Origin of the sequence: Mycobacterium sp. E2327, assembly GCF_001672675.1 — a bacterium.
Taxonomy (GTDB): Bacteria; Actinomycetota; Actinomycetes; order Mycobacteriales; family Mycobacteriaceae; genus Mycobacterium.
This window is the reverse complement of the sequence record NZ_LZKE01000029.1, coordinates 1-80,811: the sequence shown is the minus strand read 5'-3', so window position 1 is coordinate 80,811 and position 80,811 is coordinate 1. Positions and strand designations below refer to the sequence as shown.

Sequence of the window (80,811 nt, the reverse complement as noted above, 5' to 3'; positions counted from 1 at the left end):
ACCCTCTACGACGAAGACAAAGCCTGGGCCCACCGAGCCCCCGCCGCCGCTTGACAACTTACGAACCTGGGATGTCTCAACGCCGCGATGCCGACCCGCTCGGCGCGCCCTGGCAAACCTTAATTTGCTTGTGACCAGGTCGCATTGTCTATTCCGGGCCGACAGCGGATACCCTGTGTGGGATGGTCCCCCTTTGGTTCACGCTGTCCGCGCTGTGCTTTGTCGGCGCGGGCGTGCTGGTGTACGTCGACATCGATCGGCAGCGGGGGCGTAGCAGGCGCCGCAAATCGTGGGCGCGGTCGCACGGCTTCGACTACGAGCGCGAATCGACCGACATCCTCAAGCGCTGGAAGCGCGGGGTGATCTCCACGGTGGGCGACGTCCCCGCCCACAACGTCGTGCTCGGTCAAATCCGCGGTGAGGCCGTCTACATCTTCGACGTCGAGGAAGTCGCCACGGTGATCGCGCTGCACCGCAAGGTCGGCACCAACGTCGTCGTCGACCTGCGCCTCAAGGGCCTGAAAGAGCCTCGGGAGAGCGACATTTGGCTGCTCGGCGCCATCGGGCCGCGGATGGTGTACTCGACCAACCTGGACGCCGCCCGGCGGGCCTGCGACCGGCGCATGGTCACCTTCGCGCACACCGCCCCCGACTCCGCCGAGATCATGTGGAACGAGCAGAACTGGACGTTGGTCGCCATGCCGATCTCCAGCACGCGCGCGCAATGGGACGAGGGCCTGCGCACCGTGCGCCAGTTCAACGACCTGCTGCGCGTGTTGCCGCCGGTGCCGCAGGAGACTCCGCAGGAGGCCGGGGCGCCCGCGTTGCCGCGCAACGCCGCACCGAGCCGTCCCCTGGCGCCCGCCGGTCGGCTGGAGTTGCCGTCGCGGCGGCCGCAGCAGGACGTGTCGGGGTTGCTGGGCTCGGACGTTCAGGCGGGCCGACGCGCCACCGAGCCGCTGCGCCGGGACCAGGGCCGGCAGCCGCCGACCGGGCGCAACGGCCACGGGGCGACTAACTACCAGCGCTGAGGCCGGCCGGGCCCGCGTCATTACACTGTCGCTCATGCCTCGCCCCGTAGCCCTGATCACCGGGCCGACGTCCGGGATCGGCGGGGGCTACGCCCGGCGCTTCGCGCGCGACGGCTACGACCTGGTCCTGGTCGCCCGCGACGTCGACCGGCTGACCAAGCTGGCCGCCGAGCTCGAGGCCGCGGGCGGCAACGTCGAGATCCTGCCCGCGGACCTGGCCGACGCGGCCGGCCGCGACAAGGTGGCCGAGCGGCTTGCCGCGGGGGTGCGGGTCCTGGTCAACAACGCCGGCTTCGGCACGTCCGGCGAATTCTGGACGACGGATCCCGCGCTGCTGCAGGCGCAGCTCGACGTCAACGTGACCGCGGTGCTGCAGCTCACCCGTGCCGCGGTGCCCGCCATGGTCGCCGCCGGCGCCGGGACCGTCATCAACGTCGCCAGCGTCGCCGGAATGGTGAACGGCCGGTCGTCGACCTATTCGGCGTCCAAGGCCTGGGTGATCTCGTTCAGCGAGGGCCTGGCCGGCGCGCTGGACGGAACGGGAGTCGGCGTGCACGCCGTGTGCCCTGGCTTCGTGCACACCGAATTTCACGCCCGGGCCGGGATGGACATGGCCAAGCTGCCGCCATTCCTGTGGCTCGAGGTCGACGACGTGGTCGCCGCAAGCCTGGCCGACGTCGCCGCCGGCAAGGTGGTCAGCGTGCCGGGCCTGCAGTACAAGGCGATCGTCACCGCCGGGCGGCTGCTGCCCCGCGGCCTGGTGCGCAGCGCCGCGAAACGAGTGGGCGGTCGTGACCGCAGCTGATCCCCGCGCGGAGCTTGCCGATCTGGTGCGCCGATTGTCGGTGGTGCACGGCCGGGTGACGCTGTCGTCGGGCAAGGAGGCCGACTACTACGTCGACCTGCGCCGGGCCACCCTGCAGCACCGCGCCTCCGCGCTGATCGGCACGCTGATGCGCGAGCTCACCGCCGACTGGGACTACGCCGTCGTCGGTGGGCTGACGCTGGGCGCCGACCCCGTCGCGACCGCCATCATGCACGCGCCCGGGCGGCCCATCGACGCGTTCGTCGTGCGCAAGTCGGCGAAAACCCACGGGCTGCAACGCCTTATCGAGGGATCCGAGGTCTCCGGCCGGCGGGTCCTGGTGGTGGAGGACACCAGCACCACCGGCAACTCGGCGCTCACGGCGGTGCATGCCGTGCAGGACGCGGGCGGCCAGGTGATCGGGGTGGCCACCGTGGTGGACCGCGCCACCGGCGCCGCCGAGGCCATCGAAGCAGAAGGAATTCCCTACCGCAGCGTGCTGGGCCTGGCCGATCTGGGGCTGGGCTAGGCCACGTTTCATGCCTGCGCTGTCACATGTGCCACAGCAGCCTCTCGTCCGGGCGACTCTCGTTGTGCCCGCCTCGCAGCGACAAAGCACCGGGTCGCCCCGCCGCCGCCCAGTTGTCGCTCTGAGGCGGGCAAGTCGTCGATCCGTTCCCCGACCGGCTCCTGTGGCAAACGTGAATGATGTCAACTAGATTCGGGCGCCTGGCCCGTGTCGCGTGCATTGTCGTCTTCACGGCGGCGTGTGCCCTGGGCTGTTCGGACCCCAACGGCCCGGTGCGGCCGTACGGCGCGCAGGGCGCCCGGCTCGGCGAGTCGCTTGCGCTGCTGGGCTGGAACATGTCGGTGTCGAACCTGCGCTGGGACGGCGACTACGTGCTGGTCGACCTCGACGCATCGCCTACCGACCCGAAGGCCCCGTACGCCAAGCCCGAGGAGCTTCGCTTCGGGCTGTACGGCGCGCTGGCGCACCCGATGGAGTCGGCCGCGCTGGGCAGCTGCGACGATGCGGCGACGACTGTGCACGACATCCAACACCCACTGTCGGCGCCCCCCGGCCGGCTCACCGGCAGCATTTGCCTTGGGCCGCTTAAGGATCGGAGCCAGGTGCGCGGGGTGTACGCCTACTCGCCGCGCGACCGGATCCCGAACACCTCGGCGGCCTACCCGGCGGCGTTCCCGGTGGGGCTGCCGCCCACCAACGCCAACGACACCGGCCTGAGCGTCAAGACCGTGAGCCTGTCGGCCTGGCGCGCCGACGGCGCCCCGATGACCAAGGCCCAGCTCGGCGATCCCGCCGCGTTCGTCGGCAACGGCTACATGCTGCTGGGTCTGGAAGCCACCGCCCTCGCGGACCGGTACCGCGACGACTCCGCCAAGCGCGGCGGGCCGCTGATGCTGCTGGCGTCGCCCACCCTGCCCGGCCGTGGCCTGAACCCGGCGTGCGCGACGTACGGGTCGTCGGTGCTGATCCTGCCCGACGCGTCGCTGGACTCCGTGCGCGTCAACGCGTCGCTGTGCACCCAGGGCGAGATCAACGAGGCGCTGCTGTACGCCACGGTGGCGGTCGACGGCACCCACGCCGGCGTGTGGACGCAGCGATGAGCGACCCGGGGCCCACCGAATGGGGAACGACGGGCGGCGGCGTCGGGCCGTGGCCGGGCGAGCCGCCCGACGACCCGCGATACGACCCAAATCTGTTGCGCGACGGCGATACTCGCAACGTCGTCGACGCGTACCGGTACTGGACCCGCGAGGCGATCATCGCCGACATCGACCTGCGCCGTCACCCGCTGCACGTGGCGATCGAGAACTTCGGCTACGACGCCAACATCGGCTCGGTGGTGCGCACCGCCAACGCCTTCGCCGTGCACACCGTGCACATCGTCGGGCGGCGGCGCTGGAATCGCCGCGGCGCCATGGTGACCGACCGGTATCAGCGGCTGTGCCACCACGACAGCACCGCCGCGCTGCTCGAGTTCGCGGCGGGCGCCGGGCTGACGGTGGTGGCCGTCGACAACGTCCCGGGCGCACAGCGGTTGGAGGAAACGGCGCTGCCGCGGGAGTGCCTGATGGTGTTCGGCGAGGAAGGCCCGGGCATCACCGACGACATCCGGGCCGGCGCGGCGCTCACGGTGTCGATCGCCCAGTTCGGCTCGACGCGCAGCATCAACGCCGGCGTCGCGGCCGGGATCGCGATGCACGCGTGGGTCCGCCAGCACGCGGACCTGTCGCGCGCCTGGTAGCAGCCTTCAGTGTGAAGTTCGTCGGCGTGTCATCGCCCTGGATACACACTCAACTCCACAGCGTCACATGCACTTTCGGGCGGAAGCGGGTCACGCCGACGCCGCTGCCGCGGATCATCGCCTGCGTGCACCGCGGCGTGGTGATGAAGCGGACGAGCTCGGACACGGCCGGTTGCCGCACCGACGGCCCCAGCGTGGCCGCGCACCACTCGCCCGACCTTTCCAGGCCGGGCCCGCTCAGGCGGGTCAACCGCCCGGCCGCGAGGTCCTTGGCGACGGCGAAACCGATCGTCAGCGAGACACCGCCGACCCGCTGCACCTCCTCCAGCGCGGCGGCGTCGCTCTGAAAGATCCGCTGGTTCGACTCCGGAATCGCTAAGTCCCGCAACATCTTTGCGATCTCGCCGTCCACCCCACCGGCGGCCGGGCCGAGCATCCACTGCTGCTGGCGCAACAGCGCCGGCGTCGGAACACCAACGGCCAGTGGGCTGTTCGGCGGCACGACGGTGATGATCTGGTATTTCAGGAACGGCCGCACGAAGATCCCGTCGTCGGGACCAAGCGAACCCTCGCCGGAGGGACCGATCGCGATGTCGACGGCCCGCGAGCAGATCAAGTCGCGGAAGCGGCTCGTCGGGTGCACGCTCAGCTCCACCGACAGGTCGTCGGCCCGCGACGAGAACAGCTCGATCAGCCCGGGAGCCGCGTGCTCGGCGAACGCGGTCGAAGCGGCGATCCGCAGCAGCCGGCGCCCGTGGGCGGCCTCGGTCACCTCGATCGCGGTTTGTTGCTGCAGCCCCAGGATTTCGACCGCGCGGCTGGCCAGCCGCAGCCCACCCGGCGTGAACGCCAGGCCCGCGCCCGTCCGGGTGAACAGCGGGTCGTCGAGCTCCTTGCGCAGCGCCGCCACGAGCATCGACACGCCCGCGTCGGAAACGCCCAACTCGGCCGCGGCCGCGCGCACCGAACCCAACCGCACCACCGCCGAATAGGCCCGAAGTTGAGCCGGAGTCACGCCATGAGCTTACGTTTAAAGCGTGCGTGACGTCCTTGCCGAGCTGATGGCGATCTGGCGCGCCGGCGAAACCGCGGGATTGGGCACGGTGGTGCGCACCTTCCGGTCCGCGCCGCGCCCGCCGGGGGCCTCGATGATGGTGGCGCCGGACGGTTCGGTGACGGGGTCGGTGTCCGGCGGCTGCGTGGAGGGCGCGGTCTACGAGCTCGCCAGTGAGGTCGCCAAGACCGGGACGCCGCGGCTGGAGCGCTACGGAGTCAGCGACGACGACGCGTTCGCGGTCGGGCTGACGTGCGGCGGCATCATCGACGTCTTCGTCGAGTCGGTGTCGCGCTCGACCTTCCCCGAACTCGGCGCGGTGGCCGACGACATCGGCGAGCACCGCCCGGTGGCGGTCGCGACCGTCATCGCGCATCCCGACGCGCGTTGGGTCGGGCGCCGCGTCGTCGTCCGGCCGGACGCGCTGGCCGGATCGCTGGGTTCGGCGCGCGCCGACGCCGCGGTCGCCGACGACGCCCGCGGCCTGCTGGCGGTGGGCCGCAGCGACGTCCTCAAGTACGGGCCCGACGGGCAACGCCTCGGCGAGGGCATGGAGGTGTTCGTCTCCTGCTTCGCGCCGCGCCCCCGCATGCTGGTGTTCGGCGCCATCGACTTCGCCGCGGCCCTGGCGCAGCAGGGATCGTTCCTCGGCTACCGGGTCACGGTGTGCGACGCCCGCGAGCTGTTCGCCACGCCCGTGCGCTTCCCCACCGCCGACCATGTCGTCGTCGATTGGCCGCACCGCTACCTCGCCGCCCAGGCGGAGGCGGGCGCCATCGACGCGAGCACGGTGATCTGCGTGCTCACCCACGACCCCAAGTTCGACGTCCCGGTGCTCGAGGTGGCGCTGCGGCTGCCCCACGTGGGCTACGTGGGGGCGATGGGGTCGCGGCGCACCCACGACGACCGGATGAACCGGCTGCGGGCGGCGGGGCTGAGCGACGCCGAGCTGGGCCGGCTGTCCAGCCCGATCGGCCTGGACCTGGGGGCTCGCACGCCGGAGGAGACGGCGGTGTCGATCGCCGCCGACATCATCGCCAAGCGCTGGGGCGGGGGCGGCCGCCCGCTGTCCGAGACCGCCGGACGCATCCATCACGACGCGCCGGAGCCGCAGGTAGCGGGCGAGTTCAGCGATCACTTAACTCGCCATTGACGCCTAGTGTGACGCGGCCCACACTGCTCCCATGCAAGTACCTGGCCCCTTCGAATACGAACGTGCGACCAGCGTCGACCACGCCGTCGGCCTGCTGGACCGGCTGGGGGAGGGGGCGCGCGTGATCGCCGGCGGGCACAGCCTGCTGCCGATGATGAAGCTGCGCATCGCCAACCCCGAATACCTCGTCGACATCAACGACCTGGCGCCTGAGCTCGGGTACGTGATCACCGATCCCACCCTGGTGCGCGTCGGCGCCATGACCCGGCACCGCGAGATCCTGGAGTCCGACACCCTGGCCGCCGTGTGCCCGATCTTCCGGGATGCCGAACGGGTGATCGCCGACCCGGTGGTCCGCAACCGCGGCACCCTGGGCGGCTCGCTGTGCCAGGCGGATCCGGCCGAGGATCTCTCGACGGTGTGCACAGTGCTGGGCGCGGTGTGCCTGGTGCGTGGACCGTCGGGGGAACGCGAGATCGCGATGGACGACTTCATCGTCGGCCCGTACGAGACGGCGGTCGCCCCGAACGAGATCCTGATCGAGGTGCGAATCCCCGTGCGGCTCAACATGTCCAGTGCATACGCGAAAGTGGAACGGCGCGTGGGTGACTGGGCCGTCGCCGCAGCGGGCGCGGCCGTCACCCTCGACGACGGCTCGATCGCCGCCGCCCGCGTAGGCCTGACCGCCGTCAACCCCGACCCGGGCGCGCTGGCCGAGATCTCGGCGGCGCTGGTCGGCCGGCCGGCCACCGACGAGACCTTCGCCGAGGCGGGTCGCCTGGCCGCCGCGGCCTGCGAGCCGGTGACCGACGTCCGCGGCACCGCCGACTACAAGCGCCACCTGGCCTCGGAACTCACTATCCGCACGTTGCGCACCGCTGCCGAGCGCGTCGGCGAACAAAGGAGCCAATAGCGATGCAAGTCAACATGACCGTCAACGGCGAGCAGGTCACCGCCGACGTCGAGCCGCGGATGCTGCTGGTGCACTTCCTGCGGGATCAGTTGCGGCTCACCGGAACCCACTGGGGATGCGACACCAGCAACTGCGGAACGTGCGTCGTCGACGTCGACGGCGTGCCGGTGAAGTCCTGCACCATGCTGGCCGTGATGGCGTCCGGCCACAGCGTGCGGACCGTCGAGGGGCTGGCCGTGGACGGCCAGCTCGACCCGATCCAGGAAGGCTTCATGCGCTGCCACGGGCTGCAATGCGGCTTCTGCACACCGGGAATGATGATCACCGCCCGCGCCCTGCTGGACCGCGACCCCAACCCCGACGAGGAGACCATCCGGGAGGCCATCTCCGGGCAGATCTGCCGCTGCACCGGATACACGACGATCGTGCGCTCCATCCAGTGGGCCGCGAACCATGCCGCGGCGGAGGCACAGTCATGACCACCATCGAATCCCGCCCGCCCTCACCCGAGGACACCGCTGACAACGACCAAAAGCCGTGCGGCCACGGCCGGATGCTGCGCAAGGAGGACCCGCGCTTCATCCGCGGGCGTGGCACCTACGTCGACGACGTCGCGCTGCCGGGCATGCTGCACCTGGCGATCCTGCGCTCGCCGTACGCGCATGCCCGCATCGTCGGCATCGATACCACTGCGGCGCAAGCACATCCGAAGGTCAAGGCCGTGGTGACGGGCGCGGACCTGGCCGAGAAGGGCCTGGCGTGGATGCCGACGCTGTCCAACGACACCCAAGCCGTCCTGGCCACCGACAAGGTGCGCTTCCAGGGCCAGGAGGTGGCGTTCGTCGTCGCCGAGGACCGGTATTCGGCCCGCGACGCGCTGGAGCTGATCGACGTCGACTACCACCCGCTGGATCCCGTCGTCGACGTGCGCAAGGCGCTCGACTCGTCCGCCCCGGTGATCCGCACCGATCTCGACGGCAAGAACGACAACCACATCTTCGACTGGGAGACCGGCGACGCCGCCGCCACCGACGCGGCATTCGCCAAGGCCGACGTCGTCGTCAAGCAGGAGATCGTGTACCCGCGGGTGCACCCCGCGCCGATGGAAACCTGCGGCGCGGTGGCCGATTTGGACCCGGTGACCGGCAAGCTGACGCTGTGGACCACCTCGCAGGCGCCGCACGCGCACCGCACGCTCTACGCGTTGGTCGCGGGCCTGCCCGAGCACAAGATCCGGGTGATCTCGCCCGACATCGGCGGCGGCTTCGGCAACAAGGTGCCGATCTACCCCGGCTACGTGTGCGCGATCGTCGGCTCGTTGCTGCTGGGCAAGCCGGTGAAGTGGATGGAGGACCGCAGCGAGAACCTGACGTCCACCAGCTTCGCCCGCGACTACATCATGGTCGGCGAGATCGCCGCGACGAACGACGGAAAGATCCTCGCGATCAGGTCCAACGTGCTGGCCGATCACGGCGCGTTCAACGGCCAGGCGGCTCCGACGAAGTATCCGGCCGGCTTCTTCGGGGTGTTCACCGGCAGCTACGACCTCGAGGCCGCCTACTGCCACATGACCGCCGTCTACACCAACAAGGCGCCCGGCGGGGTGGCCTACGCGTGCTCGTTCCGCATCACCGAGGCGGTGTATTTCGTGGAACGGCTGGTGGACTGCCTGGCGTTCGAGCTGAAGATGGACCCGGCCGAGCTGCGGCTGCGAAACCTGTTGCGGCCCGACCAGTTTCCGTACCAGAGCAAGACCGGCTGGACGTACGACTCGGGCGACTACGAGGCCACCATGCGCAAGGCCATGGACATGATCGGCTACGACGCGCTGCGCGCCGAGCAGCAGGAGCGGCGGGCGCGCGGGGAGCTGATGGGCATCGGGATGTCGTTCTTCACCGAGGCCGTCGGCGCCGGCCCGCGCAAGGACATGGACATCCTCGGCCTGGGCATGGCCGACGGGTGTGAGCTGCGTGTGCACCCGACCGGCAAAGCCGTTGTGCGGCTGTCGGTTCAGAGCCAGGGGCAGGGGCACGAGACGACGTTCGCGCAGATCGTCGCCGAGGAGCTCGGCATCCCGCCCGACGACATCGAGGTGGTGCACGGCGACACCGACCAGACGCCGTTCGGGCTCGGCACCTACGGCAGCCGCTCGACGCCGGTGTCGGGCGGGGCCGCGGCGCTGGTGGCGCGCAAGGTGCGCGACAAGGCGAGGATCATCGCGTCGGGCATGCTCGAGGTCTCGGTCGCCGACTTGGAGTGGGAGAAGGGCTCGTTCCACGTCAAGGGTGACCCGTCGGCGTCGGTGACCATCCAGGACATCGCGATGCGCGCGCACGGGGCCGGCGACCTGCCCGACGGCATCGAGGGCGGCCTGGACGCCGAAGTCTGCTACAACCCGGAGAACCTGACCTACCCGTATGGCGCGTATTTCTGTGTGGTGGACGTCGATCCGGGCACCGCGGTGGTCAAGGTGCGCCGCTTCCTCGCCGTGGACGACTGCGGCACCCGCATCAACCCGATGATCATCGAGGGCCAGGTGCACGGCGGCATCGTCGACGGCATCGGGATGGCGTTGATGGAGATGATCGCGTTCGACGAGGAGGGCAACTGCCTCGGCGGATCGCTGATGGACTACCTGATCCCGACCGCGGCCGAGGTGCCGCACCTGGAGACCGGCTTCACGGTGACGCCGTCGCCGCACCACCCGATCGGCGCGAAGGGCATCGGCGAATCGGCCACCGTCGGATCACCCCCGGCCGTGGTCAACGCCGTGGTGGATGCGTTGGCGCCGTACGGGGTTCGGCACGCCGACATGCCGCTGACGCCGTCGCGGGTGTGGGAGGCGATGCAGGGCAGAGCGAGGCCGCCGATCTAGATGATGATCAGCGAGCGCGTTCAGGAGCTGTTGGCGGCACGGACACCGTTCGTGCACGCGACCGTGGTGCGCGCCCAGCCGCCCACCTCGTCCTACCCGGGCGACGAGGCAATCCTGTTGGCCGACGGCACAATCGAGGGCTTCGTCGGCGGCCAGTGCGCCCAGAACTCGGTCCGCAAGGCGGCGATGGGCGCGCTGCAGGCCGGCGAAAGCGTGCTGCTGCGAGTGCTTCCCGAGGGCGACGTGCACTTTCCCGAGGCCCCCGGCGCCTGCGTCGTCGTCAACCCGTGCCTGTCCGGCGGGTCGCTGGAGATCTTCCTGACCCCGCAGCTGCCGGCCCCGCTGATCCGGGTCTACGGCACCACGCCGATCGCCGAGGCGCTGACCCAGGTGTGCGGCGTGCTCGGCTACGACGCGCGCAGCGACGGTGACCTCTCCGACGCGACCGCCGTCGTCATCGCCAGCCACGGCGGGCCGGAAGCCGAAACCATCCGCGCGGCACTGGATCACGGCGTCGGATACATCGGCCTGGTCGCCAGCAAGGTGCGCGGCGCCGCGATCCTCGACTCGCTCGACCTCTCGCCGGAGGAGCGGGCGCGGGTGCACACCCCGGTCGGGCTGGCCATCGGCGCCAAGACCCCCGCCGAGATCGCGGTCTCGATCGCGGCCGAACTCATCGCCGGCATCCGCGCCGGCCTGCGCCGCGCCGTCGCGCCGGTGGCCGTCGCGCGCGAGGCGGTCGATCCGGTGTGCGGCATGACCGTGACGATCGGGCCTGCCACCGAGCACCTGCGGGTGGCGGGCGCCGACCATTGGTTCTGCGGCCCGGGATGCCGCGCCGCGTTCGCCAACCGGCCAGCCGGCGCATGACCGGGCCGCCCGTCACCGGCGTCGTGCTGGCGGCCGGCGGTTCGCGCAGGCTGGGAACGCCCAAACAGCTTCTGCCGTACCGGGATACGACCCTGCTCGGGGCCACCCTGGAGGCGGCCCGGGGCGCCGGGTTCGACCAGCTGATCGTCACGCTCGGCGGCGCCGCGGCGGCGGTGCGCGATGCGGTGCCGATGGACGGGGTCGACGTGGTGCAGGTCGACGACTTCGGGACCGGGTGTGCGGCCTCGCTGCGCGCCGCGCTCGATCAGGTGGACCCCCGCGCCGCCGGCATCGTGCTGATGCTCGGCGATCAACCCGGGATCGATCCGCTGACACCGCGGCGCGTCGCCGCGGAAGGCGCGGCCGCCGACATCGCGGTGTGCCGCTACCACGACGGGATCGGGCACCCGTTCTGGCTCGGCCGTGCGCTGTTCGGCGATCTGCGCGAACTGCACGGCGACAAGGGGGTGTGGAAGCTCGTCGAGTCGGGCCGGTACCAGGTGCGCGAACTCGCGGTCGACGGCCCCGTGCCGCTCGACGTCGACACCTGGGACGACTACCAGCGCCTGGTGACGTCCTGATGTTTGACGGCGTGCAGGACGTGATAGCCCGGTTCGACGCGCGCGACTACCTGCTCGACACGGGAACGGCGTCGGCGATCTACCTGGCGGTCACGCTCGGCCGCCCGCTGCTGCTGGAGGGCGAACCGGGCGTCGGCAAGACCACGGCCGCGAAAACCCTTGCGGCGGTGCTGGATACCCCGCTGGTGCGGCTGCAGTGCTACGAGGGACTCACCGCCAGCGAGGCGCTCTACGACTGGAACTACCAGCGCCAGCTGCTGTCCATCCGGCTGGCGGAGGCGCAAGGGGGCCATACATCAAACATCTCGGTGGCCGACCTCTACACCGAGAACTACCTCGTCGACCGGCCCATCCTGCGGTGCGTGCGGCACCGCGGCCCGACGCCCCCGGTGCTGCTGATCGACGAAATCGACCGCGCCGACGACGAATTCGAGGCGCTGCTGCTGGAGTTCCTGGGCGAATCCGCGGTCACCGTGCCCGAGCTCGGCACCTTCGTCGCCGAGCGCCCGCCGATCGCGGTGCTGACCTCCAACCGCAGCCGCGACCTGCACGACGCGCTGCGCCGCCGCTGCCTCTACCACTGGATCGACTACCCGGAGCCGGCCCGGGCCGCCGCCATCGTCCGGCGGACGGTGCCGGGGGCGACCGCGCCGTTGATCGAGCACGCCACCCAATTCGTCGGGCGCACGCGCGATCTCGACCTGGACAAGCCGCCCGGGGTGGCCGAGACCATCGACTGGGTCTCCGCCCTGGTGGCGCTCGGCGTTGCCGACCTGGTTGACGAGGCAACCGTGACCACCCTGGGGGCGCTGGCCAAGACGCCGGACGACCGTACTCTGATTCGCGACGCGTTTACCGAGTACAGCCGCACCTGAGAGGACCACAGCATGAAGATCGCCAACCAGTTCACCGTCAGCGCACCCATCGAGCAGGCCTGGGACGTGCTGTGCGACCTGGAACAGGTGATCCCGCTGATGCCCGGCGCGCAGCTCACCGGCCACGAGGGCGACGACTACCTGGGCAAGGTCAAGGTCAAGGTCGGCCCGGTCACCAGCGAGTTCAGCGGCAAGGTGCGCTTCGTCGAGCTGGACCGCGAACAGCACCGCGCGGTCATCGACGGCAAGGGCAAGGAGGCGCGGGGCACCGGCAACGCCGCCGCCACGGTCACCGCCCAGTTGCACGAGGACGGGGACCGCACCAGCGTCACCGTCGACACCGATCTCAAGATCGTCGGCAAGCTGGCCCAGTTCGGCAGCGGCATGCTGCAGCAGGTTTCGGAGAAGCTGCTGGGCCAGTTCGTGGAATCGCTGGAGGCCGAGCTGGCCGCCAAGAACACCGGCGCGCCCGCGCCCGACGCGGCATCGGAGGAGCCGATTCCGGCCTGGCCGGCGAACCCGGTCCCGGGAACGCGCCAGCCCCCCGCACCCGAGCCCGAGCCCATCGACCTGCTCGAGCTCGCCGGCGGCGACCAGCTCAAGAAATACGCGCCCGTGGCGCTGGCCGTGCTCGCCGCGCTGGTGCTGGGTTGGCTGCTCGGCCGGAGGCGCTAGCGCATCGTGCCCACCCCACTGCTGTTGCGCGGCGTCGACCTGGCCGCGTTCGCGGCGGCCCTGGTAGCGCGCCTGCGCGGCGCGGGGGTGCTGGTGTCGGCCAACGGCCCGGCCGACTTCGTGCAAGCGCTGCGGCGATTGGTGCCGGACACCACGTCGGCGCTCTATTGGGCGGCCAGGCTGACGCTGGTGAACCGGATGGAAGACCTGGTGGCCTTCGACGCCGTGTTCGCGTCGGTCTTCGGGGCGGTCGGCGCCGCGCGCCCCGATGGCACAACCGAGCCCGTCCTGCCCCTGCCCGGCCCCAAGACACCCGCGGCCGGCACGGTTCGACCCGCCGGCGGTCCGTCGCAGGCCGGCGCGCACCAGCTGCCCTGGGCCACCCGCGCCACCGCCGATCGGGACGCAACCCCGACGAGCGTCGTGCTCCCGGATCCGCTGCCCAGCCGCATCTCCGCGCGCGCCGACGAACCGTTCGATCGCTTTGACGCGCAAGACCTTCGCCTGCTCGGCTCCTGGCTGGAGGCGACGGTCTCGCGCTGGCCGCGGGGCCGCAGCATGCGCTTCGAGCCCAGCGCGGGCGGTAAGCGGATCGACCTGCGGGCCACCATGAACGCGTCGCGCGCCACCGGCTGGGAGTCCGTGATCCTGGCGCGAACGCGGCCCCGCCGGAGGCCCCGTCGGGTGGTCCTGGCCTGTGACGTGAGCCGCTCGATGCAGCCATACGCCGCGGTCTATCTGCACCTGATGCGTGCCGCCGCGCTGCGCCAGGCGCGCATCCGCCCCGAGGTGTTCGCGTTCTCGACGTCGCTGACCCGGCTCACGCCGGTGCTGTCGCACCGCTCGGCCGAGGTGGCGCTGCAGAAGGCCAACGCGAAGGTCACCGACCGCTACGGCGGGACGTTCATCGGTCGCAGCCTCGGTGCCCTGCTCGCCGCGCCGCACGGCAACGCGCTGCGCGGCGCGGTGGTGATCATCGCCTCCGACGGCTGGGACGCCGACCCGCCCGACGTGCTCGCCCGCGCGATGGCCCGGTTGCGCCGCCGCGCCGCGATGCTGGTGTGGCTCAATCCCCGTGCGGCGCAAGGCGATTTCCAGCCGCTGGCCGGTTCGATGGCCGCGGCCCTACCCTACTGCGACCTGTTCCTGCCGGCGCACTCGCTGACGGGTCTGCGCGAATTCCTGCTGGCCCTGGCTAATCCGGCATCGCGGCGATGAGCTGCTCGGCGGTCAACGGTAGCGAGCGCACCCGAACGCCGAGCGCGTCGTACACCGCGTTGGCGATCGCCGCGGCCGTCGGGCCCTGGGCGCACTCGCCGATCCCCAGCGGTGGGTTGCCCTGTCCGGCAAGCAATTCCACGTCGACCGGGGGCACCTCGGAGAACCGCAGGATGGGGTAGGTCTCCCAGGTGTCGCTGGTGACGTTGAATTCGTCGAAGCGCACCCGTTCCTTGAGCGTCCAGCTGGCGGCTTGGATTGCGCCGCCCTCGATTTGATTGGCTGCGCCGTCGGGATTGATGATCAGGCCGGCGTCCACCGCGATGACCAGCCGGCGCACCCGGACTTCCTCGACCGCCTCGACCTCGGCCACCACCGCGCAGTACGCGGCCGAATTCTTGTATCGCGCATAGCCGATGCCGCGGCCGAGCGCGTCCCGCGGCGTCCACTCGTCCCACCCGGCCCGCGCCGCCGCCGCCCGCAGCACCGCCCGCCCGCGCGGGTCCGACAGGTGCGCCAACCGGAACTCGACGGGATCGCGGCCCGCGGCCGCGGCCAGCTCGTCCATGAACGACTCCGCGGCAAAGACATTGACGAAGGCGCCCAGCGAACGCAGCGCCGAGGTCCGCAGCGGCATCTCGGTCGACAGGTGGTTGATCACCCGGTAGGACGGAAAGTCGTACCCCGGAACCGAATTGCGGCCGGTGCCGCCGCCCCACTCGACCGGCGGCTCCCCGCCGGCCCGGATCGGCTCGCCGCCGGCGCGTTCGCTGGCCGCCAGCAACGCCGACGTCGGCGTCGTGCCCGGGCGGCCCATGTAGCTGCCGCTCCAGATCTCGTGGCGCCAGTCGACCACCCCGCCGTCGTCGCCGCACTCGGCGGCGATCTCCACGACGGCCGCGGGACCGAAAGGCGCCCAGGCCAATTCGTCGGCGCGCGACCAGACCAGGTGCACGGGGCGTCCGGGGACGGCTCGGGCCAGCAGGGCGGCGTCCATGGCCGCGTCGTCGGCGCCGTTGTGCCCGTAGCACCCGGCTCCCTCGACGTGGCGCACCACCACCCGATCGACCGAGAGGCCGAGCGCGGCGGCCAATTCCCGCCGCAGCACGTGCACGCCCTGGGTGTGCGACCAGACCTCCAGGCGACCGTCCGGGTAGGCGAGCGCCGCCGCGGCCGACGGACCGATTGACCCATGGGCCAGGTACGGCCGGTGATAGCGCGCCGAGTGCGACCGCGCGGAATCATAATGCGAAGCAGCCTCTTTGGCCGCCAACACCGACGTCTCGGCCGCCGCAGCCAGCAGGAACGACGGCAGGTCGTCCTCGTCGGGCAGCGTCGGGCGCTCGTCCCACTCCGCATCGCCGCGCAGCCGTTCGGCGGCGCGCACCGCGACCTCCTCGCGCTCGGCCACCACGCCAAGGAACTCGCCGTCTCGCACGACGGTGATCACGCCCAGCAGCGCCAGGGTGGGGCCGGCGTCGAGATCACGCAGCCGCGCCCCGCGCGACGGCGGGCGAACCACGCGGCCGTAGAGCTGCCCGTCCAAAACGAGGTCGTGCAGGTAGCGCGGGCGCCCGGTCAGCTTGTCGGGGAGGTCCAGCCGCGCGACGTCGGTGCCGACGACCGCGTACGCCGACTCCGGCTTGGGTGTCGCCGCGCCGGTGGCCGCGCGATCCAGCAGCGAGTCGTCGGCGAGCTCCCAGTAGCTGGTGGACGCCCCTTCGGGGCCGGTGATCTCGCCGTCGTCGACGTCCAGCTCGTCGGGCGCCACGGCGAGCTTTGCCGCCGCGACGTCGAGGTAGATCGCCCGCGCCTCGGCGCACGCCTGGCGCAGCGCCGCGCCCGACTGCTGGATCGAGCGGCTGCCGGCGGTGAAGCCCTCGTCGGGGCTGCGATCGGTCGCCGCGGCGGTCATCCGCACGCGGGCGATGTCGACGTCGAGCTCCTCGGCGGCGATCTGCGCCAGCGCGGTCAACACGCCCTGGCCCAGCTCGACCTTGCCGGAGCGCACCTCGACGACGCCGTCCGGCCCGATCCGAACCCATTCGCCCAGAACGGGATTAGCCGCCAGCGACTCCGGCAGGTCAGGCATCCACCGACCCCCGCATCTCGGCCGCCGCGCTCAGCACCGCCGCCACCACCCGGTTGTGCGAGCCGCAGCGGCACAGGTTGGGGTCCAGCGCCGCGCGCACCTCGGCCTCCGTCGGCTCGGGGTTGTCGGCCAGCAGCGCCGCGGCCGCCACCACGATGCCCGACATGCAATACCCGCACTGCGCCGCCTGCCGCGCGATCAAAGCGCGCGAAACCGGGTGCGGTTCGCCGTCGTAGCCGAGCCCCTCCACGGTGCGGATCGACTTGTCGCCCACCGACCACAGCGGGGTGTCGCACGAGTAGATGGGGCGGCCGTCGGCCAGGACAAAGCAGGCGCCGCACAGGCCGACCCCGCAACCGAACCGCGTCCCCTTCAAACCCAGGTGGTTGCGCAACACGTACAGCAGCGGTGTGTCGTCGTCGGCGTCGACCTCGTGGCGCCGCCCGTTAACAGTCAGTCTTCGCATGGACTCCAGCATCCTCCGCCGCGGCCCTAGGGCAGGATCGACAGGTATGGATCAGCTCTGGGCCAACCGGGCGGCCAGCTCCGAAGCGGCTGTCGCGCAACGTCACCTGAAGCGGTTGTGGGCGCTGCCGGCGACGCAGCTGGGGGTGGTGGCCTGGCCGGCGGCCCGCAAAGACCGGCTGTTCGGCACCTGGCACTACTGGTGGCAGGCGCACCTGCTGGACTGCCTGGTCGACGCGCAGTTGCGCGACCCGCAACCGCACCGGCGCACCATGATCGAGCGGCAGGTCCGCTCGCACCGGTTGCGCAACAACCTCCGCTGGACCAACAGCTACTACGACGACATGGCCTGGCTGGCGCTGGCGCTGGAACGCGCCGCCCGGATCGCCGGCGTCACGCGCCGCCGCGCCCTGCCGAAGCTGGCCGACCAGTTCGTCGGGGCCTGGGCGCCCGACGACGGCGGCGGCATCCCGTGGCGCAAGCAGGACAAGTTCTTCAACGCCCCGGCCAACGGCCCGGCCGGCATCTTCCTCGCCCGCTATGGCGACCACCTGCAGCGGGCCGACCAGATCAGCGACTGGATCGACCGCACGCTGATCGACCCCGAGACGCACCTGGTGTTCGACGGCATCAAGGACGGTTCGCTGGTCCGCGCCCAGTACACCTACTGCCAGGGCGTGGTGCTGGGGCTGGAGACGGAACTCGCCGCGCGCACCGGCGCCGAGGCCCGCGCCCGCCATCAGGCGCGGGTGCATCGACTGGTCGCGGCGGTCGGCGAGCACATGGCGCCGTCCGGCGTGCTGCGGGGCGCCGGCGGCGGCGACGGCGGCCTGTTCGCCGGCATCACCGCCCGCTACCTCGCGCTGGTCGCCACCACGCTGCCCGGCGACTCGGCCGACGACGCGATGGCCCGCGACGCCGCGCGCACCATCGTGCTGTCGTCGGCGAAATCGGCCTGGGACTACCGGCAAACCGTGGACGGGCTGCCGCTGTTCGGCCCGTTCTGGGACCGCGACGCCGAGCTGCCGCCCCAACGGTCCGAGGCCGGCCAGGACGCGGAGTTCGTCGCGGGCGCGGTCAACTCCTCGGAGATCGCCGAGCGCGATCTGTCGGTTCAGCTATCGGGCTGGATGCTGATGGAGGCCGCAGGTAACGTCACCGCCGTGAGCGCGAGATGAGCAAACTCAACGGCGACTGGATCCCGGACGAGGCAACGCTTGCCGACGCCAACCTGACCCGCTTCATGGCCTGGCTCGCCGAGACCGGGCGCGGCGAATACGACGATTACCCCGAGCTCCTGCGCAAGTCGGTCGACGACATCGACTGGTTCTGGGACGCCGTCTGGAACTTCTTCGACATCCAGGCGGACAGCCCCCCGACCGCGGTGCTGGGCAACCGGTCCATGCCGGGCGCCGAGTGGTTTCCCGGCGCCACGATCAACTACGCCACCGAGGTGTTCCGGCACGCCACCGACGCGCGCCCGGCCATGATCGTCGTCGGCGAGGACGGCTCGACCGAGTGGCCGTGGGCGCGGCTGCAGCGCGAGACGGCGGCGTTCGCCGCCTACCTGCGCAACCTCGGCGTCGGGCCCGGCGACGCCGTCGTCGGCTACCTGCCCAATGTCGCCGAGGCCGTCGTCGCCGCCCTGGCCGCCGCCAGCGTCGGCGCGATCTGGGCGGTGTGCAACCAGGACGTGGCCGTCGACGGCGTGATCGCCCGGCTGGGCCAGGTCGAGCCCGCCGTGCTGGTGGCCACCGACGGGTCGGTGTACGGCGGCAAGCGCATCGACCGGCGCGTCGAGCTGGCCACGATCCGCGCCGCGATGCCGACGCTGCGGGCCACCGTGGTGGTGCCGCGCCTCGGGCTGTCGATCGACGACGGCGCCGTGCCGTGGGCCACGGCGGTCGAAGCGGATGCGCCCCTGGACATCACGCCGGTCCCGTTCGCCCACCCGCTGTGGGTGATGTTTTCGTCGGGAACGACGGGCAAGCCGAAGGGCATCGTGCACGGCCACGGCGGCGTGGTGCTCGAACACCTGAAATACCTGACCCTGCAACTGGATCTGCACCCGGACGACCGCTTCCTGTGGTACTCGTCGACCAGCTGGATGATGTGGAACTTCCTGGTGTCGGGGCTGCTGGTCGACACGACGATCGTGCTCTACGACGGCAGCCCGACGCATCCCGGCACCGACGGGCTGTGGAAGGTCGCCGCCGACGCCGGCGTCACGTTCCTCGGCGCGGGCGCGGGCTATCTATTGGCTTGCGCCAAGCAGGAATTGCGGCCGGGCGAGGCGCATTCGCTGGACGCCGTGCGCGCGGTGGGATCCACCGGTTCCCCGTTGCCCGCGTCCGGCTTCCGCTGGGTGCAGGAGGGGCTCGGCCGGCCCGTCCCGGTGGTCTCGATGAGCGGCGGCACCGACGTCTGCACCGCCTTCATCGGCGGTTGCCCGATCGTGCCGGTCAAGGCGGGCGAGCTGTCGTCGCTGTGCCTGGGCGCGGCCATCGAGGCGTGGAATGGCCAGGGAAACCCCGTCATCGGGGAAGAGGGCGAGCTGGTGGTGACCAAGCCGATGCCCTCGATGCCGGTGTTCTTCTGGAACGACGAGGACGGCAGCCGGTACCGCGCCGCCTACTTCGACAAGTACCCGGGGGTGTGGTGCCACGGCGACTGGATCACTATCAGCGAACGGGGATCCGTTGTGGTGCATGGCCGTTCGGACGCCACCCTGAATCGGATGGGCGTGCGGATGGGCAGCGCCGAGATCTACACGGCGGTCGAGCGCATGCCCGAGGTGCAGGACTGCCTGGTGGTCGGCGTCGAGCAGGACGACGGCGGCTACTGGATGCCGTTGTTCGTGGCCCTGGCCGACGGTGTGGAGCTCGACGAGGGGCTGCGCTCGAAGATCGTCGCGGAGATCCGTCAGCACGCTTCGCCGCGCCACGTGCCCGACGACATCCTGGACGTGCCGGGTATTCCGCGGACGCTGACCGGCAAGCGGCTGGAGATCCCGATCAAGCGGATCCTGCTCGGGACCGTGCCGGACCAGGCCGTGCAGCAGAGCTCGATCGACAGGCCCGAACTGCTAGAGGCTTTCGTTGCGTACCGCAGAAGTCGGGTGTCCTGAGTCGTCGTCCGTCGCGGCAGTCCCGCGCCGCCGGCCCCGGTAGCCGCGCCAGGCGGCGACGAACGCGGGGATCAGCGACACGAACAGGATGCCCAGGATGATCTTTTCCAGGTTCTGGTGCACGAACGGCACGGTGCCCAGGAAGTAGCCCGCCAGGGTCACGCCGCCGCCCCACGCGATGCCGCCGACGATGTCGAACCCGAGGTACACCGGGTAGCGCATGTACGACACCCCGGCGATCACCGGGACGAACGTGCGCACGAACGGCGCGAAGCGGGCGAGGATGACGGCCCAGGGCCCGTACTTCGCGAAGAACGCGTGTGACTCCGTCACGTAGTGCTTCTTGAAGAACCGGGAGTCTTCCTTCTTGAACAGCGCCGGCCCGATCCGGCGCCCGATGAAGTATCCGCATTGGTCGCCCAGTATCGCGACCAGCGCGACGGACGGCGCCAGCACCCAGATGCTCGTCGGTGGGTTCGGGTGCGCGGTCAGCAGCCCGCCGGTGAACAACAGCGATTCGCCCGGCAGCAGCGGAAACAGCAGGCCGGTCTCGATGAAGACGATGACCAGGATCCCGGGCAGCACCGCTTTCCCGAAGACGCCGTTGGCGCCCAGCCAGTACATCGGGTCGAGGATGTTCGGCAGGGCCGTCACCACGGTGCTCACGATGCTTCAACATACCGGTCTTGCGATACTGGACGGACCCAGCCGCCAGGAGGAGCCCATGCCCATCGCCACGCCCGAGGTGTACGCCGAGATGCTCGGACGCGCCAAGGAGAACTCCTACGCCTTCCCGGCCATCAACTGCACCTCGTCGGAGACCGTCAACGCCGCGATCAAGGGCTTCGCGGACGCCGGCAGCGACGGCATCATCCAGTTCTCAACGGGCGGTGCGGAGTTCGCCTCCGGCCTGGGGGTCAAGGACATGGTGGCCGGCGCCGTCGCGCTGGCCGAATTCACCCGCAGCATCGCGGCCAGATACCCGATCAACGTCGCGCTGCACACTGACCACTGCCCCAAGGACAAGTTGGACAGCTACGTGCGCCCGCTGCTGGCGATCTCGGCCGAGCGGGTGGCTGCCGGCCAGGACCCGCTGTTCCAGTCCCACATGTGGGACGGGTCGGCGGTGCCGGTCGAGGAGAACCTCGCCATCGCGCAGGAACTGCTCAAGGAGGCCGCGGCCGCCAAGATCATCCTCGAGGTGGAGATCGGCGTGGTGGGCGGCGAGGAGGACGGCGTCGCCCACGAGATCAACGACAAGCTCTACTCCACTCCGGAGGATTTCGAGCGGACGGTCGACGCGCTGGGCCACGGCGAGCACGGCAAGTACCTGCTGGCCGCGACGTTCGGCAACGTGCACGGCGTCTACAAGCCCGGCAACGTCAAGCTGCGCCCCGACGTGCTGGCGCTGGGCCAGCAGGTCGCGGCGGCGAAACTCGGCCTGGCCGCCGACGCCAAGCCGTTCGACTTCGTCTTCCACGGCGGTTCGGGTTCGCTGAAGTCGGAGATCGAGGAGGCGCTGCGCTACGGCGTGGTGAAGATGAACGTCGACACCGACACCCAGTACGCGTTCACCCGCCCGATCGCCGGCCACATGTTTGCCAACTACGACGGCGTGCTCAAGGTCGACGGCGAGGTGGGCGTCAAGAAGGTCTACGACCCGCGCAGCTACCTCAAGAAGGCCGAGGCCGGCATGAGCGAGCGCGTCGTGGAGGCCTGCAACGACCTGCACTGCGCCGGGAAGTCGCTCGCCTAACCCCGCCGAGCAGACGCAGAATCGCACGTTCCCGCGGGAAAATATGCGATTGTGCGTCTGCTCGCGCAGTGGAAATTAGCCGCTGGGGGATTGGCAGATCTTCCACTGATCGTCGCGGTACTGCAGGTCGAGGCTGCGCGTCGAACGCAGCGACGGGTCGTATGCCATGAACGTGGTGATGTTCGCCTCGGCGTGCTGGCCGTTGACGACGACCTGGTCGATGCTGGCGATCACCGGGTACTGCTTGGCCGCCGAGACCCGCTGATAGGTTTCCTGCCACGCGTGCTCGTCGTAATCCACGTATCCGTCGCGGACGGTCCCGCACGTGACGGTGCGCAACGCGGTCAGGTCGCCCCGCTGCACCGCGATGTCGTACTGCTGGATGGTGTGCCGAACCTGGTCTTCCTCAGAGACTTTCGAGTGCTTGCCGCGGGTCAGCAGCACGGTGCCCAGGATCGCGATCGCCGCCAGCGCCAGCACGACCACCACCAGCGCCAGCACCCAGCCCCAGTTGAACTGCCGGGTGGTGCGCAGCTTCGCCCCCAGTCGCGGCGGAATCGACTGCGGCACAGCGACTTTCGGAGGAACACCCAGCTGTGTCGTCGCGGCTTCGCCCGGCGGCGGCGACGCGATGACCTCCGTGGCGGGCTCCGCGGACGACGTTGCGATGACCTGGGTCTCCTTGGCGTCGAAGCCGGGGGCCGTGAAACGACGCTCGCGCTGCTGGCCTTCGGCGGCCTCGGCATCGCTGTCCTGATCGCCCTTGTTGATCACCACGGTCTCGGTCTCGGGGTCGACGGGGACCAGCGGCTGGTCCTCGGCTGCCCCTTCGGGTTCGGGTGGATTGGGCATAGAGGGAGCTTAGCGACCCGCCGCGGGGGAACGGCAAAATAGACGCCATGACGTCGATGGGAGATCTTCTCGGACCCGATCCGATTCTGCTGCCGGGCGATAGCGACGCCGAGGCGGAGCTACTGGCCAACGAGAACCCGGCCGCCGTCGCCGCCGCGCACCCGTCTGCGTCGGTGGCGTGGGCCGCGCTCGCGGAAGGAGCGCTCGCGTCCAACGAGGAACACAAGGCCGTCACCGCCTACGCCTACGCGCGCACCGGCTACCACCGCGGCCTGGACCAGCTGCGGCGAAACGGCTGGAAGGGCTTCGGCCCGGTGCCGTACGCGCACGAGCCCAACCGCGGCTTCCTGCGTTGCGTGGCGGCGCTGGCCAAGGCCGCCGACGCCATCGGCGAGACCGAGGAGAACCTGCGCTGCCTGGATCTGCTCGACGACTGCGACCCCGCGGCGCGCCAAGCGCTCGGCCTCTAGAAGCCTTCCTCGCAGTCGCCGTGCCGGTCCGGCGGCTCGATCTGCACGGTGGCGTGATCCAGCCCGCGCGCGGACAGCACCGCGCGCGCGTCCTGCAGCACCCGCGCGGAGTCGCCGTCGCTGGTGAGGTGCGCGGTGCACATGTCCTTGCCGGGCGACAGCGTCCACACGTGTAGGTCGTGCACCTCGGTGACGCCGTCGACGGCACCGAGCGCGCCGCGCAGCTCCTCGACGTCGATGTGGGCCGGTGAGGCCTCGGACAGGATTCGCAGCGCGTCGCGGGCCAGTGAGATGGCCCGGGGCGCCACCCACAGCGCGACCAGCACCGCGACTACGACGTCGGCGTACAGCCAGCGCGTCGTCACGGTGACGATGCCGGCGATCAGCACGCCCAGGCTGCCGACGCTGTCGGCGACCACCTCCATGTAGGCGCCCTTGACGGCCAGGCTGCTCTCCGAATGCGACCGCAGCAGAAGCGCGACCACGAGGTTGGCCAGCAGGCCGAACAGGGCGACGACGATCATCGGCACGCCCGGAACCGACGGGGTTTCCTTCAGCCGCTGGACCGCCTCCCACAGGATGAACAGGGCCACCCCGATCAGCAGACCGGCGTTGGCGACGGCGGTGAACACCTCGGCGCGATGCCAGCCGTAGGTGCGCGCGGGCGACGAGCTGCCACGCCTGGCCAGCATCACCGCGGCCAGCCCCATGAACACCGCGACTACGTCGGTCAGCATGTGTCCCGCGTCGGCCAGCAGCGCGATCGAGTTGATCAGCAGCGAGGTCGTGAGCTCCACGACGAAGAACACCGCGAGGATCGCCGCGGCGGCGATCATGCGGGGGATCATCCGCGACGAGTCGCCCTCGGCGGGGGTGTGGCTGTGGCCGGCGCCCATAGCCAGAAATATATGCGTAACAACGCATATATTTCAAGGGCTACAGCCAGGCGCTCCAGAATCGGGTCAGCGAGTTGCCCGCGGCGACGAGCCAGTGCGGGATACCGGAGAAATCGAACAGCCAGAGCACCACACCGAAGAACCACTGGCTAGCCGCCAACAGCAGGAACAGCAGGATGAAAAAGCCCCACTGCTTGGCCGGGGCCAGTGCGCGCTGCGTCTCGGGGCTCAGGTGCGGCTCGAGGGCGTCGTACCCGTCCAGGCCGGGGACCGGCAGCAGGTTCAGCAACACTGCGGTGAGCTGGAGGAAGCCCAGGAAGGCCACGCCCGCCCACAGCACCGCGTGGTGCGGGTCGTACAGCAACCGCGTCACCACCAGCAGCAGCACCGCCAGCACGAGGTTGGCCGCCGGCCCTGCCAGGCTGACGATGGTCCGGCGGGCGGGCGTCATGAACCACGTCCGCACGTACACCGCGGCGCCGGGCAGGCCGATCCCGCCCAGCGCGACGACCACGATCGGCAGCAGCAGCGAGAGCGCGGGGTGGCTGTAGCGCCGCGGGTCCAGGGTCAGATACCCGCGCACCGCGACGTCGTGGTCGCCGAATCGCCAGGCCGTCACCGCGTGCCCGAATTCGTGCAGGCACAGCGACACCAGCCAGCCCGCGATCACGAAGACGAACACCCCGGCGTAGGACAGCGGCCGCACGCTGGACCCGGCCAGCCAGGCCAGCACGCCGCCGGCCGCCGTCAACGCGACCAGGGCAAGGAAGAGCGGGCTGGGCCGCACCGATTCGTGTTGCCGGGCGGGAAAGCTCACCCGCTCGAAATTACCTTGGTATTCGCCGTCGTTGCGGCCGCAGCGCCCAGGAGGCGACGGTCAGGCCCACGAGTATCAGCGGACCGACCAGCGTTGTGGCGCGATCGCCGACCCAGAGATGCGAGGCCGTCGCTCCGGCGTAGATGGACATCAGGCCCGCGTACGCCCACTCCTTGACCACGGCCAGGCGCGGTGCCAGCAGCACGACACCGGCCGATACGTAGCAGACGCCGAGGATGGTCATGAAGTACAGCGGATACCCCAGGTGCGTCACTACCCCCGCGAACGGTTGCAGGCGCAGCGCGCCCATCACCCCGCCCACAAAACACTCGGCGGCGAGCAGGCCGGTCGCCGTCCAGTAGATCCAGTTGCGGCGCGCGGTCGCGGAAGGTGTCATCGCAAAGCCTCCTCACCACGTCGACACCCCGCGGGCCAAAAGTGTGACCGGTTGGCGTACTCGACTACTCATGCGGGAAGGCGATGCCTTGCACGAGGCTCAACGTCATGACATCGCATAGCCACGGCGCAACGCCGCATTCAGCCAGACGAGTTGCCGTCGGGTCTCGTGGCGGTAATGGTCTCGAACGCTTCACTCAGGCATTGGCAACAGGTTTCTATTGGCAGGGTTGGAAAACTGTCGGGGCCGTCGCTACCTCTGTCGTAGCGATTGCTACGGCCGTCGTTGCCTATGGAACGTTCCAGGTCTCGAAGCAGACAGTTCACCTCTCAGAAGAGACGCTGCAGGCCAACACGCGCCAGCAGGCAAGTGATCGCTTCGCCAAGGCAATCGAGCACTTGGGATCCGACAACGTTGATGTACGACTCGGCGGGATCTTTGCGTTGGACAAGCTCGCCTGGGACACGCCATCAGAACACGCGAACGTCTACAAGGTCCTCGCATCCTTCGTGCGCGGTCACGCCGTGCTGGGCAAGGACGCGTGCGCCGACTCGAATCCGCCTGGCGTGGTGCGGGGCTCCCCGGCCCCGACCTCTGTGGCGGCCGTGACCTCCCCGGCCCCGACCCCTCTGGCCGCCGTGACCTCGCCGCTCCCGACCTCCGCCGCTTCGACCGACGCGGCTTCGACCGGCTGGCGCCCAAAAGAGGACATTCAAACGGCGATCTATCTTGTGGGCAAGCGCGATCGTCAGTACGACGCCACGAACGAATCGGTAGATTTTTCACACGCTTGCCTAAGGGGGGCCAGCTTTCTTGAAGAAAAGGTGGCCGATTATTCCGACGCAAATATGAACTCCTCCGATTTGCGAAGGGCGAATTTCGGCCACACAAAACTCGAGAACGCGTATTTGATGGGCGCAACACTGGATGACGCCCTCATCACTGAGGCCAAACTCCGTGGTGCACGCCTAAGTTTCGCGTGGATGTTGCGCGCTGGACTCGGCAAAGCGGACCTGCGCGGGGCGCACATGGCGGAGGCGCACATGGCGAATGCTGATCTCTCGAGCGCCAACCTGTGCAGCGCCGATCTCTCGGGCGCCGACCTGAGCGGCGCGAACCTCACCGATATCGTCTACGACGATAAAACAATCTGGCCCAGCGGTTTTCAGCCGCCGCCCAGCCGGTCAACCCTCTGCTAGGTGACCAGCAGCCACCCTTCGACGTTGCGGTAGAACGTCGATCGGCGCGCCGCCCGCGGCGCCGCGACCCCGTCGCGCACGACGGTGACGCCGGTACTGCCCAGCTGGGCGGCGCGGCCAGACACCCAGCGGCCCCTGCGTACCGAGGCCCGCAGGCCAGGCATGGCCAGCGTCGGCTCGATCCGCGCACCGACGACGTCGCCGTCGAACAGCGTGGTGTCGTCGACGACGGCCTCTCCGTGCAGCACCCGCGCGCCGTCGGGAGGCAGCCAGCGCCCGCGGCCGACGATCACCGACCCGGTCTCGTCACGGATCAGCGTCACCCGCCGGGCGGAGCCGCGCCGGGCGCGCCGCGCCGCGCGCCGCCCGGCCGGGATCCGGTAGGCCCGGGTGGCGGGCGTGCGCCGGGGCGGCACGTAGGCCAGCTCGACGTCGAGCCGCTCGGCGCGCAGCAACCGGGTCAGCACCGCGGCCAGGTCCGCGTCGGCGCCGACGACCACCAGCCGTCGGTATTGCTCGATCGCGGCGTCGACATCGCCCATATGGACCGGCAAGCCGGCCAGCGCACGCGGCACCCGCCGGTCGCCGAAGGCCAACACCCCCGCGGTTTCCATGCTCGGTCGCAACCTCCTGGGACAGGGCTGGGATAGGGTGTGTCACCGGCTGGACCACAATAAGCAGGCGCGATCAGGTGGGAGCAACGTCATGCCGGCAATCGTCCTCATCGGCGCCCAATGGGGCGACGAGGGCAAAGGTAAGGCCACTGACCTGCTCGGCGGGCGCGTGCAGTGGGTGGTGCGCTATCAGGGCGGCAACAACGCCGGGCACACCGTCGTCCTGCCCACCGGCGAGCATTTCGCCCTGCACCTGATCCCGTCCGGGGTGCTGACGCCCGGGGTCACCAACGTCATCGGCAACGGCGTGGTGGTCGACCCCGGTGTGCTGCTCGACGAGCTGAAGGGCCTCGAGGACCGCGGCGTCGACACCTCCAGGCTGCTGATCTCGGCCGACGCCCACCTGCTGCTGCCCTACCACGTCGCCATCGACAAGGTCACCGAGCGCTACATGGGCAACAAGAAGATCGGCACCACCGGCCGCGGCATCGGCCCGTGCTACCAGGACAAGATCGCCCGCCAGGGCATCCGGGTTGCCGACGTGCTCGACCCCGATCAGCTGACCCACAAGGTCGAGGCCGCCCTCGAGCTCAAGAACCAGATCCTGGTCAAGATCTACAACCGCAAGGCGCTCGACCCACACCAGGTGGTGGACGCCCTGCTGCAGCAGGCCGAGGGTTTCCGGCACCGCATCGCCGACGCGCGGCGGCTGCTCAACACCGCGCTCGAGGAGGGCGAGACGGTCCTGCTGGAGGGCTCGCAGGGCACCCTGCTCGACGTCGACCACGGCACCTACCCCTACGTGACGTCGTCGAATCCGACCGCGGGCGGCGCGGCCGTCGGCTCCGGGATCGGGCCGACCCGGATCACCGCCGTGCTGGGGATCCTCAAGGCCTACACCACCCGCGTCGGCTCCGGCCCGTTCCCCACCGAGCTGTTCGACGAGAAGGGCGAATACCTGTCCAAGACCGGGGGCGAATTTGGTGTCACCACGGGGCGGCGCCGGCGTTGCGGCTGGTTCGACGCCGTGATCGCCCGTTACGCCACCCGCGTCAACGGCATCACCGACTTCTTCCTGACCAAGCTCGACGTGCTGTCCAGCCTGGAGACGGTGCCGGTGTGCGTCGGCTACCGGATCGACGGGGCGAGCATCAACGACATGCCGATGACCCAGAGCGACCTCGCCCGCGCCGAACCGATCTACGAAGAACTGCCCGGCTGGTGGGAGGACATCTCGGACGCGCGGGAGTTCGACGACCTGCCGGCCAAGGCCCGCGATTACGTGTTGCGGCTGGAAGAGCTTGCGGGAGCACATGTTTCGTGCATCGGCGTCGGCCCCGGGCGCGAGCAGACCATCGTGCGCCGCGACGTCCTGGCGGCCCGCCCGTGACGGAACCCGACCCAAAAGAACTCGACCCGGAATACGAACACCACGGCGGTTTCCCCGAATACGGCCCGGCCAGCCCCGGCCCCGGATTCGGCCGGTTCGTCGCCGCCATGCGCCAACTCCAGGACCTCGCGGTGTCCGCTGACCCGGGTGACGACGTCTGGGACGACGCCGCCGAGCGCGCCGCCGCGCTGGTCGAGGTGCTGGGCACCTTCCAGGCCGAGGAGGGCAAGGCGCCGGCCGGGCGCACGCCCGACCTGCCCGGCATGGGCAGCCTGCTGCTGCCGCCCTGGACATTGACCCGGTACGCGCCCGACGGCGTCGAAATGACCGGGTACTTCAGCCGGTTTCACGTCGGCGGCAACCACGCCGTCCACGGCGGCGTGCTGCCGCTGCTGTTCGACCACATGTTCGGGATGATCTCGCACGCCGCCGGGCGCCCGATCAGCCGCACCGCCTTCCTGCACGTCGACTACCGCAAGGTCACGCCCATCGACACGCCGTTGCTGGTGCGCGGGCGCGTCACCAGCACCGAGGGCCGCAAGGCGTTCGTCGCCGCGGAGCTGGTCGACGGCGACGACGCCGTGCTGGCCGAGGCCAACGGCCTGATGGTGCGGCTGCTTCCCGGCCAGCCCTAGGGGTTTGCCGAACCGACCTATCCTTGAGCGGTGACTGACGGCTTGACCCAAGGACAGGACGACAAGACGACCGCGCTCGCCGTGTCGCCCCACGCTGCCCCCCAACCGCCCGAAGACCGCAGGCCGACGGTCCTGCTGCTCGGCTCCGGCGAGCTGAGCCGGGAGCTGGCGGTCGCGCTGCGCCATCTGGGCGCGCGGGTGGTCGCGGCGGACGGACAGCCAAATACGCCCGCACACGGCGTGGCCGACCAGTCGCTGACGCTCCCGCTCACCGACGGCGGCGAGCTCGCCAGGGCGATCCAACAGCTCCACCCGGACTTCGTGGTGACCGCGGCGGACGCGGTCGCCGCCCAAGCTCTCGAGGCGCTGCCCCCGGAGCGCACCCAGCTGGTGCCCAACGCCCGCACCGTCCGGCTCACCTCCGACCGCGAGGCCCTGCGCCGGATGGCCGCCGACGAGCTAGGCCTGCCGACCGCGCCGTTCTGGTTCGCCGGCTCGGTCGGCGAACTGCAGGCGGTGGCCGCCCACGCCGGCTACCCGCTGCTGGTGAAGCCGGTGTCGGGGCGTGGGCACTCGGTGGTCTCCGGGCCCGACGACATCGAACCGGCCTGGCAGCGCGCGCAGGGAAGTCCGACCGGGCGGGTACTGGCCGAGACGGTGGTCGAGGTCGACTTCGACGTCACCCTGCTCGTGGTGCGCAGCGAGGGCCCGAACGGTCCGCTGATCGAGTTCTGCTCACCGATCGGCCACCGAGACGTCGACGGCGCCGTGCTGGAATCCTGGCAGCCTCAGCAGATGAACGAGGCCGCGGTGGACGCGGCCAAGTCGATCGCCGCGCGAATCGTCAAGGCGCTCGGCGGGCGCGGCGTCTTCGGCGTCGAGTTGATGATCAAGGGCGACGAGGTGTACTTCGCCGACGTCAGCGCGCGCCCGCACCCCAGCGTCTGGGTGACCCTGCGCAGCCAGCGGCTTTCGGCGTTCGAACTGCAGGCCCGGACCATTCTGGGCCTGCCGGTGGACACCATGATGATGTCGCCGGCCGCCGCCCACGCGATCAATGCCGACCCCGACGGCGGGCCGTCGGCCGCCGACGCGCTGACCCGCGCGCTGCGGGTGCCGGAAAGCGATCTGCGCATCTTCGCGCGGGGCGCCGGGGCCGCCGGACGGGGCGTGGCGCTGGCCACGGCGCCGGACGTGGCGGCGGCCCGCGACCGTGCCCGAGAGGCCGCGAACGCCCTGAATATGCGAGACTCACGCGGATGAGTTACGCAGGAGACATCACGCCCCTCGAGGCATGGAAGCTGCTGAGCGACAACCCCAACGCGGTGCTGGTCGACGTGCGCACCGATGCCGAATGGCGGTTCGTCGGCGTGCCCGACCTGTCCAGCCTGGGCCGCGACGTGGTGTACATCGAGTGGGTCACCGCCAACGGCGTCCCCAACGCGGACTTCGCCGATGAGCTGAAGAGCCACGTCCCGCCGGCCGACGAAGAGCGGCCCGTCATCTTCCTGTGTCGCTCGGGTAACCGCTCCATCGGAGCGGCCGAGGTGGCGACCCAGGTGGGCCTGACCCCCGCCTACAACGTGCTGGACGGTTTCGAGGGCCAGCTCGACGCCAGCGGGCATCGCGGTGGAAACGGTTGGCGCGCGCTCGGATTGCCCTGGAAGCAGGGGTAGCAGCGATGGCCGACGACCAATCGGTCCGCACGCCCAAGGCGCTGCCCGACGGCGTCAGCCAGGCCACCATCGGCGTGCGCGGCGGTCTGCTGCGATCCGGTTTCGAAGAGACTGCCGAGGCGATGTTCCTGACGTCCGGCTACGTCTACGAGTCGGCGGCCGTGGCCGAGCGGTCGTTCACCGGCGAGCTGGACCATTTCGTCTACTCGCGCTACGGCAACCCGACCGTGACGATGTTCGAGGAGCGGTTGCGACTGATCGAGGGGGCGCCCGCGGCGTTCGCCACCGCGAGCGGCATGGCGGCGGTGTTCACCTCACTGGGCGCGCTGCTGGCGGCCGGTGACCGGCTGGTCGCGGCGCGCAGCCTGTTCGGCTCGTGCTTCGTGGTGTGCAACGAGATCCTGCCGCGGTGGGGGGTCGAGACCGTCTTCGTCGACGGCGACGACCTCGCGCAGTGGGAGCGGGCGCTCTCGGTGCCCACTCAGGCGGTGTTCTTCGAGACGCCGTCCAATCCGATGCAGTCACTGGTCGACATCGCCGCGGTGACCGAGATGGCTCACGCCGCCGGCGCGAAAGTGGTGCTGGACAACGTCTTTGCCACACCGCTGCTGCAGCAGGGCTTTCCGCTCGGGGTGGACGTGGTGGTGTACTCCGGGACCAAACACATCGACGGGCAGGGCCGGGTGCTGGGCGGCGCCATCCTGGGCGACAAGGAGTACATCGACGGCCCGGTCCAGAAGCTGATGCGGCACACCGGCCCGGCGATGAGCGCGTTCAACGCCTGGGTGTTGCTGAAAGGCCTTGAGACGCTGGCGGTTCGGGTCGAGCACAGCAACGCGTCCGCGCACCGCATCGCGGAGTTCCTCGAGACCCATCCCGCGGTGAGCTGGGTGCGCTACCCCTACCTGACGTCGCACCCGCAATACGACCTGGCCAAGCGCCAGATGACCGGCGGCGGAACGGTGATCACCTTCGCGCTGGACTGCGCCGAAAGTGCCGCCAAGCAGCGGGCTTTCGAGGTGCTGGACAAGCTGCGGCTGATCGACATCTCCAACAACCTGGGCGACGCGAAATCGTTGATCACCCACCCGGCGACCACGACGCACCGCGCCATGGGCCCGGAGGGACGCGCCGCGATCGGGCTGGGCGACAACGTGGTTCGCATCTCCGTCGGGCTGGAGGGCACCGACGACCTGATCGCCGATATCGATCGGGCCCTGAGCTAGCCGGCTTGCTTCTCGGCGGCCTCGATGCGTTCGGCCGCCGCCAACGTCCCCTCCTGCGCCTGCTTCTCCACCCAGTCCACCACCGGCCGGGCGTACATCATCTGGCTGGTGATGGCCATCTGGCCGCGGGTGCGGCCCAGGAACGAGATGCCCCAGGAAAACATGGCGGCAATGCGGTTGCGGAACCCGACCAGGTACAGCAGGTGCAACAACAACCACGCCAGCCAGGCGATGAAGCCGCCGAACTCCAGCTTGCCGACCCTGGCGACGGCGCTGTAGCGAGAGATCAGCGCCATGCTGCCCTTGTCGAAGTAGTTGAATGGCTTGCGGTTGGCCGGGTCGTCGTGGCCCTTGACGGCCTGCTTGATCAGCGCGGTCGCGTAGTGAGCCCCCTGAATCGCGCCCTGGGCCATGCCCGGTACGCCGGGCACCGACATCAGGTCGCCGACGACGAACACGTACGGGTGGCCCTTGACGGTGAGGTCGGGCTCGACGATCACCCGTCCGGCGCGGTCGGTTTCGGTGCCGTCGGACTGCTCGGCGATCATCTTGCCCAGCGGGCTGGCCTGCACGCCGGCCGCCCACACCTTGCAGGCGCATTCGATCCGGCGCTCGCTGCCGTCGGAGTCCTTGACCGTGATGCCCATGTAGTCGACGGCGGTCACCATGGCATTGAGCTGGACCTCGACGCCCATCTTCTCCAGCCGCCGCTGCGCCTTCAGGCCCAGCTTTTCACCCATGGGCGGCAGCACCGCGGGCGCCGCGTCCAGCAGGATGACCCGGCAATCGCTGGGCGTGATGGTCCGAAAGGCGCCGGCCAGCGTGCGCTCGGCGAGTTGGACGATCTCGCCGGCCAACTCGACTCCCGTCGGCCCCGCCCCGACCACCACGAACGTCAGCCGGCGTTGCCGCTCGGCCGGGTCGGTGGCGACCTCGGCGGCCTCGAAGGCGCCGAGGATGCGGCTGCGTAGCTCCAGGGCGTCGTCGATCGACTTCATGCCGGGCGCGAACGCGGCGTAGTCGTCGTTGCCGAAATAGGACTGCTGCGCGCCGGCGGCCACGATCAGGCTGTCGTAGTGCGTGACGGTCTGCATCCCCATCAGGTGCGACGTGACCGTCTGCGCCTTCAGGTCGATCGCCTCGACCTCACCCCACAACACCCGGACGTTCTTCTGCTTGCGCAGGATCAGCCTGGTGGTCGGCGCGATGTCGCCCTCGGACAGGATCCCGGTGGCCACCTGGTAAAGCAGCGGCTGGAAAAGGTGAGTGGTGGTCATCGAGATCAGGGTGACGTCCACATCGGCCCGCTTGAGCGAGCGCGCCGCGTTCAGGCCCCCGAATCCGCTCCCGATGATGACGACGTGATGGCGCGACATGCCTACCCCTTCGTGTCGTGGTCCCCGCGGCCCGTCACCAGCCTATGTGGTCGGCGCGCCCGACCACGGCCAGCTACCAGTCTTGATCTTGCGCCGAGCAGACCACATGAGAACCGAGCCCGCACCGATCGCGAGGACGCCACCGGACATCCACAGATAGTTCGGCCTCGCTTCGCTCGCCGTATAGGCCACGTCGGTGCCGCCGCGACTGCGAAACAGATGAACATCCACCTGCGATCCGACTCCATTGCGTCGGTCGTAGTCCTCGACGATCGGGACCCTGTTGGACTTTGCGCCGACGCCCCACCTGCCGTAGCACCTTCCGTGGTCCCGCTCACAATGATCGATCGTCACCGTCGCAGGTGTGCCGAGCCGATAGGCAACGGCGTGCATTGCACCCAATTCGATACCGAAGGCCAGCCCCGCGAACACACAAATGCCGCCAAGCACCGCGGTGACCCACGCCCCGATGCGCGCCGGCCTACCAGGACGTCCCCGAAACGCGTCCATCAGGAAACGCTCCCACCTAGAAGGGCCACGCCGCGGCGTTGGTCTTGTACTTCCCGTTGAGTTGGTTGCAGAAGTCGTCGTTGGTGCCGGCCAGGAAGATGTAATAGGCCTCCGCGTTGCTGCGGCGGCTGTCGAAGGAATTGGGTGTCGTCCAGCCGCTGTTGCACGCCGCGGTGTCCGAACCGGTGGTGGGCTTGCGCCAATTGGTCTTGGCGCAGGCGTTCAGGGCGTCGACGTTGGGGGTGGCGCTCTTGGCGGCGACGAGCATCGCGCCGCCCCACAGCCCGTCGTTGCGCCGGTAGGCGCGCGCCCCGAATCCCGCGTTGTTGGTCTGGCAGGCCAGCGCCCGTTTGAGCAGCCCGAAGGGGGCGGCGAGCTGCGGATTGCTGACCGCGGCGGCGGCCGTGATGAACTGGGCCGCGTCGGAGCCGTCGACCTCCTGCACGTTCGGGTTGCCCAGGCCCGTCAGCTGCTGCGCAATCCCGGAGTTGCTGCCCCCGCCGATGATCGACCCGCCGCCGCCGGACGTCATCGGGGGCAGGGTGACGGGATCGGCGGTCGCGACCGGGGCCGACAGCGCCAGCCCGCACGCGGCGAACACCACGCCGATCCGATTTACGACAGATCCCATGAGCGGTTCTCCTATCAGCGGAACGCGTCGCTGCCGGTGAAGGCCTGGCCGAGGACGAGCTGGTGCATCTCCGGGGTGCCCTCGTAGGTGAGCACCGATTCCAGGTTGACCATGTGCCGGATGACGGGGTACTCCAGCGATATCCCGTTGCCGCCCAATATGGTTCGCGCGGTCCGACAGATCTTTATCGCCTCGCGGGTGTTATTGAGCTTGCCGAAGCTGACCTGTTCGGGTCGCAACCCGACGCCGTCCTTGAGGCGGCCGAGGTGCAGCGACAGCAGCTGCCCCTTGTGCAGTTCGACCGCCATGTCGACGAGTTTGGCCTGCGTCAGCTGGAATCCGGCGATCGGGCGCCCGAACTGGGTGCGCTGCGTGGCGTAGTCGAGCGCGGCCTGCCAGGCCGAGCGCGCCGCGCCCATCGATCCCCAGACGATCCCGTAGCGCGCCTCCGACAGGCACGACAGCGGGCCGCGCAACCCCGTCGCCGCGGGCAGCATCGCGTCGGCGGGCAGCCGCACGTCGTCGAGCACCAACTCGCTGGTAATCGACGCCCGCAGCGACAGCTTGTGGTGAATCGTGTTGGCGGCGAAGCCCGGCGTCTTGGTCGGCACCACAAAACCACGGATGCCCTCGTCGGTGCCGGCCCACACGATCGCCACGTCGGCGACCGAGCCGTTGGTGATCCACAACTTTCGCCCGTTCAGCACCCAGTCCGAACCATCTTGCCGCGCACGGGTTTTCATCGCGGCCGGATCGCTTCCGACGTCGGGTTCGGTCAACCCGAAGCAGCCGAGCAGTTCGCCCGCAGCCATCCCGGGCAGCCACTGCTGCTTCTGCTCCTCGGAGCCGAACTTCCAGATCGCGAACATCGCCAGCGACCCCTGCACGGAGACCATCGACCGGATACCCGAGTCGGCGGCCTCCAGCTCGGTGCAGGCCAGGCCGTAGTGCACGGCCGAAGCACCGCCGCAGCCGTAGCCGTGCAGATGCATGCCGAGCAGCCCGAGCTGGCCGAACTGCTTGGCCAGCTGGCGGACCGGAAGGTCGCCGATCTCGAACCATTCGCCGACGTAGGGGAGGACGTGCTCGGCGCAGAACTTCCGCACCGTGTCGCGCACGGCGAGCTCGTCCTCGGACAGGGAGGCGTCCAGGCCCAGCGGGTCGTCCCGGTCGAACGCCGGAGGTGCGTCAGTGCTCATGGGACCCAGCCTGCCACCCGGTAGTCTCGCGGCATGCGACGGATGGCATACCTGCTCATCGACGTCGTCGCCGTGCTGGTCTTCTCCGCCGCCGGACGCCGCAGCCACGCCGAAGGGCTCACCCTCGGCGGCCTGGCGACCACGGCCTGGCCGTTCCTGGTCGGGACCGTCGTTGGGTGGCTGCTCTCCCGCGCCTGGCGGCGACCCACCGCCGTCGCCCCCACCGGCGTGATCGTCTGGCTGTCCACCGTCGCGATCGGCATGCTGCTGCGCAAAGCCAGCTCGGCGGGCGTGGCGGCGAGCTTCGTGGTGGTCGCCGCGTCGGTAACCGCGGTGCTGTTGCTCGGCTGGCGGGCCGCCGTGGGTGTGGCCGTGCGGCGCCGGTCCAACGCCTGAGCGGATCATGGCACCCGCCAGCTGGAACCCGGCCTCCGGCGACGGCCTGACCACCACGTTCGACGCCGTCGTCCGGGCCGTGGCCACGAACAAGGGCCTCCTCGAAGACCCGTTCGCCGAGCCGCTGGTGCGCGCCACCGGCGTGCCGTACTTCGCCCAGGTCATCGACGACGAGCGATACGCCGCCGACGACGGCGGTCACCCCATCACGACGGGGCTCATTCACGTCCAGGCCGCGTACGGACGGTTCCTCGACGAGTTTCTCGCCGACGCCGGCCGCTCCGGCATTCGCCAGGTGGTGATCCTGGGGTCGGGGCTGGACACCCGGCCGTACCGACTGTGGTGGCCACCCGGCACGACGGTGTACGAAATCGATCGCCCGGACGTCCTCGATTTCAAGGCCGGGGTGCTGCGGGGGCTGGACGCGCGGCCGGGCGCACACCGCCGCGAGATCGGCGTCGACCTTCGCCAGGATTGGCTGGCGGCGCTGCGCCGGGCCGGTTTCGACGCCGCGACGCCCACGGTCTGGATCGCCGAGCAATTGCTCGTCGGCTACCTGCCGCCGGACGCCCAGCATCGGTTGCTGCGGGGCGTCACCGAGGCGAGCGCGCCCGGGAGCCGCTTCTCCGCCGATCACATGGCGAGCTGGACACCGGAACGGCAGGCGGCGCGGCAGGCCTTCGTGGACGGCTGGCGACGGCGCGGCCTGGACATCGACCTGGCCAGCCTGACCTACCCGGGCGAATACCGCTTTGTCCCCGAATATCTGGCGGCGCATGGCTGGCAGACGGCCAAGCGGAATGTCGTCGAGTTGTTCGCCGACCTGGGGTTGGCCGAATTGTGGCGCGGCCGCCCGGAGCACGTGGAACTGCTCCCCGGGTATGTCACGGCATCGCGCGTTTAGCGCGGGCCGCGCCCGGCCGGCTCATTAAGTGGATTAAAGGTTCAGTTACTGAAATTCCATCCGCGCCGGCCGTCGCTCCGAATGACTTGTGTTCATGCCGACACGGCGCCCATGGGCGTCCGAAGACGAAGGAGTCGAAACGCAATGATGAGCACTCGCGCGAAAACGCTTGCCGCGGCGGGTCTTGCGGCCATCGCCGTCGCCGCCGGGCCGACGGTTACGGCCACAGCCGACAACCCGAGTGACTTGATCGGGACGGGTTGCGCGGACTATGCCAAGCAGAATCCGAGCGGTCCGGGGTCGGTGCTGGGAATGTCGCGCGACCCGGTGGCGACGGCGGCGTCGAACAACCCGATGTTGACGACCCTGGCCGCGGCGCTGTCCGGGAAGCTGAATCCGAACGTGAACCTGGTCTCGACCCTCAACAACGGCCAGTACACGGTGTTCGCGCCCACCAACGCGGCGTTCGACAAGTTGCCGGCGGGGACCGTCGACAAGCTGAAGACGGACTCGCAGCTGCTGACCAGCATCTTGACGTATCACGTCGTCCAGGGGCAGCTCAGCCCGGCGGTGATCGGCGGCGTCCACCCGACGGTGCAGGGCGCGCCCCTTACCGTGGCCGGTCAAGGCAACGACCTGAGGGTCAACAACGCGGGCCTGGTCTGCGGTGGGGTGCACACGTCCAACGCGACGGTCTACATGATCGACACGGTGCTCATGCCTCCCGGCCAATAGAGCGGACTCGCCGCCGGGTGGAATGGGCGCGCGTCGGAGACGTTAGATGAATACGTGACGCCCACCACCCGGCTCGAGTTCGTCGCGGCCACCCACGACGACCCCTTGGCGCGGCCGCTGCTGGCCGAGCTGGCCGTCGAGTACGCGGAGCGCTACGGGGGTACGCCGGACAGGCACCTGGCCTGGCTGCCGGTGCCGGCGGGTGAGCTGGCGCCGCCCGACGGCGGGTTGCTCATCGGTGTGGTGGGTGGCGTGGCGGTCACGGGCGGGGCGTTCCGGCGCTTCGACGCCAACACCGCCGAGCTCAAGCGGATCTGGACCGACAGCGCCCATCGGCGCCGCGGGTATGCGCGGGCGCTGCTGGCGGCGCTGGAAGCGGAGACCGCCGCGCGGGGTTACCGGCGGCTGTATTTGATCACCGGCAATCGTCAGCCCGAGGCCGAGGCGCTGTACGACGCGACGGGGTACACCCGCATCGCCCCCGCCGAGCCGCTGCCCGACTGGGGACCGTTCCGGCCGATCGCCTTCGAGAAGTGGCTGCCATGACGGGTCAACTTCACCTGGGCGTCGCGCTCGACGGATACGGCTGGGACCCGCACGCGTGGCAGGTCACCCTCGCCGCCGACCCGGAGACGCCGTCGGTCCTCGGCGGTCCTTACTGGGCCGACTTGGCGGCCACGGCGGAGCGCGGGCTGCTGGACTTCCTCACCATCGACGACAGTTTGATGCCGCAGATCGGGCGAAGCTCCCGGATTCATCCCGACCGGCTGACCGGCCGCGCCGACGCCGTCCTGGTCGCGGCCCGCATCGCACCCGCCACGCGACACATCGGGCTGATCCCCGTGGCCACGGTCACCCATACCGAGCCTTTTCACGTCTCCAAATCCATTGCCACGCTTGACTTTGTGTCGCACGGCCGGGCCGGCTGGCAGCCGCGGGTGAGCGCCACCGTGCACGAGGCGGCGCTGTTCGGCCGCCGTGACGTCTCCGAGGTCCCCCTCTTCGAGGAGGCCGTCGAGTACGTCGACGTGGTCCGCCGGTTATGGGACAGCTGGGAGGACGACGCCATCATCCGCGACGTGAGCACCGGGCGCTACGTCGACGTGGATAAGCTGCACTACATCGACTTCACCGGAAAGTACTTCTCGGTCAAGGGGCCCTCGATCACGCCGCGCCCACCCCAGGGCCAGCCCGTGGTGGCCGCGCTGGCGCATGTCGGCCCCGCCTACGAGTTCGCCGCCTCCGGCGCCGACGTCGTCTTCGTCACACCCACCGACGGCGCGTCGGTGCAACGCATTATCGCGGAGGTGCGCGCGGCGGGCGGCACCCACCTGAAAGTCCTTGCCGACGTGGTGGTTTCGTTCGACCGCGCGGCCGACTTCCGCTCCGACGCGCTCGTATTCACCGGGGGCGCAACGCAATTAGTTGAGCTACTGCAGGATTGGCAGCGGCTGGGCATCGACGGCGCGCGCCTGCGGCCCGCCGTCAACGCGACCGACCTGCCGGTCATCGTCGACGAGGTGGTGCCGCTGCTGCAGCGGGCCGGGCTCTTCCGCACCGGCTATCGCGAGGGTGAACCCCTGCGCGCGCGCCTCGGCCTGCCCGTGGCGCCCAATCGCTATGCGGCGGTGCACCGATGAACCCGGTGCCGCTGTCGATCCTGGACCTGGCCCCGATCAGCGCGGGCAGCGACGCCGCGACCGCCCTGCGCAACACCATCGACCTGGCCCAGCGCGCCGAGCGGTGGGGCTACCGCCGGTACTGGCTCGCCGAACACCACTTCGTCGGCGTGGCCAGCTCGGCGACGGCCGTGCTGATCGGCCAGATTGCGGCCGCCACCAACAGCATTCGGGTCGGTTCGGCCGCCATTCAGCTCGGGTACACCACTCCGGTCGCGGTGGTCGAGAGCTTCGGGATGCTCGAGGCCTTCTATCCGGGCCGCATTGACCTGGGCGTCGGACGGGGACAGCGACGCGACACCGGGTTCAAGCCGAAATCGCCGTCGGCCAAGTCCCGCCCGCCGCGGCAGTGGCACGAGGTCGACGGCGTGGTGGTCCCGCTGCCGTTCGACCTGCGCGGGCTCCTCGACAAGGAACGGGTGCAGGCGACCATGGGAATCCTGCAACAGCCCGGGGCGGTGGCGCCCGGCTTCGCCGAGCAACTCGACGACATCATCGCGATGCTCGACGGCACCTACGAGGTCGAGGGTTTCGACGTGCACGCGGTGCCGGGAGAGCGATCCGGGTTGACCCCGTGGATCTTTGGCAGTACCCGGGGTGAAAGCGCCAAGCTTGCCGGTGCGCGGGGTTTGCCGTTCGTCGCCAGCTACCACATCACCCCGGCGACGGCGCTGGAAGCGATCGAGGCCTACCGGGCCGCCTTCGTCCCGTCGGCCGCCTTCGAGCGGCCCTACGTCGTGGTGTCCGCCGACATCGTGGTGGCCGACGACACCGCCACCGCAAGGCATCTGGCGTCCAGCTACGGGCATTGGGTCTATTCCATCCGGACGGGGGTCGGCGCCGTGCCCTACCCCGATCCCGACGACTGCCCCCCGCTCGCCGAGGAGCAGCTGCCCGTGGTGAAAGATCGGCTGGAAACGCAGTTCGTCGGCGATCCGGACGAGGTCGCCGAGCGGCTGTCCGCGCTGCAACGCGTCACCGGTGCGGACGAACTCGTCGTCACCTCCGTCACCCACCGGCACTCCGACCGGTTGCGCTCGCACGAACTGATCGCCAAACGGTGGGGGATCAGCGGATGAGCATGCGGGAGGGCAAGCAGCGCAAGCCGATTCACCTGGCCGCCCACTTCCCGGGCGTCAACAACACCACGGTGTGGACCGACCCGAGTTCGGGCAGCCAAATCGAGTTCGAGTCGTTCGTGCACCTGGCCCGCACCGCCGAACGCGGGTTGTTCGACTTCTTCTTCCTCGCCGAGGGGCTGCGGCTGCGGGAGCACCGCGGCCGCATCTACGACCTGGACGTGGTGGGCCGCCCGGACACCTTCACCGTGCTGGCCGCGCTCGCCGGCGTCACCGACCGGATCGGGCTGACCGGAACCATCAACACCACCTTCAACGAACCATTCGAGGTGGCAAGGCAATTCGCGTCGCTCGACCACCTCTCCGGCGGCCGCGCCGGCTGGAACATGGTGACCTCGTCGGACGCCTTCACCGGCGCCAACTTCCGCCGCGGCGGTTTCCTGGACCACGCCGATCGGTACTCGCGGGCCGAGGAGTTCCTGGCCGTGGCCCGCCAGTTCTGGGACAGCTGGCAAGCCGACGCCGTGCTGGCCGATGTCGGGGTGGGGGCCTATGCCGATCCCGACCGGATCCGAAGCGTTGAACACCGCGGCCCCCAGTTCGACGTGCGCGGGTTCGCCACGCTGCCGGCGGGGCCGCAGGGGCATCCGATATTGCTGCAGGCCGGCGACTCGCCCGACGGCCGAGCGTTCGGCGCCCGCAACGCCGACGCCCTGTTCACGCTGCACTCGTCGCTGCAGGACGGGCAGCGCTACTACGCCGACGTGAAGGGTCGCGCCGCGTTCTACGGTCGGGATCCCAACCGGCTCAAGGTCTTTCCCGCGGCGACGTTCGTCATCGGCGACACCGATGCCGAGGCGCACGACCGGGCGCGGCACATCCGCTACCAACAGGTCAGCGGCGCGACGGCGATCGCGATGCTCGAGCAGGTGTGGGGCCGCGAGCTATCCGACCACGACCCGGACGGCCCGCTGCCCGATTTCGACCCGGTGGTCGACAGCTCCATCACGCAGGGCCGGGTGCGGCACGGCGATCCCGTCGCCGTCGCCCGCAGTTGGCGCGAACGCGCTTCAGCCGAGAACCTCTCGATCCGCGAGCTGATCATCGCGGTCACCAGCCGCCAACAGTTCGTCGGCACGCCAACGCGAATCGCCGACGAGATCGACACCTACATCCAGACCGACGCGTGCGACGGCTTCATCCTGGTGCCGCATTTGACACCGCACGGCCTGGACGAGTTCGTCGACCGGGTGGTGCCGGTGCTGCAGGAGCGCGGCGCGTTCCGCACCGAGTATTCCGGCGAGACGCTGCGGGAGCACCTGGGGCTGTAGCGCGCTACTTGTGGTAGGCGTCGTCCTGGATGACCTTCGCGCCGCGCCAGCCCCAGTAGACGCAATGGCGCTGGATCAGCCCGTCGGCAATCTCCATGACCTCGACGAAATCCATTTGCTCCCCGTCGGGCGTGTCCCGCGGGTATTCGAAGATCATCGTTCGCGCGCCGTCGGTGAGGTAGCCGCTGCGGTAGTAGGTCCGCAGCGGTGGCTTGCGGGCGGCGACCCGCTCGAGCAGCGGCCGTAACTCGCTGTGCCCGCGGACTATTCCGGTTTCGGTGCCCAAGGTCAGCGGCACCGCCGGGCTCTCCAGCACGGCGTCGGGGGCGTAGAGCGCCAGCAGAGCGTCGACGTCGTCCTCGCTGAGCGCCTTGTCCCACTCGTGGTAGATGCGTTCGGCCGCATTCTGGAAACTCTCGTTGTCTGCCATGTCCCTCGGGTACCCGATCGGCCCGCAAGTCATCGCGACTCGACCAGCGCGGCGAGCCTGGCGCCGGCAAGTTTGACGAGGCTCCCGATCGTGGCGCCCACTCCACCGATGTATGCCTTGGCCATGTCTTGCGTGGACGCGCCGGCGCCGGCCTGCAGCGAGGTCAGCCACGCGACCGCGTCATCGCGTTCGTTGTCCGCGTACACCCGCAGCGGGTTCTTTCAGCACAACGCCCGTGCTCTCCGAACCGCGTACTTGCCAAGTGCAACTGTTGCACTATGCTATAGTAATCGCGATGCGCAGGAGAGGGGTGTTCGCATGAAGGTCGCCGTCGTCGGTGCCGGCATTGCCGGCCCGACGCTCGCGTACTGGCTTTGGCGATACGGCCACGAGCCGACCGTGATTGAAAAGGCGCCGCAGTTGCGCACGGGCGGCTACGTGGTGGATTTCTGGGGTGGCGGGTATGCCGTCGCCGAACGTATGGGGCTCGCCCCCGAATTGCACGCGGCCGGATACGCGATCCAGGAGCTACGGCTGGTGGACCGCAATTCACGGAAGGTGGGGGGCTTTTCGGCGGAGTTGTTCCGGCGCAACCTCAACGGCCGCTTCGTCACCGTCCCGCGCGGTGACTTGGCGGCCATGATCCACCGCTCGATCGACCCACACGTCGAAACCCTGTTCGGTGAAAGCATTTCGGCCATCACGCAAGACGACGCCGGGGCCCGGGTCACGTTCGAGAGCGGCCAGTCACGCTTGTTCGACTTGGTCGTCGGCGCCGGCGGCATCCATTCGCCCGTGCGCGGCTTGGTGTTCGGGCCCAATTCTGAATTCGAGGCCGACCTCGGCTACCGGGTGGCCGCCTTCGAAGTCGATGGCTACCAGCCGCGTGACGAACTCGTCTACCTCGCCTACACCACACCCGGGCGGATGGTTGCAAGATTCGCGTTGCGCGGCGACAAGACGCAGTTCCTTCTCGTTTTCACCGCCGACCAGATGAGCGGCCCCGAGCCACAGAACTCGTCGGACGTCAAGAAGACCCTGCGTCAAGTCTTCGGCGACGCCGGGTGGGAATGCCCTCGGATCCTCGGCGAACTCGACGGCGCCCACGAGGTGTACTTCGACCGCGTGAGCCAGATCGTCATGGACCACTGGTCGCAGGGGCGGGTGGGGCTCATCGGCGACGCCGCGGCCGCCGTGTCGCTGTTGGCGGGCGAGGGAACCGGCCTGGCCATGGTGCAGGCCTACGTGCTGGCCGGCGAACTCGGCCGCGACGGTGGCGATCACCGCGAGGCGTTTCTCCGCTATGAACGCCGGCTGCGTCCCATCGTCGAGGCCAGGCAGCGGTCGGCGCGCGCGTTCGCCTCGATGTTCGCGCCGAAGACGTCGCTCGGGTTGTGGACTCGAAATCAGGCATCCAAATTGCTGGACGTCCCGTGGGTGGCCGAGCGGCTCATCGGCCGCGAATTCCGGGACGATATCGCCTTGCCCGAGTACGTCGCCGCGCGCTAGCAAGTGGGTTCTGCGTCATTGCGCCCGCGTCAGCGCCGCTTCCGTCGCCTCGCGGATGGGGCCGCGCCACACGTCGCCGTGACCGGGCAGCAGCGCCTCGGTGTTCAACAGGGCCAGCGCATTCAGACTGCGCAGGCAGTTCGCCTGGCTGTGGCTGAACACGGCCGGCAGCAGCTGCGGGCCGCGGTGCCGCAGCAGCGGGTGGCCGGTGATCAGCGCGTCGCCGCTGGCCAGCACGCCGTCGACGACATACGAGCAGTGCCCGCTGGTGTGCCCCGGCGTGGCGACGGCCATCGGGTGCCCCGGCAGTGTGGCGGCCACCTCCGCGGTCAGCGGCTGCGTCGAGGGGATGCCGTCGCGGATGAGCCCACCGCTGCGCACCACGTGTAGACCCCACACCGCCCAGCGCGGCCGCCAAATGCGCAGCGCCACATCGAAAACCGAGACCTGTTCCAAGTACTCCCGCTTGGCGTGACCCACCTCGTCGGCGTGGCAGTACACCGGGGTGCCGTGCTCGGCGGCGAACCGGATCGCCGACCCCAGGTGGTCGATGTGCGCGTGCGTCAGCAGGATTGCGCGCACGTCTTCCGGGCCGTAGCCCAGCTGGCGCAGAGACGCCAGCACGGCCTCGCGGTCCCCGGGGTAACCGGCGTCGATCAACATCACGCCCGTCCCGGCGACCACCAGCGTCCAGTTAACCGCCGGGCCCTGGGCGAGGTACACCGTGTCGGTGACTTGGACAAGGGTCGGCGCCTTGGACTGGTCGGCCATGCAGGCGAGTCTAGGAGTAGAAATAACCCGTGGCTGAACTCAAACTTGGATACAAGGCGTCCGCCGAACAATTCGCACCGCGTGAGCTCGTCGAACTCGCTGTCGCCGCCGAAGGTCACGGCATGGACAGCGCAACCGTCAGTGACCACTTCCAGCCGTGGCGGCACGAGGGCGGGCACGCCCCGTTCTCGCTGGCCTGGATGACCGCCGTCGGCGAACGCACCAAGCGGATCGTCCTGGGCACCTCGGTGCTCACCCCGACGTTCCGGTACAACCCCGCCGTCATCGCGCAGGCCTTCGCCACCATGGCCTGCCTGTACCCCAACCGCGTCTTCCTGGGGGTCGGCACCGGCGAGGCGCTGAACGAGATCGCCACCGGATACGAGGGCGACTGGCCGGAGTTCAAGGAGCGCTTCGCCCGGCTGCGCGAGTCGGTGCGGTTGATGCGGGAGCTGTGGCGCGGCGACCGCGTCGACTTCGACGGCGAGTACTACCGGCTGAAGGGCGCCTCGATCTACGACGTGCCCGAGGGCGGCGTCCCGATCTACGTCGCCGCCGGCGGCCCCGCGGTGGCCAAGTACGCGGGACGGGCCGGCGACGGCTTCATCTGCACCTCCGGCAAGGGCGAGGAGCTGTACAAGGACAAGCTGATCCCGGCCGTCAAGGAGGGCGCCGCGGCCGCGGACCGCAACGTCGACGACATCGACAAGATGATCGAGATCAAGATCTCCTACGACCCGGACCCCGACCTGGCGCTGGAGAACACCCGGTTCTGGGCGCCGCTGTCGCTGACGGCCGAGCAGAAGCACAGCATCGACGACCCGATCGAGATGGAGAAGGCCGCCGACGCGCTGCCGATCGAGCAGGTTGCCAAGCGCTGGATCGTGGCGTCGGACCCCGACGAGGCGGTCGAAAAGGTCGGGCAATACGTGACGTGGGGCCTCAACCATCTGGTGTTCCACGCGCCGGGCCACGACCAGCGCCGGTTCCTGGACCTCTTCGAAAAGGACCTGGCCCCCAGGCTGCGCCGACTTGGCTGAAACCGGGCCTTCTTCGAAGGCCATCTACATCGCCGCGCCCGAGCCGGAAACCGGCAAGTCGACGATCGCGCTGGGGCTGCTGCACCGGCTGACGGCGACCGTCGCCAGGGTCGGCGTGTTCCGCCCCATCACCCGCCTCGGCGAGGACCGCGACTACATCCTCGAGCTGCTGCTCGAGCACACCACCGCCGGCCTGTCCTACGAGCAGTGCGTCGGCGTGACCTACCAGCAGCTGCACGCCGACAGCGACGCCGCGATCGCCGGCATCGTTGACTCCTATCACGCGATGGCCCAGTCCTGCGATGTGGTGGTGATCGTCGGGAGCGACTACACCGACGTGACGCGGCCCGCCGAGCTCTCCGTCAACGCGCGCATCGCGGCCAACCTCGGCGCGCCGGTGCTGCTGGCGGTCAGCGGCAAGGGCCGGACCCCGACGGAGATCGCCGGCGTCGTCGAGGTTTGCCTCGCCGAGCTCGCCGCCCAGCACGCCCACACCGCGGCCGTGGTGGCCAACCGGTGCGATCCGGCGGACCTGGCGGAGGTAGCGGAAGCGTTGTGCGCGTTCACCCAGCGCAGCTACGTGCTGCCCGAGGCGCCGCTGCTGTGCGCGCCGACGGTGGCCGAGCTGGAGCGGGCGGTCGGCGGGACGCCGGTCAGTGGCGAGGCGTCGCTGCGCGAGCGCGAGGTCACCGACGTGCTGGTCGCCGGGATGACCGCCGATCACGTGCTGGAAAGGCTGCGCGACGGCATGGCGGTGATCACCCCGGGCGACCGCTCCGACGTGGTGCTCGCCGTGGCCAGTGCCCATGCGGCGGAAGGGTTTCCGTCGCTGTCGTGCCTGGTGCTCAACGGCGGGTTCGAGCTGCACCCGTCCATCGCGGCGCTGGTCTCCGGCCTGCGGCTGCGGCTGCCGATCATCGCGACCGCCCTAGGGACCTATGACACGGCCAGCGCGGCCGCCTCGGCCCGTGGCCGGGTCACCGCGATGTCGCAGCGCAAGATCGACACCGCGCTCGAGCTGATGGACCGCCACGTCGACATCGCGGATCTGCTTACCCAGCTGACGATTTCGGTGCCGACCGTGATTACCCCGCAGATGTTCACCTACCAATTGCGGCTGCGGGCCCGGGCGGACCGCAGGCACATCGTGCTGCCCGAGGGCGACGACGACCGCATCCTTCGCTCCGCCGGCCGCCTGCTGCAGCGCGGCGTCGCCGACCTGACCATCCTGGGCGACGAGGCCCAAATCCGGCTGCGCTCGGCCGAACTCGGGGTGAACCTCGACGGCGCGCAGGTGATCGACCCGCTGGCGAGCGAGCTGCTTGGTCAGTTCGCCGACCAGTACGCGGAGCTGCGCAAGGCGAAGGGCATCACCGCCGAGCACGCCCGCGAGATCATGCGTGACGCCACGTATTTCGGCACCATGCTGGTGCATAACGGCGCCGTCGACGGCATGGTGTCGGGCGCCGCCCACACCACCGCGCACACCGTCCGGCCGGCGTTCGAGATCATCAAGACCGTTCCGGACGTCTCCACCGTGTCCAGCGTCTTCTTCATGTGCCTGCCGGACCGGGTGCTGGTGTACGGCGACTGCGCGATCATTCCGAACCCGACCTCCGAGCAGCTCGCCGACATCGCGATCAGCTCCGCCCGCACGGCCGCTCAGTTCGGAATCGAGCCGAGGGTGGCCATGCTGTCGTACTCGACCGGTGACTCCGGCGCCGGCGCGGATGTCGATAAGGTCAGGGCGGCAACGGATTTGGTGCGCCAGCGGGATCCGAAGCTGCTGGTCGAGGGGCCCATCCAGTACGACGCCGCGATCGAGCCGTCGGTCGCAGCTACCAAGCTGCGGGATTCGCCGGTGGCGGGGCACGCCACGGTGCTGATCTTTCCGGACCTCAACACCGGCAACAACACCTACAAGGCGGTGCAGCGCAGCGCCGGGGCCATCGCGATCGGTCCGGTGCTGCAGGGGCTGCGCAAGCCCGTCAACGACCTGTCCCGCGGCGCGCTGGTCGAAGACATCGTGAACACCGTGGCGATCACCGCGATCCAGGCGCAGGCCGTCCATGGCTGACACGGGCCGCCTCGTGCTGGTGATCAACTCCGGCTCGTCGTCCCTGAAATACCAACTGGTGGAGCCGGATTCGGGCGCGGCGCGGGCGTCGGGCCACATCGAGCGGATCGGCGAGGACGGCTCCGGGGTTCCCGACCACGAGGCCGCGTTGCAGCGCGCCTTCGCCACCCTTTCCGGGGACGGCATCGACCTGCGGACCTGCGGGCTGCTGGCGGTCGGGCACCGGGTGGTGCACGGTGGCAACGAGTTCTACCGGCCGACGCTGATGGACGACGCGCGGATCGCCGCGCTGGGCAAGCTGTCCGAACTGGCCCCGCTGCACAATCCGCCGGCGCTCAAGGGAATCGAGGTGGCGCGCAAGCTGCTGCCGGACTTTCCCCACGTGGCGGTGTTCGACACGGCGTTCTTCCACGACATGCCGCCGGCCGCGGCGACCTACGCCATCGACCGCGAGGTGGCCGAGCGGTGGCAGATCCGCCGCTACGGGTTTCACGGCACGTCGCACCGCTACGTCAGCGAACAGGCCGCCGCCTTCCTGGACCGGCCGCTCGGCGGCCTGAAACAGATTGTGCTGCACCTGGGTAACGGTTCCTCGGCGTCGGCCATCGCCGGCACCCGCCCGATCGACACCTCGATGGGCCTGACCCCGCTGGAGGGCCTGGTGATGGGCACCCGCAGCGGCGACATCGACCCCAGCATCGTCAGCTACCTGTGGCACCGGGCCCAGATGGGCGTCGACGACGTCGAGGCGATGCTCAACGAGCGGTCCGGGGTTCTCGGGTTGGCCGGCGAACGGGACTTCCGGCGGCTGCGGTCCATGATCGAATCCGGCGACGGCGCGGCGCAATTGGCCTACAGCGTGTTCATTCACCGGTTGCGCAAGTACATCGGCGCCTACCTGGCGGTGCTGGGGCACACCGACGTCATCAGCTTTACCGCCGGGATCGGCGAGAACGACCCGGCGGTGCGTCGGGACGCGGTGGCGGGCCTGGAGGAGCTGGGCGTCGTGCTGGACGAGCGCCGCAACCTCAGCGGGGGCCGGGGCGCGCGGCAAATCTCGGCGGAATCGTCGCCGATCGCCGTGCTGGTGATACCGACCAACGAAGAACTGGCCATCGCCCGCGACTGCGTGCGCGCGCTAAGCGGTTAGGAACCCCAGGCTCTTTCGTCCGGCCCCGACCGCGGGTGTGGGATCGGTCCCGACGGTTCGGTCCAGCAGTTCGTGGTAGACGTCGCGAAAGTCCGTGGTGTACTTCAGGTCCCCGCTGTCGAGGTCGGTGAGGCTGGGTTCCTCGCCGTAGAACCCGCCTTTAACGGGTCCGCCGCGCGCCCCCGCGACGAAGACCGGGCCGGCGGTGCCGTGGTCGGTGCCCTGCGAGGCGTTGGCGTGGACGCGGCGCCCGAACTCCGAGTACGCCATCACGACCACGTTCGGATCGCCCACCTGCTGCAGGAAGGGCGCGACCGCCTCGTCGAAGGTTTGCAAGAGGCGCTGCTGGGTTCCGCGTTCGTCGGCGTGGGTGTCGAAGCCGCCCAGTTGCACCGTGTACACCCGCGTCGGGACGCGGGCCTTCACCGCGCCTGCCACCACATCCAGCTGCGCGGCGAGCGAATTGCGGCCCTTGGCAGCGGGTTTGACCGATTCGAAGGCGCCGTTGGCGGTCCGCGCGGCGCGGTACGCCTTGCGCACGGCGGCCATCGCCGGGGTGTCGTCGGGGTCGTCGGCGCCCAGCGCGGCCATGATGCCGTCGAATTGCTGGGCCTTGCCGGCCGCCCCGCCCGGCGAAAGCGCTGCCGCCGTGCATTTTTCGCCGACGGCCAGCGGCGGTAGAACGGGACCGACGTTGACCGCGCGTAGCGGGTCGTCGCCGGTGGCGTCGAGCCAGCGGCCGATCCAGCCGGTCGAGACCGGTTCGGTTGGCGACGCCGTCTGCCAGATGTCCATGGAGCGGAAGTGGCTGTGGTCGGGCTTGGGGTAGCCGACGCCGCGCACGATGGCGAGCCGGCGCTGGCCCCACAGTTGGGCCAACCCCTTCATCGCCGGGTTGAGCCCGAGCCGCTCGTCGAGGTGGATCACGTCGCCCGGCGCGTAGGCGAGCTCCGGGCGCGCGTCGTGATATGCGTTGTCGCCGTACGGGATCAGCGTGTTGATGCCGTCGTTGCCGCCGTACAGCGTGACGAGCACCAGCACGCCGGCGCCCTCGGGCAGCGGCCGGTCGCGTGCCGCCCGCATCAGGTCGGGCCATTCGACGGCCACCGCCGTCGAGAGCAGGCCGGCCGCGCCGACGCCCGCGCTGGCGATCAGGAATTTGCGGCGATTGATCTCGGGCATGGTCGGTCTCACTCAGGACGTCAGGTACTCGGGAGTGTTGACCGCGGCGGCGACCAACTGCGGCGGCGTGCGCACCAGCGGCGCCAGCGCATCGGCGGTCCGGTCCGACCAGTCGCCGACGCCGATCAGGTAACCGACCGCCTCGATGCGGTCGCGCGGGGCGGCGTCTTCGACGGTCGAGAGGTCGCCCGCGTGCGCCAGCTGCGTCGCGGCGCGCAGGCGGGCCCCGGCGCTGGCGGTGGACAGCCACACCTGCCCGCGGGGCCAGCCGCCGACGCTCGGCGGGTAGAACGGGCGCTGCCCCAGCGCTCGCAGGGTGGCGTCGGCGAGCTTGCGCTGCGCGGGGTTGTCGAGGGGCACGCGCAGTGTCCGCAGCACGCCGACGAGCCATTCGACCGGGGTGTTGACTCGCATGGACCGCGCGCCGGTGAACTCGCCGTCGGTGAGGATCGCCCGAGTCAGCGCCCGCAGGTCGCGCCCCGGGCCGTACGCGGCGAGGAGGCGGTCGAGCGCCTGCGGCGACGGCGGGTCGTCGGAGGCCAGCTGCTGCCACAGGCGCCCCGCGACGTATTCGGCCGATTTGGGCTGGGCCAGCACCGCGTCGCAGAACGCCGGGGCGTCGAAGTCGCGGGTGGACCCGAACAGCGTCTTGGCCGTCGGGTCATGGCGTTTGGGCAACACCGCGGTTTGGCCGTCGGCGCCGATCACCCATCCGGTCAGCGCCCGCGCGCCGGCCCGCACGTCGTCCTCGGTGTAGCCGTTGCCATGGCCCAGCGCGAACAGCTCCATGAACTCGCGGGCCAGGTTCTCGTTGGGGGCCTTGGCCGTGTTGGTCTGCCCGTCGAGCCAGCGCAGCATCGCGGCGTCGGTCAGCATCGCGTAGGCCAGTTTGCGGAAATCGCCGAGCGCCCCGGCGCGCAGCTTCTGGTTTTGCGCGGCCAGGTACGCGGCCACCCGGACCTTCTGCGCGGAAGTGGCGAAGTGGTTGTGCCACAACAGGGTTAGCTTTTCGTGTACCGGCTGTCCGACGGCGACCATGCGGCTCAGCCACCAGTCCGACAACACGCGCTGCTGCTCGGACAGCGCGGCGTTGTATTGCTTGCGGGCCGCCTGCGGCGCGCCCTTGCCGGGCGCGCGCGGCGCCTCCAGGCTGGGCATCGGGGTGGCCACGGCGCCGGGGTCGGCGTTGGGGTCGGTGGCCAGGATGGCGTCGACGTATTCCGGCCAGTCGCGGGTGGCCACCGCGTCGACCTCGGGCCCGGCCACCCCGAACCCGGCCCGACGCAGCGCGCGGGCCGTGGTGATCCACCGCGTGGACTGCCCCGGCATGTCCATAACTGTGCGATACGAACCTATGTCTGCGCTGTGTGTGTGCCTGTGGCCTTGCTTGTGAGCTGGCGGCGGGATTCGGTCGACTTTCCCGCCGTGTACGCACACGAAAAGCCGACCATTCACACGCAGTCAACCTGTGGATAGATGAATTCGCGGATTGGGGTCGGCGTGCGACCGTTCCGACATGGAACTGGGAAAACCGTTCATCGGCAGCGAGGCATTGGCTTGCGGGGCGTTGAACCGGCATCAACTGCGCACGCGTTATAGCGCGGTCTTTCCGAACGTCTACCTACACAACGGCACCGAGCCGTCCCTTGAGCAGCGGATCGCCGCGGCCTGGCTGTGGTCGCGACGCAAGGCGACGATCGTGGGCGCGGCCGCCGCGGCGCTGCACGGATCCAAGTGGATTCCCGACAATGTTCCGATCGAGCTCAATCACGCCAACACCCGTCCGCCCCTCGGCGTGCTGACCCGGCGCGATGCGCTGCTCGAGGGCGAGACACAGGTGATGGATGGGCGAACTGTTACCACGCCCGAGCGGACGGCCTTTGACGTCGGCCGGCGCGGCGCCATCCGCTCGGCGGTCGTCCGGCTCGACGCGCTCGCGCGCGCAACGGGTTTCAAGACCGAGGACGTGCTGCGCATCGTGAAGTGCCATCCCCACGCGCCCGGGTTGCGGCGATTGGAGGCCGCGCTGGAGATGGTCGACCCGGGGTCACAGTCGCCGCGCGAAAGCTACCTGCGGCTGTTGCTCATCGATGCCGGGTTGCCACGGCCTCAGACCCAGATACCGGTGCTCGGCGTGGACGGCCTGCCAGTCGCCCACATCGATGTGGGTTGGCACGAGTACATGGTCGGCGTCGAATATGACGGTGATCAACACCAGACCGATCGTCGCCGATACGTCTACGACATTCAGCGCTTGGAGACGCTCGAGCGAATGGGCTGGATCATCGTCCGGGTCGTCGCCGAGGACCACCGCGCAAACATTGTGCGCCGGGTACGCGCAGCGATGATCGAACGCGGGTGGGCTGCATGCTGACGCGTTGAGTGTGAGCTCTAGGTTTTGAGTGTGAGCCAGCGGCGGGATCCGGGCGATTCTGCCGCCCACGATTCACACGGAAAGCCCACGATTCACACTCGAACTCATTGGCGAATCGAGTGTGAACGCAAGGCTTTTCGGTGTGAGCCCATGGCGAAGTTCGTCGGCGTGTCGCCGCCCACGATTCACACGCGAACCCAGCGCAAAAAACTAGAACGTGCTCGTGGGACGCACCTTGTTCGCCATGTCCACCAGCGTGTAGCGGTGCCGCTGCGTGGGCGCGACGCGGGCCAGGCTGCGCAGCGACGCCTCGACGCCCAGTCGCAGGCCGTGCTCGGTGAACGGGAAGCCGAGGATGTGATTGGTGCTGGCCTCGTTGTCCTGCAGCCAGTCCATCGCGCCGCCCAGCACCAGGGCGCGGATCTGCAGCACCCGCGGCTCGGTGGGCGGCAGCGCCTCGACGCGGCGGGCCGCGTCGCGGATCTGCGCCTCGGTGATCTCGCTGGCGGAGCGGCCCGACATCAGCGTCACCGCGCTGGTCAGCCGCGCGGTCGTGAAATGCCTTGAGGTGGGGGGAACCTCGTCCAGCGTGTTGACCGCCTCCTCGCGATTGCCCTCGGCCGAAAGGGCTCTGGCCAGACCGAAGGCGGCGGAGATCACGCCGTCGTTGGTCTTCCACACCGTCTCGTAGAACTTGTGCTCGTCGGGGTTACCGGCCAGCTCGGCGGTGGCGGCCAGCGCCAGCTTGGGCGCCAGCTCGCCGGGGAAGGTGTCCAGCACCTCGGTGAAATGCTTTGTGGCCGACTCGTAGTCGCCGGTCAGCAGCTCGGAGACGGCCCGATACCACACCAGCCGCCACCGCCAGCCGACGCGCTCGGCCAGGTCGTCGAGCTTGCGGGTGGCCTTGGCCACGTCGCCCAGGTCCAGCAGCGCGCGGACCTCCATCAGCGGCAGCTCGATCGACTCGGCCACCTCGATGCCGTCGGCGTCCAGCGAACCGTGCCGCGCCGCGCGCAGCGAGTCCAACGTCTGCACCGGCTGGGAGAGCACCGTCGCCTGCAGCACCGGGGCGGCGACGTCGGTCGGATCGACCAGCGGCACCGGCAGCGCGGTCACGATTTCCCGCGCCGTCAGCTTCTCCGAATGGACCTGGCCGTCCAGGTACACGTCGGTGTGCGCGACCAGCAGGTCGACCCCGAACGTCGACCGGCTGGGGGAGAAGATCGTCGACAGGCCGGGCCGCGGGATCCGGGTGTCCTGGGCGACCACCTCCCGCAGCACGCCCATCAACTGCGCCGACATCTCCTCGGCGGTGGAAAACCGGCGCCGCGGGTCGGGGTCGGTGGCGCGGCGCAGCAGCCGGCCGTACGAGTCGTAGGTCTTCAGCACGGGATCGTCGTCCGGCAGGCCGTCCACGTAGCGGCCGTTGCGGGTGCGCAGGTTCAGCGTCAGCGCCGCCAGCGTCCGCCCCACCGTGTAGATGTCGGTGGCCACCGTCGGGCCCGTCCGCACGATCTCCGGCGCCTGGAAACCCGGTGTGCCGTAAAGATATCCGAACGAATTGATCCGCGACACCGCGCCCAGGTCGATCAGCTTGAGCTGCTCCTCGGTGAGCATGATGTTCTCCGGCTTCAGGTCGTTGTAGACCAGGCCGATGGAATGCAGGTAGCTCAGCGCGGGCATGATCTCGAGCAGGTAGGCGATGGCCTCGGAGACGGGCAGCTTCTCGGACTTCCCGTCCTTGAGGTTGCGCCGCAGCGACTGCCCGCCGATGTACTCCATGACGATGTAGCCGACCGGCTCCCCGTGCCGGTCGGTGTGCTCGACGAAGTTGAAGATCTGCACGATCTGCGGGTGCACCACCTCGGCCAGGAACTGGCGCTCGGCCATCGCGATCGCCTGCGCCTCGGCGTCCCCGGAATGCACCAGGCCCTTGAGCACCACCGGGCGGTCGTTGACGTTGTGGTCGACCGCCAGGTAGACCCAGCCCAGCCCGCCGTGCGCGATGCAGCCCTTCACCTCGTACTGGCCCGCGACGATGTCGCCCGGATTCAGCTGCGGCAGAAACGAATACGGGCTCCCACAGGCGGGACACCAGCCCTCCGACGCGCCCTTGCCCTCGGAGCCCGACCGGCCGACCGGCTTTCCGCAGTTCCAGCAGAAGCGCTTGGACTCCGGCACCACCGGATTGGTCATCAGCGCCTCGAGCGGATCGATGTCGCGCACGCGCGGGATCTCGACCAGCCCACCGCCGAGCTGGCGGGTCGGCGGCAGCACCCGGGTGGCCACCGTCATCCGCTCCGGCGCCTCGATGTCTATGCCCGGGATGAGGAAATCGTCATCGTCATCGTCGTCGAAGTCGGGGCGGAACAACGCCTGGGTGGCCTGCGGCCGCGACTCCGCTGCCGCACCGGTCTGCACGTCGGGCGCCTGGGTGCCGACGTCCTCGGAATCCATCGGCTCGGCCATCAGTCCAGATACCTCGGCGTGGGCGGGGCGGGTGCCGGGCCCAGAACCGTCAACCACTTGCGGTACAACGTGTTCCACGTCCCGTCACGGCGGATGCGCTCCAGCGTGCCATTGACGAACCGGACCAGCCCGGGATTGTTCAGGTTGACGCCGATGCCGTACGGCTGGGTGGCCATGTTCGGCCCGACGATGTGCAGGTACGGGTCCTCCTCCACCAGCCCGGCCAGGATCGAGTCGTCGGTGCTGACCGCGTCGATCTCGCGCTGCTGCATGGCCACCAGGCAGTCGGCCCAGTTCACCACCGACACGATGACCGGCGCCGGGTCGATCTGCTGGATCCGGTGCAGCGACGTGGTCCCCCGGGCCACGCAGACCCGCTTGCCGGACAGGTCGGCCGCCCGGACGATCGGCGAGTCGCGGGGGGCCAGGATGCGCTGGTTGGCGTCCAGATAGACGGTCGAGAAGTTCACCAGCTTGCGCCGCTCGCAGGTGATGGTCATGGTCTTGACGACGACGTCGACCTCGTTGCGCTGCAGCGCGGTGACGCGCTCCTCCGACGACAGGATGCGGTACTCGACGTGCGAGGGGGCGCCGAAGATGTCGCGCGCGATCTCGCCGGCGATGTCGACGTCGAAGCCGGTGATGTCGCCGGTGATCGGGTCGCGGAAGCTGAACAGGTTGCTGCCGATGTCGAGCCCGACGATCAGCCTGCCGCGGGCCCGGATGTCGGCGACGGCGGCGTCGGCCTCGGCCTTGTTGGGGAAGGGGCGCAGGCTCGCGGTCAGGTCGCAGCCCTGACTCGGGTCGTCCGGCGGCAGCGGCGGCTCCGGGGGCAGCTGCTGCATGCCCACCGGCGTGGGCGGCGGCAGCGTCGGCACGGTGGCCACGGTCAGCGTCTCGGTGTGGCCGCAGCCCGCGAGCAGGCCGACCGCGGCGAGCGCCCCCAGCCAGCGCCTGATCACCGGTACTCCCTGAGCCGCGGCCACAGGCCCAGCGCGACGGCGATGGCCGCGCCGAGGGACAGCACCACGCCGCCGACCTGGGCGCCGGACAACCCGCTGCGCGCGCTGAGCACGTCGTTGCGCAGGTGGGTGCGGCTCTGGTCCATCGCCTTGCCGAGCTCGTCCTCGAGCTTGTCGAACGCCGGGGTGGAGTCGTCCTCACCGCTGCCGAGCGCGACCTGGGTGGCGGCGCGGTAGTTGCCCACCGAGATGTAGGAGTTGATCCGGTCGTTGGCCTGGCGCCAGCGCAGCAGGAGCTGATCCGCACCCTGCAGGTCCGGCTTGTCGACGGCGTCGCTGCGCGACATGTACTGGTCGAGCTGGGAGTGCATGGAGTCGATGCGCTGGTAGAACGACTGCTTGCGCATCTCCTCGTCACCGCGGCGGATCAGCGAGAGCGTCTCGTCGGCCCGCGCCTGCTGGGCGGTGATGGCGACGTTGGTGACGGTCCGCAGCGACTCTGCGGCGGTGTCCTTGGCGCTGCGACTCGCGGTCGTCGAAATGGTCAGCGCGGTTCCGACCCATACCACCATGACGAGGATACCGAGGGCGCCGACGACCAGCCCCGGGTTGATTCGGCGCCGGGTGCGGCGGGCGAGCCAGCGATGCGAGAACGCGCCGAAGACCACCGTGCTGGCGACGACGAGGATCACCGGGGCGGGGAAGTGGGTGGACGCGGTGGTTTCGCTGTCCACCCGATCGGAGGTCGCCTGGTACAGCTGCGCCGCGTCGGGCAGGATCTGCGACTGCATCAGCCCGGAGGCCTCCGACAGGTACGACGACCCGACGGGATTGCCTTCCCGGTTGTTGGTCCGCGCGATCTCGATCAGCCCGGTGTAGACGGCCAACTCGGCGTTGAGCCGACCCAATAACTGCACCAGTGGCTCGTCGGTCAGCCCGCTCGACGCCCTCGTCACGGCCACCGCGGCGTCGGTGATGGCCTGCTCGTAGCGCTGCCGGACCGGGCGCGGCTCGGCCTGCGCGATGAACGCGGTGGCCGCCGCGGCGTCGGCCACCGACAGCGTGGTGTAGAGCCGTCCAGCGGCGAACGACAGCGGCTCGGTGTGGTTGAGCACCGTGGACAGCACCTGCTGCCGGTGGTTGATGGTCGTCGAGGTGGCGAACGCGCTGGAGACGCCGAGGGCCGCCAGCACGATCCCGATGGTCAGGATGCGGCCCGGCGTCGTGGAGATGAACCACCAGCGCGGGTGTGCCGGTTCGGCCGGGGACCGCGACCCCTTCGGTTCGGTCGACGGGTGCGCCAGCTCAACCGTCACGTCTACTCAGCCCTCATAACTTTCGGCCTACGAACCTGGATAAGCGAATTCTAAGAGAATGTTCGTGCGGATGGGGGGAGGCGAGTCAATTGACCGGCGGGGTCGCCTGCATATCCTGATCTCGTGCAGGGCGACGGCGACGGATGGGTGGTATCCGACAGCGGCGCCCACTACTGGGGCCGCTACGGCGCGGCCGGCTTGCTGTTGCGCGCGCCGCGGCCCGACGGAACGCCCGCGGTCCTGCTGCAGCATCGGGCGGTGTGGAGTCACCAGGGCGGGACGTGGGGCCTGCCGGGCGGCGCGCGGGACAGCCACGAGACGCCGGAGCAAACCGCCGTCCGCGAGGCGCACGAGGAGGCCGGCCTGCGGGCCGAGCGGCTCGCCGTGCGCGCCGCGGTCGTCACCGCCGAGGTGACCGGGCTCGGCGGCACCAGCTGGACCTACACCACCGTCGTCGCCGACGCGGCCGAGTTGCTGGACACCGTGCCCAACCGGGAAAGCGCCGAGATGCGCTGGGTCGCCGAGAGCGAGGTGGCCGACCTGCCGCTGCATCCCGGCTTCGCGGCCAGCTGGCAGCGGCTGCGCACCTCGCCCGCGCTGTTGCCGCTGGACCACGGCGACGAACGGCGCCAGCACCTGCCGCGAACACTCGAGGTCGAGGCCGGGGTCTTCGTGTGGTGCATGCCGGGTGACGCCGACGAGGAGCCGTCGCAGCTGAGTCGCCGGATCAGCTCGCTGCTGCAAGCGCCGACCTGAGCGCCGCGGCCGCGGCCCGCGGATCCTCGGCCGCGGTGATCGCCCGCACCACCACGATCCGGCGGGCGCCGGCTTCGAGCACCTCGGGCAGCCGCCGGCCGTCGATGCCGCCGATCGCGAACCACGGCTTGTCCCCGCCCAACTGGGCGGCCTCACGCACCAGGCCCAGCCCCGGCGCGGCGCGACCGGGCTTGGTCGGGGTGGGCCAGCACGGCCCGACGCAGAAGTAGTCGGCCGCGCCGGCGGCGGCGGTCATCTGGCAAGTGTCGTGACTGGACAGGCCGATCACCACCTCCGGCCCGACGATGTCGCGGGCCACGGCCGGCGGCAGGTCCCCCTGGCCCAGGTGCAGGACGTCGGCGCCGGCCGCGCGGGCGATGTCTGCGCGGTCGTTGACCGCGAACAGGGCGCCGTGCCGGCGGGCCGCATCCGCCAGGATCTCGAGCGCGGCCAGCTCGGCGCGGGCCTCGAGCGGACCGAACCGCTGCTCACCCGCCGACCCCTTGTCGCGCAGCTGGACGATGTCGACCCCGCCGGCCAGCGCGGCGTCGACGAACTCGGCCAGGTCGCCGCGCTCGCGGCGCGCGTCGGTACACAGATACAGCCTGGCCGCCGCGAGGCGGGGGGACGGTTGGTGCACACCGCGACGCTAGCGCGCTAGCGTGGAACCCGAAGAGCACGGGAGTCCTAGCGACCGGGGACTGAGAGTGGGCGCGCACGCCCTTACCGTCACACCTGATCCGGGTCATGCCGGCGAAGGGAGCAAAGGATGCAAGACTCACTGGCCGTCATCGGCGGCGGTGTCATCGGGCTGTCGGTGGCGCGCCGCGCGGCGCGGGCCGGATGGTCGGTCGTCGTGCACCACACCGGTGAACCGGGTGCGTCGTGGGTGGCGGGCGGGATGCTCGCCCCGCACAGCGAGGGTTGGCCCGGCGAAGAGCGGTTGCTGCGGCTGGGCCTGGAGTCGCTGCGGCTGTGGCGCGAGGGCGGCTTCACCGACGGCTGGCCGCCGGGGGTGATCACCGCCCGCGAGTCGCTGGTGGTGGCCGTCGACCGCGCCGACGTCGCGGACCTGCGCACCGTCGCCGACTGGCTGTCCGAGCAGGGCCATCCGGTGGTGTGGGAGCCGGCCGCCCGCGAGGTGGAACCGCTGCTGGCGCAAGGCATCCGGCACGGTTTCCGCGCGCCCACCGAGCTGGCGGTGGACAACCGCGCCGTGCTCGACGCGCTGGGCCGGGACTGCGAGAGCCTCGGGGTTCGGTGGGCCGGCCCGGTGAGCGACCTCACGCGGGTCAAGGCGGACGCGGTGGTGATCGCCAACGGCATCGACGCGCCCGCGCTGTGGCCGGGCCTGCCGGTGCGGCCGGTGAAGGGCGAGGTGCTGCGCCTGCGCTGGCGCAAGGGCTGTATGCCGTTGCTGCAGCGGGTGATTCGCGCCCGCGTGCACGGGCGTCAGGTGTACCTGGTGCCGCGCGGAGACGGGGTGGTCGTCGGCGCCACCCAATACGAGCACGGCCGCGACACGGCCCCGGTGGTGTCGGGCGTGCGGGACCTGCTCGACGACGCCTGCGCGGTGCTGCCGGCGCTCGGCGAGTACGAGCTGGCCGAGTGCGCGGCCGGGCTGCGCCCGATGACGCCCGATAACCTGCCCCTGGTGCAGCGCGTCGACGAGCGAACCCTGGTCGCGGCGGGCCACGGCCGGTCCGGGTTCCTGCTGGCGCCGTGGACCGCCGAACAGGTTGTCGCCGAGCTGGTTCCGGTCGGGGCGCGGTCATGATCGTCACGGTCAACGAGAAAACGGTCGAGGTCGACGAGCAGACCACCGTCGCCGCGCTGCTGGAGTCGCTGGGGTTCCCCGGCCGCGGCATCGCGGTGGCGATGGACGACGCCGTACTCCCGCGATCCGACTGGACGGCAAGGCTTTTTGATGGTGCCCGACTCGAGGTGGTGACGGCGGTGCAAGGTGGCTAGAGCCGAATTGTCCCCTTCCTCCTCGGGCCATTCTGGCCCGCATCGTCAGGGCACGGAAGCGAAACTGACGATCGCGGATCGCAGCTTCGCCTCGCGGCTCATCATGGGCACCGGGGGAGCGACGAACCTGGCGGTGCTCGAAGAGGCGCTGATCGCGTCGAGCACCGAGCTGACCACCGTGGCGATCCGCCGCGTCGACGCCGAGGGCGGGACCGGGCTGCTGGACCTGCTCAACCGGCTGGGCATCACGCCGCTTCCCAACACGGCGGGCTGCCGCGGCGCCGCCGAGGCGGTGCTCACCGCGCAGCTGGCCCGCGAGGCGCTGGACACCAACTGGGTCAAGCTCGAGGTGATCGCCGACGAACGCACGCTGCTGCCGGACGCGGTCGAATTGGTCCGCGCGGCAGAGCAATTGGTGGACGACGGGTTCGTCGTGCTGCCGTACACCAACGATGACCCGGCGCTCGCCCGCCGGCTCGAAGACGCCGGTTGCGCGGCGGTGATGCCGCTCGGCGCCCCCATCGGCACCGGACTTGGCATCACGAACCCGCACAACATCGAGATGATCGTCGCGCGGGCCGGCGTCCCGGTGGTGCTCGACGCCGGCATCGGCACCGCGAGCGACGCCGCGCTGGCGATGGAATTGGGTTGCGATGCGGTGCTGTTGGCGACCGCGGTGACCCGCGCCGCGGACCCGCCCGCCATGGCCGCCGCCATGGCCGCGGCCGTCACCGCCGGATACCTGGCGCGGCGCGCCGGGCGGATCCCCAAACGGTTCTGGGCGCAGGCGTCGTCCCCCGAGCTATGAAACGTTATGTCGCGCTGGGCAGTTCGATGGCCGCTGGCCCCGGCATCCGGCCCCGCGCCGAGGGCGCCCCGCTCTGGTCGGGCCGATCCGCCCGCAACTACCCGCACCTGGTCGCCGAACGGCTGAGCCTCAAGTTGGTCGACGTCACCTTCTCTGGCGCGACCACCGCCCACGTGCTCGCCGATCAGCAGCGCGGCTGGCCGCCGCAGATCACCGCGCTGGACGGCTCGGAGGCCGTGGTCACGGTGACCATCGGCGGCAACGACGTCGGCTACGTTCCGCTGTTGATGGCCGCGTCGCTGCCGCCCGCCGCGCGGCGCCTGCCGCTGCTGGGCGGGCTGATATCCGAACTGCTGGACCGTGACACGCGCGATCGGGCGCTGGCCGACGTGTTCGATTCGTTGTGCGCGGTCGGGGCGGCGGTGCGGCAGCGCTCCCCGAAGGCCCGGATCGTCTTCGTCGACTATCTGACCATCTTGCCGCCCGCCGATGCTCCGGCCCCGCCGCTGCGGCAGGCGGACGCCGACCTCGGGCGGCACGTGGCCGCGACCCTCGAACGGCGCACCGCCGATGCGGCCGCGGCGACCGGATGCGAGATCGTCGGCGCCGCCGCGGCCAGCCGGGATCACCACGCCTGGTCCGCCGAGCCGTGGACGATCACCCCGGCGCGCTACGGCGTGTCCCTGCCCGGGCGCCCCGCCCCGCTGCACCCCAACGACGCCGGGATGCGCGCCGTCGCGGATTTACTTGCCGCGCAACTGTAAAAGCTCAGCCGTTGGTGCGCCACCACTGGTAGAGCGCGTTGACGTCGGTGTTGGACGCGCGGATGTGGCTCAACACGTTCTTGGCGTCGGTGGTCCAGGTGATGACCGCCGCGTTCTTATAGGTTCCGCACGCCACCTGGCCCGCCGTCGCGCCGGTGCTGCCCGTGTGCCAGGTGCCCGGTGACTGGCCGTTGTCCCCGCACGGGCTCAGCGATACGCCGTTGATGCCGCCGGTGAACGCGGCGGCCAGGTCGCTGCCGTTGCTGTAGAGCTGGTAGACGCCGGCGGCCGGGCCGTTGGGGTCGGGGCTCTGCCCGCAGTCGAGCTCGGCCAGGATCGGGCCGGACAGCGGGGCCGGCTGGCAAGTGTTGAGGCCGTAGCCCTTCGACAGATTGGCGGCCAGCGTGTTGATGTCCGCCGAGCTACCCGTGCCGGGATCCGCGGTCGCCGTGGCGGTGCCGACGATGACCGAAGCGCCCATGAGCGCCGCGGCCGACGCCGCCCGCAGCGCCTTGGTGAGAGGGGACATTCTGAACTCCTTTGTTGTGTTGGAAAACCAAGCAACCGAGCGTCTTTCGGGCATCAGCCGTTCGTACGCCACCACTGGTAGAGCGCGGGGACGTCGTTGTTCGACCCACGGATGAGGCTCAAGATGTTCTTGGCGTCCGTAGTCCAGATGATCTCCGCCGCATTCTGGTATGTCCCGCACGCCACCGATCCGGAGTTGGCGTTGTTGCTGCCCTGGTGCCAGGTGGTGGGCGACTGGCCGGCGTCCCCGCAGGCGGTGAGCACGTCGTCCTTGATGCTGGTCTTGAACGAACCGGTCAGGTTGTCGGCGTTGTTGAACAGGATGTACCTGGCCTGAATCGGGCCACTCGGGTCGGGGCTCTGCCCGCAGGTGAGCACGGCGAGTTCACCGGCGTCGAGGTTTCCGGCCGTGCAGTTGTTGAGCCCGTAGCCTTTCGACAGATTGGTGGCCAGCGTGTTGATGTCCGCCGAGCTACCGGTATTGGTGGGATCCGCGGCCGCCGTGGCGGCACCGGCGAACGCGCAACTGCCCGCGGCCACGGTGGCCGCCGCGGCGCGCAGCGCCTTGCTGAGTTGAGGCATCATTGGCTCCTAACGGGGCGTCGCTCACCGGAAATAGTGCTTCCGCTAATGGGATCGTAGGGCTATGTCCTGTCCATGCAACACATTCCGCTGGAAATTATCTGTCTGGGCAGCATTATCTGAATCGGCGAAGAAAGCCATCGGGTCGGCAAACTGGTTGCCGGCCAGCGGCTTTCGCGTTCGTCCGGGACTCCTCGCCCGGATGGGCGGCAACGCGAGCGGCGCCGGCCGAACGGGCGCGCGGCCGGCGGAAACGGCGAATTTCGCCGAGATAGTGCCCTCGCGCCGCCGCTCCGGTATGGTAAGCACCGCTCGACGCCAGCTAACTCGCCTCGACTGGAGAATCCATGACACAGCCGCCCCCTCCGCCCGGATACCCGCCACAGCAACCTGCTGGGCAAGCGCCGAACAACTACTTGGTGTGGTCGATTCTGGTGACGCTCTTCTGCTGTCTGCCGTTCGGGATCGTGGCGATCGTCAAGTCCAGCCAGGTCAATGGTTTGTGGGCACAGGGCCGGTACGCAGAGGCTCAGGCGTCCGCCGACAGCGCCAAGAAATGGGTGATCTGGTCCGCCGTCATCGGTGTGGTCGTGGGCGTCATCTACGCCATCTTGATGGCGGTTGGTGCGCTGAACACCAACACGAATGCGGCGCTTGCCGCGATGTTCTAAGCCGGCGTCGCGATCATGGTGACCCGCCCAGGGTCGGCGCGCCTGAGTTTGGGTGCGCCGCTCCTGGTTGCGGCCTCCACCACGCTGGTGTGCGCCGCGACCTGGGTGGGCGATCCGACGACCCCGGGTGGGCCCCTGCCGGTGTGTCCCACCAAGGCCCTGTTGGGCATCGACTGCCCGGGGTGCGGCAGTGCCCGGATGTTGTATTCGCTGATGCACGGCAACATGTTGGCGGCCGCCAGGTTCAACGCGCTGGGCCTGGTGGCGCTGGTATTGCTGGTGTGGGCGTACGGCGCGTGGACCTTCGGCCGGGTGACGGGCCGGCCGGTCCGGGGCTGGCAGCACCAGCGCTGGGCGGCCGCGGTGACGCTGGTGCTGGTGGCGGCCTGGTTCGTGGTGCGCAATCTGCCCTTTGCGCCATTCACCGCGCTTTATGTCTAGTTTCCGGGCCCTGCTCGCCGTGGTCGCCCTGACCGCGTTTCTAACTGGTTGCTCGCATGGCCGCACCGGCTCTCAGCCGGCCGCCGGTGACGCCGCCGAGTTCGCGACCTCGGTGCACGACAAGGTCACGACCGACGCGATGATGGCGCACCTGTCGAAACTCCAGGACATCGCCAACGCCAACAACGGTACCCGCGCGGTGGGCACCCCCGGCTACGAGGCCAGCGTCGACTACGTGGTGAACACGTTGCGCCACAGCGGCTTCGACGTTCAGACGCCGGAATTCTCCGCCCGGGTCTTTCACGGCGACAAGCCGACGGTGACGGTCGGCGGGGTGGCCGTGGAGGCGCGCGCGTTGGAGTTCAGCCTCGGCACCCCGCCCGACGGGGTGAGCGGGCCGCTGGTGGCGGTGCCGGCGGGGGCCGACCCGGGCTGCCGTCCCTCCGACTTCGATGGGGCGCGCGGCGCGGTGGTGCTGGTGGACCGCGGCACCTGCCCGTTCGCGCAGAAGGAGGACGCGGCGGTGCAGCGCGGTGCCGTGGCGATGATCATCGCCGACAACGTCGACGAGCAGCAGATGGGCGGCACCCTCGGGCCCGACACCGACGTGAAGATTCCGGTACTGAGCGTCACCAAGTCCACCGGGCTGCAGCTGCGCGGGCAGCCGGGGCCGACAACGATCAAGCTCAACGCCAGCGTCCAAAACGTCAAGGCCCGCAACGTCATTGCGCAGACTAAAACCGGGTCGACTACCGACGTGGTGATGGCGGGCGCGCACCTGGACAGCGTGCCCGAGGGTCCCGGCATCAACGACAACGGGTCCGGAGTGGCCGCAGTCCTGGAAACCGCGGTGCAGCTGGGGAACTCGCCGCCGGTGCACAACGGGGTGCGGTTCGGCTTCTGGGGTGCGGAGGAACTCGGGCTGATCGGCTCACGCAACTATGTGGAGTCGCTGAACCTCGAGGGGCTCAAAGACATTGCGCTGTACCTGAACTTCGACATGCTCGCATCGCCGAACCCGGGCTACTTCACCTATGACGGGGACCAATCGCTGCCCGCGGACACCCGCGGTCAGCCGGTGGTGCCGGAAGGCTCGGCCGGCATCGAGCGCACCCTGGTCGCCTATTTGAAGTCGGCGGGCAAGATCGCGCAGGACACCTCGTTCGACGGGCGTTCGGACTACGACGGATTCACGCTGGCCGGCATCCCGGCGGGTGGCCTGTTCTCGGGCGCCGAGACCAAGATGTCCGCCGATCAGGCCAAGCTCTGGGGCGGCACCGCCGACGCGCCCTTCGACCCCAACTATCACCAGAAGACCGACACGCTCGACCACATCGATCGCACCTCACTCGGCATCAACGGCGGCGGCGTGGCCTACGCGGTGGCCCTCTACGCGCAGGATCTCGGCGGCCGAAATGGCGTGCCCGTGTTGGCCGATCGCACGCGGCACGTGCTCAACAAGCCATGATCCGCCGGCTGGCCGCGGCGCTGGCGCTGATCGGGTTGGTGGCGGGGTGCTCGTCACCGCGGCCGGCGCCCCCGTCGACGGCGCCGGATCTGGCCCGGGGACTCGCGGCGAAGGTGACAGCCGACCGGATGGTCGCGCACCTGCGCGCGCTGCAGGGCATCGCCAACGCCAACCGCGGCAGCCGCGCCGACGGCACGCCGGGCTACGACGCCAGCGTCGATTACGTGGCGAAGGCATTGCGCGACAGGGGCTTTAAGGTTTCGACCCCGCAGTTCGACCGGCTCTACAACGTCTCGCCCGGTAAACCCGCGCTGACGGTGGCCGGCCGCACGTATCAGGTCGACCAGGCGTCGATGATGGTTCGAACGCCGCCTGGCGGCCTGACCGGACCGGCGGTCCACCCCGCGCGGCCGTCGGGCTGCACCGCCGGCGATTACCCGGCCGCCCTGCCCGCGGGCGCGATCGCCGTCGTCGACGACGCGGGCTGCTCGGTCGTCGACAAGCAGAACAGCGCCGTGGCCCGGGGCGCCGCGGGGCTGATCGTGCTCAGCGCACCCAACGGGCAGGGCGCCCCGCCAACCCTGTTCGGCCCCGGCTATTTCAAGCAGCTGACCGTGCCGGTCGCCGTCGTCGGCGCCAACGGCGCTGCGGCGCTCGCGCACGACACCGCACCGGTGCGTCTGGTGCTGGACGCCGAGAACCGCACGATCTCGTCACGAAACGTGTTGGCGCAGACCGAAACCGGCTCCCCGCACGAGGCGATCGTGGTCGGCGCGCATCTGGACAGCCCGCGCGACGGTCCGGGCATCAACGACGACGGCACCGGCGTGGCGGCGGTGCTGGAAACGGCGCTGCAGCTGGGACCGTTGGCGGCGGTGAACAACGCGGTGCGGTTCGCGTTCTGGGGCGCCGACGAGGACGGCATCAACGGCGTGATGGATTACGTCTTCGGCATGGACCGCGATCAGCTCAACGACATCGCGATGTACCTCGACTTCACCATGCTCGGTTCGCCGAACGCCGGCTTCTTCACCGACGACGGTGACCAATCCGGTCCGCCCACGCCGGGAATCGCATTCGGCGACGTGCCCGAGGGTTCGGCGGGCATCGAGCGCACCCTCGGCGGTTACCTGAACCTGGCTGGCAAGCGGCCCGCCGACATGCCGTTGGCCACCATGGCCGACTACCACCCGTTCATGGTCGCGGGCGTGCCGGTCGGGGGTCTGACCGCCGGTGCTTCGCAGATCAAGACCACGGTGCAGGCGCGGCTGTGGGGCGGTCAGGCAGGCGTCCCGTTCGACCCCAATTTCCAGAGCCCGCGCGACACCGTCGACACCGTCAACCGAGACGCGTTGGCGGTCATGGGTTCTGGGGCGGCGTTCGCGGTGGGCACCTATGCGGAGTCGATCGGCGGGGTCAACGGCGTACCGCCGCACGACAAGCGGCATCGGACCCGGGTGCCGTAGCGCAGCTTCGCGCGCTTTGCGGCATGTTTCGGCTACGCCCTGCGAAAAACCGCGAGTCGGTGGACCGTGGTACATTCGAACACATGTTCGATGAAGCGGCGCGTGCCGAGGTGATGGCCCGGTTCGACGAGATGATCGAGCGGTGTTATCCGTCGTCGACGGCGCAGTCCGCGGCGCTGCTGGATGAGATCGGCGTGTTGGCGCGGATCGAGAACCGGGCGGCGGCGGCGCAGTTGGGGGCGATCGGGCGGTTGTTCGGGTATCGGCTCTCGCGCTGTTCGGAGACCGAGGACTGGGCGATCGACACGATGGAAGCGGTCGCCGCCGAGGTGGGGGCGGCGTTGCGGATCAGCCAGGGGCTGGCGGCCAGCCGGCTGCGCTATGCCCGGGCCATGCGCGAGCGCCTGCCCCTGGTGGGGGAGGTGTTTCGGGCGGGCGATATCGATTATCGGGCGTTTCAGACGATCGTGTATCGCACCGATCTGATCGAGGATCCCGAGGTGTTGGCCAGGGTGGATGCCCAGGTGGCGGCCAATGTAGCGCGCTGGCCGTCGATGACCCAGGGCCGGTTGGCCGCCCAGGTGGATCGGATCGTGGCCAAAGCCGACGTGGATGCGGTGCGCCGCCGCGCCAAGGCCCAGCGCGACCGGGAAGTGTGGATCGGGCCGGATCACGACGGCACCGCCGAGATCGGCGGCGTGCTGCTCACCCCGGATGCCCACGCGCTGGAGAAGCGGCTGAATGCGTTGGCGGCCACGGTGTGTGCGCATGATCCGCGCACCCGTGAGCAGCGCCGCGCCGATGCGCTGGGGGCGCTGGCCGCGGGGGCGGATCGGCTGGGCTGCCGCTGCGAGAGAACCGACTGCGCCGCCGGCAAGCGGGCGGCCGCCAGCCCGGTGGTGATTCATGTGATCGCCGAGCAGGCCACCCTGGACGGGCACGGCAGCGCGACAGCCTACGAGGTGGGCGCTGATGGGCTGATCACCCCCGAGCTGCTCGCCGAGTTGGCCAAGTCCGCCAAGCTGACGCCGCTGATCCATCCCGGTGACGCGCCCCCGGAGGAGGGGTATGTGCCGTCGAGGGCGTTGGCCGATTTCGTGCGGTGTCGGGATTTGACGTGTCGCTGGCCGGGCTGTGATGCCCCGGCCATCGGCTGCGATATCGACCACACCATCCCCTACGCCCAGGGTGGGGCCACGCATGCGTCCAACCTGAAGTGCTACTGCCGTACTCATCATTTGATCAAGACGTTTTGGGGCTGGACGGAAAAACAACTGGCCGACGGGACGTTGATTTTGACCTCCCCGGCCGGGCACACCTACGTGACCACCCCGGGCAGCGCGCTGCTGTTCCCCAGCCTGTGTTACGCCGTCGGCGGCATGCCCACCCCCGAGGCCGACCCACCGCACGACTACTGCGACCAGCGCGCCGCGATGATGCCCAAACGCCGGCGCACCCGCGCCCAAGACCGCGCCTCCCGCATCGCCACCGAACGCCGCCACAACCGCGACGCCCGCCTAGCCCGAAAAGCCGAGACCTACGACTACTTCGCCCTGCCCCCACCCACCGGCGACGACGACGACCCGCCGCCCTTCTAGGAAGCGGCGACGGCGAACAGCCGCCATTCGCCGGGCACTCCCTTGAGCTGGTGCGTGCCACGGTCCTCGAACTCCAGGCCTGACCCGATCACCAGGTCGCGCAGCGTGCTGGACACCAGCACGTCATTCGGTCCCGCTAGCGCGCTCACACGCGCCCCGATGTGCACGCCGATTCCGCCGATGTCATCACCGCGCACCACGCACTCGCCGGTGTGCAGCCCGGCTCGCACCTGGATGCCGAGCGTCTGCACCGCGTCGCGAATCGCCGTGGCGCAGCGGATCGCTCGCTGTGGGCCATCGAACACCGCCAGGAAGCCGTCACCCGACGTGTTCACCTCGCGACCCCGAAATCGAGCCAGCTGGGACCGGACGACTGCGTCGTGCGCGTCAAGCAATGCGCGCCAGTCGCGGTCACCCATCTCCGCGGCTCGGCGGGTCGAGTCAACGATGTCGGTGAACAGCACCGTGGCAAGAACCCGATCATCGGCCACGTCAGCCTGCTTGCCGGTGAGGAATTCGGCGATCTCCTGAAAGGACTCACGCCACGGTTCGACGAAGTGATACGAGTTGCGCCCCGGTAGCTCAACGTATTTCGCGCCCGAAATGCGATCGGCGACGTCTTTCCCCAAAACTGGCAGGGTGATTGGGTCGTCGGTGTGGTGGACGACGAGGGTGGGCACGCGGATGGTCGTAAGCACCGCTCGCACGTCCAATTCGCCCAGGAGCGGCTGCATGAGGGCGACGGTCGCTGGGCTCGCCGCCAAGCGTTCGTAGCGAGCCCACGCTGCCCGGATCTCCTCGTTCCACGGCATGTCCGGATTCAGGACATGCTCTAACTCGCCCGTGCCCCACATAGCGACCAAGGAGGCAACGATTTCTTCGTATGCGGGCGCTTCAGTCGTGATTTCGGCTTGCGGAATGGCGTAGCCCTCAAGCACGATGAGCGCGACGGTGCGGGACGGATGTGTTGCCGCGAACAGCGCCCCCGTCGCGAACGAGCCATCGAAGGTGACGAGGACCGCTTCGCGACTCCCGAGATCGTCCAATACCGCGGTGATGCTGTCGGCCCACTGCTCCAAGGTCGGCAGTGCATCAGGTGTGATGGGATCGGATGCTCCTGTGCCCGGCTGGTCAAAAAAGATCAGTCGCCCGAGCGATGTCATCGCCTCGACCCACCCTTGAACGGACGGTAGCTCCGGCAGAAGCTCGCAGCAGGTGAACCAGTTCGACACGAACACGATGTCACGAGCACCAGAGGGCGACGCGCGATAGGCGACACGCAAGTCCCCGTTGAGCGCATAGCGCGTCTCGGAGAACATTGCGGAAGTGTAAGCCGATCCCACGCATTGCGGTACCGCCTGTTTGCCCGATGAATGGCAGCCCGCCCGTTGGCGTTTCGCAATGGGTAACCAGCGCAAAGCCCTAATCAGATTTGGGCTGTCAGAGTTAGCCAGGGCATCTAGAATGAGATCCCTTTGATGCTGCCTTGCAGCCCGGTCGGGATGAGGTTTGTCATGAATGTGCGCGGGCGGAGACGACGTCTGAAGGCGGCAATCGCCTGCGCAGGCGTCGTGCTCGTGGTGGCGGGCTGCACCACGATGGTCGACGGGCGGGCGCTGTCGATGCTCAACGACCCCTTCCGGGTGGGCGGCCTGCCCGCGACCAGCGGTCCCAGCGGGATCCGCGCGAACGCACCGGATCCCACCGGCACGGTGATCAACACCGATAACGGGCCGATCGACAAGCTGTCCCTGCTGTCGATCAACGACATCGAGGACTACTGGAAGTCGGTGTACAGCGAATCGCTGAAAGGTACCTTCATCCCGGTCGCCAAGATGGTGTCCTACGACTCCGACAATCCGAACAGCCCGATCGTTTGCCACAGCGAAACCTATAAGCTCGTCAACGCCTTTTTCACGTCCCGCTGCAACCTCATCGCCTGGGACCGCGGGGTGTTCATGGCCGTCGCGCAGCGCTATTTCGGTGACATGTCCGTGAACGGTGTGTTGGCACACGAATTCGGGCACGCATTGCAGCAGATGGCGAAATTGGTGACCCGAACGGACCCGACCATCGTCCGCGAACAGCAGGCCGATTGCTTCGCCGGCGTCTACATGTACTGGGTGGCCGACGGCAAGTCGCCGCGCTTCACGCTGAGCACCGCCGACGGGCTCGACCACGTGCTGGCCGGAATCATCACCACCCGCGATCCCGTCCTGGACGCCGACACCACCAACGACGACGAACACGGGTCGGCGCTGGACCGGATCAGCGCCTTCCAGATGGGCTTCATCAACGGCGCCTCGGCGTGCGCGGCGATCAACAAGCAGGAAATCGCCCAGCGCCGCGGCGACCTGCCGACCGCCCTTCGGACCGACCCCAGCGGGGATCCCGAGACCGGTGAGGTCCCGATCAACGAAGACACGTTGTCGACGCTGATGGAACTCCTGGGAAAGATCTTCTCCCCCAAGAGTCCACCGACGCTGTCGTACAAGCCGGCCGACTGCCCCGACGCTAAGCCCAGCCCGCCCGCGTCTTACTGCCCGGCCACCAACACGATCGTCGTCGACCTGCCCGGGCTGGCGCAGGCCGGCAAGGTTTCCGCCGAGAGCGAGCGCACGCTGCCGCAGGGCGACGACACCGCGCTGTCGATGGTGATGTCCAGATACGCACTGGCGGTGCAGCACGAACGCGGCCTGGCGATGCAGAGCCCCTGGACCGCGTTGCGCACCGCGTGCCTGACCGGTGTCGTGCATCGCAAGATGGCCGAACCGATCGAGCTGCCGTCCCAGAAGCAACTCGTGCTGACGGCGGGCGATCTCGACGAAGCCGTCTCCGGCCTGCTGATCAACCACCTGGTGGCCAGCGACGCCGACGGCACCAGCGTGCCGGCCGGGTTCACCCGGATCGCGGCCTTCCGCGGCGGCGTCGCCGGCAACATGGACGCCTGCTACTCGCGCTATCCTGGCTAGGCTCAGGCGATTTCTGCGATCCTGGGCGCCACCTCGTCGCCCAACCGGCGGATGAAGCCGACGGGGTCGGGGTTGCCGGGCACGGGACCGGTGTTGATCATCTCGAAGCCGAGCTCGGCGTACCGCTCGACCGTCTTCAGGTACGCGTCGGTGTCCGCGAAGGGGTCGTCGAAAAAGCCGACCGTCTTGCGGATCTCGCCGGGATCCCTGCCGACCGCGTCGCAGTGGCGGTTCAGCACGTCGACCTTGTGCTTGAGTGCATCGACATCGCTCGTCGTGCTGTTCCAGACGTCGGCGTACTGCGCCACCAGCCGCAGCGTCTTCTTCTCGCCGTCGCCGCCGATCAGGATCGGGGGCCGCCGAATCGGTTGCGGCACACAGATTGTCTCGGCCAACCGGTAGTGGGTTCCGTCGTACGGGCCGTCGTTGTCGCTCCACATCTGCAGGCAGATCTGCAACGTCTCTTCCAGCATCTCGAACCGCGTGCTCAGCGGCGGATACGGGACGCCGAGGGCGATGTGTTCGCGGTCGTACCACGCCGCGCCCAGGCCCAGCATCGACCGTCCCGCCGACAGCACGTCCAGGGTCGTCAGCGTCTTGGCCAGCACGCCCGGGTAGCGATAGGTGACCCCGGTGACCAGCAGGGCTAGGTCGATCGTCGTGGTCTGTCCGGCCAGGAACCCCAGCGAGGTGTAACCCTCGAGAAACGGATCCTCGGCTCGCCCAACGTTTTCCATCTGGAAGAAGTGGTCGGCCAGGGTGAACAGCCTTGCGCCGCCCTGCTCGGCGGCCTTGGCGGCGTCGGCCAGCGTCGGGCCCAGCTTTGCCGGATCGCCCGGCAGGAAGTCGATGTAATGAACGCCCAATTCCATTGCGAAAATCCCCTTTTCGTTACTCGGTCAGACGCTCGAGCAGCGACAGCGCATCGATGATGACGCGGCGTTCCCGTTCGGAATACCGCTCCTGAATGGCGCGCGCCAGCCACTCCTCTCGCAACCGACGATCGCTCTCGGCGCGCCGCCGGCCCGCGGCGGTCAACGAAATGACCTGGCGTCGGCCGTCTTCGGGGTCCGGCGTGCGCTGGATGAGCCCGTGTTGCTCGAGCGCGGCCACGATCGTGGCCATCGACTGCGGTCGCACCCCTTCGGCGCCGGCCAGCGCGCTAGCCGACGACGCGCCCTCTTTCCAGAGCCGGGTGAGCACCGCGGTCTGGGACGGCGTGAGGTCCTCGTCGACCTCCAGACTCCGCAGCCGGCGCCGCAGCCGGCTGAACAGCACCCGCAGATCGCGGGCGGCCGCCACGGCCGAGTCACCGATGCCGTCCATAACACCACCCTAAATTAGTCAGTTGAAACTGTCCAGTTTCAACTGACTAAAGGCTTCACGTCATGCAGACGTTGGCGAAGAGCAGGACCGGCCACGACACGATCGACCCCAGGAACGACACCGCCAGGTCGACCCCGTGCATCTGATGCAGGTGCTCGGTGTGGGTCGTCGACCAGATGGTTCCCACCAGCAGGTAGGGGGTGCCGAGGATGAGCGCGATGGCCATCAGCTGGGCGATGCTCAGCCGGTATTCGAGCACTCGTCGAAGTTTTTCCAACATTGTTGCCGATTATGCTAATCGAACCAGCCGCAGCGCGGCCTCGATCGCGAGCGCGGGCACGTCGAGGGTCTTGGAGCGCAGGTCGTGGCGCGCGCCGGCGATCTCGACGACCTCGGTCGGCGCCGCGATCAGCGCGGCGGCGGCGCGCAGTTCGTCGGGCGTGCCGAACGGGTCGGACGTCCCGTGGGTGAACACGGTGGGCACCCGGATGTTCCGAAGGTGCTCGGTGCGGGGACGTTCCGGCTTTCCCGGGGGATGAACCGGATACGAGAACAGCGTCAGCACGTCCACCGGAGCCTCGCCCTCGGCCACGACCATGGACGTCTGCCGCCCGCCGTAGGAGTGGCCGCCGGCGATCAGCGGGCCGCCGGATAGGCTGCGGCACAACGTGATCGCCTCGACGATCCCCTCGCGATCACCGGCCGCGGAGCCGGACGGCGGCCCCTTGGGCCGGCGCCGGCGGTAGGGCAGGTTGTAGCGCACCGCGAGCCAGCCGCGTTGCGCCCACTCGTCGCAGACCTGTTGCAGCAGCAGCGATTCCCGGTCGCCGCCGGCGCCGTGGGTCAACACCACGACACCGGCCGGTGCTCCGTCGGGTTCGTGTGCCACGCCGGCAATCGGGTCGAGGTTCACGACAACCTGAAAAGGGGCGAGACGGGTCCGTGGCCGGCGCCCAACGGGTAGGCGGCGCGCAGGGATTCGGTGACCCAGCGCTTGCCGAACCCGACCGCCTCAGGCACGGTGAAGCCGTGCGCCAGGGCGCAGGCGACCGCGGTTGCCAGCGTGTCACCGCCGCCGTGGTCGTTGCCGGTGGGCAGCCGCTGCGAGTCGAACTCGTGGAACTCGGCGCCGTCATAGAGCAAGTCGCAACTGCGGTCCGAGGAGCGCAGGTGGCCGCCTTTGACCAGCACCCAGCGCGGGCCCAGCGCGTGCAACGCCTTGGCCGCCTCCCGCTGCGACCCCGCATCCACGACGTCGACGTCCACCAGCAGCCGCACTTCGTCCAGGTTCGGCGTCACCAGCGTGGCGAGCGGAAACAGTTGGCCGCGCAGCGAATCCAGGGCCGACGCAGCCAGCAGCGCGTCGCCGTGCATGGACGCGCACACCGGGTCGACGACGAGCGGCACCGTCAGCCCCAGCCGGCGCCAGGTGGCGGCCACCGCGGCGATGATGGCCGACGACGCCAGCATCCCGGTCTTGGCGGCCTGAATGCCGATGTCGGTGACCACGGCCTCGATCTGATCGGCGACGACGTCGCCAGGCACCTCGTGAAAGCTCTTGACTCCCAACGTGTTCTGCACGGTGACCGCGGTGACCGCCACGCAGGCGTGCACGCCCAGCAGCGCCATGGTGCGCATGTCGGCCTGGATGCCGGCGCCGCCCCCCGAGTCCGAGCCGGCGATGGTCAGCACGCGCAACGGCGTGGCGCCGGGCGCGGCTAAGGGCAGGAAGTTCACTGCGTGATCGGCAGATACACCCGATTGCCGTGCTCGGCGAACTCCTGCGACTTCTCGGCCATCGCGGCCTCGATCGCCTCCTCGCTGTCGAGGCCGTGCGCGGCGGCATAGTCCCGGACGTCCTGCGTGATGCGCATCGAGCAGAACTTCGGCCCGCACATCGAGCAGAAGTGCGCGGTCTTGGCGGGCTCGGCGGGCAGGGTCTCGTCGTGGTATTCCCGCGCGGTGTCGGGGTCCAGCGACAGCGCGAACTGGTCGTGCCAGCGGAACTCGAAGCGCGCCTTGGACAGCTCGTCGTCGCGCTCCTGCGCGCGCGGGTGCCCCTTGGCCAGGTCGGCGGAGTGGGCGGCGATCTTGTAGGCGATCACGCCGTCCTTGACGTCCTTGCGGTCCGGCAGCCCCAGGTGCTCCTTGGGCGTCACGTAGCACAGCATCGCGGTGCCGGCCTGGGCGATGATCGCCGCGCCGATCGCCGACGTGATGTGGTCGTAGGCCGGCGCGATGTCGGTCGCCAGGGGGCCCAGCGTGTAGAACGGGGCCTCCTCGCACAGCTCCTCTTCCAGCCGCACGTTCTCGAAGATCTTGTGCATCGGGATGTGCCCGGGGCCCTCGATCATCACCTGTGCGCCATGGGCTTTCGCGATCTTGGTCAGCTCGCCCAGGGTGCGCAGCTCGGCGAACTGGGCGGCGTCGTTGGCGTCGGCGATCGAACCCGGCCGCAACCCGTCGCCGAGGGAGAAGGTGACGTCGTAGCGCGCGAAGATCTCACACAATTCGGCAAAGTTCGTGTACAGGAACGACTCCTGGTGATGGGCAAGGCACCAGGCCGCCATGATCGACCCGCCGCGCGACACGATCCCGGTGACCCGCTTGGCGGTCAGCGGCACGTACCGCAGCAGCACGCCGGCGTGCACGGTCATGTAGTCCACGCCCTGCTCGCACTGCTCGATCACGGTGTCGCGGTAGATCTCCCAAGTCAACTGGGTCGGGTCGCCGTTGACCTTCTCCAGCGCCTGATAGATCGGCACGGTGCCCACCGGCACCGGCGAATTGCGCAGGATCCACTCGCGGGTCTCGTGAATGTTCTTGCCCGTGGACAGGTCCATGATGGTGTCCGCGCCCCAGCGGGTGGCCCACACCATCTTGTCGACCTCTTCGGCGATCGACGACGTCACCGCCGAGTTGCCGATGTTGGCGTTGACCTTGACCGCGAACGCCTTGCCGATGATCATCGGCTCGCTCTCTGGGTGGTTGTGGTTGGCCGGGATCACGGCGCGGCCGCGGGCGACCTCGTCGCGCACCAGTTCGGCGGGCACGCCCTCGCGGGCGGCGATGAACGCCATCTCGGCCGTGATCTCGCCGGCCCGGGCCCGCTGCAGCTGGGTGCCGCGGTCGCGGACCACGCCGGGCCGCGCCGGCAGCCCGGTGGTCAGGTCGATCACCGCGTCCGGGTCGGTGTAGGGCCCGGAGGTGTCGTAGAGGTCGAAGTGGTCCCCGGTGGAGAGGTTGACCCGCCGGAAGGGCACGCGCGCGCCGGGCACCCCCTCCAGCTCGCGATAGGCCTTGCTGCTGCCCGCGATGGGTCCGGTGGTGACGGACGGTTCGATAGTCACGGTCATTCTGTGCTCCCTACGCCGGCATTACCCGGTCAGGTTCGTACGGTCGACGGCCCCGAGCCGTCCTCTCAGCGCACTCGGCGTGCGCTCCCGCGTGTGGTGGATGGGTCCGCCCGCGACGTTACCCCCTGGGCGGTAGCCGCGAGTACCCACCGGGTGGGAGGATGCAAACGTGCAACCCGCCGAGAGCTCGACGCAGCCGGTCGGAGCGGCCGCGGCCGCGAGCAGGTACCTGAACGTCGGCGCCTTCCGCTTCTGGTTCGTCGGCCAGCGCTGGGAATGGTCCGACGAGGTCGCCAGGATGCACGGTTACGAACCCGGGGAAGTGGAGCCGACGACCAAACTGCTGCTGTCGCACAAGCATCCCGATGACCGTGCCCACGTCCAGGACCTGCTGGACTACGCGCTGCAGTCCGAGGAGTCGTTTTCGAGCCGTCATCGGTTCCTTGACACCGCGGGCAATGTGCACGACGCGATCGTGGTGGCCGACCGGATGCTGGACGACTCCGGCACGGTGGTGGGCACGGCCGGGTATTACATCGACCTTGCCAACACCTTCGACGAGGCGCGGCAGGAAGTGCTCGACGAGGCGCTGCCGGACCTGTTCGAGAATCGCGCGGCCATCGAGCAGGCCAAAGGCGTGCTGATGTATGTCTACCGGGTCAGCGCCGAGCAGGCCTTCCGGGTGCTGCAGTGGCGCTCGCAGGAGACGAACGTGAAGCTGCGCTCCCTGGCGAAGCAATTGCTCGCCGAGGTCGTGACGCTGCCGGCCCCGACCATCGCAGCCCAAAGTCAATTCGACCATTTGCTGCTGACGGTGCACGAACGCATTCCCGCGGAGCCGTCCGGGTAATCGCTAGGCTTCGAAACATTCTTTCCTGGGCATGCTGCATATTCGGGGCGCCGCAGTAACGCCCAGGGAAGGGATTCGGAGTGTTCGAGGCGGTGAAAGGCATGGAATTGTTGGCGGTTGACCACGAGGCCCGCGAGGACGCTGTACTCGTTCGGGTCAAAGGCGATGTCGATTCCAGCACCGTCGACCAGCTCACACCCCACCTGGTCGCCGCGCTGCAGGTGGCCGCGAAGCACCCGGCCCGGTTGGTGATCGTCGACCTGCAACCGGTGACCTTCTTCGGCAGCGCGGCGTTGAACGCGGTTCTCGACTGCCACGAGGGTGGCAGGGAAACCGGCACGTCGGTGCGGCTGGTCGCGGACAACGACCAGGTTCTTCGACCGATCCAGGTGACCGAGCTCGATCGCATCCTGGAGATCTACCCGACGCTTTCCGACGCCCTGCAACGCGACCGCCGGCAATGAACCCGCTGCCGGCCGACCTCGCGGCCGCGGTCGCCCTGGGCGGCGAGATGGGCCGCCGGTTTGCCGAGTTCGACTGGGACGCGCACCCTTTGGGTCCGCCGCAGCGGTGGCCGGCCGAATTCCGCGCGGCGGCGGTGACGGCGCTGACGTCGCGATTCCCGATCGTGCTGTGGCTGGGGGCGCAGGAGTTGTTCCTGGTCTACAACGACGCCTACATATCGGCGCTGGCCGACAAGCACCCGTCCGCGCTCGGCCGGCCCGGCCGGGAAGTGTGGTGGGACATCTGGGAATCGATCTCGCCCATGCTGGCGAGCGTCGTCGAGACGGGCAAGGCCACCTGGTCCGACGACCTGCTGCTGACGATGGTGGTCGAAGGCCGGCGGCTGGATCGGTATTTCACCTTCACCTACGGCCCGCTGATCGGCGACGGCGGCGACGTCTCCGGGATTTTCTGCGCGGTGAACGAAACGACCGAGCGGGTGCTGGGGGAGCGGCGCCTGCGCCTGCTCAACGACCTGGCCGCCGCCGTCATCGGAACGCAGAGCATCGATGACGCCGTCGGCGCGGCCGTCACGGTGTGTGCGGCCCAGCCCGCGGACCTGCCGTTCATCGCCGTCTACTGCGCCGACGCCGACGGCGAGGTCACACTACGCGGCGCGACGGCGCCGGTGCTGCCGGTGCTGCCGCGATCGCTTCGGACGTTCACCGATGACGTCGGGGCGGCGCTGTCGGGGCTCGAGGAGATCCTCGGTGCGGACTGTCCGGAGCGGGCGCTGGTGTTGCCACTGGGCGAGGACTCCGCCGCCGGGGCGCTGGTCGTCGGCGTCAACCCGCGCTGCCCGCTCGACGACCAGTACCGCGGCTTCTGTCAGCTGCTGGCCGACCAGCTGTCGTCGACGTTCGCGCGGATAGCCTCCTACGAACAGCAGCGGCTGCGGGCCGACGCGCTGGCCGAGCTGGACCGCGCCAAGACGGCGTTTCTGACCAACGTCAGCCACGAATTCCGCACGCCGCTAACCCTTTTGCTCGGACCGCTCGAGGACGCGCTGTCCGACGCGCCGCCCGACAGCGCGCTGGCGGACCGCCTGACCACCGCCGGGCGCAACGCGCGGCGCCTGCAGCGCCTGGTCGACTCGCTGCTCGATTTCTCGCGCATCGAGGCGGGCCGGGCGAACGCGAACCTGGTCTGCACCGACGTCGGCGCGCTCACCGAGCACATCGCCTCGTCGTTCACCGAGCTCTGCCAGCGCGCGGGCCTGCAGCTCGTGTTGGACTGCGGCCCGGCGCTCGCCGACGTCGACCCGGGCATGTGGGAAACCATCGTGCTCAACCTGCTCTCCAATGCCGTCAAGTACACGCTGCGCGGCTCGATCACGGTCGAGGTGCGCGCCGAGCCTGCGGATTGCCGGATCACATTGCGGGACACCGGGGTTGGCATCTCGCCGGAGGACCTGGACCGCCTGTTCGAACGCTTCTACCGGGCCGACAACACCCGCGGCCGCAGCGTGGAGGGCGCCGGCATCGGGCTGTCGCTGGTGCGCGGGCTCGTCGAGCTGCAACGCGGCACGGTGGAGATCGAGAGCGAACCGGATCGCGGAACCGCCGTCACCATCCGGCTGCCGCGGTCGGTCGCCGACGCCCCGGTCGAGCAGGTTCCCGCGGGCACGCCGGACGTGAGCAACCCGTACGTGGCCGAGGCGCAGCAGTGGCTGACGGCCGTTGCGGACCCGGCCGCCGCCGCCCAGGACAGGCCGCGCCAACTGGTGTTGGTGGCCGACGACAACGCCGACATGCGAGCCCACCTCGAGCGCGTGCTGTCGCCCCATTGGCAAACGGTATTGGTAGCCGACGGGGAGTCGGCACTGGCCGTGACGAGGGAGCTGCGCCCGGACGCGATCGTGACCGACGTGATGATGCCGGGCCTCAGCGGCTTCGACCTGGTCGCGTCGATACGCGCGGACCCGGCGCTGGCTGCGACGCCGGTGCTGATGCTGTCCGCGCGGGCCGGCCCGGAGGCCGTCGACGAGGGCTTCGCCGGCGGGGCGGACGACTACCTGCCCAAACCCTTCCGGTCGCAGGAGCTGGTCGACCGGGTGGCGTCCCGGTTGTCCGCGGTCGGCCGCGAGCGCGACCGCCAGCTCCGCGAGGCCCAGCTCGACCTGGTGCAGCTCGACGCCGCTCTGCAGGCCACCGACTCGGTGGCCGGAATACTGCGCGCGCTGATCGACACCTGCTCGGGCCTGGGGGATGCCGCCGCCGTGACGATCGGGTTGTTCGACGGCGAGCGCCACCTCCGGTTCGAGTACGCCGGCGACGTGCCCGCGGAGGTGCGGGACCGCTACCACGTCGCCGCGCTCGACGCCCCGCTGGTCGGGGTCGACGTCGTGAACAGCGGCGAGCCGATGGTCATCGCCGACACCTTGGACCTGCCCCCGCGCTACGAGCACGCGGTGCGCGACACCGCGGCGAGCGTCCGCGCCTGTGTCGCTCATCCGTTGCGGGACAACGGTGGTCGTGTCGTCGGCGTGCTGGCGCTGCTGTGGCCCACGCCGCGCCAGTTCGGCGCCGCCGAACTCGACAGGTTCCGCCGGATGGCGGCCCTCACTCAGTCGGCGGTGGACCGGGTGCGCGTGATGGCGCGCGAGCACCAGATCGCCGTCGACTTCCAGGAGCACCTGCTCGACTTGGATCGCGGCTCGACCGCGGCCGTCGTGGCGGCCGTGTACCAGCCGGCCGGGGAGGCGATGCGCGTCGGCGGCGACTGGTATTCGGTCACCCCGCTGGGGCGCGCCGGCCAGATCGGCATTTCGGTCGGCGACGTCGTCGGGCACGGCCTGGCCGCCGCGATCGTGATGAGCAGGCTGCGCGCCGCGGTGGCCGCCTCGGCGCTGACTGCGGCCGAGCCGGCCGCGGTGCTCGGCGCGTTGGACCGATACGCCGCCAGCGTCACCGGCGCCCGCTGCGCGACGGTGGCCTACGCCCTCGTCGACATCGGCGCCACGGACTCCGGCGGCGCCGCCGTCAGCTACAGCTGCGCCGGGCATCCCTACCCGCTGCTCATCCCCGCCGACGGGGACCCCGTCTACCTCGAGTCGGGGCGGCGGCCCCCGGTGGCGGTCCGGGAGAGCGGCCCGGACAACGTCACCGCGACGGCCGAGCTGGCCCCGGGAAGCCTGCTCCTGCTCTATACCGACGGACTGATCGAGCGGGCCGGGGAGACGCTCGACCAGGGGTTCGCCCGCCTGAAGGCCGCGGCCGCCGATTGTGCCGGCTTGCCGGTGGAGTCGGTGTGTACCGAGCTGCTGGCGTGCATGGCCCCGCCGGAGGGTTACCGCGACGACGTCGTGGTCCTCGCGCTGCGCCCGAGCCACGCGGCCGCGCGCAGCTTCGCCACCGTGCTGCCGGCGGTGCCGGCGCAGATCCCCGTCGCGCGCCGCCAGCTGCGGGGCTGGCTGGACAGCATCGCGGCGGCGCCGCACCGCGAGGAGGACGTCCTGCTGGCGACGGGCGAGGCCGTTACCAACGCCATCGAACACGGCAGCCGCTGCGAGCCGCGCCGGCGGCTGCGCAGGCTGGCGGACGAATCGTCAGCCCAGCTCCCCGTGTCGCTGACGGTGACCGCGACGGTCTCCCCGTGCAGGAATGCCTCGACGGAGACGGTCCGGCGCGGCTCGCAGCGGCTGCCGTGTTCGATGGCGTTGGTAACGGCCTCGCCCGTCGCCAGCAGGACGTCCTCCT

80 protein-coding genes, 2 pseudogenes and 2 riboswitches are annotated in these 80,811 nt (G+C 69.8%); of the genes and pseudogenes, 50 read left to right on the top strand and 32 right to left on the bottom strand.

Annotation, left to right across the window (positions count from 1 at the left end; genetic code table 11):
* Positions 1 to 182: 182 nt before the first annotated feature.
* From ttfA to A5712_RS03780, 5 genes are all read left to right on the top strand, one after another.
* On the top strand, positions 183 to 1,031 hold the full coding sequence (ttfA, locus tag A5712_RS03800) for a trehalose monomycolate transport factor TtfA (protein ID WP_068101508.1): 849 nt from the start codon (positions 183 to 185) through the stop codon (positions 1,029 to 1,031).
* A 34-nt stretch (positions 1,032 to 1,065) separates the two neighbouring features.
* Positions 1,066 to 1,836 (top strand): SDR family oxidoreductase, encoded by a 771-nt coding sequence (locus tag A5712_RS03795; RefSeq protein WP_068101503.1) that lies wholly within the window; start codon positions 1,066 to 1,068, stop codon positions 1,834 to 1,836.
* On the top strand, positions 1,823 to 2,365 hold the full coding sequence (gene pyrE, locus A5712_RS03790; protein ID WP_068101500.1) for an orotate phosphoribosyltransferase: 543 nt from the start codon (positions 1,823 to 1,825) through the stop codon (positions 2,363 to 2,365). The genes A5712_RS03795 and pyrE overlap by 14 nt, the downstream gene beginning before the upstream one ends.
* A 179-nt stretch (positions 2,366 to 2,544) precedes the next feature.
* The gene (locus A5712_RS03785) at positions 2,545 to 3,465 is read left to right on the top strand and encodes a hypothetical protein (RefSeq protein ID WP_068101530.1); all 921 of its coding nucleotides are present in this window, start codon (positions 2,545 to 2,547) and stop codon (positions 3,463 to 3,465) included.
* Complete coding sequence (locus A5712_RS03780) at positions 3,462 to 4,106, top strand: RNA methyltransferase (protein WP_068101494.1); 645 nt, start codon at positions 3,462 to 3,464, stop codon at positions 4,104 to 4,106. The genes A5712_RS03785 and A5712_RS03780 overlap by 4 nt, the downstream gene beginning before the upstream one ends.
* A gap of 49 nt (positions 4,107 to 4,155) precedes the next feature.
* Here A5712_RS03780 and A5712_RS03775 read toward each other — a convergent pair whose 3' ends face one another.
* On the bottom strand, positions 4,156 to 5,121 hold the full coding sequence (locus A5712_RS03775) for a LysR family transcriptional regulator (protein ID WP_068101493.1): 966 nt from the start codon (positions 5,119 to 5,121) through the stop codon (positions 4,156 to 4,158).
* A gap of 22 nt (positions 5,122 to 5,143) precedes the next feature.
* On the opposite strand from A5712_RS03775, the gene A5712_RS03770 reads away from it, so the two are divergent.
* From A5712_RS03770 to A5712_RS03730, 9 genes are read left to right on the top strand one after another with little or no spacing between them, the layout of a single operon-like run.
* Positions 5,144 to 6,313 carry an XdhC family protein gene (locus A5712_RS03770; RefSeq protein ID WP_197519285.1) on the top strand — a complete coding sequence of 390 codons (1,170 nt, stop codon included), beginning with the start codon at positions 5,144 to 5,146 and terminating at the stop codon, positions 6,311 to 6,313.
* A 31-nt stretch (positions 6,314 to 6,344) separates the two neighbouring features.
* Positions 6,345 to 7,226 carry a xanthine dehydrogenase family protein subunit M gene (locus tag A5712_RS03765; RefSeq protein ID WP_068101489.1) on the top strand — a complete coding sequence of 294 codons (882 nt, stop codon included), beginning with the start codon at positions 6,345 to 6,347 and terminating at the stop codon, positions 7,224 to 7,226.
* A gap of 2 nt (positions 7,227 to 7,228) precedes the next feature.
* Positions 7,229 to 7,705: a (2Fe-2S)-binding protein gene (locus A5712_RS03760; RefSeq protein ID WP_068101486.1), complete on the top strand. Its 477-nt coding sequence runs from the start codon at positions 7,229 to 7,231 to the stop codon at positions 7,703 to 7,705.
* Positions 7,702 to 10,101, top strand: coding sequence for an aerobic carbon-monoxide dehydrogenase large subunit (locus tag A5712_RS03755; RefSeq protein ID WP_068101483.1), 2,400 nt, complete (start codon positions 7,702 to 7,704; stop codon positions 10,099 to 10,101). The genes A5712_RS03760 and A5712_RS03755 overlap by 4 nt, the downstream gene beginning before the upstream one ends.
* Positions 10,102 to 10,971: an XdhC family protein gene (locus tag A5712_RS03750; RefSeq protein ID WP_068101480.1), complete on the top strand. Its 870-nt coding sequence runs from the start codon at positions 10,102 to 10,104 to the stop codon at positions 10,969 to 10,971.
* Complete coding sequence (locus tag A5712_RS03745) at positions 10,968 to 11,552, top strand: NTP transferase domain-containing protein (protein ID WP_068101524.1); 585 nt, start codon at positions 10,968 to 10,970, stop codon at positions 11,550 to 11,552. Before A5712_RS03750 ends, A5712_RS03745 begins: the two co-directional genes overlap by 4 nt.
* The gene (locus A5712_RS03740; protein WP_068101477.1) at positions 11,552 to 12,427 is read left to right on the top strand and encodes a MoxR family ATPase; all 876 of its coding nucleotides are present in this window, start codon (positions 11,552 to 11,554) and stop codon (positions 12,425 to 12,427) included. Before A5712_RS03745 ends, A5712_RS03740 begins: the two co-directional genes overlap by 1 nt.
* A gap of 12 nt (positions 12,428 to 12,439) precedes the next feature.
* Positions 12,440 to 13,102: an SRPBCC family protein gene (locus A5712_RS03735; RefSeq protein ID WP_068101474.1), complete on the top strand. Its 663-nt coding sequence runs from the start codon at positions 12,440 to 12,442 to the stop codon at positions 13,100 to 13,102.
* A 6-nt stretch (positions 13,103 to 13,108) separates the two neighbouring features.
* Positions 13,109 to 14,320, top strand: coding sequence for a VWA domain-containing protein (locus tag A5712_RS03730; protein WP_068101471.1), 1,212 nt, complete (start codon positions 13,109 to 13,111; stop codon positions 14,318 to 14,320).
* Here A5712_RS03730 and A5712_RS03725 read toward each other — a convergent pair.
* Together A5712_RS03725 and A5712_RS03720 are read right to left on the bottom strand one after the other, a co-directional pair.
* On the bottom strand, positions 14,298 to 16,412 hold the full coding sequence (locus A5712_RS03725) for a molybdopterin cofactor-binding domain-containing protein (RefSeq protein WP_068101468.1): 2,115 nt from the start codon (positions 16,410 to 16,412) through the stop codon (positions 14,298 to 14,300). The genes A5712_RS03730 and A5712_RS03725 overlap by 23 nt on opposite strands.
* Positions 16,405 to 16,878, bottom strand: a complete 474-nt coding sequence (locus A5712_RS03720) for a (2Fe-2S)-binding protein (RefSeq protein WP_068101521.1) — start codon at positions 16,876 to 16,878, stop codon at positions 16,405 to 16,407. The genes A5712_RS03725 and A5712_RS03720 overlap by 8 nt, the downstream gene beginning before the upstream one ends.
* 46 nt (positions 16,879 to 16,924) lie before the next feature.
* Between A5712_RS03720 and A5712_RS03715 the strand changes: the two genes are divergently transcribed.
* Positions 16,925 to 18,055 carry a glycoside hydrolase family 76 protein gene (locus A5712_RS03715; protein WP_068101465.1) on the top strand — a complete coding sequence of 377 codons (1,131 nt, stop codon included), beginning with the start codon at positions 16,925 to 16,927 and terminating at the stop codon, positions 18,053 to 18,055.
* On the top strand, positions 18,052 to 20,004 hold the full coding sequence (locus tag A5712_RS03710; RefSeq protein ID WP_068101462.1) for an acetoacetate--CoA ligase: 1,953 nt from the start codon (positions 18,052 to 18,054) through the stop codon (positions 20,002 to 20,004). The genes A5712_RS03715 and A5712_RS03710 overlap by 4 nt, the downstream gene beginning before the upstream one ends.
* Here A5712_RS03710 and A5712_RS03705 read toward each other — a convergent pair.
* Positions 19,963 to 20,670 (bottom strand): DedA family protein, encoded by a 708-nt coding sequence (locus tag A5712_RS03705; RefSeq protein WP_068101458.1) that lies wholly within the window; start codon positions 20,668 to 20,670, stop codon positions 19,963 to 19,965. The two genes, A5712_RS03710 and A5712_RS03705, sit on opposite strands and share 42 nt — an antisense overlap.
* Positions 20,671 to 20,728: 58 nt before the next feature.
* On the opposite strand from A5712_RS03705, the gene fbaA reads away from it, so the two are divergent.
* Positions 20,729 to 21,760 carry a class II fructose-bisphosphate aldolase gene (fbaA, locus tag A5712_RS03700; RefSeq protein ID WP_068101518.1) on the top strand — a complete coding sequence of 344 codons (1,032 nt, stop codon included), beginning with the start codon at positions 20,729 to 20,731 and terminating at the stop codon, positions 21,758 to 21,760.
* Between the two features lie 75 nt (positions 21,761 to 21,835).
* On the opposite strand, the gene A5712_RS03695 is transcribed toward fbaA, so the two are convergent.
* Positions 21,836 to 22,612 (bottom strand): hypothetical protein, encoded by a 777-nt coding sequence (locus A5712_RS03695; RefSeq protein ID WP_068101456.1) that lies wholly within the window; start codon positions 22,610 to 22,612, stop codon positions 21,836 to 21,838.
* A gap of 47 nt (positions 22,613 to 22,659) precedes the next feature.
* Here A5712_RS03695 and A5712_RS03690 point away from each other — a divergent pair, with 47 nt between their 5' ends.
* Positions 22,660 to 23,082, top strand: a complete 423-nt coding sequence (locus tag A5712_RS03690) for a DUF3151 domain-containing protein (protein WP_068101453.1) — start codon at positions 22,660 to 22,662, stop codon at positions 23,080 to 23,082.
* Here A5712_RS03690 and A5712_RS03685 read toward each other — a convergent pair.
* The 3 genes from A5712_RS03685 to A5712_RS03675 are packed head-to-tail and all read right to left on the bottom strand — an operon-like array spanning position 23,079 to position 25,192.
* On the bottom strand, positions 23,079 to 23,978 hold the full coding sequence (locus A5712_RS03685) for a cation diffusion facilitator family transporter (RefSeq protein ID WP_068101451.1): 900 nt from the start codon (positions 23,976 to 23,978) through the stop codon (positions 23,079 to 23,081). The genes A5712_RS03690 and A5712_RS03685 overlap by 4 nt on opposite strands.
* A gap of 40 nt (positions 23,979 to 24,018) precedes the next feature.
* Positions 24,019 to 24,795 carry a site-2 protease family protein gene (locus A5712_RS03680; RefSeq protein WP_068101449.1) on the bottom strand — a complete coding sequence of 259 codons (777 nt, stop codon included), beginning with the start codon at positions 24,793 to 24,795 and terminating at the stop codon, positions 24,019 to 24,021.
* 10 nt (positions 24,796 to 24,805) lie between these two features.
* Positions 24,806 to 25,192: a DoxX family protein gene (locus A5712_RS03675; protein ID WP_068101447.1), complete on the bottom strand. Its 387-nt coding sequence runs from the start codon at positions 25,190 to 25,192 to the stop codon at positions 24,806 to 24,808.
* Positions 25,193 to 25,299: 107 nt separating this feature from the next.
* Here A5712_RS03675 and A5712_RS03670 point away from each other — a divergent pair, with 107 nt between their 5' ends.
* The gene (locus A5712_RS03670; protein WP_156766400.1) at positions 25,300 to 26,391 is read left to right on the top strand and encodes a pentapeptide repeat-containing protein; all 1,092 of its coding nucleotides are present in this window, start codon (positions 25,300 to 25,302) and stop codon (positions 26,389 to 26,391) included.
* Here A5712_RS03670 and A5712_RS03665 read toward each other — a convergent pair.
* Entirely contained in the window at positions 26,388 to 27,005 is a 618-nt protein-coding gene (locus A5712_RS03665; RefSeq protein ID WP_068101439.1) for a peptidase M50, read from the bottom strand. The genes A5712_RS03670 and A5712_RS03665 overlap by 4 nt on opposite strands.
* Positions 27,006 to 27,096: 91 nt before the next feature.
* On the opposite strand from A5712_RS03665, the gene A5712_RS03660 reads away from it, so the two are divergent.
* The 5 genes from A5712_RS03660 to A5712_RS03640 are packed head-to-tail and all read left to right on the top strand — an operon-like array spanning position 27,097 to position 31,932.
* Complete coding sequence (locus A5712_RS03660) at positions 27,097 to 28,395, top strand: adenylosuccinate synthase (RefSeq protein WP_068101436.1); 1,299 nt, start codon at positions 27,097 to 27,099, stop codon at positions 28,393 to 28,395.
* On the top strand, positions 28,392 to 29,030 hold the full coding sequence (locus A5712_RS03655) for a PaaI family thioesterase (RefSeq protein WP_068101432.1): 639 nt from the start codon (positions 28,392 to 28,394) through the stop codon (positions 29,028 to 29,030). The genes A5712_RS03660 and A5712_RS03655 overlap by 4 nt, the downstream gene beginning before the upstream one ends.
* A 30-nt stretch (positions 29,031 to 29,060) precedes the next feature.
* Positions 29,061 to 30,293 carry a formate-dependent phosphoribosylglycinamide formyltransferase gene (gene purT / locus A5712_RS03650; protein WP_068101426.1) on the top strand — a complete coding sequence of 411 codons (1,233 nt, stop codon included), beginning with the start codon at positions 29,061 to 29,063 and terminating at the stop codon, positions 30,291 to 30,293.
* A complete protein-coding gene (locus tag A5712_RS03645; RefSeq protein WP_068101423.1) occupies positions 30,290 to 30,706 on the top strand; it encodes a rhodanese-like domain-containing protein in 417 nt (138 codons plus the stop codon). The genes purT and A5712_RS03645 overlap by 4 nt, the downstream gene beginning before the upstream one ends.
* Positions 30,707 to 30,711: 5 nt before the next feature.
* Complete coding sequence (locus A5712_RS03640) at positions 30,712 to 31,932, top strand: O-succinylhomoserine sulfhydrylase (protein ID WP_068101418.1); 1,221 nt, start codon at positions 30,712 to 30,714, stop codon at positions 31,930 to 31,932.
* On the opposite strand, the gene A5712_RS03635 is transcribed toward A5712_RS03640, so the two are convergent.
* The 4 genes from A5712_RS03635 to A5712_RS03620 form a co-directional block, all read right to left on the bottom strand.
* Positions 31,929 to 33,308, bottom strand: coding sequence for an NAD(P)/FAD-dependent oxidoreductase (locus A5712_RS03635; RefSeq protein WP_068101415.1), 1,380 nt, complete (start codon positions 33,306 to 33,308; stop codon positions 31,929 to 31,931). The genes A5712_RS03640 and A5712_RS03635 overlap by 4 nt on opposite strands.
* A gap of 42 nt (positions 33,309 to 33,350) precedes the next feature.
* Positions 33,351 to 33,758 carry a hypothetical protein gene (locus tag A5712_RS03630; RefSeq protein WP_156766399.1) on the bottom strand — a complete coding sequence of 136 codons (408 nt, stop codon included), beginning with the start codon at positions 33,756 to 33,758 and terminating at the stop codon, positions 33,351 to 33,353.
* Between the two features lie 76 nt (positions 33,759 to 33,834).
* Complete coding sequence (locus A5712_RS03625; RefSeq protein ID WP_068101412.1) at positions 33,835 to 34,449, bottom strand: hypothetical protein; 615 nt, start codon at positions 34,447 to 34,449, stop codon at positions 33,835 to 33,837.
* A 14-nt stretch (positions 34,450 to 34,463) separates the two neighbouring features.
* A complete protein-coding gene (locus tag A5712_RS03620) occupies positions 34,464 to 35,648 on the bottom strand; it encodes an acyl-CoA dehydrogenase (RefSeq protein WP_068101409.1) in 1,185 nt (394 codons plus the stop codon).
* A 33-nt stretch (positions 35,649 to 35,681) separates the two neighbouring features.
* Between A5712_RS03620 and A5712_RS03615 the strand changes: the two genes are divergently transcribed.
* The 7 genes from A5712_RS03615 to A5712_RS03585 all read left to right on the top strand — a co-directional run bounded on the left by A5712_RS03615 (position 35,682) and on the right by A5712_RS03585 (position 41,772).
* On the top strand, positions 35,682 to 36,044 hold the full coding sequence (locus A5712_RS03615) for a DUF3054 domain-containing protein (RefSeq protein ID WP_068101404.1): 363 nt from the start codon (positions 35,682 to 35,684) through the stop codon (positions 36,042 to 36,044).
* A gap of 7 nt (positions 36,045 to 36,051) precedes the next feature.
* Positions 36,052 to 36,948: an SAM-dependent methyltransferase gene (locus tag A5712_RS03610; RefSeq protein WP_068101402.1), complete on the top strand. Its 897-nt coding sequence runs from the start codon at positions 36,052 to 36,054 to the stop codon at positions 36,946 to 36,948.
* Positions 36,949 to 37,092: 144 nt separating this feature from the next.
* Complete coding sequence (locus tag A5712_RS03605) at positions 37,093 to 37,683, top strand: fasciclin domain-containing protein (RefSeq protein WP_068101400.1); 591 nt, start codon at positions 37,093 to 37,095, stop codon at positions 37,681 to 37,683.
* Between the two features lie 54 nt (positions 37,684 to 37,737).
* The gene (locus tag A5712_RS03600; protein ID WP_068101396.1) at positions 37,738 to 38,229 is read left to right on the top strand and encodes a GNAT family N-acetyltransferase; all 492 of its coding nucleotides are present in this window, start codon (positions 37,738 to 37,740) and stop codon (positions 38,227 to 38,229) included.
* Positions 38,226 to 39,323: an LLM class flavin-dependent oxidoreductase gene (locus tag A5712_RS03595; protein WP_068101394.1), complete on the top strand. Its 1,098-nt coding sequence runs from the start codon at positions 38,226 to 38,228 to the stop codon at positions 39,321 to 39,323. The genes A5712_RS03600 and A5712_RS03595 overlap by 4 nt, the downstream gene beginning before the upstream one ends.
* Complete coding sequence (locus A5712_RS03590) at positions 39,320 to 40,441, top strand: LLM class flavin-dependent oxidoreductase (RefSeq protein WP_068101391.1); 1,122 nt, start codon at positions 39,320 to 39,322, stop codon at positions 40,439 to 40,441. The genes A5712_RS03595 and A5712_RS03590 overlap by 4 nt, the downstream gene beginning before the upstream one ends.
* Entirely contained in the window at positions 40,438 to 41,772 is a 1,335-nt protein-coding gene (locus tag A5712_RS03585; protein WP_068101388.1) for an NtaA/DmoA family FMN-dependent monooxygenase, read from the top strand. The genes A5712_RS03590 and A5712_RS03585 overlap by 4 nt, the downstream gene beginning before the upstream one ends.
* Positions 41,773 to 41,776: 4 nt before the next feature.
* Here A5712_RS03585 and A5712_RS03580 read toward each other — a convergent pair whose 3' ends face one another.
* Complete coding sequence (locus A5712_RS03580; protein ID WP_068101385.1) at positions 41,777 to 42,202, bottom strand: nuclear transport factor 2 family protein; 426 nt, start codon at positions 42,200 to 42,202, stop codon at positions 41,777 to 41,779.
* 29 nt (positions 42,203 to 42,231) lie between these two features.
* Entirely contained in the window at positions 42,232 to 42,408 is a 177-nt protein-coding gene (locus tag A5712_RS30645) for a hypothetical protein (protein WP_156766398.1), read from the bottom strand.
* A gap of 112 nt (positions 42,409 to 42,520) precedes the next feature.
* Between A5712_RS30645 and A5712_RS03575 the strand changes: the two genes are divergently transcribed.
* Entirely contained in the window at positions 42,521 to 43,711 is a 1,191-nt protein-coding gene (locus A5712_RS03575) for an FAD-binding domain (RefSeq protein ID WP_068101382.1), read from the top strand.
* A gap of 15 nt (positions 43,712 to 43,726) precedes the next feature.
* Here the strand turns inward: A5712_RS03575 and A5712_RS03570 are convergent, their stop codons facing one another.
* Positions 43,727 to 44,482 carry an MBL fold metallo-hydrolase gene (locus tag A5712_RS03570; protein WP_068101379.1) on the bottom strand — a complete coding sequence of 252 codons (756 nt, stop codon included), beginning with the start codon at positions 44,480 to 44,482 and terminating at the stop codon, positions 43,727 to 43,729.
* A 29-nt stretch (positions 44,483 to 44,511) separates the two neighbouring features.
* Here A5712_RS03570 and fgd point away from each other — a divergent pair, with 29 nt between their 5' ends.
* The 3 genes from fgd to A5712_RS03555 are packed head-to-tail and all read left to right on the top strand — an operon-like array spanning position 44,512 to position 48,749.
* On the top strand, positions 44,512 to 45,522 hold the full coding sequence (gene fgd / locus A5712_RS03565) for a glucose-6-phosphate dehydrogenase (coenzyme-F420) (RefSeq protein WP_068101376.1): 1,011 nt from the start codon (positions 44,512 to 44,514) through the stop codon (positions 45,520 to 45,522).
* A complete protein-coding gene (gene pta / locus A5712_RS03560) occupies positions 45,515 to 47,599 on the top strand; it encodes a phosphate acetyltransferase (RefSeq protein ID WP_068101374.1) in 2,085 nt (694 codons plus the stop codon). Before fgd ends, pta begins: the two co-directional genes overlap by 8 nt.
* Positions 47,592 to 48,749, top strand: coding sequence for an acetate kinase (locus tag A5712_RS03555; protein WP_068101372.1), 1,158 nt, complete (start codon positions 47,592 to 47,594; stop codon positions 48,747 to 48,749). The genes pta and A5712_RS03555 overlap by 8 nt, the downstream gene beginning before the upstream one ends.
* Here A5712_RS03555 and A5712_RS03550 read toward each other — a convergent pair.
* Together A5712_RS03550 and A5712_RS03545 are read right to left on the bottom strand one after the other, a co-directional pair.
* On the bottom strand, positions 48,738 to 49,931 hold the full coding sequence (locus A5712_RS03550) for a DUF1501 domain-containing protein (RefSeq protein WP_068101366.1): 1,194 nt from the start codon (positions 49,929 to 49,931) through the stop codon (positions 48,738 to 48,740). The two genes, A5712_RS03555 and A5712_RS03550, sit on opposite strands and share 12 nt — an antisense overlap.
* 12 nt (positions 49,932 to 49,943) lie before the next feature.
* Positions 49,944 to 51,260, bottom strand: a complete 1,317-nt coding sequence (locus tag A5712_RS03545) for a DUF1800 domain-containing protein (protein ID WP_082973256.1) — start codon at positions 51,258 to 51,260, stop codon at positions 49,944 to 49,946.
* Positions 51,261 to 51,447: 187 nt separating this feature from the next.
* Here A5712_RS03545 and A5712_RS03540 point away from each other — a divergent pair, with 187 nt between their 5' ends.
* Positions 51,448 to 52,305 carry an endonuclease domain-containing protein gene (locus A5712_RS03540; RefSeq protein ID WP_068101361.1) on the top strand — a complete coding sequence of 286 codons (858 nt, stop codon included), beginning with the start codon at positions 51,448 to 51,450 and terminating at the stop codon, positions 52,303 to 52,305.
* 210 nt (positions 52,306 to 52,515) lie between these two features.
* Here the strand turns inward: A5712_RS03540 and A5712_RS03535 are convergent, their stop codons facing one another.
* Genes A5712_RS03535 through glnX form a run of 3 tightly spaced genes read right to left on the bottom strand, consistent with a single transcriptional unit; the run spans position 52,516 to position 57,052 of the window.
* A complete protein-coding gene (locus tag A5712_RS03535; protein WP_068101358.1) occupies positions 52,516 to 54,774 on the bottom strand; it encodes a serine/threonine-protein kinase PknG in 2,259 nt (752 codons plus the stop codon).
* Positions 54,774 to 55,736, bottom strand: coding sequence for a glutamate ABC transporter substrate-binding protein (locus A5712_RS03530; RefSeq protein WP_156766397.1), 963 nt, complete (start codon positions 55,734 to 55,736; stop codon positions 54,774 to 54,776). Before A5712_RS03530 ends, A5712_RS03535 begins: the two co-directional genes overlap by 1 nt.
* Entirely contained in the window at positions 55,733 to 57,052 is a 1,320-nt protein-coding gene (glnX, locus tag A5712_RS03525; RefSeq protein ID WP_068101351.1) for a protein kinase G-activating protein GlnX, read from the bottom strand. Before glnX ends, A5712_RS03530 begins: the two co-directional genes overlap by 4 nt.
* Before the next feature lie 123 nt (positions 57,053 to 57,175).
* On the opposite strand from glnX, the gene A5712_RS03520 reads away from it, so the two are divergent.
* Complete coding sequence (locus A5712_RS03520; protein WP_068101348.1) at positions 57,176 to 57,808, top strand: NUDIX hydrolase; 633 nt, start codon at positions 57,176 to 57,178, stop codon at positions 57,806 to 57,808.
* On the opposite strand, the gene thiE is transcribed toward A5712_RS03520, so the two are convergent.
* Positions 57,780 to 58,448: a thiamine phosphate synthase gene (gene thiE / locus A5712_RS03515; RefSeq protein WP_068101344.1), complete on the bottom strand. Its 669-nt coding sequence runs from the start codon at positions 58,446 to 58,448 to the stop codon at positions 57,780 to 57,782. The genes A5712_RS03520 and thiE overlap by 29 nt on opposite strands.
* A 28-nt stretch (positions 58,449 to 58,476) precedes the next feature.
* A riboswitch (TPP riboswitch) is annotated at positions 58,477 to 58,587 on the top strand.
* On the opposite strand from thiE, the gene thiO reads away from it, so the two are divergent.
* The 4 genes from thiO (at position 58,578) to A5712_RS03495 (ending at position 61,351) form a co-directional block, all read left to right on the top strand.
* The gene (gene thiO / locus A5712_RS03510; RefSeq protein ID WP_068101342.1) at positions 58,578 to 59,585 is read left to right on the top strand and encodes a glycine oxidase ThiO; all 1,008 of its coding nucleotides are present in this window, start codon (positions 58,578 to 58,580) and stop codon (positions 59,583 to 59,585) included. (Overlaps the previous riboswitch by 10 nt.)
* Positions 59,582 to 59,779 carry a sulfur carrier protein ThiS gene (gene thiS, locus A5712_RS03505; protein ID WP_068101339.1) on the top strand — a complete coding sequence of 66 codons (198 nt, stop codon included), beginning with the start codon at positions 59,582 to 59,584 and terminating at the stop codon, positions 59,777 to 59,779. Before thiO ends, thiS begins: the two co-directional genes overlap by 4 nt.
* A 103-nt stretch (positions 59,780 to 59,882) precedes the next feature.
* The gene (locus A5712_RS03500; RefSeq protein ID WP_068101336.1) at positions 59,883 to 60,587 is read left to right on the top strand and encodes a thiazole synthase; all 705 of its coding nucleotides are present in this window, start codon (positions 59,883 to 59,885) and stop codon (positions 60,585 to 60,587) included.
* Positions 60,584 to 61,351, top strand: coding sequence for an SGNH/GDSL hydrolase family protein (locus A5712_RS03495; RefSeq protein WP_068101332.1), 768 nt, complete (start codon positions 60,584 to 60,586; stop codon positions 61,349 to 61,351). The genes A5712_RS03500 and A5712_RS03495 overlap by 4 nt, the downstream gene beginning before the upstream one ends.
* 4 nt (positions 61,352 to 61,355) lie before the next feature.
* Here A5712_RS03495 and A5712_RS03490 read toward each other — a convergent pair whose 3' ends face one another.
* A complete protein-coding gene (locus tag A5712_RS03490; protein ID WP_068101516.1) occupies positions 61,356 to 61,880 on the bottom strand; it encodes a serine/threonine protein kinase in 525 nt (174 codons plus the stop codon).
* A 53-nt stretch (positions 61,881 to 61,933) separates the two neighbouring features.
* Complete coding sequence (locus tag A5712_RS03485) at positions 61,934 to 62,461, bottom strand: serine/threonine protein kinase (RefSeq protein WP_068101513.1); 528 nt, start codon at positions 62,459 to 62,461, stop codon at positions 61,934 to 61,936.
* A gap of 347 nt (positions 62,462 to 62,808) precedes the next feature.
* Here A5712_RS03485 and A5712_RS03480 point away from each other — a divergent pair, with 347 nt between their 5' ends.
* The 5 genes from A5712_RS03480 (at position 62,809) to A5712_RS03460 (ending at position 68,105) form a co-directional block, all read left to right on the top strand.
* Positions 62,809 to 63,132, top strand: coding sequence for a CD225/dispanin family protein (locus A5712_RS03480; protein WP_068101329.1), 324 nt, complete (start codon positions 62,809 to 62,811; stop codon positions 63,130 to 63,132).
* 15 nt (positions 63,133 to 63,147) lie between these two features.
* Complete coding sequence (locus A5712_RS03475) at positions 63,148 to 63,573, top strand: DUF2752 domain-containing protein (RefSeq protein ID WP_068101327.1); 426 nt, start codon at positions 63,148 to 63,150, stop codon at positions 63,571 to 63,573.
* Entirely contained in the window at positions 63,566 to 65,041 is a 1,476-nt protein-coding gene (locus tag A5712_RS03470; protein ID WP_068101324.1) for a M28 family metallopeptidase, read from the top strand. Before A5712_RS03475 ends, A5712_RS03470 begins: the two co-directional genes overlap by 8 nt.
* Entirely contained in the window at positions 65,038 to 66,507 is a 1,470-nt protein-coding gene (locus tag A5712_RS03465) for a M28 family peptidase (RefSeq protein WP_068101321.1), read from the top strand. Before A5712_RS03470 ends, A5712_RS03465 begins: the two co-directional genes overlap by 4 nt.
* Before the next feature lie 83 nt (positions 66,508 to 66,590).
* Positions 66,591 to 68,105, top strand: a complete 1,515-nt coding sequence (locus A5712_RS03460; protein WP_068101318.1) for an HNH endonuclease signature motif containing protein — start codon at positions 66,591 to 66,593, stop codon at positions 68,103 to 68,105.
* Here A5712_RS03460 and A5712_RS03455 read toward each other — a convergent pair.
* Positions 68,102 to 69,424 carry an adenylate/guanylate cyclase domain-containing protein gene (locus A5712_RS03455; protein WP_068101315.1) on the bottom strand — a complete coding sequence of 441 codons (1,323 nt, stop codon included), beginning with the start codon at positions 69,422 to 69,424 and terminating at the stop codon, positions 68,102 to 68,104. The two genes, A5712_RS03460 and A5712_RS03455, sit on opposite strands and share 4 nt — an antisense overlap.
* 183 nt (positions 69,425 to 69,607) lie before the next feature.
* Between A5712_RS03455 and A5712_RS03450 the strand changes: the two genes are divergently transcribed.
* A complete protein-coding gene (locus A5712_RS03450) occupies positions 69,608 to 71,077 on the top strand; it encodes a peptidase (RefSeq protein ID WP_369830355.1) in 1,470 nt (489 codons plus the stop codon).
* A 2-nt stretch (positions 71,078 to 71,079) separates the two neighbouring features.
* Here A5712_RS03450 and A5712_RS03445 read toward each other — a convergent pair whose 3' ends face one another.
* From A5712_RS03445 to thiC, 6 genes are all read right to left on the bottom strand, one after another.
* Positions 71,080 to 71,949, bottom strand: a complete 870-nt coding sequence (locus A5712_RS03445; protein WP_068101310.1) for an LLM class F420-dependent oxidoreductase — start codon at positions 71,947 to 71,949, stop codon at positions 71,080 to 71,082.
* Between the two features lie 19 nt (positions 71,950 to 71,968).
* Positions 71,969 to 72,403: a MarR family winged helix-turn-helix transcriptional regulator gene (locus A5712_RS03440; RefSeq protein ID WP_068101307.1), complete on the bottom strand. Its 435-nt coding sequence runs from the start codon at positions 72,401 to 72,403 to the stop codon at positions 71,969 to 71,971.
* Positions 72,404 to 72,458: 55 nt separating this feature from the next.
* Complete coding sequence (locus A5712_RS03435; RefSeq protein ID WP_067161796.1) at positions 72,459 to 72,683, bottom strand: hypothetical protein; 225 nt, start codon at positions 72,681 to 72,683, stop codon at positions 72,459 to 72,461.
* A 9-nt stretch (positions 72,684 to 72,692) separates the two neighbouring features.
* Positions 72,693 to 73,316 carry an alpha/beta family hydrolase gene (locus A5712_RS03430; protein ID WP_068101306.1) on the bottom strand — a complete coding sequence of 208 codons (624 nt, stop codon included), beginning with the start codon at positions 73,314 to 73,316 and terminating at the stop codon, positions 72,693 to 72,695.
* Entirely contained in the window at positions 73,313 to 74,140 is an 828-nt protein-coding gene (gene thiD, locus A5712_RS03425) for a bifunctional hydroxymethylpyrimidine kinase/phosphomethylpyrimidine kinase (protein ID WP_068101303.1), read from the bottom strand. The genes A5712_RS03430 and thiD overlap by 4 nt, the downstream gene beginning before the upstream one ends.
* A complete protein-coding gene (gene thiC / locus A5712_RS03420) occupies positions 74,137 to 75,759 on the bottom strand; it encodes a phosphomethylpyrimidine synthase ThiC (RefSeq protein WP_068101300.1) in 1,623 nt (540 codons plus the stop codon). The genes thiD and thiC overlap by 4 nt, the downstream gene beginning before the upstream one ends.
* Positions 75,750 to 75,860, bottom strand: a riboswitch (TPP riboswitch). (Overlaps the previous gene by 10 nt.)
* Positions 75,861 to 75,988: 128 nt before the next feature.
* On the opposite strand from thiC, the gene A5712_RS03415 reads away from it, so the two are divergent.
* From A5712_RS03415 to A5712_RS03405, 3 genes and pseudogenes are all read left to right on the top strand, one after another.
* The gene (locus tag A5712_RS03415; RefSeq protein ID WP_369830356.1) at positions 75,989 to 76,609 is read left to right on the top strand and encodes a PAS and ANTAR domain-containing protein; all 621 of its coding nucleotides are present in this window, start codon (positions 75,989 to 75,991) and stop codon (positions 76,607 to 76,609) included.
* Between the two features lie 101 nt (positions 76,610 to 76,710).
* Complete coding sequence (locus A5712_RS03410; protein ID WP_068101510.1) at positions 76,711 to 77,073, top strand: STAS domain-containing protein; 363 nt, start codon at positions 76,711 to 76,713, stop codon at positions 77,071 to 77,073.
* Positions 77,070 to 80,609 (top strand): annotated as a pseudogene (locus A5712_RS03405) (SpoIIE family protein phosphatase); the annotation flags it as partial. The gene A5712_RS03410 and the pseudogene A5712_RS03405, both read left to right, overlap by 4 nt.
* Positions 80,610 to 80,701: 92 nt before the next feature.
* Here A5712_RS03405 and A5712_RS32615 read toward each other — a convergent pair.
* Positions 80,702 to 80,767: pseudogene (locus A5712_RS32615) on the bottom strand (hypothetical protein); the annotation flags it as partial.
* Between the last annotated feature and the right edge of the window lie 44 nt (positions 80,768 to 80,811).

Excerpts from the sequence above, each read along its gene's own strand:
- ttfA (WP_068101508.1), top strand. The coding sequence starts at position 183 with ATGGTCCCCCTTTGGTTCACGCTGTCCGCGCTGTGCTTTGTCGGCGCG.
- A5712_RS03795 (WP_068101503.1), top strand. The coding sequence starts at position 1,066 with ATGCCTCGCCCCGTAGCCCTGATCACCGGGCCGACGTCCGGGATCGGC.
- A5712_RS03785 (WP_068101530.1), top strand. The coding sequence starts at position 2,545 with ATGTCAACTAGATTCGGGCGCCTGGCCCGTGTCGCGTGCATTGTCGTC.
- A5712_RS03780 (WP_068101494.1), top strand. The coding sequence starts at position 3,462 with ATGAGCGACCCGGGGCCCACCGAATGGGGAACGACGGGCGGCGGCGTC.
- A5712_RS03765 (WP_068101489.1), top strand. The coding sequence starts at position 6,345 with ATGCAAGTACCTGGCCCCTTCGAATACGAACGTGCGACCAGCGTCGAC.
- A5712_RS03760 (WP_068101486.1), top strand. The coding sequence starts at position 7,229 with ATGCAAGTCAACATGACCGTCAACGGCGAGCAGGTCACCGCCGACGTC.
- A5712_RS03755 (WP_068101483.1), top strand. The coding sequence starts at position 7,702 with ATGACCACCATCGAATCCCGCCCGCCCTCACCCGAGGACACCGCTGAC.
- A5712_RS03750 (WP_068101480.1), top strand. The coding sequence starts at position 10,102 with ATGATGATCAGCGAGCGCGTTCAGGAGCTGTTGGCGGCACGGACACCG.
- A5712_RS03745 (WP_068101524.1), top strand. The coding sequence starts at position 10,968 with ATGACCGGGCCGCCCGTCACCGGCGTCGTGCTGGCGGCCGGCGGTTCG.
- A5712_RS03740 (WP_068101477.1), top strand. The coding sequence starts at position 11,552 with ATGTTTGACGGCGTGCAGGACGTGATAGCCCGGTTCGACGCGCGCGAC.
- A5712_RS03735 (WP_068101474.1), top strand. The coding sequence starts at position 12,440 with ATGAAGATCGCCAACCAGTTCACCGTCAGCGCACCCATCGAGCAGGCC.
- A5712_RS03725 (WP_068101468.1), bottom strand. The coding sequence starts at position 16,412 with ATGCCTGACCTGCCGGAGTCGCTGGCGGCTAATCCCGTTCTGGGCGAA.
- A5712_RS03720 (WP_068101521.1), bottom strand. The coding sequence starts at position 16,878 with ATGCGAAGACTGACTGTTAACGGGCGGCGCCACGAGGTCGACGCCGAC.
- A5712_RS03715 (WP_068101465.1), top strand. The coding sequence starts at position 16,925 with ATGGATCAGCTCTGGGCCAACCGGGCGGCCAGCTCCGAAGCGGCTGTC.
- A5712_RS03710 (WP_068101462.1), top strand. The coding sequence starts at position 18,052 with ATGAGCAAACTCAACGGCGACTGGATCCCGGACGAGGCAACGCTTGCC.
- fbaA (WP_068101518.1), top strand. The coding sequence starts at position 20,729 with ATGCCCATCGCCACGCCCGAGGTGTACGCCGAGATGCTCGGACGCGCC.
- A5712_RS03695 (WP_068101456.1), bottom strand. The coding sequence starts at position 22,612 with ATGCCCAATCCACCCGAACCCGAAGGGGCAGCCGAGGACCAGCCGCTG.
- A5712_RS03690 (WP_068101453.1), top strand. The coding sequence starts at position 22,660 with ATGACGTCGATGGGAGATCTTCTCGGACCCGATCCGATTCTGCTGCCG.
- A5712_RS03685 (WP_068101451.1), bottom strand. The coding sequence starts at position 23,978 with ATGGGCGCCGGCCACAGCCACACCCCCGCCGAGGGCGACTCGTCGCGG.
- A5712_RS03675 (WP_068101447.1), bottom strand. The coding sequence starts at position 25,192 with ATGACACCTTCCGCGACCGCGCGCCGCAACTGGATCTACTGGACGGCG.
- A5712_RS03670 (WP_156766400.1), top strand. The coding sequence starts at position 25,300 with ATGACATCGCATAGCCACGGCGCAACGCCGCATTCAGCCAGACGAGTT.
- A5712_RS03665 (WP_068101439.1), bottom strand. The coding sequence starts at position 27,005 with ATGGAAACCGCGGGGGTGTTGGCCTTCGGCGACCGGCGGGTGCCGCGT.
- A5712_RS03660 (WP_068101436.1), top strand. The coding sequence starts at position 27,097 with ATGCCGGCAATCGTCCTCATCGGCGCCCAATGGGGCGACGAGGGCAAA.
- A5712_RS03645 (WP_068101423.1), top strand. The coding sequence starts at position 30,290 with ATGAGTTACGCAGGAGACATCACGCCCCTCGAGGCATGGAAGCTGCTG.
- A5712_RS03640 (WP_068101418.1), top strand. The coding sequence starts at position 30,712 with ATGGCCGACGACCAATCGGTCCGCACGCCCAAGGCGCTGCCCGACGGC.
- A5712_RS03635 (WP_068101415.1), bottom strand. The coding sequence starts at position 33,308 with ATGTCGCGCCATCACGTCGTCATCATCGGGAGCGGATTCGGGGGCCTG.
- A5712_RS03625 (WP_068101412.1), bottom strand. The coding sequence starts at position 34,449 with ATGGGATCTGTCGTAAATCGGATCGGCGTGGTGTTCGCCGCGTGCGGG.
- A5712_RS03620 (WP_068101409.1), bottom strand. The coding sequence starts at position 35,648 with ATGAGCACTGACGCACCTCCGGCGTTCGACCGGGACGACCCGCTGGGC.
- A5712_RS03615 (WP_068101404.1), top strand. The coding sequence starts at position 35,682 with ATGCGACGGATGGCATACCTGCTCATCGACGTCGTCGCCGTGCTGGTC.
- A5712_RS03610 (WP_068101402.1), top strand. The coding sequence starts at position 36,052 with ATGGCACCCGCCAGCTGGAACCCGGCCTCCGGCGACGGCCTGACCACC.
- A5712_RS03605 (WP_068101400.1), top strand. The coding sequence starts at position 37,093 with ATGATGAGCACTCGCGCGAAAACGCTTGCCGCGGCGGGTCTTGCGGCC.
- A5712_RS03595 (WP_068101394.1), top strand. The coding sequence starts at position 38,226 with ATGACGGGTCAACTTCACCTGGGCGTCGCGCTCGACGGATACGGCTGG.
- A5712_RS03590 (WP_068101391.1), top strand. The coding sequence starts at position 39,320 with ATGAACCCGGTGCCGCTGTCGATCCTGGACCTGGCCCCGATCAGCGCG.
- A5712_RS03585 (WP_068101388.1), top strand. The coding sequence starts at position 40,438 with ATGAGCATGCGGGAGGGCAAGCAGCGCAAGCCGATTCACCTGGCCGCC.
- A5712_RS03580 (WP_068101385.1), bottom strand. The coding sequence starts at position 42,202 with ATGGCAGACAACGAGAGTTTCCAGAATGCGGCCGAACGCATCTACCAC.
- A5712_RS03575 (WP_068101382.1), top strand. The coding sequence starts at position 42,521 with ATGAAGGTCGCCGTCGTCGGTGCCGGCATTGCCGGCCCGACGCTCGCG.
- A5712_RS03570 (WP_068101379.1), bottom strand. The coding sequence starts at position 44,482 with ATGGCCGACCAGTCCAAGGCGCCGACCCTTGTCCAAGTCACCGACACG.
- A5712_RS03555 (WP_068101372.1), top strand. The coding sequence starts at position 47,592 with ATGGCTGACACGGGCCGCCTCGTGCTGGTGATCAACTCCGGCTCGTCG.
- A5712_RS03550 (WP_068101366.1), bottom strand. The coding sequence starts at position 49,931 with ATGCCCGAGATCAATCGCCGCAAATTCCTGATCGCCAGCGCGGGCGTC.
- A5712_RS03545 (WP_082973256.1), bottom strand. The coding sequence starts at position 51,260 with ATGCCGGGGCAGTCCACGCGGTGGATCACCACGGCCCGCGCGCTGCGT.
- A5712_RS03540 (WP_068101361.1), top strand. The coding sequence starts at position 51,448 with ATGGAACTGGGAAAACCGTTCATCGGCAGCGAGGCATTGGCTTGCGGG.
- A5712_RS03535 (WP_068101358.1), bottom strand. The coding sequence starts at position 54,774 with ATGGCCGAGCCGATGGATTCCGAGGACGTCGGCACCCAGGCGCCCGAC.
- thiO (WP_068101342.1), top strand. The coding sequence starts at position 58,578 with ATGCAAGACTCACTGGCCGTCATCGGCGGCGGTGTCATCGGGCTGTCG.
- thiS (WP_068101339.1), top strand. The coding sequence starts at position 59,582 with ATGATCGTCACGGTCAACGAGAAAACGGTCGAGGTCGACGAGCAGACC.
- A5712_RS03500 (WP_068101336.1), top strand. The coding sequence starts at position 59,883 with ATGGGCACCGGGGGAGCGACGAACCTGGCGGTGCTCGAAGAGGCGCTG.
- A5712_RS03495 (WP_068101332.1), top strand. The coding sequence starts at position 60,584 with ATGAAACGTTATGTCGCGCTGGGCAGTTCGATGGCCGCTGGCCCCGGC.
- A5712_RS03490 (WP_068101516.1), bottom strand. The coding sequence starts at position 61,880 with ATGTCCCCTCTCACCAAGGCGCTGCGGGCGGCGTCGGCCGCGGCGCTC.
- A5712_RS03485 (WP_068101513.1), bottom strand. The coding sequence starts at position 62,461 with ATGCCTCAACTCAGCAAGGCGCTGCGCGCCGCGGCGGCCACCGTGGCC.
- A5712_RS03480 (WP_068101329.1), top strand. The coding sequence starts at position 62,809 with ATGACACAGCCGCCCCCTCCGCCCGGATACCCGCCACAGCAACCTGCT.
- A5712_RS03475 (WP_068101327.1), top strand. The coding sequence starts at position 63,148 with ATGGTGACCCGCCCAGGGTCGGCGCGCCTGAGTTTGGGTGCGCCGCTC.
- A5712_RS03470 (WP_068101324.1), top strand. The coding sequence starts at position 63,566 with ATGTCTAGTTTCCGGGCCCTGCTCGCCGTGGTCGCCCTGACCGCGTTT.
- A5712_RS03465 (WP_068101321.1), top strand. The coding sequence starts at position 65,038 with ATGATCCGCCGGCTGGCCGCGGCGCTGGCGCTGATCGGGTTGGTGGCG.
- A5712_RS03460 (WP_068101318.1), top strand. The coding sequence starts at position 66,591 with ATGTTCGATGAAGCGGCGCGTGCCGAGGTGATGGCCCGGTTCGACGAG.
- A5712_RS03455 (WP_068101315.1), bottom strand. The coding sequence starts at position 69,424 with ATGTTCTCCGAGACGCGCTATGCGCTCAACGGGGACTTGCGTGTCGCC.
- A5712_RS03450 (WP_369830355.1), top strand. The coding sequence starts at position 69,608 with ATGAGGTTTGTCATGAATGTGCGCGGGCGGAGACGACGTCTGAAGGCG.
- A5712_RS03445 (WP_068101310.1), bottom strand. The coding sequence starts at position 71,949 with ATGGAATTGGGCGTTCATTACATCGACTTCCTGCCGGGCGATCCGGCA.
- A5712_RS03440 (WP_068101307.1), bottom strand. The coding sequence starts at position 72,403 with ATGGACGGCATCGGTGACTCGGCCGTGGCGGCCGCCCGCGATCTGCGG.
- A5712_RS03435 (WP_067161796.1), bottom strand. The coding sequence starts at position 72,683 with ATGTTGGAAAAACTTCGACGAGTGCTCGAATACCGGCTGAGCATCGCC.
- thiC (WP_068101300.1), bottom strand. The coding sequence starts at position 75,759 with ATGACCGTGACTATCGAACCGTCCGTCACCACCGGACCCATCGCGGGC.
- A5712_RS03410 (WP_068101510.1), top strand. The coding sequence starts at position 76,711 with ATGGAATTGTTGGCGGTTGACCACGAGGCCCGCGAGGACGCTGTACTC.